The sequence below is a fragment of the Pseudomonas sp. R38(2017) genome (assembly GCF_002112395.1).
Lineage (GTDB): Bacteria > Pseudomonadota > Gammaproteobacteria > Pseudomonadales > Pseudomonadaceae > Aquipseudomonas.
The window spans coordinates 508,298-623,640 of record NZ_NEHN01000004.1; the positions used below are offsets into that span (position 1 = coordinate 508,298).

95 protein-coding genes and 1 tRNA gene (1 of these 96 cut by a window edge) are annotated in these 115,343 nt (G+C 60.8%); 43 read left to right on the plus strand and 53 right to left on the minus strand.

Translation table 11 applies throughout. From position 1 onward, the window contains the following. Positions 1-63: 63 nt before the first annotated feature. The 8 genes from CAF87_RS12305 to CAF87_RS12340 all read left to right on the plus strand — a co-directional run bounded on the left by CAF87_RS12305 (position 64) and on the right by CAF87_RS12340 (position 14,508). Positions 64-594 (plus strand): DUF5943 domain-containing protein, encoded by a 531-nt coding sequence (locus tag CAF87_RS12305; protein WP_003228980.1) that lies wholly within the window; start codon positions 64-66, stop codon positions 592-594. 15 nt (positions 595-609) lie between these two features. Then, entirely contained in the window at positions 610-2,670 is a 2,061-nt protein-coding gene (dgcA, locus tag CAF87_RS12310; protein WP_085688582.1) for a dimethylglycine demethylation protein DgcA, read from the plus strand. A gap of 155 nt (positions 2,671-2,825) precedes the next feature. Further along, positions 2,826-4,775, plus strand: coding sequence for a dimethylglycine demethylation protein DgcB (gene dgcB / locus CAF87_RS12315; RefSeq protein ID WP_085731641.1), 1,950 nt, complete (start codon positions 2,826-2,828; stop codon positions 4,773-4,775). After that, positions 4,775-5,995 carry an electron transfer flavoprotein subunit alpha/FixB family protein gene (locus CAF87_RS12320; protein WP_085731642.1) on the plus strand — a complete coding sequence of 407 codons (1,221 nt, stop codon included), beginning with the start codon at positions 4,775-4,777 and terminating at the stop codon, positions 5,993-5,995. Before dgcB ends, CAF87_RS12320 begins: the two co-directional genes overlap by 1 nt. Positions 5,996-6,004: 9 nt before the next feature. Then, positions 6,005-6,775, plus strand: coding sequence for an electron transfer flavoprotein subunit beta (locus CAF87_RS12325; protein WP_085731643.1), 771 nt, complete (start codon positions 6,005-6,007; stop codon positions 6,773-6,775). Positions 6,776-7,761: 986 nt separating this feature from the next. Beyond that, a complete protein-coding gene (locus tag CAF87_RS12330) occupies positions 7,762-11,214 on the plus strand; it encodes an alpha/beta fold hydrolase (protein ID WP_085731644.1) in 3,453 nt (1,150 codons plus the stop codon). Positions 11,215-11,369: 155 nt separating this feature from the next. After that, on the plus strand, positions 11,370-13,238 hold the full coding sequence (locus CAF87_RS12335) for a hypothetical protein (RefSeq protein WP_085731645.1): 1,869 nt from the start codon (positions 11,370-11,372) through the stop codon (positions 13,236-13,238). 25 nt (positions 13,239-13,263) lie between these two features. Beyond that, the gene (locus CAF87_RS12340) at positions 13,264-14,508 is read left to right on the plus strand and encodes a metallophosphoesterase (protein ID WP_085731646.1); all 1,245 of its coding nucleotides are present in this window, start codon (positions 13,264-13,266) and stop codon (positions 14,506-14,508) included. Positions 14,509-14,557: 49 nt separating this feature from the next. Here CAF87_RS12340 and gbcA read toward each other — a convergent pair whose 3' ends face one another. Next, complete coding sequence (gene gbcA, locus CAF87_RS12345) at positions 14,558-15,850, minus strand: glycine-betaine demethylase subunit GbcA (protein ID WP_085688567.1); 1,293 nt, start codon at positions 15,848-15,850, stop codon at positions 14,558-14,560. Positions 15,851-16,131: 281 nt separating this feature from the next. Between gbcA and gbcB the strand changes: the two genes are divergently transcribed. Continuing rightward, positions 16,132-17,232, plus strand: a complete 1,101-nt coding sequence (gbcB, locus tag CAF87_RS12355; RefSeq protein ID WP_085731647.1) for a glycine-betaine demethylase subunit GbcB — start codon at positions 16,132-16,134, stop codon at positions 17,230-17,232. Positions 17,233-17,289: 57 nt separating this feature from the next. Here the strand turns inward: gbcB and CAF87_RS12360 are convergent, their stop codons facing one another. The 5 genes from CAF87_RS12360 to CAF87_RS12380 all read right to left on the minus strand — a co-directional run bounded on the left by CAF87_RS12360 (position 17,290) and on the right by CAF87_RS12380 (position 22,073). Further along, positions 17,290-18,054 carry a hypothetical protein gene (locus tag CAF87_RS12360; protein WP_085731648.1) on the minus strand — a complete coding sequence of 255 codons (765 nt, stop codon included), beginning with the start codon at positions 18,052-18,054 and terminating at the stop codon, positions 17,290-17,292. Then, on the minus strand, positions 18,051-19,511 hold the full coding sequence (locus tag CAF87_RS12365) for a hypothetical protein (protein ID WP_085731649.1): 1,461 nt from the start codon (positions 19,509-19,511) through the stop codon (positions 18,051-18,053). Before CAF87_RS12365 ends, CAF87_RS12360 begins: the two co-directional genes overlap by 4 nt. After that, the gene (locus CAF87_RS12370) at positions 19,508-19,993 is read right to left on the minus strand and encodes an Hcp family type VI secretion system effector (protein ID WP_085731650.1); all 486 of its coding nucleotides are present in this window, start codon (positions 19,991-19,993) and stop codon (positions 19,508-19,510) included. The genes CAF87_RS12365 and CAF87_RS12370 overlap by 4 nt, the downstream gene beginning before the upstream one ends. A 90-nt stretch (positions 19,994-20,083) precedes the next feature. Continuing rightward, positions 20,084-20,908: an NAD(P)-dependent oxidoreductase gene (locus CAF87_RS12375; protein ID WP_085731651.1), complete on the minus strand. Its 825-nt coding sequence runs from the start codon at positions 20,906-20,908 to the stop codon at positions 20,084-20,086. 124 nt (positions 20,909-21,032) lie between these two features. Continuing rightward, complete coding sequence (locus tag CAF87_RS12380; protein WP_007959802.1) at positions 21,033-22,073, minus strand: low specificity L-threonine aldolase; 1,041 nt, start codon at positions 22,071-22,073, stop codon at positions 21,033-21,035. 128 nt (positions 22,074-22,201) lie between these two features. On the opposite strand from CAF87_RS12380, the gene CAF87_RS12385 reads away from it, so the two are divergent. The 8 genes from CAF87_RS12385 (at position 22,202) to fdhA (ending at position 31,847) form a co-directional block, all read left to right on the plus strand. Then, entirely contained in the window at positions 22,202-22,912 is a 711-nt protein-coding gene (locus CAF87_RS12385) for a TraX family protein (protein ID WP_085731652.1), read from the plus strand. A 159-nt stretch (positions 22,913-23,071) separates the two neighbouring features. Continuing rightward, entirely contained in the window at positions 23,072-24,325 is a 1,254-nt protein-coding gene (gene glyA, locus CAF87_RS12390; protein WP_085731653.1) for a serine hydroxymethyltransferase, read from the plus strand. A gap of 20 nt (positions 24,326-24,345) precedes the next feature. Then, positions 24,346-25,596, plus strand: coding sequence for a sarcosine oxidase subunit beta (locus CAF87_RS12395; protein ID WP_085688558.1), 1,251 nt, complete (start codon positions 24,346-24,348; stop codon positions 25,594-25,596). A gap of 14 nt (positions 25,597-25,610) precedes the next feature. After that, positions 25,611-25,940 (plus strand): sarcosine oxidase subunit delta, encoded by a 330-nt coding sequence (locus CAF87_RS12400; protein WP_085731654.1) that lies wholly within the window; start codon positions 25,611-25,613, stop codon positions 25,938-25,940. Then, positions 25,937-28,954, plus strand: a complete 3,018-nt coding sequence (locus tag CAF87_RS12405; RefSeq protein ID WP_085731655.1) for a sarcosine oxidase subunit alpha — start codon at positions 25,937-25,939, stop codon at positions 28,952-28,954. The genes CAF87_RS12400 and CAF87_RS12405 overlap by 4 nt, the downstream gene beginning before the upstream one ends. Before the next feature lie 55 nt (positions 28,955-29,009). Further along, a complete protein-coding gene (locus tag CAF87_RS12410; RefSeq protein ID WP_085731656.1) occupies positions 29,010-29,642 on the plus strand; it encodes a sarcosine oxidase subunit gamma in 633 nt (210 codons plus the stop codon). A 49-nt stretch (positions 29,643-29,691) separates the two neighbouring features. Beyond that, positions 29,692-30,549 carry a formyltetrahydrofolate deformylase gene (gene purU, locus CAF87_RS12415; protein ID WP_007959808.1) on the plus strand — a complete coding sequence of 286 codons (858 nt, stop codon included), beginning with the start codon at positions 29,692-29,694 and terminating at the stop codon, positions 30,547-30,549. 98 nt (positions 30,550-30,647) lie between these two features. Then, positions 30,648-31,847 carry a formaldehyde dehydrogenase, glutathione-independent gene (gene fdhA, locus CAF87_RS12420; protein WP_085688554.1) on the plus strand — a complete coding sequence of 400 codons (1,200 nt, stop codon included), beginning with the start codon at positions 30,648-30,650 and terminating at the stop codon, positions 31,845-31,847. A 63-nt stretch (positions 31,848-31,910) separates the two neighbouring features. Here the strand turns inward: fdhA and CAF87_RS12425 are convergent, their stop codons facing one another. From CAF87_RS12425 to CAF87_RS12435, 3 genes are all read right to left on the minus strand, one after another. Next, a complete protein-coding gene (locus CAF87_RS12425; RefSeq protein ID WP_085731657.1) occupies positions 31,911-32,306 on the minus strand; it encodes a hypothetical protein in 396 nt (131 codons plus the stop codon). 160 nt (positions 32,307-32,466) lie between these two features. Further along, positions 32,467-33,141, minus strand: coding sequence for an anti-sigma factor domain-containing protein (locus CAF87_RS12430; protein WP_085731658.1), 675 nt, complete (start codon positions 33,139-33,141; stop codon positions 32,467-32,469). Next, the gene (locus tag CAF87_RS12435) at positions 33,138-33,764 is read right to left on the minus strand and encodes an RNA polymerase sigma factor (protein WP_085731659.1); all 627 of its coding nucleotides are present in this window, start codon (positions 33,762-33,764) and stop codon (positions 33,138-33,140) included. Before CAF87_RS12435 ends, CAF87_RS12430 begins: the two co-directional genes overlap by 4 nt. A 149-nt stretch (positions 33,765-33,913) precedes the next feature. Here CAF87_RS12435 and CAF87_RS12440 point away from each other — a divergent pair, with 149 nt between their 5' ends. Continuing rightward, positions 33,914-34,465 (plus strand): DUF2780 domain-containing protein, encoded by a 552-nt coding sequence (locus tag CAF87_RS12440; protein WP_085731660.1) that lies wholly within the window; start codon positions 33,914-33,916, stop codon positions 34,463-34,465. 1 nt (position 34,466) lies between these two features. On the opposite strand, the gene CAF87_RS12445 is transcribed toward CAF87_RS12440, so the two are convergent. Continuing rightward, entirely contained in the window at positions 34,467-35,354 is an 888-nt protein-coding gene (locus CAF87_RS12445; protein WP_085731661.1) for an acyltransferase, read from the minus strand. Between the two features lie 173 nt (positions 35,355-35,527). Here CAF87_RS12445 and CAF87_RS12450 point away from each other — a divergent pair, with 173 nt between their 5' ends. The 4 genes from CAF87_RS12450 (at position 35,528) to creD (ending at position 39,651) form a co-directional block, all read left to right on the plus strand. After that, positions 35,528-36,034 carry an ATP-dependent zinc protease gene (locus tag CAF87_RS12450; protein WP_085709168.1) on the plus strand — a complete coding sequence of 169 codons (507 nt, stop codon included), beginning with the start codon at positions 35,528-35,530 and terminating at the stop codon, positions 36,032-36,034. A 68-nt stretch (positions 36,035-36,102) separates the two neighbouring features. Further along, the gene (gene creB / locus CAF87_RS12455) at positions 36,103-36,783 is read left to right on the plus strand and encodes a two-component system response regulator CreB (protein ID WP_085731662.1); all 681 of its coding nucleotides are present in this window, start codon (positions 36,103-36,105) and stop codon (positions 36,781-36,783) included. After that, positions 36,783-38,198, plus strand: coding sequence for a two-component system sensor histidine kinase CreC (gene creC / locus CAF87_RS12460; protein ID WP_085731663.1), 1,416 nt, complete (start codon positions 36,783-36,785; stop codon positions 38,196-38,198). Before creB ends, creC begins: the two co-directional genes overlap by 1 nt. An 82-nt stretch (positions 38,199-38,280) precedes the next feature. Beyond that, positions 38,281-39,651: a cell envelope integrity protein CreD gene (gene creD, locus CAF87_RS12465; RefSeq protein WP_085731664.1), complete on the plus strand. Its 1,371-nt coding sequence runs from the start codon at positions 38,281-38,283 to the stop codon at positions 39,649-39,651. An 87-nt stretch (positions 39,652-39,738) separates the two neighbouring features. Here the strand turns inward: creD and CAF87_RS12470 are convergent, their stop codons facing one another. From CAF87_RS12470 to CAF87_RS12505, 8 genes are all read right to left on the minus strand, one after another. Next, positions 39,739-40,368: a glutathione S-transferase gene (locus CAF87_RS12470; protein ID WP_085731665.1), complete on the minus strand. Its 630-nt coding sequence runs from the start codon at positions 40,366-40,368 to the stop codon at positions 39,739-39,741. 66 nt (positions 40,369-40,434) lie between these two features. Further along, on the minus strand, positions 40,435-40,614 hold the full coding sequence (locus CAF87_RS12475; protein ID WP_085709174.1) for a hypothetical protein: 180 nt from the start codon (positions 40,612-40,614) through the stop codon (positions 40,435-40,437). Continuing rightward, positions 40,611-41,741, minus strand: a complete 1,131-nt coding sequence (locus CAF87_RS12480; RefSeq protein WP_085731666.1) for a PepSY domain-containing protein — start codon at positions 41,739-41,741, stop codon at positions 40,611-40,613. The genes CAF87_RS12475 and CAF87_RS12480 overlap by 4 nt, the downstream gene beginning before the upstream one ends. A gap of 74 nt (positions 41,742-41,815) precedes the next feature. Then, positions 41,816-44,242 (minus strand): TonB-dependent siderophore receptor, encoded by a 2,427-nt coding sequence (locus CAF87_RS12485; RefSeq protein WP_085731667.1) that lies wholly within the window; start codon positions 44,240-44,242, stop codon positions 41,816-41,818. A 163-nt stretch (positions 44,243-44,405) separates the two neighbouring features. Next, the gene (locus CAF87_RS12490; RefSeq protein WP_085731668.1) at positions 44,406-45,377 is read right to left on the minus strand and encodes a FecR domain-containing protein; all 972 of its coding nucleotides are present in this window, start codon (positions 45,375-45,377) and stop codon (positions 44,406-44,408) included. Then, positions 45,374-45,892: an RNA polymerase sigma factor gene (locus CAF87_RS12495; RefSeq protein ID WP_085731669.1), complete on the minus strand. Its 519-nt coding sequence runs from the start codon at positions 45,890-45,892 to the stop codon at positions 45,374-45,376. Before CAF87_RS12495 ends, CAF87_RS12490 begins: the two co-directional genes overlap by 4 nt. Positions 45,893-46,003: 111 nt before the next feature. Then, complete coding sequence (locus CAF87_RS12500) at positions 46,004-46,711, minus strand: PolC-type DNA polymerase III (protein WP_085731670.1); 708 nt, start codon at positions 46,709-46,711, stop codon at positions 46,004-46,006. Beyond that, complete coding sequence (locus CAF87_RS12505) at positions 46,708-48,648, minus strand: putative nucleotidyltransferase substrate binding domain-containing protein (RefSeq protein WP_085731671.1); 1,941 nt, start codon at positions 48,646-48,648, stop codon at positions 46,708-46,710. Before CAF87_RS12505 ends, CAF87_RS12500 begins: the two co-directional genes overlap by 4 nt. 254 nt (positions 48,649-48,902) lie before the next feature. Between CAF87_RS12505 and CAF87_RS12510 the strand changes: the two genes are divergently transcribed. Next, the gene (locus CAF87_RS12510; protein ID WP_085731672.1) at positions 48,903-49,349 is read left to right on the plus strand and encodes a response regulator; all 447 of its coding nucleotides are present in this window, start codon (positions 48,903-48,905) and stop codon (positions 49,347-49,349) included. A gap of 71 nt (positions 49,350-49,420) precedes the next feature. Here CAF87_RS12510 and CAF87_RS12515 read toward each other — a convergent pair whose 3' ends face one another. Further along, complete coding sequence (locus tag CAF87_RS12515) at positions 49,421-51,598, minus strand: malate synthase G (RefSeq protein ID WP_085731673.1); 2,178 nt, start codon at positions 51,596-51,598, stop codon at positions 49,421-49,423. Positions 51,599-52,052: 454 nt separating this feature from the next. Between CAF87_RS12515 and CAF87_RS12520 the strand changes: the two genes are divergently transcribed. Then, the gene (locus tag CAF87_RS12520) at positions 52,053-52,571 is read left to right on the plus strand and encodes a glycine cleavage system protein R (RefSeq protein WP_085731674.1); all 519 of its coding nucleotides are present in this window, start codon (positions 52,053-52,055) and stop codon (positions 52,569-52,571) included. Between the two features lie 223 nt (positions 52,572-52,794). Here the strand turns inward: CAF87_RS12520 and rarD are convergent, their stop codons facing one another. From rarD to CAF87_RS12545, 5 genes are all read right to left on the minus strand, one after another. Continuing rightward, positions 52,795-53,682: an EamA family transporter RarD gene (gene rarD, locus CAF87_RS12525; protein ID WP_085731675.1), complete on the minus strand. Its 888-nt coding sequence runs from the start codon at positions 53,680-53,682 to the stop codon at positions 52,795-52,797. A 66-nt stretch (positions 53,683-53,748) separates the two neighbouring features. Next, entirely contained in the window at positions 53,749-54,723 is a 975-nt protein-coding gene (locus tag CAF87_RS12530; RefSeq protein WP_085731676.1) for a serine/threonine protein kinase, read from the minus strand. A 116-nt stretch (positions 54,724-54,839) separates the two neighbouring features. Beyond that, positions 54,840-56,741, minus strand: a complete 1,902-nt coding sequence (locus tag CAF87_RS12535) for a PhoX family phosphatase (protein WP_085731677.1) — start codon at positions 56,739-56,741, stop codon at positions 54,840-54,842. Positions 56,742-56,813: 72 nt separating this feature from the next. Continuing rightward, positions 56,814-57,578, minus strand: a complete 765-nt coding sequence (locus CAF87_RS12540) for a TOBE domain-containing protein (protein ID WP_085731678.1) — start codon at positions 57,576-57,578, stop codon at positions 56,814-56,816. Between the two features lie 58 nt (positions 57,579-57,636). Beyond that, positions 57,637-58,377: a ComF family protein gene (locus tag CAF87_RS12545; RefSeq protein WP_085731679.1), complete on the minus strand. Its 741-nt coding sequence runs from the start codon at positions 58,375-58,377 to the stop codon at positions 57,637-57,639. Positions 58,378-58,468: 91 nt separating this feature from the next. Between CAF87_RS12545 and bioB the strand changes: the two genes are divergently transcribed. The 11 genes from bioB to CAF87_RS12600 all read left to right on the plus strand — a co-directional run bounded on the left by bioB (position 58,469) and on the right by CAF87_RS12600 (position 73,184). Continuing rightward, positions 58,469-59,524 carry a biotin synthase BioB gene (gene bioB, locus CAF87_RS12550; RefSeq protein WP_085731680.1) on the plus strand — a complete coding sequence of 352 codons (1,056 nt, stop codon included), beginning with the start codon at positions 58,469-58,471 and terminating at the stop codon, positions 59,522-59,524. A 67-nt stretch (positions 59,525-59,591) separates the two neighbouring features. Further along, positions 59,592-60,770, plus strand: a complete 1,179-nt coding sequence (gene bioF / locus CAF87_RS12555) for an 8-amino-7-oxononanoate synthase (RefSeq protein WP_085731681.1) — start codon at positions 59,592-59,594, stop codon at positions 60,768-60,770. Beyond that, positions 60,763-61,494 carry an alpha/beta fold hydrolase gene (locus CAF87_RS12560; RefSeq protein ID WP_085731682.1) on the plus strand — a complete coding sequence of 244 codons (732 nt, stop codon included), beginning with the start codon at positions 60,763-60,765 and terminating at the stop codon, positions 61,492-61,494. The genes bioF and CAF87_RS12560 overlap by 8 nt, the downstream gene beginning before the upstream one ends. Next, positions 61,487-62,299 carry a malonyl-ACP O-methyltransferase BioC gene (bioC, locus tag CAF87_RS12565; protein ID WP_085731683.1) on the plus strand — a complete coding sequence of 271 codons (813 nt, stop codon included), beginning with the start codon at positions 61,487-61,489 and terminating at the stop codon, positions 62,297-62,299. The genes CAF87_RS12560 and bioC overlap by 8 nt, the downstream gene beginning before the upstream one ends. Beyond that, positions 62,296-62,976 (plus strand): dethiobiotin synthase, encoded by a 681-nt coding sequence (gene bioD, locus CAF87_RS12570; protein WP_085731684.1) that lies wholly within the window; start codon positions 62,296-62,298, stop codon positions 62,974-62,976. Before bioC ends, bioD begins: the two co-directional genes overlap by 4 nt. Before the next feature lie 106 nt (positions 62,977-63,082). Then, entirely contained in the window at positions 63,083-63,379 is a 297-nt protein-coding gene (locus CAF87_RS12575; protein ID WP_085731685.1) for a pyrroloquinoline quinone biosynthesis protein PqqE, read from the plus strand. Between the two features lie 275 nt (positions 63,380-63,654). Continuing rightward, positions 63,655-65,460 carry a phenylacyl-CoA dehydrogenase gene (locus CAF87_RS12580; RefSeq protein WP_085731686.1) on the plus strand — a complete coding sequence of 602 codons (1,806 nt, stop codon included), beginning with the start codon at positions 63,655-63,657 and terminating at the stop codon, positions 65,458-65,460. Between the two features lie 261 nt (positions 65,461-65,721). Beyond that, a complete protein-coding gene (locus CAF87_RS12585; RefSeq protein WP_085731687.1) occupies positions 65,722-67,836 on the plus strand; it encodes a cytochrome-c peroxidase in 2,115 nt (704 codons plus the stop codon). Between the two features lie 208 nt (positions 67,837-68,044). Further along, entirely contained in the window at positions 68,045-69,334 is a 1,290-nt protein-coding gene (locus CAF87_RS12590; protein WP_085731688.1) for a GGDEF domain-containing protein, read from the plus strand. A 90-nt stretch (positions 69,335-69,424) separates the two neighbouring features. Then, positions 69,425-71,221, plus strand: a complete 1,797-nt coding sequence (locus tag CAF87_RS12595; RefSeq protein WP_085731689.1) for an acyl-CoA dehydrogenase C-terminal domain-containing protein — start codon at positions 69,425-69,427, stop codon at positions 71,219-71,221. A gap of 184 nt (positions 71,222-71,405) precedes the next feature. Continuing rightward, positions 71,406-73,184 (plus strand): acyl-CoA dehydrogenase C-terminal domain-containing protein, encoded by a 1,779-nt coding sequence (locus CAF87_RS12600; protein ID WP_085731690.1) that lies wholly within the window; start codon positions 71,406-71,408, stop codon positions 73,182-73,184. Positions 73,185-73,411: 227 nt separating this feature from the next. On the opposite strand, the gene CAF87_RS12605 is transcribed toward CAF87_RS12600, so the two are convergent. Next, positions 73,412-74,341: a LysR family transcriptional regulator gene (locus CAF87_RS12605; RefSeq protein WP_085731691.1), complete on the minus strand. Its 930-nt coding sequence runs from the start codon at positions 74,339-74,341 to the stop codon at positions 73,412-73,414. A gap of 169 nt (positions 74,342-74,510) precedes the next feature. Between CAF87_RS12605 and CAF87_RS12610 the strand changes: the two genes are divergently transcribed. Both CAF87_RS12610 and CAF87_RS12615 read left to right on the plus strand, forming a co-directional pair. Continuing rightward, positions 74,511-75,794, plus strand: coding sequence for an aspartate aminotransferase family protein (locus CAF87_RS12610; protein ID WP_085731692.1), 1,284 nt, complete (start codon positions 74,511-74,513; stop codon positions 75,792-75,794). A 205-nt stretch (positions 75,795-75,999) separates the two neighbouring features. Then, positions 76,000-76,158, plus strand: coding sequence for a YqaE/Pmp3 family membrane protein (locus CAF87_RS12615; protein WP_065259115.1), 159 nt, complete (start codon positions 76,000-76,002; stop codon positions 76,156-76,158). Positions 76,159-76,161: 3 nt separating this feature from the next. Here CAF87_RS12615 and CAF87_RS12620 read toward each other — a convergent pair whose 3' ends face one another. From CAF87_RS12620 to rpsU, 15 genes are all read right to left on the minus strand, one after another. Continuing rightward, positions 76,162-77,970 (minus strand): S9 family peptidase, encoded by a 1,809-nt coding sequence (locus CAF87_RS12620; protein ID WP_085731693.1) that lies wholly within the window; start codon positions 77,968-77,970, stop codon positions 76,162-76,164. Further along, positions 77,936-79,108, minus strand: coding sequence for a pyrroloquinoline quinone biosynthesis protein PqqE (pqqE, locus tag CAF87_RS12625; protein WP_085731694.1), 1,173 nt, complete (start codon positions 79,106-79,108; stop codon positions 77,936-77,938). The genes CAF87_RS12620 and pqqE overlap by 35 nt, the downstream gene beginning before the upstream one ends. After that, the gene (pqqD, locus tag CAF87_RS12630; protein WP_007959876.1) at positions 79,080-79,355 is read right to left on the minus strand and encodes a pyrroloquinoline quinone biosynthesis peptide chaperone PqqD; all 276 of its coding nucleotides are present in this window, start codon (positions 79,353-79,355) and stop codon (positions 79,080-79,082) included. The genes pqqE and pqqD overlap by 29 nt, the downstream gene beginning before the upstream one ends. Continuing rightward, positions 79,352-80,104, minus strand: coding sequence for a pyrroloquinoline-quinone synthase PqqC (gene pqqC, locus CAF87_RS12635; RefSeq protein ID WP_085731695.1), 753 nt, complete (start codon positions 80,102-80,104; stop codon positions 79,352-79,354). Before pqqC ends, pqqD begins: the two co-directional genes overlap by 4 nt. A 21-nt stretch (positions 80,105-80,125) precedes the next feature. Continuing rightward, positions 80,126-81,037, minus strand: coding sequence for a pyrroloquinoline quinone biosynthesis protein PqqB (pqqB, locus tag CAF87_RS12640; protein ID WP_085731696.1), 912 nt, complete (start codon positions 81,035-81,037; stop codon positions 80,126-80,128). Between the two features lie 84 nt (positions 81,038-81,121). Next, entirely contained in the window at positions 81,122-81,196 is a 75-nt protein-coding gene (gene pqqA, locus CAF87_RS12645) for a pyrroloquinoline quinone precursor peptide PqqA (RefSeq protein ID WP_003444522.1), read from the minus strand. Positions 81,197-81,355: 159 nt separating this feature from the next. After that, positions 81,356-83,782 (minus strand): pyrroloquinoline quinone biosynthesis protein PqqF, encoded by a 2,427-nt coding sequence (gene pqqF, locus CAF87_RS12650; RefSeq protein WP_085731697.1) that lies wholly within the window; start codon positions 83,780-83,782, stop codon positions 81,356-81,358. A gap of 38 nt (positions 83,783-83,820) precedes the next feature. Next, positions 83,821-84,615, minus strand: coding sequence for a carbon-nitrogen hydrolase family protein (locus tag CAF87_RS12655; protein WP_085731698.1), 795 nt, complete (start codon positions 84,613-84,615; stop codon positions 83,821-83,823). A gap of 12 nt (positions 84,616-84,627) precedes the next feature. Beyond that, positions 84,628-86,310: an NAD(P)/FAD-dependent oxidoreductase gene (locus CAF87_RS12660; protein ID WP_085709206.1), complete on the minus strand. Its 1,683-nt coding sequence runs from the start codon at positions 86,308-86,310 to the stop codon at positions 84,628-84,630. Between the two features lie 146 nt (positions 86,311-86,456). Next, the gene (locus tag CAF87_RS12665) at positions 86,457-86,918 is read right to left on the minus strand and encodes an Lrp/AsnC family transcriptional regulator (RefSeq protein WP_007959884.1); all 462 of its coding nucleotides are present in this window, start codon (positions 86,916-86,918) and stop codon (positions 86,457-86,459) included. A gap of 57 nt (positions 86,919-86,975) precedes the next feature. Then, a tRNA-Ile gene (locus CAF87_RS12670) sits at positions 86,976-87,052 on the minus strand. Positions 87,053-87,067: 15 nt separating this feature from the next. After that, the gene (locus CAF87_RS12675) at positions 87,068-90,814 is read right to left on the minus strand and encodes a bifunctional diguanylate cyclase/phosphodiesterase (protein ID WP_085731699.1); all 3,747 of its coding nucleotides are present in this window, start codon (positions 90,812-90,814) and stop codon (positions 87,068-87,070) included. A gap of 126 nt (positions 90,815-90,940) precedes the next feature. Beyond that, positions 90,941-92,788, minus strand: coding sequence for an RNA polymerase sigma factor RpoD (rpoD, locus tag CAF87_RS12680; protein WP_085709208.1), 1,848 nt, complete (start codon positions 92,786-92,788; stop codon positions 90,941-90,943). Positions 92,789-92,855: 67 nt separating this feature from the next. Then, the gene (dnaG, locus tag CAF87_RS12685; protein WP_085731700.1) at positions 92,856-94,823 is read right to left on the minus strand and encodes a DNA primase; all 1,968 of its coding nucleotides are present in this window, start codon (positions 94,821-94,823) and stop codon (positions 92,856-92,858) included. Between the two features lie 479 nt (positions 94,824-95,302). Beyond that, positions 95,303-95,518: a 30S ribosomal protein S21 gene (gene rpsU / locus CAF87_RS12690; RefSeq protein ID WP_002551877.1), complete on the minus strand. Its 216-nt coding sequence runs from the start codon at positions 95,516-95,518 to the stop codon at positions 95,303-95,305. A 199-nt stretch (positions 95,519-95,717) separates the two neighbouring features. Between rpsU and tsaD the strand changes: the two genes are divergently transcribed. Continuing rightward, positions 95,718-96,743, plus strand: a complete 1,026-nt coding sequence (tsaD, locus tag CAF87_RS12695) for a tRNA (adenosine(37)-N6)-threonylcarbamoyltransferase complex transferase subunit TsaD (RefSeq protein WP_085731701.1) — start codon at positions 95,718-95,720, stop codon at positions 96,741-96,743. Between the two features lie 23 nt (positions 96,744-96,766). Here tsaD and plsY read toward each other — a convergent pair whose 3' ends face one another. After that, positions 96,767-97,336: a glycerol-3-phosphate 1-O-acyltransferase PlsY gene (gene plsY, locus CAF87_RS12700; RefSeq protein WP_085709211.1), complete on the minus strand. Its 570-nt coding sequence runs from the start codon at positions 97,334-97,336 to the stop codon at positions 96,767-96,769. A gap of 74 nt (positions 97,337-97,410) precedes the next feature. Here plsY and folB point away from each other — a divergent pair, with 74 nt between their 5' ends. Both folB and folK read left to right on the plus strand, forming a co-directional pair. Beyond that, on the plus strand, positions 97,411-97,767 hold the full coding sequence (gene folB, locus CAF87_RS12705; protein WP_085731702.1) for a dihydroneopterin aldolase: 357 nt from the start codon (positions 97,411-97,413) through the stop codon (positions 97,765-97,767). After that, a complete protein-coding gene (gene folK, locus CAF87_RS12710) occupies positions 97,758-98,279 on the plus strand; it encodes a 2-amino-4-hydroxy-6-hydroxymethyldihydropteridine diphosphokinase (protein ID WP_085709213.1) in 522 nt (173 codons plus the stop codon). The genes folB and folK overlap by 10 nt, the downstream gene beginning before the upstream one ends. 41 nt (positions 98,280-98,320) lie before the next feature. On the opposite strand, the gene CAF87_RS12715 is transcribed toward folK, so the two are convergent. The 11 genes from CAF87_RS12715 to CAF87_RS12765 all read right to left on the minus strand — a co-directional run bounded on the left by CAF87_RS12715 (position 98,321) and on the right by CAF87_RS12765 (position 112,506). After that, positions 98,321-99,550, minus strand: coding sequence for a multifunctional CCA addition/repair protein (locus tag CAF87_RS12715; RefSeq protein ID WP_085731703.1), 1,230 nt, complete (start codon positions 99,548-99,550; stop codon positions 98,321-98,323). A 63-nt stretch (positions 99,551-99,613) separates the two neighbouring features. Next, positions 99,614-101,176, minus strand: coding sequence for a SpoVR family protein (locus tag CAF87_RS12720; protein ID WP_085731704.1), 1,563 nt, complete (start codon positions 101,174-101,176; stop codon positions 99,614-99,616). After that, the gene (locus CAF87_RS12725) at positions 101,173-102,444 is read right to left on the minus strand and encodes a YeaH/YhbH family protein (protein WP_085709216.1); all 1,272 of its coding nucleotides are present in this window, start codon (positions 102,442-102,444) and stop codon (positions 101,173-101,175) included. The genes CAF87_RS12720 and CAF87_RS12725 overlap by 4 nt, the downstream gene beginning before the upstream one ends. 205 nt (positions 102,445-102,649) lie before the next feature. Beyond that, positions 102,650-104,572: a PrkA family serine protein kinase gene (locus tag CAF87_RS12730; protein ID WP_064599839.1), complete on the minus strand. Its 1,923-nt coding sequence runs from the start codon at positions 104,570-104,572 to the stop codon at positions 102,650-102,652. Between the two features lie 297 nt (positions 104,573-104,869). Then, complete coding sequence (gene glpE, locus CAF87_RS12735; protein ID WP_007959911.1) at positions 104,870-105,199, minus strand: thiosulfate sulfurtransferase GlpE; 330 nt, start codon at positions 105,197-105,199, stop codon at positions 104,870-104,872. A gap of 33 nt (positions 105,200-105,232) precedes the next feature. Next, positions 105,233-106,114: a symmetrical bis(5'-nucleosyl)-tetraphosphatase gene (locus CAF87_RS12740; RefSeq protein WP_085731705.1), complete on the minus strand. Its 882-nt coding sequence runs from the start codon at positions 106,112-106,114 to the stop codon at positions 105,233-105,235. Further along, positions 106,114-106,494 carry a Co2+/Mg2+ efflux protein ApaG gene (gene apaG / locus CAF87_RS12745; protein WP_085731706.1) on the minus strand — a complete coding sequence of 127 codons (381 nt, stop codon included), beginning with the start codon at positions 106,492-106,494 and terminating at the stop codon, positions 106,114-106,116. The genes CAF87_RS12740 and apaG overlap by 1 nt, the downstream gene beginning before the upstream one ends. A gap of 112 nt (positions 106,495-106,606) precedes the next feature. After that, positions 106,607-107,425 (minus strand): 16S rRNA (adenine(1518)-N(6)/adenine(1519)-N(6))-dimethyltransferase RsmA, encoded by an 819-nt coding sequence (gene rsmA, locus CAF87_RS12750; RefSeq protein WP_085731707.1) that lies wholly within the window; start codon positions 107,423-107,425, stop codon positions 106,607-106,609. Then, positions 107,422-108,411 (minus strand): 4-hydroxythreonine-4-phosphate dehydrogenase PdxA, encoded by a 990-nt coding sequence (pdxA, locus tag CAF87_RS12755; RefSeq protein WP_085731708.1) that lies wholly within the window; start codon positions 108,409-108,411, stop codon positions 107,422-107,424. Before pdxA ends, rsmA begins: the two co-directional genes overlap by 4 nt. Beyond that, positions 108,408-109,724, minus strand: coding sequence for a peptidylprolyl isomerase SurA (gene surA / locus CAF87_RS12760; RefSeq protein ID WP_139831717.1), 1,317 nt, complete (start codon positions 109,722-109,724; stop codon positions 108,408-108,410). Before surA ends, pdxA begins: the two co-directional genes overlap by 4 nt. Next, complete coding sequence (locus CAF87_RS12765; RefSeq protein ID WP_085731709.1) at positions 109,705-112,506, minus strand: LPS-assembly protein LptD; 2,802 nt, start codon at positions 112,504-112,506, stop codon at positions 109,705-109,707. Before CAF87_RS12765 ends, surA begins: the two co-directional genes overlap by 20 nt. 130 nt (positions 112,507-112,636) lie before the next feature. Here CAF87_RS12765 and CAF87_RS12770 point away from each other — a divergent pair, with 130 nt between their 5' ends. The 3 genes from CAF87_RS12770 to CAF87_RS12780 are packed head-to-tail and all read left to right on the plus strand — an operon-like array spanning position 112,637 to position 115,093. Then, positions 112,637-113,656, plus strand: coding sequence for an aminoglycoside phosphotransferase family protein (locus tag CAF87_RS12770; protein ID WP_085731710.1), 1,020 nt, complete (start codon positions 112,637-112,639; stop codon positions 113,654-113,656). Beyond that, complete coding sequence (murU, locus tag CAF87_RS12775; RefSeq protein WP_085731711.1) at positions 113,653-114,324, plus strand: N-acetylmuramate alpha-1-phosphate uridylyltransferase MurU; 672 nt, start codon at positions 113,653-113,655, stop codon at positions 114,322-114,324. The genes CAF87_RS12770 and murU overlap by 4 nt, the downstream gene beginning before the upstream one ends. Before the next feature lies 1 nt (position 114,325). Next, positions 114,326-115,093, plus strand: a complete 768-nt coding sequence (locus tag CAF87_RS12780; protein WP_085731712.1) for a TerB family tellurite resistance protein — start codon at positions 114,326-114,328, stop codon at positions 115,091-115,093. 48 nt (positions 115,094-115,141) lie between these two features. Here CAF87_RS12780 and CAF87_RS12785 read toward each other — a convergent pair whose 3' ends face one another. Next, positions 115,142-115,343, minus strand: partial view of an alpha/beta hydrolase family protein gene (locus tag CAF87_RS12785; protein ID WP_085731713.1) — the end only. The gene runs 788 nt beyond the window's last position; 202 of the gene's 990 nt are visible here — the last part of the coding sequence; the start codon falls outside the window, past its right edge — the gene reads right to left on this strand; its stop codon occupies positions 115,142-115,144.

Here is a 115,343-nt window from a genome sequence, read left to right on the forward strand (position 1 = left end):
AATACTTTCCCCCGGCCGTCCGCGCCGGGGGCAACACCAAAATTTTTCTGGAGTTAAGTTTCCATGGCCAAGATCGCCCCGCAATTGCCTATTGAAGTCGACAGCGAGACCGGTGTCTGGACCTCCGACGCCCTGCCGATGCTGTACGTGCCACGGCATTTCTTCGTCAACAACCACATGGGCATCGAGGAAGTGCTGGGCGCCGAGGCCTATGCCGAAATCCTCTACAAGGCCGGCTACAAATCCGCCTGGCACTGGTGTGAAAAAGAGGCCGAGTGCCACGGTCTGGAAGGCGTCGCGGTGTTCGAGCACTACATGAAGCGCCTGTCGCAGCGCGGCTGGGGCCTGTTCAAGATCCAGGACATCGACCTCGACAAAGGCACCGCCAGCGTCAAGCTCGAACACTCGGCGTTCGTCTACGTCTACGGCAAGGTCGGACGCAAGGTCGACTACATGTTCACCGGCTGGTTCGCCGGGGCGATGGATCAGATCCTCGCCGCTCGCGGCAGCAAGATCCGCACCGTGGCCGAGCAGGTCTACGGTGGCTCCGAAGAAGGCCACGACGACGGCCTGTTCACCGTCAAGCCGTTGTAAGTCGAGGAACCCGCCATGGCTTTCGAAGCAATGTTCCAGCCGATCCAGATCGGCAAACTGACCATCCGCAACCGCGTGCTCAGCACCGCGCACGCCGAGGTCTACGCGACCGACGGCGGCATGACCACCGAACGGTACGTCAAGTATTACGAAGAGAAAGCCAAGGGCGGCATCGGCCTGGCGATCTGTGGCGGTTCGTCCGTGGTGGCGATCGACAGCCCGCAGCAATGGTGGAGCTCGGTGAACCTGTCCACCGACCGGATCATCCCGCACTTCCAGAATCTCGCCGACGCCATGCACAAGCATGGCGCCAAGATCATGATCCAGATTACCCACATGGGCCGTCGCTCCCGTTGGGACGGTTTCCACTGGCCGACCCTGATGTCGCCGTCGGGCATCCGTGAACCGGTGCACCGCGCCACCTGCAAGACCATCGAGCCGGAAGAAATCTGGCGGGTGATCGGCAACTACGCGCAAGCGGCACGCCGCGCCAAGGCCGGTGGTCTGGACGGCGTCGAACTGTCGGCCGTGCACCAGCACATGATCGACCAGTTCTGGAGCCCGCGGGTCAACAAGCGTACCGACGAATGGGGCGGCACCTTTGAAGGCCGGATGAAGTTCGGCCTGGAAGTGTTGAAAGCCGTGCGCGCCGAAGTCGGTGACGACTTCTGCGTCGGCATGCGTATCTGCGGCGACGAGTTCCACCCCGACGGTCTGTCCCACGAAGACATGAAGCAGATCGCCAAGTATTACGATGACACCGGCATGCTCGATTTCATCGGCGTCGTCGGCTCGGGTTGCGACACCCACAACACCCTGGCCAACGTGATTCCGAACATGAGTTATCCACCGGAGCCATTCCTGCACCTGGCGGCCGGAATCAAGGAAGTGGTCAAGGTTCCGGTGCTGCACGCGCAGAACATCAAGGACCCGAACCAGGCCACGCGGATTCTGGAGGGTGGTTACGTCGACATGGTCGGCATGACCCGCGCCCACATCGCCGATCCGCACCTGATCGCGAAGATCAAGATGGGCCAGGTCGACCAGATCAAACAGTGCGTCGGCGCCAACTACTGCATCGACCGCCAGTACCAGGGTCTGGACGTGCTGTGCATCCAGAACGCCGCGACCTCCCGTGAATATATGGGTGTGCCGCACATCATCGAGAAATCCACCGGGCCGAAACGCAAGGTGGTGATCGTCGGTGCCGGCCCGGCGGGGATGGAAGCTGCCCGTGTGGCAGCCGAACGTGGCCATGACGTGACCCTGTTCGAGAAGAAAGAATTCATCGGCGGGCAGATCACCACGGCCTCGAAAGCGCCGCAGCGTGACCAGATCGCCGGGATCACCCGCTGGTTCCAGCTGGAGCTGGCGCGGCTGAAAGTCGACCTGCGTCTGGGTACTGCCGCAGATGCCGACACCATCATGGACCTGCGTCCGGACATCGTGGTGCTGGCCGTTGGCGGTCATCCGTACCTGGAGCAGAACGAGCACTGGGGTGCCGCCGAAGGGCTGGTGGTCAGCAGCTGGGACGTGCTCGACGGCAAGGTCGCGCCAGGCAAGAACGTGCTGGTCTACGACACCATTTGCGAGTTTACCGGGATGTCGGTGGCCGACTTCCTCGCCGACAAGGGCAGCCAGGTCGAGATCGTCACCGACGACATCAAGCCGGGCGTGGCCATCGGCGGTACATCGTTCCCGACCTACTACCGCAGCATGTACCCGAAAGAAGTGATCATGACCGGCGACATGATGCTGGAGAAGGTCTACCGCGAAGGCGACAAACTCGTCGCCGTGCTGGAGAACGAATACACCGGCGCCAAAGAGGAGCGGGTGGTGGATCAGGTGGTCGTCGAGAACGGCGTGCGTCCGGACGAAGAGATCTACTACGCGCTGAAGGACGGCTCGCGCAACAAGGGTCAGATCGATGTCGAGGCTCTGTTTGCGATCCAGCCGCAACCTTCGTTGAGCAGCAATGGCGACGGTTACCTGCTGTTCCGCATCGGTGACTGCGTGGCGCAGCGTAATACCCACGCTGCGATCTATGACGCCCTGCGGTTGTGCAAAGACTTCTAAAGATTTGCACATGACCCTGTGGGAGCGGGCTTGCCCGCGAATGCATTCTGTCAGTCACCGCTGCATCGACTGACCCGGCGCTTTCGCGAGCCAGCTCGCTCCCACAGGAACACGCTGAACGTGTTTCTCCAGGCTGTACTGGTGGGAGCTTCACCATGTTGAACACCCTTCTTCCAATCCTGTTGTTCGCAGCCCTGGCCCTCGCGGTGCTGGGGGCGTTGCGGCGGGTGGCCATGTGGCGTCGGGGCCGGGCCTCGAAGGTCGACCTGATCGGCGGCCTGTTCGCCATGCCCAAGCGTTACATGGTCGATCTGCACCACGTGGTGGCGCGGGACAAATACATCGCCAACACCCACGTCGCCACGGCGGGCGGGGCGGTGGCGTCGATCGTGCTGGCGATTCTGGTCCACGGTTTCGGCCTGCATAACCGCATTCTTGGCTACGCGTTGCTGCTGATGACGGCGGTGATGTTCGTCGGGGCGATCTTCGTTTATCGGCGTCGCCTCAACCCGCCGTCGCGGCTGTCGAAAGGCCCGTGGATGCGCTTGCCGAAAAGCCTGCTGGCGTTCTCGGCCTCGTTCTTCCTGGTGACCTTGCCGGTGGCCGGGATCCTGCCGGAGAACTTCGGTGGCTGGGTGCTCGCAACGATTCTCGGACTTGCTGTGTTGTGGGGTGTGTCGGAACTGTTCTTCGGCATGACCTGGGGCGGTCCGATGAAACACGCCTTCGCCGGTGCCTTGCACCTGGCCTGGCACCGCCGCGCCGAACGCTTCGGCGGCGGCCGTTCCACCGGTTTGAAGCCGCTGGACTTGAATGATCCGACCGCGCCGCTGGGTGTGGAAAAGCCCAAGGATTTCACCTGGAACCAGCTGCTCGGTTTCGACGCCTGCGTGCAGTGCGGCAAGTGCGAAGCGGCGTGCCCGGCGTTCGCCGCCGGCCAGCCGCTGAACCCGAAAAAACTGATTCAGGACATGGTCGTCGGTCTTGCCGGCGGCACCGATGCCCAGTTCGCCGGCAGTCCTTATCCGGGCAAACCGGTGGGCGAACACAGCGGTAATCCGCATCAACCGATCGTCAACGGTCTGGTGGATGCCGAAACCTTGTGGTCGTGCACCACCTGCCGCGCCTGCGTCGAGGAATGCCCGATGATGATCGAGCACGTCGATGCCATCGTCGACATGCGTCGTCACCTGACTCTGGAAAAAGGCGCGACCCCGAACAAGGGCGCCGAAGTCCTGGAAAACCTGATTGCTACCGACAACCCTGGCGGTTTTGACCCGGGCGGGAGGATGAACTGGGCGGCGGACCTGAACCTCAATCTGCTCAGCGAGAAGAAGTCCACCGACGTGCTGTTCTGGGTCGGCGACGGCGCCTTCGACATGCGCAATCAACGCACCTTGCGCGCCTTCGTCAAAGTGCTGAAAGCGGCCAAGGTCGACTTCGCGGTGCTCGGGCTGGAGGAACGTGATAGCGGCGACGTGGCCCGACGTCTTGGCGACGAAGCAACGTTCCAGTTGCTCGCCAAACGCAATATCCAGACTCTGGCCAAATACAGCTTCAACCGCATCGTCACCTGCGATCCACACAGCTTCCACGTGCTGAAAAACGAGTACGGCGCGTTCGACGGCAACTACCTCGTGCAGCACCACAGCACTTATCTGGCGGAAATCATCCAGGCCGGCGCGCTGAACCTCGGTCAGCACAAAGGCAACAGCGTGACCTATCACGATCCGTGCTACCTCGGTCGTTACAACGGCGAGTACGAGGCGCCGCGCGAAGTGCTGCGCGCCCTCGGCATCGAGGTGAAAGAGATGCAACGTTCCGGCTTCCGTTCGCGTTGCTGCGGCGGCGGTGGCGGGGCGCCGATCACCGACATTCCGGGCAAACAGCGGATCCCCGACATGCGCATGGAAGACATCCGCGAGACCGGCGCCGAACTGGTGGCCGTGGGTTGTCCACAGTGCACGGCGATGCTTGAAGGCGTGGTCGAACCGCGTCCGCTGATCAAGGACATCGCCGAACTGGTGGCCGATGCGCTGCTTGAAGACGCTGCGCCGAACAAGCCTGCCACCCCGGCCAAACGTGAACCTGCGGAGGCCCACTGATGAGCGACATTATCCGCCGTGACCCTCGCGCCGAATGGATCGCACGCAACCGACTGCACCCATTGCACGCGGCCATGCAACCGGCGCAACACAGTTGGATGGGGCCCAACGGGATCATCCGCAAGAACCTGCACGGCATCGGCTTTATCGGGCCGAACGGTATCAAGCGCATCGACCGCAGCGGTGCGCAACAGGGCGGCTCGGCCAAGCGCTCGGCCGCCGTTGAAGTGCAATTGCCGCTGCATCAGGTGCCGGCACCGGCGTTCTACATCAGCGTGGTGCCGGACATGGTCGGCGGCCGTTTGAGCAGCCACGACCGCGACCTGCTGGGCCTGGCTCATCAACTGGCCGGCAGCGACGGTGCGGTACTTGCCGTGGTATTCGGCGAGCACAAGGAAAACGCTTTCGCCACGGCCGGCGTTGACCGCTTGCTGGTGCTCGAAGGCGAAGAGTTCAACGGTTATGCACCGGAGCAACGCATCCAGGGCCTGCGGGCTGTGGATAACCAGTTCAACCCGCGTCACTGGCTGCTGCCGGACAGCCGCAGCGGTGGCGGCGAACTCGGTCGGCGCTTTGCCGCTGCACTGGGCGAGCGCCCGGCCACACGGGTGTGGCAGGTCAAGGGTCAGCAATGCATCGGTCGCGCCGGTGCCGGGTTGCAGGATCTTGCCCGTTCGGTCGCACGGCTGATTCTGGCGTCCGCCGAATGTGCCGAACCGGTCAGCGAAACCCGTCACGAAGCGTTGCCGGTGGAGTTATCCACACCCGTGGCGCGCAGCCTGTCGCGGATCGAGGATCTGGGTGCCGTAGCGGTGGACCCGGCGGCGATTCCGATGGCCGAAGCCGAGTTCATCTTCTCCGGTGGCAACGGGGTCAAGGACTGGGAGCTTTTCCACAAGACCGCCGCCGCTCTCGGCGCCACCGAAGGCGCCTCGCGGGTGGCCGTGGACGACGGCTTTATGACCCGCGACCGCCAGGTCGGTGCGTCCGGCACCTGGGTCACGGCGCGGGTTTACGTGGCCGTGGGAATTTCCGGGGCGATCCAGCACCTGCAGGGCATCGGTGCGTGCGACAAGGTGGTGGCGATCAACCTCGATCCGGGCTGCGACATGATCAAGCGTGCCGACCTGTCGGTGATCGGCGAAAGCGCGGAAATTCTTCAGGCCTTGATCGCGGCGGTAGAGGCCTACCGCAACGAAGCCAAGCGCGATGCGGCTTAAGGAACGGTTATGAGCACAAAGATCATCAGTCTGGTTTCAATCGGTGCCCATCCGACCTCGGGCCGGCCGCGTCGTGCCGAACAGGATGCACGGGCGGTGGAACTCGGCTTGCAACTGGCTGGGGATAACCTGCAAGTGCTGCATGCCGGGGACATTGCGGAACCTGCGTTGCGCGCCTATCTGGGCATGGGACTCGCGCAGATGCATGTGCTGGAACAACCGGCCGGTGCGGATGCTTTACCGGCATTGACCGACTATTTGCGTGATGCCGGCGCTCAGGTCGTATTGACCGGCAGCCAGGCAGAAACCGGTGAAGGTTCGGGGATGCTGCCGTTCCTGCTGGCCGAAGGGCTAGGCTGGCCGCTGGTGGTGGGGCTGGCGCAGGTCGAGTCGATCAGCGAAGGCTCGGCACTGGTGCTGCAAGCGTTGCCCCGTGGGCAGCGCCGCCGGCTGAAGGTGCGCCTGCCGTTTCTCGCGACTGTGGATAACGCGGCGCCCAAGCCACGGCAAAGTGCTTACGGCCCGGCGCGACGTGGCGTTCTTCAGGCAAAAGATGTGGAAGTGGTGGATGACGAATTGCTTGCAGTGGCGACCCTGCAACCGGCCAAGCCACGGCCGAAGCGGTTGAAGGTGATCAAGGCCAAGAGCGGGGCTGACCGGATGAAGGCGGCTACGGCGAAGGCTAGTGGGGGTGGGGGGCAGGTGCTCAAGGGCGTCACCGCGCAGGCTGGTGCTGAAGCCATTCTCAAGCTGCTGATCGAAGAAGGTGTTGTCCGCTGAAAACCTTTACTGACCCTCTCCCTTCGGGAGAGGGCGGTTTACCCACAATCCCTGTTGGCGGATCTGTGGATAACGTGTTCGCCCCTCTCTGAACCCCTCGCCAATCAAGCCATACAGCCATCAGATCAAAAAACAACCAGCCTAACTTGCGGTTTTTACGAGCTTTTTCCCCAGGATAGTTCCCTGACTTGCCCCCAATCTCTGTTGGCGCTTCTGTGGATAAGATGTTCGCTATCCGCCAAGAGCCATATAAACCGTGGCTTACAACGATCTGATCAAAAATCGATCAATTCAGCCGTTTAACCCCACCAACCCGACGCAAACTCGGATTTATCAACGCCTCCAGAGCTTTTCCACAGCATCCGCCAAGTTACCCCCGAACTCTGTTGGCGCTTCTGTGGATAAGGTGTTTGCCATCCTCTGTAGGCCATGTATTCCGTGGTCTTCATGGTGTTGATCAAAAAACAGACAATCATCGCCGGAATCCGTGCTTCTGGATAAGTCACGGTTTTTCTTCACATAACCGTCGATATTTTTCCCGGTCATCCACAGTTGTCCCCATTTGCTGTGGGTGGCTATGTGGATAACTTGTTCGCCAAACCCTGCGAGTCCCGCCGGCTATAGTCCAAACGGTGATTGATCAGATTTCATACAGTTCTAAGAGCCTGCCTTGACTTCAATCCGGCCGCTGTCTTCACTCCAATGGCACAAGGACCGCCGTCACTTATCCACATCTGGTTCAGGGAGAACGCGTGATGGATACCCAGCCGCATCGCTTACTCCTCAATCCCCGCTTGCTGTCAGCCCCGAAGCCGCGCACGCGCACCTTGCGCCGTGCCGCCAATCAGCATGCCCGTCTATAGCGCCTGAATCCTGCCACTTCGTTGTATTGCCGCCGGGCCTGCCCCCGGAGGCCAGGTGCCCGTTCGCCCATCGATTGCAGGCAACCGCAGAGTTGCCCCACTGCCTGAGAGAGGAATCACCTCATGACACGGATCGCAACGCCCATCAGCGATATCAAGGAACACTACGACGTGATTGTCATCGGCTCCGGGTACGGCGGCGGCATTGCCGCGTCGCGCCTGTCCCGGGCCGGGAAACGGGTGTGCCTGCTGGAGCGGGGCCGGGAAATCCAGCCCGGCGAATACCCCAACACCATGATCGCCGCGACCGAAGAGCTGCAGGTGCACGACCCGGACGGCCACATCGGCTCGCGCACCGGGCTGTTCGATCTGCACGTCAACGCGCAGCAGAACGTGGTGGTCGGTTGTGGCCTCGGTGGCACGTCGTTGATCAATGCCAACGTCTCGCTGGAGCCGACAGCCGATGTGTTCAAGGATCCACGCTGGCCGTTGGCGGTGCGCGAGGACCAGGATGGCTTGCTCAAGGCCGGTTACGAAAAAGCCCGGGAGATGCTCAAACCCAACCCTTATCCGAACAGCGCACCGAACCTGCCCAAGCTCGATGCCAACAAAAAGTCCGCGGACTTCCTCAAGCAAGGCGCGAACTTTTACAAGCCGCCGATCAACGTAACCTTCGACAAGTTGCCGAACAACCTCAACCATGTCGGCGTTGAGCAACTGCCGTGCAACCACTGCGGCGACTGCGTTTCAGGCTGTAACAACAAGGCCAAGAACACCACGCTGATGAACTATTTGCCGGACGCCACCAATCACGGCGCGGAGATTTTCTGCCAGGCCCAGGTTCGGTATCTGGAGCGTGATGGCAGCGGCTGGATCGTGCACTTCCAGTACCTCGACAGTGGACGCGAGAAATTCGACGCGCCGACCCTGTTCGTGAAGGCCGACATCGTCGTGGTCTCCGCCGGCACCCTCGGTTCCACCGAAATCCTCCTGCGTTCCCGGGACAAGGGCCTGGCGATGTCCGGCCAGCTCGGCGAGAACATGAGCGGCAACGGCGACATCCTCGGCTTCGGCCACAACTGCGAACAGACCATCAACGGCATCGGCTTCGGCACGCACTCGGCCAAGGAGATGAAACCGGTCGGCCCGTGCATCACGTCGATCATCGATATGCGCAACGAGGGTGATCGCAGCAGTCGCATGGTCATCGAGGAGGGCTCGATTCCCGGCGCCCTCGGGCGACCGATGGTGCCGGCGATGGCCGGGTTCGCCGAGATGATCGGGGTGCCCACCGACGACAGCTTCAGCGGTAAGGTGAAGTACAAGGAACGCGAAGCCGAAAGCTTCCTGCGCGGCCCGTACTACGGCGCGCTGCACAACATGCAGACCTACCTGATCATGAGCCACGACAGCGGCCAGGGCCGCATGGTCCTCGACAACAAGGATCAATTGCGCATCGACTGGCCGGGTGTTGGCGAGCAGGAAAACTTCAAGATCGGCAATGAACGGCTGTACCAGAGCACCAAGGCACTGGGCGGGATCTGGGTCGAGAATCCGATCTGGACCAAGTTGCTCAAGCACAGCATCGTCTCGGTGCATCCACTGGGCGGTTGCGTGATGGGTGAAGACGCCGCGCAGGGTGTGGTCAACCACAAGGGCCAGGTGTTCAGCGGCGCCAGTGGCAGCGATGTCTACGCCAACCTTTACGTGACCGACGGTGCGGTAATTCCGACGTCACTGGCGGTCAACCCGCTGCTGACCATCTGCGCCGTCAGCGAGCGCAACATGTGCCTGCTAGCCGCCGACCGGGGCTGGAAGATCGATTACACACTGCCTTCGGCGCCGCGCAAACAACCGGTGCCACCGACCCTCGGCGTGCAGTTCACCGAGACCATGAAAGGCTACTTCTCCCGGGCCTTTACCGCTGCGCAGAGTACGGATCTGAAGGTTTACGAAGCGGCGGCCAAACGCGGCGAGGCGGACAATTCGCCGATCGACTTCACCCTGACCATCACCGCCAACGACCTCAACCGGATGATCAAGGAACCGGAACACGCCGCGACCATCGTCGGCACGGTGATCGCCCCGGCGCTGTCGCCGCAGCCGCTGACCGCCAGCAACGGCGTGTTCAACCTGTTCGAGCAATTCGAGCAGCAAGTCGACACACGCCACATGAAATACGACATGAAACTGACCGCCGAGGACGGCAACGACTATTTCTTCAGTGCCTTCAAAACCGTGCCGGAAGACAACGGTGTACTGAATATCTGGCACGACACCAGCACTCTTTACGTGACGCTGTATCGCGGGCCGGACAAGTCCGGCGAGGTGATCGGATCAGGCGTGATGCACATCAAACCGACCGATTTCGCCAAACAGATGACCACCATGAAAGTCCTCAATGCGCGCAACGAGCGCGAGCGCATCGAAGGGCTGGCGCGGTTTGGCAAGTTCTTCGCCGGGATTCTCTGGGAGAGTTACGGCGGGGTGTTTGCCGGGGACAAGTACTTCAATCCCGACGCACCGCCACGCTTGAAACGGCCGCTGGATGCGCCGACGCCGGATGTGCATTTCTTCCCCACCGAAGATGGCGTTCAGTTGCGCCTGACCCGTTATCAGGCCGGTAGCAAAGGCCCGGTGATGCTGGTGCATGGTCTGGGCGTGGGCTCGAACATCTTTTCCACCGATACGATCCAGACCAACCTGCTCGAGTTTCTGTGCAAGCATGACTACGACGTGTGGCTGCTGGATTTCCGGGTGAGCATCCTGCTGCCGGCGAGCAAGAAGGAATGGAACGGCGACCAGATCGCCCAGTACGACTTCAAGGCCGCCATCGCGCAGATCCAACAGCAGACCGGCGCGAAGGACGTGCAGTGCGTGGTGCATTGCTACGGTGCAACCACGTTCTTCATGTCGTTGCTCGCCGGTTTGCAGGGCGTGCGTTCGGTGGTCTGCTCGCAGATCGCCGCCGACACGGTGGTCGCGACGGCGACGGGGCTGAAGGCCGGTCTGCACTTGCCGGGGATGCTCGACGCCATCGGTATCAAATCCATGACCGCCTACGCCGACAGCAAGGAGAACTGGTTCAACCGGCTGTACGACAAGGCTCTAAATGGCTACGCGCGGATCGAAGCCCAGGGTTATTGCACCAACCCGGTGTGCCACCGCATCACCTTCATGTACGCCTCGCTGTACCGTCACGACACCCTCAACGAGACGCTGCACGACAACCTGCACGAGCTGTTCGGCGAGTCGAACATCGAGACCTTCGAACACCTGGCGCTGATCGTGCGCAAAGGGCATCTGGTGGACTTCAAGGGCAACGATGTGTACATGCCGCACTTCGACCGATTGACCATGCCGATCTGCTTCATCAGCGGTGCGGAGAACCAGTGCTACCTGCCGGAAAGCACGCTCAAGACCTACCAGCGGGTTTGCGAGAAACATGGGCCGGAGCGCTATAGCCGGCATGTGGTGCCGGGTTACGGTCACATCGACTGCATGTTCGGCAAGAACGCGGTGGTCGATGTGTATCCGATCATCCTTGAACACCTGGAGAAGACGGCCCGCGGTTGACCTGCAACCGGGTCGACTGCAATCGCTGGCAAGCCAGCTCCCACATTGGAATGCGATGCGTATTTGTGGGAGCTGCGGTGCGAGGACCCGACTTGCAAGCGATGGCGGTGTATCAGGCGCTAAATCTCTCCGGTCTGTACAAGGAAATGGATGACATGGACAGCTACATCCGCTGGTTTCAACGCTTCATCTGGCTCGGTATAGCGATGAACATGGTGTTCGCGATCCCGGCGCTGTTTGCGCCGGGGTTGCTGACATCGGTGGTCGGCCTGCCGCCGCAACTCTCCGACCCGTGGCTGGAAAACGCCGGGATGCTGCTGGTGGGTATCAGCGTGTTCTACATGCCCTCGGGCTTCAACGCGCCGCGCTACGTGGTGCATTCCTGGCTGTGCGTGCTGACGCGGCTGATCGCCGTGGCGTTCTGGATCTACCTGATCGACACCAGCAGCCAGGGCTCGGTATTCGTGCCGATGCTGATGGGCGACCTGAGCTTTTTCCTGATCCTCGGCATCCTGCTGTACCTCGGCACCACCCCTGAAAACCGACCACTGGCCCTGCTGTGTGACGGCTGGCGCGAATGGCGGTCGGCGTGGGCGCGGCATTGGCAGAGTCACGCGTTCAAGGTTGGCACGCTGGTGGTGGTCGCGCTGCTGGCGTTCATCGGTTACCAGACCTGGTATCAGATGCTGCGCGTGGTTCCGGAGCAGGAATACGCCTCCGACGAAGATCACTACAAATACGCCGCGATTGGCCTGGGCATCGAAGCGCGGATCCCGTATTACCTGTTCTCGGTGCTGCCGCAGATGTGCCCGGAAAAGATGCCGAAACCCGGCGGCTGGGAAGTCTTCGGTTTCCTGTTCGAGAACGGCAAGGACCTGCCGATCGGCATGGCCAAGCGGCAGATCGGCTACCCGACCGTCGAGCCGAATTGCGCGCTGTGCCACACCGGCTCCTATCGGGCGAATGCCAGCGACGTTGCGGTCAATGTGCCGAGTGCGCCGGCCAATACCCTGCAACTGCAAGCCTTCCAGTGGTTCGCCTACGATTGCGCCAGCGACCCGAAATTCACTACCGACGCGGTGATGGCGGCGATCAACAGCAAGTTCCAGCTCGGCTTTTTCGAGCGGATCTACAACCGTTACCTGATCATCCCGATGGCCAAGACCGCACTGCTCAAGCAGAAACAGGCCTACGCCTGGCAGAAGCTGCGTCCGCCACAGGGACCGGGGCGTACCGACACCTTCAACCCGACGAAAATGGTGGTATTCGGCTTCCCGGATGACTCGACCATTGGCACCGTCGACCTGCCGCAAGTGTGGAACCAGAAACCCCGGGAATCGATGTACCTGCACTGGGACGGCAATAACAACAAGATCCACGAGCGCAACTACGCCGCCGCGATGGCCGTGGGGGCGACGCCGGAGTCGGTGCTGCCGCCGAGTTTCAATCGCGTGACCAATTGGCTGCTCGGACACAAGGCACCCGCGTGGCCGTGGGCGCTGGATCAGGCCAAAGTCGCTCAGGGCAAACCGATCTGGGAAACCAATTGCGCCGGTTGCCACGACTTCGGTCGCGTCGACACCGGGCAGGTCACCACCAATATCGACCAGCTCGGCACCGATCCGCATCGGCTCGACTCGTTCACTGTCGGACTGGTGGCGGCGTTTCACACCTTCAAGAAACCGCCGTTCGATTTCGGTGCCTACCGCAAGACCCAGAGCTACAGCAACACGCCCACCGACGGTATCTGGCTACGCGCGCCTTATCTGCACAACGGCTCGGTACCGACCTTGTGGGATTTGCTGCAACCGCCGGAAAAACGTCCGCAGGTGTTCATCACCGGCTCCGATGTGTACGACCCGGTCAACGTCGGTTTCGTGACCAGCGGCGCGCAAGCGAAAGCCTCGGCGGACTTCAAATACGACACGCGCCTGGAGGGCAATCACAACACCGGTCACCTGTATGGCACGACACTGTCGGACGACGACAAACGTGCACTGATCGAATTCATGAAAACCCTGTGAACCCCTACGGATAGAGGATTACGCCATGTCAGCGGTCGGTCATCTGAAGCATGAATACGACAAGGTCAAAGTACGCTTGCACGGTTTGCTCACGCGCATCGAAATGGCCTGGATGAAGCTCATCAGTGAACTGGAGCCCGAGGAGTTCCAGGCCATCATCAAGCTGCTCCAGCGCGGTCACGATCAGGCGCAGTACGTGCTCAAGCACGGAGAGTTGCCGGATGACGAGCCGGCCGTGCCGTGGGAGTTGTCCCACGGCTTGTCGATCCTGCGCATCGGTAACGCGACGCCGTTGCCGCAATCGCCCGATCAACTGCAAACCAAAGTACTCAAGGACGGCACACTGTTCGGCTGCCGCAAGTGGGAACTGCTGGATCTGCTGTGGAGCGAGGCGCTGCTCAAGTGGATCGAAAACCTGCGCCATCACGCGACCTTCGGCACCGATCCGGCGCTGGTGACAATGGAGCGCGAAGTGACGTTGGCGATTGCCGGCGACTGGGGCACCGGGCCGTTCAACAGCCACGCGCCGGCGGTGTCGGTGGCCAACCAGATGCAACTGGCCAATGCCGATTTCACCATTCACCTGGGGGACGTTTATTACGCCGGTACCCATTCCCAGGAAGACACCGATATGGCCGGTTGGCCGATGGGCAGCCACGGCTCGTTCACCCTCAATTCCAACCACGAGATGTACAGCGGCGCCCACGGTTATTTCAAAGAACTGGCCGCGCGTTTTCCGGGGCAGCAGGGCACCAGCTACTTTGCCCTGATCAATGACGACTGGCTGATTGTCGGGCTGGACACGGCCTATGCTTCGGACGTGATGAACCTGTACATGGACGGCACGCTGAACGAACCGCAAATCGCCTGGATGAAGGGCTTACCCAAACGCAAGAAACTGATGGTGCTCAGCCACCATCAGGGCTTCGATATCACCGGACACAACAAGACCGCGCTGTATCAACCCGTATGCGATGCACTGGGGCGCGAGCCGGATTACTGGTATTGGGGGCATCTGCACAACGGCATCGTCTATGCGCCACAGGGTGGATTGCATGCGCGCTGTGCCGGGCACGGAGCGATTCCCTACGGCACCACCAGCGAACTGAACGGGCATTCACGGATATTGTTTTCCGAGACGCAGGATGCGAAGGATCCGGACTATCCGCTGCGGGTGTTGAACGGCTACGCGAAGATCAGGTTGGTGGGGGAAGATATTTTCGAAGAGTTTATCGGGGAGGATGGGTCTGTGAGGTGGAAATCGAAGTGATCCGTTTGATCGTTCCCGCGCAGGACGCGGGAACGATCAATGACGCGAATCAGCCCTGAACCGGAACACCCTTGAGGTAAGGCGCAGGCTCGGCACCGAGGTTGCTCAGCATGCGCTCGCTGTACCAGTCGACGAAATTGACCACGCCGAACTCATAAGTCTTGGAATACGGCCCCGGCTGGTACGCGGTGGAGTTGATCCCACGCTGGTTTTCTTCGGCCAGGCGGCGGTCCTGATCGTTGGTCGCGTCCCACACTTTGCGCATGCGCTCGACGTCGTAATCCACGCCTTCCACGGCATCCTTGTGCACCAGCCACTTGGTGGTGACCATGGTTTCCTGGGCGCTGATCGGCCACACGGTGAACACGATGATGTGGTCGCCCATGCAGTGGTTCCACGAGTGCGGCAGGTGCAGGATGCGCATCGAGCCCAGGTCCGGGTTCTTGATCCGGCCCATCAGTTTGGCGCAGCCCTGTTTGCCGTCCATGGTCATCGACACGGTGCCTTTGAGGAGCGGCATGCGCACGATACGGTTACGCAGGCCGAAACTGGCGTGGGCATAAGGGATCTTTTCGGCTTCCCACGCGGCAGCAGACGCGGCGACGTGGTCCTTGAACGCCTGGTCGGCACGCGGGTCGGTGACGTCGTCCCACTCCAGCAGGGTTTTCAGCAATTCCGGGTGCGAACCGTTGCAGTGGTAGCACTCGCGGTTGTTTTCCAGCACCAGTTTCCAGTTGGCCTTTTCCATCAAGGTGGTTTGCACCGCCACCTTGGTGTTTTCCATGTCATACGGTTCCATGTAGTGGTTCAGGGTCGACAGGAAGTCATCAATGGCCGGCGGATTCTCGGCCAGGCTGATGAAGATGTAGCCGCCGGCGGTCTTCACGTTCACCGGTTTGAGGCCGTACTGGTTCATGTCGAAGTCGGCGCCCATCTCGGTACCGGCGAACAGCAGTCGACCGTCCAGCTCATACGTCCACTGGTGGTAGTGGCAGACCAGCTTGGCGACCTTGCCCTTGTCGCTGGTGCACAGGCGCGAGCCACGGTGGCGGCAGACGTTGTGGAATGCGTGTACCACGCCTTCGGCGCCGCGGATCACGATGATCGGGTTCTTGCCGATCTGCAGCGTCAGGTAGTTGCCCTTGGCCGGGATCTCGCAGGTCATGCCGGCGATCAACCACTCTTTCTGGAAGATCTCCTGCATGTCGATATCGAACAGGCGCTCGTCGCTGTAGAACGGTTGCGGCAGCGAGAAGGTGCGCTCGCGTTCCTGCAGCATTTGTGCGGTGGCCTTGCGTGCGGGTTCCAGCGGGTCGCCCAGGCTGATTTTTGCGGTGTCCATCGATGAATTCCTCAAGGCCATCTGCGTGGCCGCGAAAGTGGCTGATCAGGGTTGCAGCGCAAGGTGTAAAGAAACCGTTTGTGTTGAGGGCGAGTGTGGGGCCGGCGCTGCCCGGAACCTTATCCATGGGCGACATGGTGCAATCTGTTCCCGACGCGCAACCCCCGGTGGTTGGGGGCTGGTCGCGATAAGTATGTGAATGTCGCGGATAGGTAAACGGGCCGTTCGCGCTATACGCAGAATCGCCACATGAAGGCCGACAGTCGGCCGTGGAGAACAGCATGTCGAACAGCTTCCTGAATCCGGTCACCACCCAGACCTGGGCCAATGGCCGACACATCGTCCGTTGCGTCAAAGTCATCCAGGAAACCTGGGATGTGCGCACCTTCTGCTTCATGGCCGACCAGCCGATCCTGTTCTTCTTCAAGCCCGGGCAGTTCGTGACCCTGGAGCTGGAAATCGAAGGCCAGCCGATCATGCGTTCGTACACCATCTCCAGCTCGCCGTCGGTGCCGTACAGCTTTTCGGTGACCATCAAGCGCGTGCCGGGGGGCAAGGTGTCCAACTGGCTGCATGACACCCTGCATGAAGGTCAGGAGCTGGCGGTGCACGGCCCGGTCGGGCTGTTCAACGCCATCGACTTCCCGAGCCCGAAAGTGCTGTACCTCAGCGGCGGTGTCGGCATCACCCCGGTGATGTCCATGGCGCGCTGGTTCTACGACACCAACGGCAACGTCGACATGACGTTCATCCACAGCGCCCGCTCACCGAAGGACATCATTTACCACCGCGAGCTGGAACACATGGCGTCGCGGATCGACAACTTCAGTCTGCACCTGATCTGCGAGAAGCATGGGCTGGGCGAGCCGTGGGCCGGCTATCGTGGCTACCTCAACCACAAGATGCTGGAACTGATGGTGCCGGACTTCCTCGAGCGCGAAGTCTTCTGCTGCGGCCCGACGCCTTACATGACGGCGGTCAAGCGCCTGCTGGAAAACGCCGGCTACGACATGAAGCGCTACCACGAGGAATCCTTCGGCGCCACACCGCCGGAAGCTCGCGCCGATGCAGTGGAACAGGCCGAACAGGCCGCCGAAGCACCGGAAATCCCGGCGGCGGATCTGCACCTGGTGGAATTCACCTCTTCGGACAAGAGCATCCGCGTGGCTCCGGGCGAGACCGTGCATGCGGCGGCGGCCAAGGTCGGCCTGATGATCCCGAAAGCCTGCGGCATGGGGATCTGCGGGACGTGCAAGGTGCTCAAACTCGGCGGCGAGGTGGAGATGGATCACAACGGCGGGATTACCGAGGACGACGAGGCAGAGGGGTACATTCTTTCTTGCTGCAGCGTGCCGAAGGGGGATGTTCGGATCGAGTTTTAAGTAGGTTTGCATCTAGGGCGATCTCCTCATTGAGGAAATCGCCTGGAAAATGCGATTTCAAATCAGTCCAGACATGGCGAGCAAGCCAAAGCCCGCGAACGTAAAGCCAAATATTTGCTGGTATTTATTCAGTTTAAGCAAGTCGCGTTTGAGTTTCGGTGGGAAATTCTTAACGTCTCTTGCGCTTACTTTGCCTTGGGAAATATACCGTGAAGGGTTTTTGAGGATGCCAAAAATCTCTCCCAACATATAAATTCGCCCCCCCAAGCCCGCTTGCCATAGCATGAACAGAGACGAGGTGATCGAGCTTCGTTTAAGGCTGGTAAGGATTACTTCCAGTCTTCTTTTGGCGACATAAAGCAAAATTCCATTTACTAATAACAGACCTGTGAGACTAACCATTGCCATAATCACTATTGGGTTTATTGCGATGTCTTGCATATCTTCTATATATGCGACTAACCCTAGGCACATCATGATTGCGAAAAAAATAAAAACGAGTCTGTATAAGGTGATTAATTTTTTTCTAAGTTTTTGTGGGAAGTTTTCAAAGTCTTTCGCGCAAAGCTTTCCGGTATGAATATAAATCGCAGGGCTTCTCATGATGGCGAACACTTCTCCCATCATGTAAATTCTGCCCCAAGGTCCTCCGTGCCAAAGCATTGTTATTTTGCTCGAAATTGAACTGTTTGTTAGGTGGCTTAATATGGTTTCGGTTTTTGTTTTGGCGACATACAACATCACGCCTATCAGCGTAAATATACCGATGAAATCTACAATGCCGATCAACAACAATATTTTCTCTGTAATGCAAAGAATCATTTAGCAGCCTCGTATACTTTCTCCGCGACCTGCTCGCCGCCTTTTTCGCCCAAAGTCCCGCCGGCGTAATTTCCGACTCCTGCCAATAGAGCAGCACAAAGGGCAGTACCGAGCCCGCCAGTCGGGAGACCAACTCCTACACAGATCGTTGAGGCCGTTAAGCTCACGAGCGCGCCGGCTACTATTCCTCCACCCACTCCACCCAAAAAGCTTCCGGTCTCCGTGAACTTCACCTTTTCACACGCTTCGATGCTGCCATTTGCGCAAACATCCTGGACCCTCACTGCCGATGCGCTACCTCCCACAGCGGTGCCAATCCAACCTCCATATTTGACATATCGCGATGCCTTGGTGACGGCTTGAATATGAGTGGCATATCCCGGGTTCTGGCCGATACCGCCAGCCTTTTTCCATCGATGCACTAGGTGCGGATGATCAATGCCGAGGGCTGCTTTGAGGTTCGGGTGATCAGGCAGGCCAATGGTTATTTTGGTGAAGTTGGTGAGTCGGTTATCCAGCTTGTTAAGCAGCTGTGTACGTTGTTTTTTAAACGCTTTTGAGTTCAGGCTGCCATTCGCGCCGAGGGTTTTGGTATGCAAGTTTTCGATTTCTTGAAGCGCGTTTTTTATTCCATCCAGATAATTGGCCGCCATGGCCGTGGTGACGCCTATCACTTTCGATTCAACTGAAAGTGCACTCTGAATAACGCCGTGGTGTTGCGCCATGAAATCAGCTTCTTCCATCGTCAACGGCGCCAGCGCCATGCTGACGATGTGTGCCGTTTCCATTAGCAATGATTCTTCATAGGTGCATTGCTGATTGTCCGGGTCGCTCAGGACAATCAGCGTTCCGGCTTTTACTATGGCTTCCATCGGATTGAGGCTTTTGAATTTGGCGATGACGCTCGGGTTGGGCGACGGAAACAGTTGCACCTGCAGTTTCTCGGCGGGCAGGCTTTTGGGCACGATATAGAACCCTGGCTCCTCCGGTGTCGGCAACTCCTGGGGCCTGCGCTCGCTGGGAAAAAGCTGCAGGTCTGGGAGCGGGCGCGCAGACGGGACAGGAGCGACGTTCGAGCGCGAGACTTTCAAGTCTTGCAGATGAACGGCTCGCAGCAGTCGTTCCGGATCAGGATTCGCTGCGGGCTGCGTGAGCATCGACTGCGGTCGGGCTCTGGCCGTGCGAGTGATTGTTCGCTGCCTGTTTTGCAGCAAAAGCCGGGACTGGTTCAGGAGGTTTCGTTGTTCCTGTGCAAGTGCGTACAGGCCTTGCTTCGGGGGTAAACGTCCGGCGGCAACATCTTCGACGATGTGCCTGACGAAGTAAGCTACCCCATGATTGAACTGCACGCGCGCCATCCCGTAAGCCAGATGGCGAGCGCCAGTGGTCAGTGCCTGTGCCAGCAGTTTATTGGCAGAACTCTGCACATCGCAGAGATCATGTCGCGGAGAACTCAATCCTCTTCGCCCCACGAGGCATACCCGGTGGTGCCGGCGATGTGATGGACCCAACGGATTTCTCGATAACGAAGGGCCAGTTGCTCTTGAGGTTCGGCGTCGTTTTGCAGGATCGCGTGTGGCAAATCAAGGGAGAGATCAACCAGAACGGCACCATCGATGGAGACGGAATAGAACTTCTCTTGCTGACCTTGAGGCGACGTTCGGTAGAGGCTGATCCTACAGCTGACTTCTTCTCGGTTTGCAAGCGCCTGCGCCAGCAGCGGAGAGGACTTGTCGAGCCTTTTGGTAATGATGACCGGGGCATGTGTGGGGTGGTTGATGTTGCCGGCATTGGCCATGTTGTGGCTGTAGGACAGCACCATGATTTCATTGGTGTGCGCCGTCTGAAAGGTATTGCCGACAGACTCGGCTGTTGAACATCCTGCTGATATCAGTCCCTGGGTTTTACCCTTGATGGTCATGTAGCCGGGGTTCGCCATAGTCTGCAGTCCTTGAAATGGGAGTCGGCAGTCTATGGCGAGGTTTGTTTGTTTTATGTAGGGTTTGGCGTAGTCCGATTCTGAAATTACTCAGTCAATAAACAGATCGGGCATTAGTTTTTCGTGGCTGTCCGGCTCATATCGATAGTGATCGAAATCGCTTACGCCGTTCTCCCGCAAGATCTCCTCATCAATCAACAGACGCCCGGTAATCCGCCGTCCGCTGCTACTCAGAATCACATGCGCCGCATCCGCCATGATCGCCGGCTTACGCGCATGCTTGAACGACTCCCGATTGCCCAACTGAAACTCGATCGCCGCCGTGGCGATCATGGTCTGCGGCCACAGCGAATTGACGCTGATCCCGTAGTTGGCGAATTCCTCGCTCATGCCCACCGTCAGCATGCTCATGCCGTACTTGGTTACGGTGTAGGGGCTGTATTGCGCGAACCATTTGCTGGCCATGTTCAGCGGCGGTGACAAGTTGAGAATGTGCCCAGAGGATTTTTTCAGGTAGGGCAGGGCCGCCTGGCTACACAGCAAAACCGCGCGGGTGTTGATCTGGTGCATCAGATCGAAACGCTTGAGTTCGATGTGTTGCACACCGGTCAGTTTGATCGCCCCGGCGTTGTTCACCAGTGCATCGATTCCGCCGAAATGTTCGTTGGCCTGGGCCAGCGCCTGACGCACCGCGTCTTCATCACGCACATCCAGTTGCAACGCCAAAGCCTTGCCGCCGGCCGCTTCGACTTCAGCGGCGACGCTGTGGATGGTGCCGGGCAACTTGGCGTGCGGTTCGGCGCTCTTGGCCGCGATCACGATATTGGCCCCGTCCTGTGCAGCCCGCAGCGCAATCTCGCGCCCGATGCCACGGCTGGCGCCAGTGATGAACAAGGTTTTGCCTTTTAGCGACATGCGCAAGCTCCTGCTTATTGTTATGTGAGCGATGGCTCGACAGACAATGTAGACGATGGAGCTGAAACGGGAGGGAGAGGTGAGCGGTGGCGGGGGAGCAGGCTCCCGCGCCACGGGAAGGGGATCAGGCCGACATGACTTCGCGAATGTCGCGGGCCAGTTCACGCACGCGTTCTTCTTCGGTGTCCCACGAGCACATGAAGCGGGCGCCACCCTTGCCGATGAAAGTGTAGAAGCGCCAGCCGCGAGCGGTCAGGGCGGCGATGGCCGGTTCCGAGAGTTGCAGGAATACGCCGTTGGCCTGGACCGGGAACATCAGTTCCACGCCCGGGATGTCGCTGACCAGTTCTGCCAAAAGTTGCGCGCAGTGGTTGGCGTGGCGGGCGTACTTGAGCCAGGCGTCGTTTTCCAGGATGCCGACCCACGGGGCCGACAGGAAACGCATCTTCGAGGCCAATTGCCCGGCCTGTTTGCAGCGGTAGTCGAAGTCTTCGGCCAGTTTGTGGTTGAAGAACAGGATCGCTTCACCCACCGCCATGCCGTTTTTCGTGCCGCCGAAGCACAGCACGTCGACGCCGGCCTTCCAGGTCAGGTCTGCCGGCGAGCAGCCGAGGAACGCGCAGGCGTTGGAGAACCGCGCGCCGTCCATGTGCAGGTTCAGGCCCAGTTCCTTGCAGGTGTCGCTGATGGCGCGGACTTCTTCCGGGGTGTAGACGCTGCCGACTTCGGTGGCCTGGGTCAGGGTTACGACCCGTGGTTTCGGGTAGTGGATATCCTGGCGCTTGAGGGCGACTTCGCGGATCGAGGCCGGGGTGATCTTGCCGTTTTCAGTGCCGGCGATCAGCAGTTTCGAACCGTTGGAGAAGAACTCCGGGGCGCCGCATTCGTCGGTTTCGACGTGGGCGGTTTCCGAGCAGATGACGCTGTGGTAACTCTGGCACAGCGACGACAGCGCGAGGGAGTTGGCGGCGGTGCCGTTGAAGGCGAAGAACACTTCGCAGTCGGTCTCGAACAGCTTGCGGAAATAATCGGAGGCGCGTGCTGTCCACTCATCGTCGCCATAGGCGCGCTGGTGGCCGTGGTTGGCCTGTTCCATGGCAGCCCAGGCTTCAGGGCAGATACCGGAATAGTTGTCGCTGGCGAATTGTTGGCTCTTGTCGGTCATGGCCGGCTTCCGTGATCGAGGCGCTTGTGGCGCTTCGTGGGGTCAATGATGGTGCGCACTGTACCGAAGATCATCCGGGGAGCACACGGGATGTCGCTGTCAAAACTTTACAAGGATGCAAGCCGATTATGCACCTGAGCCGGCGCGACGGCGCACTCGATCTGCTCAAGTGGCTGGCGCTGCTGGGCATGCTGCTCGATCACCTGCGATATGTCGGGATCAGCGCCGATTGGCTGTATGTGCCGGGGCGGCTGGCGTTCCCGTGGTTCTGTCTGGCGATGGCGGCGAACCTGGCGCGGGACGGCGCGCGCAAGACCGAATGGCGCTATCTGGGCTGGTTGCTGCTGTTCAGTCTGTTCAGCGAGATTCCCTACCGTTTGTACATCCCGGATCCTGACACCTTGAACGTGATGCCCACGCTGGCGCTGGGTTTGTTGGTGGCGCGGGGCTGGCAGGATCGAACAGCGATTTCGCGACTGCTGGGCATAGGTGCCTTGCTGGTGGCCGCGTTGTTCCCGGAGCGACTGATGTTCGGTCTGTTCGGCGTCCTGCTGCCGCTGGCGATGTTGCTGGTGTTTCGCAAACCCTGGTATTTCAGCCTGCTGCCGGGGCTGGTGTGTCTGGCGGCGAATCAGTGGCAGGTGCTCTTCGAATCCGCGCAGTTCGGCAACCGTGTGGCGCTCCTCGGCATTGCGACCTGCCTGATCGCGCCGCTGGCCGGAATGTTCCTGTTGCGACATGCCACTTTCCTCCGCGCGCCACCCCTGCGGCGCTGGGCGTATGCGCTCTATCCCGCGCATTTCCTCGTTCTTCTGGGGTTGCGCCAGCTGCTTGTTTGAGTCCATCGCTGTCGGCATGTCGTAAACGCACCTTTGCGTGGCGTCCGTAGGCATTTGACCTCCCTGCGCCGGCCATACCATCGGCATCAAAGGGCACTGCCAACATAGCCAGTGCCTTACCGAGACGAATGGCGCACAGATGCCGCTGGGAGAGACGCGATGTTCAGCAAGCAAGACCGGATCCAGGGTTACGACGATGCACTGCTGGCGGCGATGAATGCCGAGGAGCAACGTCAGGAAGATCACATCGAGCTGATCGCGTCGGAGAACTACACCAGCAAACGCGTCATGGAAGCGCAAGGCAGCGGCTTGACCAACAAGTACGCCGAAGGCTATCCGGGCAAGCGCTACTACGGTGGCTGCGAGCACGTCGACAAGGTCGAAGCGCTGGCCATCGAACGCGCCAAGCAACTGTTCGGCGCCGATTACGCCAACGTCCAGCCGCACTCCGGTTCCTCGGCCAACAGCGCTGTCTATCTGGCGCTGATCCAGGCCGGCGACACCATTCTGGGCATGAGCCTGGCACATGGCGGTCACCTGACCCACGGCGCCAAGGTCTCGTCCTCGGGCAAGCTGTACAACGCCGTGCAGTACGGCATCGACACCAAGACCGGCCTGATCGATTACGACGAAGTCGAGCGTCTGGCCGTAGAGCACAAACCGAAAATGATCGTCGCCGGTTTCTCGGCCTACTCGAAAACCCTCGATTTCCCACGCTTCCGTCAGATCGCCGACAAGGTCGGTGCGCTGCTGTTCGTCGACATGGCCCACGTCGCCGGTCTGGTGGCTGCCGGTCTGTACCCGAACCCGTTGCCGTACGCCGATGTGGTCACCACCACGACTCACAAGACCCTGCGCGGTCCGCGTGGCGGCCTGATCCTGGCCAAGGCCAACGAAGAGATCGAGAAGAAGCTCAACGCGGCGGTATTCCCCGGCGCCCAGGGCGGCCCGCTGATGCACGTCATCGCCGGTAAAGCCGTGTGCTTCAAGGAAGCGCTGGAGCCTGGCTTCAAGGCCTATCAGCAACAAGTGATCGACAACGCTCAGGCGATGGCGAGCGTATTTATCAAACGTGGCTACGATGTAGTGTCCGGCGGCACCGACAACCACCTGTTCCTGGTCAGCCTGATCCGTCAGGGCCTCACCGGTAAAGACGCCGACGCCGCCCTCGGTCGCGCGCACATCACCGTCAACAAGAACGCCGTACCGAACGACCCGCAGTCGCCGTTCGTCACCTCCGGCCTGCGCATCGGCACCCCGGCGGTGACGACTCGTGGCTTCAAGGTGACCCAGTGCGTGACGCTGGCCGGCTGGATCTGCGACATCCTCGACAACCTCGGCGATGCCGATGTCGAGGCCAACGTCGCCCAGCAGGTTGCGGCCCTGTGCGCAGACTTCCCGGTTTATCGCTGAGCGTTCTGGAGTAAATGACTATGCAACGCTATTCGGGCTTCGGCCTCTTCAAGCACTCCCTCAGCCACCACGAAAACTGGCAGCGCATGTGGCGCACGCCGACCCCGAAAAAGGTCTACGACGTGGTCATCGTCGGCGGCGGCGGGCACGGTCTGGCGACTGCCTACTACCTGGCCAAGGAACACGGCATCACCAACGTGGCCGTGGTCGAAAAGGGCTGGCTGGGCGGTGGTAACACCGCGCGCAACACCACCATCGTTCGCTCCAACTACCTGTGGGACGAGTCGGCGCACCTTTACGAACACGCGATGAAACTGTGGGAAGGCCTGTCTCAGGACCTGAACTACAACGTGATGTTCTCCCAACGCGGCGTCTACAACCTGTGCCACACCCTGCAGGACATTCGTGATTCCGAGCGTCGGGTCAGCGCCAACCGCCTCAACGGCGTCGACGGCGAACTGCTCAACGCCAAGCAAGTCGCTGACGAAATCCCGTACCTCGACTGCTCGAAAAACACCCGCTATCCGGTGATGGGTGCAACCGTCCAGCGTCGCGGCGGCGTGGCCCGTCACGATGCCGTGGCGTGGGGCTTTGCCCGTGCCGCCGACGCCCTCGGTGTGGACTTGATCCAGCAGACCGAAGTGATCGGTTTCCGCAAGGAAAACGGCGTGTGCATCGGCGTAGAAACCAACAAGGGCTTCATCGGCGCCAAGCGCGTCGGGGTGGTCACCGCCGGTAACTCCGGGCACATGGCCAAACTCGCCGGTTTCCGTCTGCCGATCGAATCCCACCCGCTGCAAGCACTGGTGTCCGAGCCGATCAAGCCGATCATCGACAGCGTGATCATGTCCAACGCCGTGCACGGTTACATCAGCCAGTCCGACAAGGGCGACCTGGTGATCGGCGCCGGTATCGACGGCTACAACGGCTACGGTCAGCGCGGTTCGTACCCGGTGATCGAGCACACCATCCAGGCCATCGTCGAGATGTTCCCGGTGCTGTCGCGGGTGCGCATGAACCGTCAGTGGGGCGGCATCGTCGACACCACGCCGGACGCCTGCCCGATCATTTCGAAAACCCCGGTGCCGAACATGTTCTTCAACTGCGGTTGGGGCACCGGTGGCTTCAAGGCCACACCTGGCTCGGGCAACGTGTTTGCCGCGAGTCTGGCCAAGGGTGAAATGCACCCGCTGGCCGCACCTTTCTCCATCGACCGTTTCCACAGCGGTGCGTTGATCGACGAACACGGCGCTGCGGCTGTCGCCCACTAACAGGAGAAATTCCCATGTTGCATATCTTCTGTCCTCACTGCGGCGAACTGCGCTCCGAAGAGGAATTCCATGCATCCGGCCAGGCGCACATTCCGCGTCCGCTGGATCCGAACAGCTGCACCGACGAGGAGTGGGGCGACTACATGTTCTTCCGCGACAACCCTCGCGGTCTGCACCACGAGTTGTGGGATCACGTCGCCGGTTGCCGCCAGTACTTCAACGTCACCCGCGACACCGTGACCTACGAGATTCTCGAAACCTACAAGATCGGCACCAAGCCGCAATTCACCGACAAGGCTGACACTGCGAAAACAGCCGCGACGGCGCTGGGAGAGAAGGTATGAGCCAGACCAATCGCCTGTCCAACGGTGGACGGATCGACCGCAACAAAGTGCTGAGCTTCACCTTCAACGGCCAGACTTACAAAGGTTTCGAAGGCGACTCGCTGGCCGCAGCCCTGCTGGCCAACGGCGTCGACATCATTGGCCGCAGCTTCAAGTATTCGCGTCCACGCGGCATCTTCGCCGCCGGTGCCGAAGAGCCGAACGCAGTGCTGCAGATCGGTGCGACCGAAGCCACCCAGATTCCGAACGTGCGTGCCACGCAACAGGCGTTGTACCAGGGCCTGGTCGCCACCAGCACCAACGGCTGGCCGAGCGTCAACAACGACATGATGGGGATTCTCGGGAAGGTCGGCGGCAAGCTGATGCCGCCGGGTTTCTACTACAAAACCTTCATGTATCCGCAATCGTTCTGGATGACTTACGAGAAGTACATTCGCAAGGCAGCAGGTTTAGGTCGTTCGCCGACCGAGGTCGATCCGGACACGTACGACTACATGAACCAGCACTGCGACGTGCTGATCGTCGGCGCCGGCCCGGCCGGTCTGGCGGCTGCGCTGGCGGCTGCGCGCAGCGGTGCGCGGGTGATCATCGCCGATGAACAGGAAGAGTTCGGCGGCAGCCTGCTCGACTCCCGCGAAAGCCTCGACGGCAAGCCTGCGATGGAGTGGGTGGCCAGTGTCATCGCTGAATTGAAGAACACCCCGGACGTGCTGCTGTTGCCGCGCGCCACGGTCAACGGTTACCACGACCACAACTTCCTGACCATTCACGAACGCCTCACCGATCACCTCGGTGACCGTGCTCCGATCGGCCAGGTGCGTCAGCGCATTCACCGCGTCCGCGCCAAGCGTGTGGTGCTGGCGACCGGCGCTCACGAGCGTCCGCTGGTCTACGGCAACAACGACGTGCCGGGCAACATGCTCGCCGGCGCAGTGTCGACCTACGTGCGCCGTTACGGCGTGGCGCCGGGCAAGAAGCTGGTGCTGACCACCAACAACGATCACGCCTATCGCGTGGCGCTGGACTGGCTCGACGCCAGCCTGCAAGTGGTCGCCATCGCCGATGCCCGCAGCAATCCGCGCGGTGCACTGGTGGAGGAAGCGCGCGCCAAAGGCATTCGCATCCTCACCGGCAGCGCGGTGATCGAGGCCCGTGGCAGCAAGCGCGTTACCGCTGCCCGCGTGGCGGCGATCGATGTCAAAGGCCACAAGGTCACCAGCCCGGGCGAATGGCTCGACTGCGACCTGATCGCCAGCTCCGGCGGATACAGCCCGGTGGTTCACTTGGCGTCGCACCTCGGTGGCAAGCCGATCTGGCGCGAAGACATCCTCGGTTTCGTACCGGGCGAAGCACCGCAGAAACGCGTGTGCGTCGGTGGCATCAACGGCGTCTACGGTCTCGGCGATTCCCTGGCCGACGGTTTTGAAGGCGGCGTGCGCGCTGCGTCCGAAGCCGGTTTCCAGACCGTCGAAGGTGTATTGCCGAAAGCCCTGAGCCGTCACGAAGAACCGACGCTGGCGCTGTTCCAGGTGCCGCATGAGAAAGGTACTTCCCGGGCGCCGAAGCAATTCGTCGACCTGCAGAACGACGTGACCGCCGCCGCCATCGAACTGGCGACCCGCGAAGGTTTCGAATCGGTCGAGCACGTCAAACGCTACACCGCGCTGGGCTTCGGCACCGATCAGGGCAAGCTCGGCAACGTCAACGGCCTGGCGATTGCGGCCCGTTCGCTGAACGTGACCATCCCGCAGATGGGCACCACGATGTTCCGTCCGAACTACACGCCGGTGACATTCGGCGCGGTGGCCGGCCGTCACTGCGGGCACATCTTCGAACCGGTGCGTTACACCGCGCTGCATCAATGGCACCTGAAAAACGGCGCCGAGTTCGAAGACGTCGGTCAGTGGAAACGTCCGTGGTACTTCCCGAAGAACGGTGAAGACATGCATGCCGCGGTCAAACGCGAATGCAAGGCTGTGCGCGACAGCGTTGGCCTGCTTGACGCTTCGACCCTGGGCAAGATCGACATCCAGGGCCCGGATGCCCGCGAGTTCCTCAACCGCGTGTACACCAACGCCTGGACCAAGCTCGACGTGGGCAAGGCCCGTTACGGCCTGATGTGCAAGGAAGACGGCATGGTCTTCGACGACGGTGTGACGGCGTGTCTGGCCGACAACCATTTCGTCATGACCACCACCACCGGCGGCGCGGCTCGTGTCCTGCAGTGGCTGGAGCTGTACCACCAGACCGAATGGCCGGACCTGAAGGTGTATTTCACCTCCGTCACCGACCACTGGGCGACCATGACCTTGTCCGGCCCGAACAGCCGCAAGCTGCTCAGCGCCGTGACCGACATCGATCTGGCCAACGAAGCGTTCCCGTTCATGACCTGGAAAGAAGGTCTGGTCGGCGGTGTGCCGGCGCGGGTATTCCGCATCTCGTTCACCGGTGAGCTGTCGTACGAAGTCAACGTCCAGGCCGATTACGCAATGGGTGTGCTGGAAAAAATCGTCGAGGCGGGCAAGCAGTACAACCTGACCCCGTATGGCACCGAGACCATGCACGTGCTGCGGGCCGAGAAGGGCTTCATCATCGTCGGCCAGGACACCGACGGCTCGATGACCCCGGACGACCTGAACATGGGTTGGTGCGTCGGTCGCACCAAGCCGTTCTCGTGGATCGGCCAGCGCGGCATGAACCGTGAAGACTGCGTGCGTGACCAGCGTAAACAGCTGGTCGGCCTGAAGCCGATCGATCCGAACGTATGGCTGCCGGAAGGTGCACAGCTGGTGTTCAACACCAAGCAGTCGATCCCGATGACCATGGTCGGCCACGTGACCTCCAGCTACGCGCACAACTCCCTCGGCTATTCGTTTGCCATGGGCGTGGTGAAGGGCGGTCTGAAGCGCATGGGCGAGCGGGTGTTCGCACCGCTGGCGGACGGCAGCGTGATCGAGGCGGAAATCGTTTCTTCGGTGTTCTTCGATCCGAAAGGCGATCGCCAGAACATCTAATTGATCGCTCCCGCGCCTGGCGCGGGAGCGGCACAGAATTCAGGAAGGGTGCTTTATGACCGCAGCCAACGTTTACCAACAACGCCCGACCACCGGGGCCAAGGCCGAGTCGTCGCTGCATCACGCCGACCTCGCCAGCCTGGTCGGCAAGGGCCGCAAAAGCGCCGGCGTGACCGTGCGCGAGAAGAAACTTCTCGGCCATCTGACCATCCGTGGCGACGGCCACGATGCCGCGTTCGCTGCCGGCGTGCACAAGGCCCTGGGCATCGAGTTGCCGGGCGCCCTGAGCGTGATCGTCAAAGGCGAAACCAGCCTGCAATGGATGGGCCCGGACGAGTGGCTGCTGATCGTGCCGAGCGGTGAAGAGTTCGCCGCGGAGCAGAAACTGCGCGAAGCGCTGGGCGATCTGCACATCGCAATCGTCAACGTCAGCGGCGGCCAGCAGCTGCTTGAGCTGAGTGGCCCGAACGTGCGTCAGGTGCTGATGAAATCCACCAGCTACGACGTGCACCCGAACAACTTCCCGGTCGGCAAGGCTGTGGGCACGGTGTTCGCCAAGTCGCAGCTGATGATCCGCCACACCGCTGAAGACACCTGGGAACTGCTGATTCGTCGCAGCTTCTCGGATTACTGGTGGTTGTGGTTGCAGGATGCGTCCGCCGAATACGGCCTTAGCGTTCAGGCGTAATGATCGTTCCCACGCTGTGCGTGGGAACGAGTAGAGGAGAAGAGCAACAATGAGCCGCGCCCCGGATACATGGATTCTGACCGCCGACTGCCCCAGCGTTCTCGGCACCGTGGACGCGGTGACGCGTTTTCTGTTCGAGCAGGGCTGCTACGTCACCGAGCACCACTCGTTCGATGACCGGCTCTCGGGCCGGTTCTTCATTCGCGTGGAATTCCGTCAGCCCGATGGTTTCGACGAGCAATCCTTTCGCGCCGGCCTCGCCGAACGCGGTCAGGCGTTCGGCATGATCTTCGAGCTGACCGCGCCGAACTACCGGCCAAAAGTGGTGATCATGGTTTCCAAGGCCGATCACTGCCTCAACGACTTGCTCTACCGCCAGCGCATCGGCCAGTTGTCCATGGACGTGGCGGCGGTGGTCTCCAACCACCCGGACCTCAAGCCGCTGGCCGACTGGCACCAGATTCCCTACTACCATTTCCCCCTCGACCCCAACGACAAACCGGCCCAGGAGCGGCAGGTGTGGCAGGTGATCGAGGAGGCCGGCGCTGAACTGGTGATTCTCGCCCGCTACATGCAGGTGCTGTCACCGGAGCTGTGCCGCAAGCTCGATGGCAAGGCGATCAACATTCACCACTCGCTGCTGCCGGGCTTCAAGGGCGCCAAGCCGTATCACCAGGCCTACAACAAGGGCGTGAAACTGGTGGGCGCGACCGCGCACTACATCAACAACGACCTCGACGAGGGGCCGATCATCGCCCAGGGCGTCGAGGCGGTGGATCACAGTCATTATCCGGAAGACCTGATTGCCAAGGGGCGCGACATCGAAGGCCTGACCCTGGCCCGGGCCGTTGGATATCACATTGAGCGGCGGGTGTTCCTGAACGCCAATCGCACCGTCGTTCTTTAAGTCATAACAACGCAAAACCAACAAGCAATAACCCGAGCACTTAACGCGCTGCCTGCCTGGGCGGCGCGGTTCCATAAAAACAACAGCGAGGTGAAAGCATGTCTGGCAATCGTGGTGTGGTGTATCTCGGCGCTGGCAAGGTCGAAGTACAGAAAATCGACTATCCGAAAATGCAGGATCCGCGCGGCAGGAAGATCGAGCACGGTGTCATCCTGCGTGTGGTTTCAACCAACATTTGCGGCTCCGACCAGCACATGGTGCGCGGCCGTACCACGGCTCAGGTCGGTCTGGTGCTGGGGCACGAGATCACCGGTGAAGTGATCGAGAAGGGCAGCGACGTCGAAAACCTGAAAATCGGCGACCTGGTGTCCGTTCCGTTCAACGTGGCTTGCGGGCGCTGCCGTTCCTGCAAGGAGCAACACACCGGCGTCTGCCTGACCGTCAACCCGGCTCGCGCCGGCGGTGCCTACGGTTACGTCGACATGGGCGACTGGACCGGTGGCCAGGCCGAATACGTGCTGGTGCCGTACGCCGACTTCAACCTGCTGAAGCTGCCGGACCGCGACAAGGCCATGGAGAAAATCCGTGACCTGACCTGCCTCTCCGACATCCTGCCGACCGGTTACCACGGTGCCGTCACCGCTGGCGTTGGCCCGGGCAGCACCGTTTACATCGCGGGCGCCGGTCCGGTCGGTCTGGCGGCGGCTGCTTCGGCCCGCTTGCTGGGCGCTGCAGTCGTGATCGTCGGTGACGTCAACACCATCCGCCTGGCCCACGCCAAGGCTCAGGGTTTTGAAATCGTCGACCTGTCGAAAGACACTCCGCTGCACGAACAGATCGCCGCGCTGCTGGGCGAACCTGAAGTGGATTGCGCGGTGGACTGCGTTGGCTTCGAAGCTCGCGGCCATGGTCACGACGGCGTCAAATCCGAAGCCCCGGCCACGGTGCTCAACTCGCTGATGGGCGTGGTGCGTGTCGCCGGCAAGATCGGTATCCCGGGCCTGTACGTGACCGAAGATCCGGGCGCTGTCGATGCCGCCGCGAAAATGGGCAGCCTGAGCATCCGCTTCGGCCTAGGCTGGGCGAAATCCCACAGCTTCCACACCGGCCAGACTCCGGTGATGAAGTACAACCGCCAGCTGATGCAGGCGATCATGTGGGACCGCATCAACATCGCCGAAGTGGTGGGCGTGCAGGTCATCAGCCTCGACCAGGCGCCGGAAGGTTACGGCGAGTTTGATGCGGGTGTGCCGAAGAAGTTTGTGATTGATCCGCACAAGTTGTTTAGTGCGGCGTAAGTTCCGCTCCATGAAGAAGGGCAACCATCGGGTTGCCCTTCTTCTTTTCATGCAACGTTGTTATCAGTGCTTGAATGCGCACTTGTGAACATCACCGTCCTTGGTCGCGCAGTCATCACCCTGCCAGTTGCCACCGTCTGTTTGAGTCGGTTTTCCGGTTCTCCAAACGGTCGTTGCTGCGATATCAACCGGTGTTTTTCCGTCTTCGTATTGGCAGACCACTCTAGCGCTGTTTCCGTCTTTTTCTTTGAGGCGTGCAGCGGTGAATTTCAGGCTTTTGACATCCGTTTCACTTGCGTTGCTTGGGTCAACCTCGACTGCTTCCGGGCCATTCGGGCCGGCTACCTCGTATCCACTGGCCACTTTATTGAACGACGAGGCGAGTGGGCAGGTGTCAGCGTAGGCGGTGCCGGCGAAGGCCAAGGTGGTAAGTACAGCGACGGTCAATTGTTTGAGCATGGTGCGCACTCCATTACTGGGTTTGAGTGCCTATGCTCGAAGATTGGCTAACTTATTCCTACTGTCAGATTTGACAGGTATTTAGTTGAGTTTGGAATTAATTCAAAGTCTTTTAGAAATATATGGCCTATGTATGCACTCACCGTGTACCTGACAAGAATCACAGCGCCGCCAACGCCCCTTGATAAAGCACCGGTCCCGTCGGCTGCCCGGTCGGCGATCCACCCTTCGGCTCAAGACTGACCGCCAGCGCAATCGGCTTGCCGATCAGCGCCTTTTGCGCGTCGCTCAATTCAACCTTGCCTTTGCCACCCGCCGGGATTACGCCCAGCGAGATCGGCTTGCCATCGGCCGGAATTGCCCACAGTTCCAGGCTGCGCTGAGGATCGACGGCCGCCAATGTCAATGGCTCGACTTGCAGGTAATCGTCGTGGGCCTCGACCTTCAGCGCCGGTTGCGCATCAGCGCTCAGCAGGGTCGCGCGGTAGCGGGCGTCGTCGTGGGTGTACAGCGAGCCGAGAAACACCAGCACCACGATGGAGGCCAGTGCCGCCGTCACCCGCAGCCAGTTCCAGAACGGACGTTTCTCCGGCACATGCAGTTCTTGCGGTTCGATCCGCGTGGTAACGCCATGCCACACGCGCTCCGGCACCGGAACCTCCGGCAGTGTTTCGGTGAGGCTGGCGAGGCTTTCCTGCCAGTGCGCCAGTTCGGTCCGCAGGGCGGCGTCTTCCAGCAGCAATTGCTCGAAACGCCGACGGGCCGGCGCAGCCATCAAGCCGATAGCGTAATCGGCGGCGAGGGCGCGGCGCAGGGCAGGGGTTTGATAGTTCATGATTCAAGGCACCGGCGCAGGCGTTCCATGCCACGGCGAATCCATGACTTGACCGAACCCAGCGGCGCCGCTAGATGCTCGGCCAGTTCCGAGCAGGACAAACCCTGAAAATACGCCACGGTAATCGACTGGCGCTGCATGCCTTCAAGGGTGTCCAGGCAGCGGTTCAGGGCTGTGGCTTCGCGGGCGCTGTTCAACTGGTCGTGGGCGGAGGGGCTTTCGTCCGTCAGAGCGTCCTGTTCAAAATCGGTCAGAGGCCGGTCGCGGTGCCTGCGCAACTGGTCGATGGCCTGATGGCGGGTGATGTTGATCATCCAGGTCATCGGTGCCGACAGATGCGATTCGTAGCGTGAGGCGTTGTTCCAGATCCGCACGAAGCTTTCCTGCAACACTTCCTCGGCCAGATCCGGGCGTCCCATGAAGCGCAGGGCCACGCCGTGCAGGCGCGGGCCCACGCAGCGGTACAGCGTTTCGAAGGCGCGGCGGTCGCCCAGTGAACACTGGGCCAGCAATTGCCGGAGCTGATCGGTGTCGGCGAGGGTGATGGCAAGTCTCCAGACAGGACGGGTGCTGGTTTCGGGTAGTTCACAGGCTAGTTCAGCGACAGCGCTCGTGCCATTCATGGTTCGATTTCCGGGGTTTCACATTTCCTATACGCGAGCCGGCTCAAGATGGATGCACTACGCTCGGAACATGCCGGCGGAAACTCGGTCAAACCGGCAGTTTTACTCTTCGTCGACGAAGGGTTTTCACGCCACAAGAGGATGTCTGAATGAAGATTTCACGCGGTTTTGCCCTGGCATCGCTCCTGACCCTGGCGGCCGGACCGGTGTTTGCCGGTTTCAGCCTGAACGACGTTGCCGGTGCGGTATCGGGCATGCAGGGCGGTGACAAGGCAGCGGCAGCGGCACCGACCTCGGAAACCGCCGGTCTGTTGAGTGCGCTGAGCGCGTTGAACGTTACGCCGCAGCAAGCGGTAGGCGGCACCAGTGCCATGCTGGGCCTGGCGAAGAACAAGCTCAGCAACACGGACTATTCGCAGTTGGCCAAGGACGTGCCGGGGATCGACAAACTCTCCGGTGGCGGCGGCAATCTGGCGGCGCTGAGCGGTCTGCTCGGCTCCTCGGGCAAGTCCGCCGGGCTGGAAAATGCCTTGGGTAACGTCAAGGACACCAATGACCTGAACAACGCCTTCGGTGCGTTGGGCATGGACAGCGGCATGGTCGGCCAGTTTGCCCCGATCCTGCTGCAATACCTCGGTCAGCAGGGTGTTGGCGGCTCGTTGCTGCAGAGCCTGGGCAGTATCTGGGGCACCGGCAGCTGATTCAGCGGCGCTCGCCGCGCAGTTCGGCGATGCGCTGGTCTTTCTCGGTCCAGAGCTGGTTGACCCAGTTCTGGATCTTCTCGCGAAACACCGGATCGTTTTCGTAGTCGCCCTGCCACAGCGCCGGGTCGAGTTCACGGGTGCGGATATCGATGATCACGCGCGGCACGTTGCCGCTGATCAGGTCCCAGAACCCCGGAATCTTCGATTGTGGATAAACCACGGTCACATCGAGAATCGCGTCCAGCTGTTCACCCATCGCCGCCAGTACAAATGCCACGCCACCGGCCTTGGGCTTGAGCAGATGACTGAACGGTGACTGCTGCTGAGTGCTTTTGGCCGAGGTATAGCGAGTGCCTTCCAGATAGTTGACCACTGTCACCGGCTGACGCTTGAACAGCTCGCACGCCGCTTTGGTGATTTCCAGGTCCTTGCCGGCTAGTTCCGGGTGCTTCGCCAGGAACGCCTTGGTGTAGCGCTTCATGAACGGGTAATCCAGCGCCCACCAGGCCAGACCCAGGAACGGCACCCAGATCAGTTCCTTCTTGAGGAAGAACTTGAAGAACGGCGTGCGCCGGTTGAGGGTCTGGATCAGCGCGGGGATGTCTACCCAGGACTGATGGTTGCTGATGACCAGATAGGACGTGTCGCCTCGCAGATCGTCGCCGCCACGGATGTCCCACTGGGTGGGGATGCACAGACGGAAGATCAGTTTGTCGATTTCCGCCCAAGTCTCGGCGATCCACATCACCGCCCACGAGGCGTAATCGCGAAAGCGCCCCGGCAGGATCAGCTTGAGCAGGGCGAACACCATCAGCGGGCCAAAGAGCACGAGGGTGTTGGACAACAGCAGCAGGGTGACGAGACAGCCGGTGAGCAGGCGGCGCATAAGCAACTCTTGAAAGCGGATGGGCGCGCCATGATAAGTGGCTTCGGGCGACAGGCCAAATCATGGGTTACGAATGTTTCACCTTTGGCGGGTTAGCCTTGCGGGAACGATCAAGCGAACAGCGGTCTAAAATCTCGCGTCAGACGCCCCCATTTTCCAAGGAAGCCCATTACGTGAAATCCCTCCTTGCATTGCTTTCCCTCGTTGCCCTGCCGGTGCTGGCCGCCGAGCCGACCCTGTACGGGCGCTACGAATACATCGCGCTGCCGGAAATCGGCGGGCAAGTGCTCAAGGCGAAAATGGACACCGGCGCGCTGACCGCCTCGCTGTCGGCCAAGGACATCGAGACCTTCACCCGCGACGGTGAAGACTGGGTTCGCTTCCGCCTCGCCACCAAGGACGCCAGCAACAAGGTGTTCGAACACAAGATCGCGCGGATCAGCAAGATCAAGAGCCGCTCCGACGAGGACGACGAGGATCGCGACACCACGGAAGTCGCCAAGCGTCCGGTGGTCGATCTGGAGCTGTGCCTGGGCAACGTCAAGCGTACCGTCGAGGTCAACCTGACCGACCGCAGCCACTTCAACTACCCGTTGCTGATCGGTGCCAAGGCCTTGCGTGAGTTCGGTGCAGCGGTAAACCCGGCGCGGCGTTTCACCGCCGACAAGCCGGACTGCTAAGTGGTCTCATTGACGTAACGTCAGGCTTGGGGCACCGTTCGCGCACTTAATCCACAGGCTCGGACGCCATGCCTCATATCCTGATTGTCGATGACGAAGCGGCGATTGCCGACACGCTGATTTTTGCCTTGCAGGGCGAGGGCTTCACCACGACCTGGCTGAGCCTCGGCGCGCAAGCGCTGGAGCATCAGCGCAAGACACCGGCCGACCTGATCATCCTCGACATCGGCCTGCCGGACATCAGCGGCTTCGAAACCTGCAAGCAACTGCGCCGGTTCAGCGAAGTGCCGGTGCTGTTCCTCAGTGCCCGGGATGCCGAGATCGACCGGGTGGTGGGCCTGGAAATCGGTGCCGACGACTACGTGGTCAAACCGTTCAGCCCTCGGGAAGTGGCGGCGCGGGTACGGGCGATTCTCAAGCGCATGGCGCCGCGCCCGCCGGCCGAAGCCTGGTCGGGGGTGTTTCGCATCGACCCCGAACGCGTGCAGATCAGCTATCGCGGCCAGGCGTTGAGCCTGACCCGTCATGAATTCCGTTTGTTGCAATGCCTGCTCGAACAGCCCGAGCGGGTGTTCAGCCGCGAGCAACTGCTCGATGCACTGGGCGTGGCGGCGGATGCCGGTTACGAGCGCAGCATCGACAGCCACATCAAAAGTGTGCGCGCCAAATTGCGACTGGTGCGCGCCGAGGCTGAGCCGATCCAGACCCATCGCGGCCTCGGCTACAGCTACAGTCCGGGGCACAGCTGATGTCACTGGGGCTGCGGATTTTCCTGGTGTACGTGCTGTTTATCGGCCTGACCGGATACTTCGTGCTCAACACCGTGATGGAAGAAATCCGCCCCGGTGTGCGTCAGTCCACCGAGGAAACCCTGGTTGATACCGCCAACCTGATGGCGGAAATCCTGCGGGACGATTTCAAGGCCGGCACCCTCAACCAGAATCGCTGGCCCGAATTGCTCCACGCCTATGGCGAACGCCAGCCGAAGGCGACGATCTGGGGCCTGGCAAAAAACCAGGTCAACCACCGCATCTACGTCACCGACGCCAAGGGCATCGTGGTGCTGGACTCCAGCGGTCTGGCCGTCGGTCAGGACTACTCGCGCTGGAACGATGTCTACCTGACCTTGCGCGGTGAATACGGCGCACGCTCCAGCCGCAGTGACCCTAATGATCCAAACTCTTCGGTGATGCACGTCGGCGCACCGATCCGCGACAACGGCGCGATCATCGGCGTGGTTACCGTGGCCAAGCCCAACAGTTCACTGCAACCTTATGTTGATCGCACCGAACGCCGTTTGCTCGGCTACGGCGCCGGGTTGATCGGCCTCGGCCTGCTGCTGGGCGCCGTGCTGTCGTGGTGGCTGAGCCGCGCGCTGCACCGCTTGACCGTCTACGCCCAGGCCGTGAGCGAGGGCCGTCGGGTGGCGGTGCCGCACTATCGCGGGGGCGAGCTGGAGCAGTTGGCGACCGCCGTTGAACAGATGCGCACCCAGCTCGAAGGCAAGGCCTACGTCGAACGCTATGTGCACACCCTGACCCATGAATTGAAGAGCCCGCTGGCGGCGATTCGCGGTGCCGCCGAGTTGTTGCAGGGCGAGATGCCGACGGATCAGCGCCTGCGTTTCGTCGGCAATATCGACAGTGAAAGCGCCCGCATGCAGCAGTTGATCGAACGCCTGCTGAACCTTGCCCAGGTCGAACAGCGGCAGGGCCTTGAGGAGCGCGTCGCCGTGCCGTTGGCGGCGCTGGTGAATGAGTTGCTACAGGCACAATTGGCGCGTATCGAAGGCCGGCAACTGCGGATCGAGCAAACCATCGCGCCGGATCTGGCGTTGATCGGCGAGCCGTTTCTGTTGCGACAGGCGCTGGCCAATCTGCTGGAAAACGCGCTGGATTTCACGCCGCAAAACGGTTCGCTACGCTTCAGTGCCGAGCGGATTGGCGAGCAGGTCGTGCTTCGACTGTTCAACGAAACCACGCCGATTCCCGACTATGCCTTACCCCGCTTGAGCGAGCGTTTCTACTCTCTGCCACGTCCCGACAGCGGGCGTAAGAGCACCGGTCTCGGGCTCAACTTCGTCGAAGAGGTGGTCAAGTTGCACGGTGGTTCACTGCGCATCGGCAATGTCGAAGGCGGGGTGGAAGTCGTCCTGCAGTTGTAATCTCCACACAAACTCCACATTCCTCCCACAAAACTCCCACATCCTCTTCGCAGACTCTGCACATCGAAACAGGGAGAGTCCCATGAACAAAAGTCTGACAATAAAACTCGGGGCCATTGCCCTGCTGATCCTGGTGTTGCTGGTGCCGCTGTTGATGATCGACGGCATCATCGATGATCGCCAGCAACTGCGTGACGGTGTGCTGGAAGACATTGCCAGAAGCTCAAGCTACAGCCAGCAACTCAGCGGGCCGGTGATGGTTGTGCCGTATCGCAAAGTGGTGCGCACCTGGAAGACCAAAGAGAAGAGCGACGAGCGATACCAGGAAATCGGCGAAGAACGTGGGCGCCTGTATTTCCTGCCGGAGCGTTTTGAACTGGACGGCCAGGTGCAGACCGAGCTGCGCGCCCGGGGCATATACGAGGCGCGGCTGTTCCATGCCGACAACCGCATCAGCGGGCATTTCTCGCTGCCGGCACAGTTGGGGATCAAGGAAGACTTCGTCGATTACACCTTCGATGCGCCATTCCTGGCGGTCGGTATCAGCGACATTCGCGGGATCGAAAATGCGCTGAAGCTGGAGCTGGGTGCGCAACGCCTGGACTTCGTGCCCGGCACTCAGGTCGGCTGGCTGGGCGAGGGTGTGCGAGTGACGCTACCGGCGCTGGACACCGGCAAGACCACGGAACTGGCCTTCGGCTTCGACTTGCGCCTGCAAGGCACCGGCTCGTTGCAGGTGCTGCCGGTGGGCAAGACCAGCCGCGTGAACCTCGCTGCCAACTGGCCGCACCCAAGCTTCATCGGCAACTTCCTGCCGGGCAAGCGTGAAGTCACCGATCAGGGTTTCACCGCCGATTGGCAGACCTCGTTTTTCTCCACCAACCTGCAAGAGGCCATGAACCGTTGCGTCTCGGGCAACGATTGCGAGGCATTCAACGGGCGCAGTTTCGGCGTGAGCTTCATCGATCCGGTGGATCAGTACCTGAAAAGTGACCGGGCGATCAAATATGCGTTGCTGTTCATTGTCCTGACGTTCGCTGGTTTCTTCCTGTTCGAAGTGCTGAAAAGCCTGGCGGTGCACCCGATGCAGTATGCGTTGGTGGGCGTGGCGCTGGCGTTCTTTTATCTGTTGCTGCTGTCGTTGTCCGAGCACATCGGTTTTGCCCTGGCGTATCTGTTGTCGGCCAGCGGTTGTGTGCTGTTGATCGGGTTCTACGTCTGCCACGTGCTGCGCAGCGTGCGGCACGGCTTGAGTTTTTCGGCGGGGTTGGCGGCGTTGTACGGCTTGCTCTATGGCCTGCTGAGTGCCGAGGATTACGCGTTGCTGATGGGCTCGCTGCTGCTGTTCGGTCTGCTCGGTGTGTTCATGGTGCTGACCCGCAATCTGGACTGGTACGGGATCGGGCAGAAACCGGCCAAACCGCTGGAGTTCGATATCGGAGCGGTGCAATGAGCCGGTTCGTGGGATTGCGTGAGGAGCAGCGGGAGGCCGAGGTGTTGATGACGCTGATCTTTGCGTCGTTGCCTCCCGCTCGGTGCGTCAAACCTTCGGCATCGTCGCAATCATCGACGGACGCTGACTCACTTCAAAGTACCAGTTGGCCAGTTGCGGGTTGGCTTCACGCCAGCCCAGATCCGGGAAACGCAGATCCAGATAACCCAGTGCACAGGCCACGCTGATCGAAGCGACGTCGAAATGGCAAGTCAGCTCGGCAATGGCCTCGCGCTCCAGCAGTGCCAGGGTCCGGTGGATCTTGTCGCGCTGGGCCTCGAGCCACTCATCCCAGTGCTTCTCCGGGGCACGCAGCACTTGCTCGTAACGCACCATCACCGAGGCGTCCATGATCCCGTCGGCCATCGAGGCCAGGGTCAGGCGCCGCCAGCGGGCCGAACCGTCGCGGGGGATCAACGGGTTGCCGACGTGCTGGTGGTCGAGGTAATCGAGGATCACCCGGCTGTCATGGATGACGTTGCCGTCGGCCAGGCGCAGGGCCGGGATCTTGCCCAGCGGGTTGTCTTCGTTCAGCGCGGCATTGGGATTGACCGGTGTCAGGACGCAGTCCTGCAGGGCGACGCGATCCTGCTGGCCGGTCTCGTGCAGTAGCACCATGACTTTGCGCACGAACGGGGACAGGGTGTTGTGGAACAGGGTCATGCTGGGAGCGGACATCGGCAGGGTCTCGGACAAGGGCAATGAACGGGCAGCATAGCGCGTTGCCCGTCAGGCTCAAGCCAATCAGCGCCGTTGCAGCAGACCGCGTAAGGCGAGTGCGGCCGGCACACCCAGACCGATCCAGCTCAACCCGTCCCAGATCCCGTCGCCCAGCAGCGCGGCAAACAACCCCGCCGCACTGAGCAGCGCGATCACCAGCGGCGTACTGAAGACTTTCCAGAAATTCGACTGACGCGGTTTCATGCCGAAGCCTCCGCCGTTTCCAGCACCGGTTTTGCGGCCTTGCGCCGCACCACCCACAAATACACGCCGCTGCCGAGGACGATGATGGTCAGCCCATCGAGGGTGGCCCAGAGGATTTTCATCGGCATGCCGCCATAGTCGCCAAAGTGCAGCGGCTGCGACATGCCCATGGCGTCCATGTACCACGGCCGTTCTGCGACCGCCGTGACTTGCAGGGTGCTGGCGTCGATCAGCACTGGCGTCAGCAGGTGCGAAGTCAGGTGGGTGCCGCCCTTCATGAACACCGAGTAATGGTGCTCGCTGGAAAATCGCGTGCCTGGGAAGGCGATGAAGTCAGGTTTCATCCCCGGTGCGACTTCGCCGGCGATATCGAGCAGGCGGGTGGCCGGGGCGAGGTGAGTCAGCGGCGGTGCATCGCGGTAGGGCGCGATCATGGCGTTGAGCGAATCGTTGCGCCACGCCGCGATGATCAGATCGGCACAGGCGCTGATCACCCCGGTGACACCCACCACCAGCGCCCAGGTCAGGGTCACCACGCCGATCAGGTTGTGCAGGTCGAGCCAGCGCAGACGGGTGGATTTGTCCCGGCGCACGGTACCGAAGTCCAGACGCCGCATGAACGGCAGGTACAACACTGTTCCGGATATGATCGCCACCACAAACAGCACACCCATGAACGCCAGCAGCAACTTGCCCGGCAGACCGGCAAACATGTCGACGTGCAGACGCAGGATGAACAGCATCAGGCCGCCATTGGCCGACGGTGTTTCCAGGGCTTCGCCGGTGCGCGCGTCGAGCATGAAGGTGTGCGAGGAATTCGGCTCGGTGCCGGCGGTCTTTGCCATGATTGTCAGCACTGTGTTCGGCTCGTCGTCTTCGAAACCGAAGTACTGCACGAATTCACCGGGGCGATGGGCCTCGGCGGCTTGCACCAGTTGCGCCAGATTCAGGTGCGGCGTGTCGGCCGGCATCTCGCGCACCACCGGGGCGTCACCGAGCAAGTGCTCGATCTCGTGATGGAAAATCAGCGGCAGGCCGGTCAGGGCGAGCAGCAGCAAAAACACGGTGCAGATCAGGCTGGTCCAGGTGTGGACGAAGGACCAGCGACGAATTGTTTTACTTTTCATTTCATGACCTTCAAAAACACCAAAGCCGTCCACGAGGGACGGCCTGGTTGCAGGGCCTGTTTCAGCTCACGCGTTTACCACTTGTAGGTGGCACTGGCGACGACGCTGCGTTGGTCGCCGTAGTAGCAGTAGAAGCTGTCGCAGGTGGAAATGTAGTCCTTGTCGAACAGGTTGGTCGCGTTGAGTGCCAACGATGCGCCCTTCAAGCTGTTGTCCAGGCGACCGAGGTCGTAATGCACGCTGGCATCGAACACGGTGTAGGCGTCAGCCTTGCCCAGCCAGGTGTTGGCCTTGTCGCCGTAGGTGTTGCCGGTGTAGCGCACGCCGCCGCCGATACCGAAGCCGTCGAGCACGCCGCTGTGCCAGGTGTAATCGGTCCACAGCGAGGCTTGCTGGTTCGGCATCAGTTGCAGTCGGTTGCCCTTGTCGACGCCGTTCTGCACTTCGGACTTGGCCAGGGTGTAGGCCGCGATGACTTTCAGGTTGTCGGTGACATCGGAAGTGGCTTCGAGCTCCAGGCCTTTGACTTTCACTTCGCCGGTCTGGCTGGTGATCGATACGCCGTTGACGAAGGAGCTTACCGAGACGTTTTTCTGGGTCAGGTCATACACCGCGGCGGACAGCAGGGTCTTGCTGCCTGGCGGTTGGTACTTGATGCCCAGCTCCCACTGCTTGCCTTCGGTCGGCTTGAGCGATTCCGTGGAGGAGGCGTCGGCGCCACTGGTGGGCTGGAAGGATTCGGCATAGGAAATGTACGGCACGAAACCCGAGTCGAACACGTAGCTCAGTGCCGCGTTGCCGCTGAAGGCCTTGTCGCGGTCGGTGTTGGTCGCGTCGGCCTTGTTGATGAACCTGGTACCGGTGTGCACCCAGTCTTCACGACCACCGAGGGTCAGGCGCCATTGGTCGAGGGCCATCTGATCCTGCACGTACAGACCGGTCTGGTAGGTCTTCTGCTCGTAGTCGTAGAAGGCGGTGGAGCGCGCCGGACGCACGATCGGCTGACCGTAGATCGGGTTGAGCACATTGGTGGTCAGGCCGTCACCGAAGATCGAGGTGTAGTTGTTGTTGCTGCGCTGGTGATCCAGACCCAGTAGCAGGGTGTGGCGGATGTCGCCGGTAGCAAAGTCAGCCTGGAAGTTGTTGTCCACGGCGAACTGGCTGATGTCCTCATTGACACTGGTGCTGGTGCGGCCGACGTTGCCGGCGTTGTCCACTTGGGTGTACGGATACGAACCCGGGGTCAGGCTCTGGAACGACAGCTCCGACTTGGTGTAGCGCAGATTCTGCTTGAACTGCCACACATCGTTCAGCCGATGTTCGAAGGCATAACCGAGCGCGTAGTAGGTGCGGTCGTAATATTCCCAGTCCGGATCGCCGAGGTTCTTGTGATGGGAAACCTTGCCGAACGGCATGTCGATCTTGGTGCCCTGCACCGGCAGGAACTGGCTGGTGATGCCGGTATCGTCGCGGGTGAACTGGGTCAGCAGGGTGAATTTGGTGTCGTCGTCGATGTTCCAGGTCAGGCTCGGCGCGATGTTGTAGCGCTTGTTGTCGACGTGATCGACCTGCGTGCCACTGTCACGTACCACGCCGCTGAGGCCGTAGAGGAACTGTCCGGCGTCGTCGATCTTGCCGGTGCTGGCGAAGTTGATCTGCCGGTGGTTGTCGCTGCCGTATTGCAACTGGATTTCGCTGCTCTGCACATCGCTTGGGCGACGGCTGACCATGTCCAGCAGGCCGCCCGGCGGGGTCTGGCCGTAAACCGACGAGGCCGGGCCGCGCAGCAGGGCGAGGCGGTCGAGGTTCCAGGTTTCCTGTTTCGGGTTGGCGTACACGCCTTTTGGCAGCGGCAGGCCATCAAGGAATTGAGTCGGTTCGAAGCCACGCACGCGCAGCCAGTCGGCGCGGGTGTCGCTGCCATAGCTGCTGGCGGTGATGCCTGGCATGTAGCGCACGGCGTCATCGAGGCTGTGCACGCTGCGGTCGTCCATCTGCTGGCGGGTGGCGACGGAGATCGAACGGGGCGCTTCGACCAGCGCGGTGTCGGTCTTGGTGCCGGCGGCAGTGCGGGTGGCGGTGTAGCCTTCGACCGGGCCCCAGGCGCTTTCAGTGTTTTCCACACCGATTACCGAAGTCTCCGGCAGGGCCATCACCCCTTCCGGCACGGCGACCAGGGTGTACGTGCCGGTGCTGCTTTGTTCCAGTTGCAGGCCGGTGCCACGCAGGGCAGCGCTCAGTGCGCCCGCCGCGTCATATTGGCCGTTGACCGGAGCCGAGGTCTTGCCGGCTGCCAGCGAAGGATTCAGCGACAGCGTGAGCCCGCCCTGGCTGGCGATCTGGTTCAGGGTGGTGGACAGCGGCGCCGCCGGCAGGTTGTAGGCGCGAACGCTCGACGCCTGTTCAGCGGCGATCAGTTGGCTGCTGGCCAGCGGGGTGCAGAGGGCAATGGCAACCGCCAGCAAACTGGGGCGCAACAAGGTGTCTAGCGAACGGGACATACGGCGGCTCCTGAATGGAAATATTTCTCAATTGCTTGGGTGCCGGACGAGATTCGAAAAGTGATAGGGCTGGATGAAAATAATTTCGATTAACGAACGACATCGCTGCACAAGTCAGCAGAAAGTCCGTTTTCATGGGGGGGCGAGCAGGTAACGCGGTGTATCAGGGCTTCGGATCAGCCTTGGCCACGGTGACCCACCACGGCGTGTGCTGCTCGATCTGCACCGGCAGGGTCGGGAGCAGGGCGCTCAACGCCTTGTCGGTATCGTGCAGCGGGAAACTGCCGGTGATGCGCAGGTCGGCGACTTCCGGCGTAATGCCCAGATGGCCGCGACGATAGCGGCCGAGTTCGTGCACCAGGTCTTCCAGACGCGCGTTGTCCACCACCAGCATGCCGCGGGTCCAGGCATCGGCGCCGGGGTTGAGCGCGACGACCGCGTCCAACCCGTTGTCGCGGATCAGCACTTGCTGGCCTTCGCGCAGGATCTGTTCCTGCGGATCGGATTGCGGATGTGCCGCGACGGCCGACTGCAGCACGCTCAGGCGCGTGCCCTGTTCTTCGCGCTTGACGAGAAACCGAGTGCCCAGCGCACGCATTCGGCCTTCGCGGGTTTCGACGATGAACGGTCGTGCATCGCCGTGACCGGTTTCGATGAGGATTTCACCTTCCTGCAACACGATCAGCCGCTGCTCGTCATCGAACCGCACATCTACGGCGCTGTGAGTGTTGAGATTGATCACGGTGCCGTCCGCCAGCCGTACGGTGCGTTGTTCACCGGTAGCCGTGCGCTGGTCGGCGAGCCAGTAATCCAGCGGCAGATAGTGTTCTGCGGCAAACAGCGACAGGCCGACCACCGCGACAACACTGGCCAGACCGCTGCCGAGTTTGCGCACCCGGCGACGGATACCTTCGCGCGATTGCAGCAACGCGCTGCGGGCCGGGCCGCTGGCTACGCTGAAACGCTGGTCTAGCATGCCCAACTGGCGCCAGGCCCGGGCGTGTTCTTCGTTGGCAGCGTGCCATTTGGCGAACTCTTCGCGCTCCAGTGGCGTGCTGGAATCGAGGGTCAATTGCCAGGCGATTGCCGCGTCCAGCACGTGAGCCGGCACCGGTCTGGAACTGGCCGGATTCATGTCGGCTCACCGTACAGGGCGATGTAGCACTGGCGGATACCCTGGGCCAGATACTGACGTACGCGCGGCACCGACACGCCGAGTTTGTCGGCGATCTCGGCATGGGTCAGGCCGTCGAGACGGTTATAAAGGAAAGCGGCGCGAGCCTTGGTCGACAGTTGGCCGAGCAGGCGGTCGATGGCCTTGAGGTCTTCAAGGATCAGTTGCTGCTCTTCAACCGAAGGCTGCTCGCCTTCGGGGATCAGCATCAACTCAGCGAGATAAGCCTGTTCCAGTGCCGCGCGACGGAAGTAGTCGAACAGCAGGCCTTTGGCGATCGCCACCAGAAAGGCCCGGGGCTCGCGGGGTGTCAGCAGTTCCTCGCGACCGAGCAGGCGCACGAAGGTGTCCTGGCTCAGGTCTTCGGCGCGTTGCGGGCAGGCCACGTTGCGCCGCAGCCAGGCCAGCAGCCAGCCGCGATGGTCGCGGTACAACGCACCGACGAGCTCACTGTGAGGGCTTTGGGCTGACGACACGAAGGCACCGACTGGGAAATGTTAACCAACGAGAATTGTTCGCGATTGTGGCAGAGGTGGGAATGGTTAGCAATTGGCCACCGGTCGGGTTGTCGGGCGACAACCCGGGACTCAGAACGAATGCGTCTGCTGGCGGCGCTTCCACTGGCTCAGGCGTTGCTGCAAATTCAATGGACTGTGAATCTGCTGCTGCCGTGCCCGGCTGAACAGAATCAACGCCAGTTCCGCCGTGGCCAGTGCGTCGGCGCTGGCGTGGTGGCGCTCGAACACTTCGAGCTTGAACCAGTTTATCCACTCGTCCAGACCCGCTTCGCGAATATGCGCTTGCGGACAAACCAGCGGTGCAATATCGGCGACATCCAGAAACACTTGCTGCAACTTGTGCCCCAAATGTTCTTTCACCGCCCGGCCCAACATGTGCTGGTCGAACGGCGCATGAAACGCCAGCACCGGACTGTCGCCAATAAACTCCAGAAGCTCGAGCAGCGCCTCGGCCGGCTCGCTGCCGGCGGCAATCGCATTCGGCCCCAGTCCGTGGATCAGCACGCTGGGGCTGAGTTTGAGTTCGCGACACTGCAGGGTGCGTTCGAACTGCTGGCTGAAGTCGATGGCGCCGTCCTCGATCACCACCGCGCCAATCGACACCACCCGATCCTTGTTCAGGTTCAGCCCGGTGGTTTCCAGATCCAGTACCACCCAACGCTGTTCGCGCAGGCTGCATTCGCTCAGTTCGCCGATCGCTGGCAGTTTCATCAGGCGTTGTCGCAGATTTTCCGGTAGAACGGGGCTGGCCGGACGCAGCCACGAAAACAGGCTCATAGCTGATACCGCAAGGTCAGGCTGCTTTGCAGGCGCTGAGCCTGGCGCAGGGATTCGCGCAGGATGCGCCGGTCCAGATGATTGAGGCTGTCGGGATCGACCCGATTGGAGTACGGCAGGTTTTCCCGGGTCTGCAGTTGATGCTGCTGCATGCGCGTCTGCTGGATGAAGTGGTAAGCCTCTTCGTACGCGGCGCCATCCAGTCGATCGATGACTTCTTTCTCTACCAACTGGCGGAAGCGTTCGAGGGTGTTGTTGGCGTCGATACCGTTGGCCAGCGCCAGCAAACGTGCACCGTCGACAAACGGTGTCAGGCCCTGGATCTTCAGGTCCAGCGTGGCTTTCTCGCCGTTCTTTTTCGTCAGCACGAACTCACGGAAACGCCCCACCGGCGGGCGGTTGCGCAAGGCGTTCTCGGCCATCATCCGCTGGAACAGACGATTGTCGCCGACCTGATCGAGAATCCCTCGGCGCAGTTGCTCGCAACCCTGTTCATCGCCCCAGACCACCCGCAGGTCGAAATAGATGCTTGAGCCCAGCAGGTTCTCCGGCGTCGCCTCACGGATAAATGCGGCAAAGCGCCGGGCCCACTCGGCACGGGACAGGCACAGCTGCGGATTGCCGGCCATGACGTTGCCTTTGCACAGGGTGAAGCCGCACTGCGCCAGGCTGTTATTGATCTGTTGGGCGATGGGCAGCAACTTGCCGCGAATCTCTGCCGCATGGGCCGCATCCCGCGCGTCGAACAGAATGCCGTTATCCTGATCGGTGTGCAGGGTCTGCTCGCGCCGGCCTTCGCTGCCGAAGCACAGCCAACTGAACGGCACACCGGGGTCGCCTTTCTCGGCGAGGGTCAGCTCGATCACCCGGCACACGGTGTGATCGTTGAGCAGGGTGATGATGTGGGTGATTTGGGTTGAAGACGCGCCGTGGGCCAGCATGCGCTCCACCAATTGGCCGATCTCGCCGCGCAGGGTCACCAGTTGTTCAACCCGCTGGGCGCTGCGGATGGTTCGCGCCAGATGCACCAGATCGACCCGTTGCAGCGAAAACAGATCCCGTTCGGAAACCACGCCGCACAATCGCTGATCCTTGACCAGGCAGACGTGGGCGATGTGCCGCTCGGTCATGGCGATTGCTGCGTCGAAGGCGCTGTGATCCGGCGACAGATAGAACGGCGAGGGCGTCATGTGGCGTTCGATCGGTTCGCTGAAGTCACCAACTCCTTCCGCCACTACATGGCGCAGGTCACGCAGGGTGAAAATCCCCAGCGGCGCCTTGTGTTCATCCACCGCGACAATGCTGCCGACCTGTTGCTCGTGCATCAGCTTCACCGCTTCGCGCAACGGAGTGGTCGGGCTGCACGTCACCGGATGACGCATGGCCAATTCGCCTAGGCGGGTGTTCAGCGAATACTGGGTGCCGAGAGTCTCCACGGCTTTCTGCTGGACCTGCTGGTTGACTTGATCGAGCAGGCTGCTGACCCCGCGCAGGGCGAAATCGCGGAAGGTGTTGGAGAGGGCGAAAAGCTTGATGAACGCCAGTTTGTTCAGTTGCAGGCAGAAGGTGTCTTCGCCGGCCAGGTGTTCGGTGCGTGTCGCCCGTTCGCCGAGCAGCGCGGCGAGGGGGAAGCACTCGCCGGTGGTGATTTCAAAGGTGGTTTCGGTACCGCCCTTGGCCGTGTGCGGTCGCTCGCCGACCACCCGGCCCTGCTTGACGATGTAGAAGTGTTCGACCGGCCCGTCGGCGGGTTTGATGATGCTTTCGCCCTGACCGTAAAAGCGCAGTTGGCACTGCTCCACCAGATAGGCGAGGTGGGCGTGTTCCATCTGATTGAAAGGGGGGAAGCGCTGGAGGAATTGCAACGTGCCCTGAATGTTTTGCAACACCGCGGTTTTCCCTGCCTGGGTGAAGGCGTCCGCTTTACTCATAACCATTACCGCAGTCTTTTTCGAATTGTTGTTATTGGATCGTTGCAGCCATGGTCGACCCCGGCGCGCGGGGTGCCCATTGGACGTAAGTCTAGGTTTGGCATGCCGTTGGGTAGTTTTCGGATATGCCCTACACAAACAGTCGGAAATTCTCGGGTTCGCCCCTTGGAAAAAAATCCGACGAAGTGCACATTGAAGCTCTGTCCAGCGATGTCTGACCACTGTGCCAGGGGATCGATTTTGAAAACGTAGAGAACGCCATGTCCGACCACGATATTTTGAGCGACGCCGAGCGGGAAGCGCTCAGCGCCGTCATGCTGGAACCCGACCTGCCGCCGCAGCGGGTACTGATCGTTGATGACGACAAGGACGCCCGCGAGTTGCTGTCGGAGATCCTCGGGCTGGATGGCATTCGTTGCATGACGGCGGCCAGCGGCGAATCCGCGCTGAAGATGATCGAGGAAAAACCTTCCATCGGGCTGGTGATCACCGATCTGCGGATGGGCAATGTTGGTGGGCTGGACCTGATTCGTCATGTGCGCGAGTCGGTACGGGCGGCGATGCCGATCATCATTGTGTCGGGTGATGCGGACGTGAAGGATGCGATTGCGGCGATGCATTTGAGCGTGGTGGACTTTCTGCTCAAGCCGATTGATACCGCCAAATTGCTCGGTCTCGTCAGACATGAGCTGGGCATCGAACCTTAGCCAATCCGGCGCAAACAAAAAAAGCCCTGATCGAAAGATCAGGGCTTTTTCATGTCCGGCATCAGCGCAGGTTACAGGCCGTTGGCAGCCTTGAACTCGCGACGACGACGGTGCAGGACCGGCTCGGTGTAGCCGTTCGGCTGCTTGGTGCCTTCGATCACCAGTTCGACCGCCGCCTGGAAGGCGATGTTGCTGTCGAAGTTCGGGGCCAGTGGACGGTACAGCGGGTCGTTGGCGTTCTGACGGTCTACCACCGGCGCCATGCGCTTGAGGCTTTCCATCACTTGCGCTTCGGTCACGATGCCGTGGCGCAGCCAGTTGGCGATGTGCTGGCTGGAGATACGCAGCGTCGCGCGGTCTTCCATCAGGCCGACGTCGTTGATGTCCGGCACTTTCGAGCAACCCACGCCCTGGTCGATCCAGCGCACCACGTAACCGAGAATGCCCTGGGCGTTGTTGTCCAGTTCGTTCTTGATCTGCTCCGGCGTCCAGTTCGGGTTGACCGCCAGCGGAATGGTCAGGATGTCATCGACCGAAGCGCGGGCACGTTTGGCCAGCTCGGCCTGACGGGCGAACACGTCGACCTTGTGATAGTGCAGCGCGTGCAGCGCAGCGGCGGTCGGCGATGGAACCCAGGCAGTATTGGCACCAGCCATCGGGTGAGCGATTTTCTGTTCGAGCATCGCCGCCATCAGGTCGGGCATTGCCCACATGCCTTTACCGATTTGTGCACGACCTTGCAGGCCGGTGCTCAGACCGATATCGACGTTCCAGTTTTCGTAGGCGCCGATCCACTTTTCAGCTTTCATGTCAGCCTTGCGCACCATGGGGCCGGCTTCCATGGAGGTGTGGATTTCGTCGCCGGTACGGTCGAGGAAACCGGTGTTGATGAACACCACACGCTCGCTGGCGGCCTGGATGCAGGCCTTGAGGTTGACCGTGGTGCGGCGCTCCTCGTCCATGATCCCGACTTTCAGGGTGTTGCGCTTGAGGCCCAGCACGTCTTCGATGCGACCGAACAGTTCGTTGGTGAACGCCGCTTCTTCCGGGCCGTGCATCTTCGGTTTAACGATGTAGACCGAACCGGTGCGGGTGTTCTTGCGCGAGGTGTTGCCGCTCAGGTTGTGCATCGCCGCCAGGCACGTCACCAGACCGTCGAGGATGCCTTCCGGCACTTCGTTGCCGTGCTTGTCGAGGATCGCGTCGATGGTCATCAGGTGACCGACGTTACGTACGAACAACAGCGAGCGGCCGTGCAGGGTCAGTTCGCTGCCGTCGACCTTGGTATAGGTGCGGTCCGGGTTCATGGTGCGGGTGAACGTCTGGCCGCCCTTGGAAACGGATTCCGCGAGGTCGCCCTTCATCAGGCCCAGCCAGTTGCGGTAGATCACAACCTTGTCGTCGGCATCGACGGCAGCCACGGAGTCTTCGCAGTCCATGATGGTGGTCAGTGCCGCTTCCATCAGGATGTCTTTGACGCCGGCAGCATCGGTCTGGCCGACCGGGGTGCTGGCGTCGATCTGGATTTCGAAATGCAGACCGTTGTTCTTCAGCAGGATCGCGATCGGCGCATTGGCGTCGCCCTGAAAACCGATCAGTTGCGCATCATTGCGCAGGCCGCTGCTGCTGCCGCCCTTGAGGGTGACGACCAGTTTGCCATCAGCGATCTTGTAGCCGGTGGAATCGACGTGAGAGCCAGCCGCCAGTGGCGCTGCTTCGTCGAGGAACGCACGGGCGAAGGCGATGACTTTGTCGCCACGCACCTTGTTGTAGCCTTTGCCTTTTTCCGCGCCGCCGGCTTCGCTGATGGCGTCGGTGCCATACAGGGCGTCGTACAGCGAGCCCCAGCGGGCGTTCGAGGCGTTGAGGGCGAAGCGGGCGTTCATCACCGGAACCACGAGTTGCGGGCCGGCGGTACGGGCGATTTCGTCATCGACGTTTTGCGTCGTTGCCTGGAAATCAGCCGCTTCTGGCAGCAGATAACCGATCTCTTGCAGGAAGGATTTATAGGCCACGGCGTCGTGCGGCTGACCGGCACGGGTCTGGTGCCAGCCATCGATACGGGCCTGGAAGTCATCGCGTTTGGCGAGTAGGGCTTTGTTCTTCGGCGCCAGGTCGTGAATGACCTTGTCGGCACCTTCCCAGAATTTGTCGGCGGTGAGACCGGTACCGGGAATGGCTTCGTTGTTCACGAAGTCGAACAGGACTTTGGCGACCTGCAGGCCACCGACTTGAACGTGTTCAGTCATTGCTTGCCTCACTCTGCTCAGCTATTTCGCTTTTCAGCTCTTCAATTTAACAATGAAGCCTCTGGCCATTTAAACCACAAACCCCTCGACCAGTACATGCCATCGCTGGCGGCTGGGCTGGGACCAATCAACGGCTTGGGGGCCTTGCTGACAGGGCTTTCAGGGTTGCGAACGTGCCTTGGGCAGACATCGATCCAACGTTATGTAGTGCGCGCTGCGGCATACTACATGATGCATTGCGGTTGTGAAAATCAGACTAATTACGTCGTTCTGCGACCCCATGACGCATTGCGGTCACGGCGCGGAACGGGATGTTCTCAAAAAACCATTGGATTGTTCCAGCTAAATATAAAAAGTTGTACACGATTTGTGATCTCGAGCGTCTGAGGCGTCTGTCGAACGCTTGCCTATACTTGCTTTTCTATAACAAAAGTCATGACAAGAGGGCTGCGCCATGGATCACCTCGTACTCACCGTCTTCGCGCCGGACAAGCCGGGTCAGGTCGAGCGCATCGCCCAATGCATCGCCGAACACGGCGGCAACTGGCTGGAAAGCCGCATGTCGCGGATGGCCGGGCAGTTCGCCGGGATTTTGCGGGTCGGCGTGCCAGCAGAGGCTTACGACGAATTAGTCGATGCCTTACAAGCGCTGTCGACGCAGGGCATTCGTGTGCTGGTGGCCGAAAGCGGGATTGAACAGGCGTGCACCTGGAAACCGATTGCCATGGAACTGGTGGGGAATGATCGTCCGGGCATCGTGCGCGACATCACCCGGTTGCTGAGCGAGCAGGGCGTCAACCTCGAACGGCTGGTGACCGAAGTACGCCCGGCGCCGATGAGCAGCGAGCCGCTGTTCCACGCCGAGGCGATCCTGGCGGTGCCACTGACCCTGTCGCTTGATGTGCTGCAATCGCGCCTGGAAACCCTGGCCGATGACTTGATGGTGGAATTGGTGCTGCGCACCGATCTGTGAAGACGGATCGGGTTATCCAGTTTAAACGTGCACCTGCCTGTGGATAACCTGTAGAGAATGACCGCCAGGCCACACCTGCCGTGGCTTGGCGAAGATTGATCAAAAAACCGCCAGCATTCAGTGACTTGCGCACAAACGGCGGGGATCACGCTGTGGATAACCTTGGGAAGGAACGATACAGGCCACGAGAACCGTGGCCTGTGGAGGTTTGTGCGTTTTTTGATCAGCTGCGACGGCGCAGGGTTAGCCAGGCATCGACGCTGTACACCGCCAGACCGGCCCAGATAAACATGAAGGCGATCAGCGTGCTGGACGACAAATGCTCGCCGAACAGCAGCACGGCTTGCAGCAGCACCAGCGTTGGTGCCAGGTATTGCAGGAAGCCGAGTGTGGTGTAAGGCAAGTGTCGTGCAGCCGCGTTGAAGCACACCAACGGCACCAGCGTCACCGGACCGGCAGCCACCAGCCACCAGGCTTCGGAGGTGGTCCAGAACGCGGCCTGTGCACTGGTGGCGGTCGGATTGAACAGCAGCCACGCGAGGGCGATCGGCACCAGCATCCAGGTTTCCACCACCAGCCCCGGCAGTGCCTTGACCGGCGCCTGCTTGCGGATCAGCCCGTAGAAACCGAAGGTCAGTGCCAGCACCAGCGACACCCACGGCAGACTGCCCACCTGCCAGACCTGCTGCGCAACGCCGACCGCCGCCAGACCGACCGCCAGCCACTGCATGCGGCGCAGGCGTTCGCCGAGGATCAGCATGCCCAGCAGCACGTTCACCAGCGGGTTGATGTAGTAACCGAGGCTCGCTTCCAGCATCCGCCCGTTGTTCACCGACCAGACGTAGGTCAGCCAGTTGGCCGCGATTAAGGTACCGCTGAGTGCAAGAATCGCCAGGCGTTTCGGGTTGTCGCGCAACTCCTGCCACCAGCCTGGATGCTTCCAGACCATCAGCAACAGCGCGCCGAACAGCGCCGACCACAGCACCCGGTGGATGATGATTTCCACCGCCGGTACTTCGGCGATGGCTTTGAAGTAGAGCGGGAACAGTCCCCAGATGATGTAGGCACTCAGGCCCAGAATGTACCCGCGACGCGGGTTGGCGGCTTGCATGCAGAATCCTTGCTTAGGCAGCTAACAAAGCGGCGATTGTACGGGCAGTTGTATAGACGTGTCGTGTCAGAAAAGCTTCAACGGCTCTTCGTTCAGCGCTGCAAGCTGTTCACGCAACGCCAGCACCTGGTCCCCCCAATAACGTTCCGTGCCGAACCACGGAAAGCTGTGAGGGAACGCCGGATCGTCCCAGCGACGGGCCAGCCAGGCGCTGTAGTGCATCAGGCGCAGGGCGCGCAGCGGTTCGATCAGCGCCAGTTCGCGCGGGTCAAAATCGTGGAATTCGTTGTAGCCGTCCATCAATTCCGACAGCTGTCCGAGACAATCCTGACGGTCGCCGGCGAGCATCATCCAGATGTCCTGCACCGCCGGGCCCATGCGGCAGTCGTCGAGGTCGACGATGTGGAACATCTCGTCGCGGCACATCATGTTGCCGGGGTGGCAATCGCCATGCATGCGGATGTTCCGGTGCGGCGTGGCGGCGTAGGCGTCTTCCACACGCTTGAGCAGGTCGCGGGCGACGGACTCGTAGGCCGGCAACAGGCTTTTGGGAATGAAGTTGCCTTCCAGCAAAGTGTTCAGCGAGGCATGGCCGAAGTTCTGCACGGCCAACGCTTCGCGGTGCTCGAACGGTTTGGTTCCGCCGACTGCGTGCATGCGCCCGAGCAACTGGCCGAGGCGATACAGCTGATCGAGATTGCCCGGCTCCGGCGCTCGGCCGCCGCGACGGGGAAACAGGGTAAAACGAAAGCCGGCGTGTTCGTGCAGGGTTTTACCGTTGTGGACCAATGGCGCCACCACCGGGATTTCGACGTCGGCCAGTTCGAAGGTGAACTGGTGCTCTTCCAGAATCGCTTCGTTGGTCCAGCGCTGCGGGCGATAGAACTTGGCGATCAGCGGTTCGGAGTCTTCGATGCCGACCTGATAGACGCGGTTTTCGTAACTGTTGAGCGCCAGAATGCGCGCGTCGCTCAGGAAGCCGATGCTTTCGACGGCATCGAGCACGAGGTCTGGGGTGAGGGTTTCAAACGGGTGGGCCATGCTGACTCCTGCGCGCGGCAGGCTGCCGCGTCCGGCCCAGCATGGTAGCGCAGACGGGGTGTCTTGAGTGGGATCGTTCCCGTGCAGGGCACGGGAACGATCAGCGCGTCGCAGAATCAGGCGCCGACGATCCCGCCATCCTCACGGGTAATCGCCATCACCGAAGAGCGCGGCTTGCCGTTCGGCAAATGCTCGGGGAAGGTCGAACCGCCGTTTTCGCCCGGGTGCTGAATCCCGACGAACAGGGTTTTCTGATCCGGCGAGAAACTGATCCCGGTGACTTCACAACCGATCGGTCCGACCATGAACCGGCGAATCTCGCCCGTCTTGGGATCGGCGCAGAGCATCTGGTTGTTGCCCATTCCGGCAAAGTCCCCGGCGTTGCTGGAATCGCCGTCTGTGAGGATCCACAACCGTCCGGCCTTGTCGAAACCGAGGCCGTCCGGGCTGTTGAACATGTTCTGCGGGGTGATGTTCGACGAGCCGCCCTTTGGCGTTCCGGCGTGCACGCTCGGGTTGCCGGCTACCACGAATAGATCCCAGCCGAAGGTCTTCGAACCGTGATCGTCGCGATCAGTGCGCCAGCGCAGAATCTGCCCGTAGACGTTTTTCTCGCGCGGGTTCGGCCCACCCACCGGTTGCCCGTCTTCGCCGCGCTTGGCGTTGTTGGTCAGGGTGCAATAAACCTGGCCGTCTTTCGGGCTGACCACGATCCATTCCGGGCGGTCCATGCGCGTGGCGCCGACCACGCTGGCGGCGAGACGCGCGTGAATCAGCACTTCGGCCTGATCGGCAAAACCGCTGCTGGCGTCGATGCCGTTCTTGCCGTGGGTCAGCTCGATCCACTGGCCCTGGCCTTTCGGGTGGTCGGGGTTACCGTCGCCCGCGTCGAACTTCGCCACGTACAAGGTGCCGTGATCGAGGATGTCGCGGTTGGCTTTGGCGTTGCGGTGGTTGATGCGGTCGCGGCTGATGAATTTGTAGATGAACTCGCCGCGTTCGTCGTCGCCCATGTACACCACGGCGCGACCGTCGTCGGTCTCGGCCAGGGCGGCGTTTTCGTGTTTGAAGCGACCGAGGGCGGTGCGTTTGACCGGGGTCGATTGCGGGTCGAACGGGTCGATTTCCACCACCCAGCCGTGGCGGTTGATCTCGTTCGGGTTCTTCGCCATGTCGAAGCGTGGATCAAACGGATGCCAGTTGATCTCGCGGCTGGCGGCTGTCACGCCGTAGCGTTTCTGCGCCGGGTTGAATTGCTGCTGGGCGTTGCTGCTGCCGAAGCAGTCGGTGAAGTTTTCTTCGCAGGTCAGGTAAGTGCCCCACGGGGTCTTGCCGTTGGCGCAGTTCTGGAAGGTGCCGAGGACTTTCTTGCCGTGCTTGTCGGCGCTGGTTTTCATCAGCTCATGGCCGGCAGCCGGGCCACTGATACGCAGCGGCGAGTTGCCGTGGATGCGGCGGTTGTAACGCGAGCCCTGAACGAACTGCCACTGGCCGTTCTTGCGCGCCACTTCGATCACCGACACGCCTTCGCAGGCCAGGGCCTTGCGTACGTCTTCCGCCGATTGCGGCTGGCCGCCATGGGGGTAGAGGTAGCGGTAGTTGGTGTATTCGTTGTTGATCGCCATCAGGGCGCGATTCTTGTCGTCCGGGAAGGCGAACAGGCTCATGCCGTCGTTGTTGTCGCCGAACTGCACTTCCTGTGCAGCCGCGGTGCCGTTGCCGCTCGGGTCGAAGGCCGGGCCGTTCTTGTGCAGTGGCTGACCCCAGCTGATCAGTACCGATGACTTGTAGCCCTTGGGCAGGCTGATGACGTCGGTGGTGGCGGCCGGAATGCTGTCGAAGCCGAGCAGGCGGCTGTTACCGGCGCTGACACCGGTGGCCAGCGCGCTGCGGCTCAACAGGCTGCCGCCGAGGAACATCGCCGCGCCGCACAACGCGCCGGCACCGATGAAACCGCGACGGCTCAGGCCGACCATTTTTTCCAGGTCAGTGGATTGGTTTTCTTCTAATAGGCTCACATCAGGCTTCCTGCTTGGTTTTGGCAGCCACCTTAATGAGAGGCGATGACGCTTTTGTTGCAGGAGCCCGTGCTAAAGCGGCGTGCCGATCAGCACATTGGACGGCGAGAACTGCACCTGCACCGGTTGTTCGACGGTCAGTTTGTGGGTGCGCAGGTGCAGTGGCTCAGCCAGGGCGCAGAGTGTCTGGCCATTGGGCAGGGCGATGCGCACTTCGCTGGGGCCGTCCTCGGCGTCGAGAATTGCTTCGAGGGTGCCCTCGAGAAGATTGTGACCAGATGTTGCGGCCTGTCCGCTGGCCAACAATTCAAGCCAGCCAGCCTTGATCAATGCCACGACTTCGGTACCCGGTTGCAGCTCCAGATGCACGGTGCTGTCGTGGGTGATCTGCGCGTCGATGCACAGGCCTTCGGCCAGTTCGAGGCGGATCAGGTCATTGCGGCCCTGATGCTCGATGCTGACGACCTTGCCGTGCAATTGGTTACGCGCGCTGGTCCTGAGCATCAAACGGCCGAGCAGATCCAGATCGCTGGCGTCTTCGGCGGCTTCCAGCACCTGTGCCTGCAAGGCTTGCAGCTTCTGATAAAGACGCAGCACCCGTTCGCCTTCGCTGGACAGTTTCGCTCCACCGCCGCCCTTGCCGCCGACAGCCCGTTCGACCAAGGGTTTTTGCGCCAGATTGTTCAGCTCATCGATGGCATCCCACGCCGCCTTGTAACTCAGGCCCGCGCTTTTCGCGGCGCGGGTGATCGAGCCCTGTTCGGCGATGTGTTGCAGCAAGGCGATGCGCTGCGGACGGCGGACGATGTGCTGGGACAACAGGGAAGGCAAGGACATGTCGGGTGCTTTGTGCTGGGTTGATGGAGGAGGAAGTTGGCCGCTTGGCTCGTGTGAGTCAAGCCGCGTCGCCAGGTTTCGGTGTTCTGGCCAGGCAGTAGACGTCGACCCGTGCTGCGCCCGCGTCCATCAACAGTCGGGCCAGTGCCTGGGCGGTGGCGCCTGTGGTCAGCACGTCATCCACCAAGGCCAGATGCCGACCTTGTATGCGAGCGTCTGGCAAAAGATCGAAGGCATTACGCAAATTGCGTTTACGCGCCTTGGCGTCGAGTGCCTGCTGGGCGCTGGTGTCTTGAATACGGCGCAGGACGTTTTCCTCACAGGGCAGGTCCAGTTGCTTGCCGAGCCACCGCGCCAGCATTGCCGCCTGATTGAATCCACGTTGGCGCAGACGCTTGTTCGCCAATGGCACTGGTAACAAAGCGTCCGGGCGCAGCAGACCTTCGTCGAAGCGATGTTGCAGGTATTGCCCGAGAACATCGCCGAGCAGGCGGCCAATCGGCCATTTCGCGTTGTGCTTGAAGCGGGTGATCAGGCTGTCCACCGGAAAGCCATAGGACCAGGGCACCACCACGTGTTCGAAGGCGGGCGGATCCTTGAGACAGCCACCGCACGTCAGACCCGTAGCGGGCAGTGGTAAGGCACACGTTACGCATTGATCGCTCAACCAGGGCAGATCGGTTTCGCAAGCCACGCAGAGAGGTGTTTCGGTTTCCGTCGGCTCATCGCACAGCAAACAGTGTTGGTTGTTATTTAACCAGATGTAAACCGGTCTATCTTGATGTGGTTGACAGTGCATGTCTCTTCCTTAAATATGCCGAACATCCGTGTCGTGCCTGTGGGTATTCCGTTTCCCCAGGCGCAAGCCAAGCATAACCAAGGAATCGCCCATGAGCGCCAGCACCACTGCCACCCTGCGTCACGACTGGTCTTTAGCCGAAGTCAAAGCACTCTTCGTTCAGCCATTCAACGACTTGCTGTTCCAGGCGCAAACGGTGCACCGCGCGCATTTCGACGCCAACCGCGTCCAGGTTTCTACCCTGCTGTCGATCAAGACCGGCGCCTGCCCGGAAGATTGCAAATACTGTCCGCAGTCCGGTCACTACAACACCGGGCTGGAAAAAGAAAAACTGATGGAAGTGCAGAAAGTCCTCGAAGAGGCTGCCCGCGCCAAAGCCATCGGTTCGACCCGTTTCTGCATGGGCGCGGCGTGGAAGCATCCGTCGGCCAAGGACATGCCGTACGTGTTGAAGATGGTCGAAGGCGTGAAAGCCATGGGCCTGGAAACCTGCATGACCCTCGGTCGACTCGATCAAGATCAGACCGAAGCGCTGGCCAAGGCCGGACTCGACTACTACAACCACAACCTCGACACCTCGCCGGAGTTCTACGGCAGCATCATCACCACCCGCACCTACAGCGAGCGTCTGCAGACTCTGGCCTACGTGCGCGATGCCGGCATGAAAATCTGCTCCGGCGGCATCCTCGGCATGGGTGAGTCCCTCGATGACCGCGCGAACCTGTTGATCCAGCTGGCCAACCTGCCGGAGCATCCGGAATCGGTGCCGATCAACATGCTGGTGAAAGTGGCCGGTACACCGCTGGAAAACGCCGACGACGTCGATCCGTTCGACTTCATCCGCATGCTTGCCGTGGCACGCATCCTCATGCCGCAATCCCACGTGCGCCTGTCCGCCGGCCGCGAAGCGATGAACGAGCAGATGCAGGCCCTGGCGTTCTTCGCCGGCGCCAACTCGATTTTCTACGGCGACAAACTGTTGACCACCGCCAACCCGCAGGCCGATAAGGACATGCAACTGTTTGCACGTCTGGGCATTCAGCCGGAAGCCCGCGAAGAACATGCCGACGAAGTGCATCAGGCCGCCATCGAGCAGGCGCTGGTGGAGCAGAAGAGCAGCGAGCAGTTCTACAACGCGGCAGTCTGATCGTCCGTTCTTTCAGGCGCTGCCTCGGGCAGCGCCTGCTGATTCACTTGCTACCCGTGAGGCTTGCATGTCTTTCGATCTCGCCGCACGCCTTGCTGCCCGTCGTGCCGAAAATCTCTATCGCCAGCGACCGCTGCTTGAAAGCCCCCAGGGGCCGCAAGTGGTGGTCGACGGTCAGCCGTTGCTGGCGTTCTGCAACAACGATTACCTGGGCCTGGCCAATCACCCGCAAGTGATCGAAGCCTGGCGCGCCGGTGCTTCGAAGTGGGGCGTCGGCGGTGGAGCCTCGCATCTGGTGATCGGCCATAGTGGCCCGCATCACGCTTTGGAAGAAGCTCTCGCCGACCTCACCGGACGGCCGTGTGCGCTGTTGTTCACCACCGGCTACATGGCCAACCTCGGCGCGGTCACGGCGTTGGTCGGGCAGGGCGATACGGTGCTGGAAGACCGGCTCAATCATGCGTCGTTGCTGGACGCCGGATTGTTGTCCGGCGCGCGCTTCAATCGTTATCTGCACAACGACGCCGAAAGCCTCGCCAAACGTCTGGAGAAAGCCACCGGCAATACGCTGGTGGTCACCGACGGCGTGTTCAGCATGGACGGTGATCTCGCCGACCTGCCGGCGCTGGTCCGGGAAGCCAAGGCCAAAGGCGCTTGGTTGATGGTCGATGACGCCCACGGTTTCGGTCCTCTGGGCGCGAACGGTGGCGGGATCGTCGAGCATTTCGGTTTGAGCCAGGATGACGTGCCGGTGCTGGTCGGCACACTCGGCAAAGCGTTCGGCACGGCGGGCGCGTTTGTCGCCGGCAGTGAAGAGTTGATCGAAAGCCTGATCCAGTTTGCCCGCCCGTACATCTACACCACCAGCCAGCCGCCGGCGCTGGCCTGCGCAACATTGAAAAGCCTGGAGCTGCTGCGCAGCGAGCACTGGCGTCGCGAGCATTTGCGAACGCTGATCCGCCAGTTCCGCCACGGCGCCGAACAGATCGGTCTGGAGTTGATGGACAGCTTCACGCCGATCCAGCCGATCATGATTGGCGATGCCGGTCGCGCCGTGCGTTTGTCACAGATGCTGCGCGAGCGTGGGCTGATGGTCACCGCGATCCGTCCGCCGACCGTGCCTGCCGGCAGTGCGCGGCTGCGGGTCACCCTGACCGCCGCCCACAGCGAGGCGCAGGTGCAACTATTGTTAGAAGGACTGGCCGATTGCTTTGCCCAACTGAAGTCGGAGCCAAGCCATGCGTGATCGACTGATTCTGCTCCCCGGCTGGGGCCTCGGGGTTTCCCCGCTGGAGCCGTTGGCGGCAGCGCTGCGTGGGCTCGATGAACACCTGACGGTGGAAATCGAACCGCTGCCGGAGCTGGAATCCAGCGATCTTCAAGACTGGCTCGATGAACTCGACGAACGCATTCCTCAGGACGTCTGGCTGGGGGGCTGGTCGCTGGGCGGCACGCTGGCTTCTGAGCTGGCGGCGCGGCGTGGTGAACATTGCTGCGGCTTGCTGACATTGGCGAGCAATCCTTCTTTTGTGGCCCATGACCAGTGGCCGAGCGCGATGCCGGGGGAAACCTTCGATGCGTTTCTGGCCGGTTGCAGTGCTGATCCGCGCCAGACCCTCAAGCGTTTTTCGTTGCTGTGCGCTCAGGGTGCGCAAGACTCTCGCGGCTTGTCGCGACTGTTGCTGGGCGGTGCGCCGAACATTTCACCGATCGCCTTGATGGCGGGTCTGGAGTTGTTGGCGCAGATCGATACGCGCAATGCCTTGCAGGTGTTTCGAGGCCCGCAATTGCATTTGTTTGGCGGGCTGGACGGGCTGGTGCCGGCGGAAGCTGCGGGCGAGTTGTTCGCGTTGCTGGCGGATGTCGAGGTCGGGCTGATCGAGCAGGCCAGCCATGCGTTTCTTCTGGAAGATCCCCACGGTGTGGCGGGGGCGATCCAGGCGTTTTTAAGTGAGTGTGGTGATGACTGATTTGTCTCTTGCGGCGCTGCCCGGTGGCTTGCCTGACAAGCGCCAGGTCGCGGCTTCTTTTTCTCGCGCAGCGCCCAGCTACGACAGCGTCGCAGAGTTGCAGCGTGATGTCGGTACGCAGCTGTTGAATCGTTTGCCGGCGGATTTTCGGTCGGCACGCTGGCTGGATCTTGGCTGTGGCACCGGTTATTTCACCCGGGTGCTGGCCGAACGTTTTGCGGGAAACGAAGGGCTGGCGCTGGACATTGCCGAAGGCATGCTCAATCACGCCCGGCCGTTGGGCGGGGCCACGCACTTCATCGCCGGCGATGCTGAACGCTTGCCGTTGCAGGATTCGACCTGCGATCTGATCTTTTCCAGCCTCGCCGTGCAGTGGTGTGCGGACTTCGAATCGGTGCTCGCCGAAGCCTTCCGGGTGCTGAAACCGGGGGGGATTTTCGCGTTTGCTAGTCTTTGTGTAGGGACGCTGTACGAATTGCGCGACAGCTGGCGTCAGGTCGATGGCCTGGTGCACGTCAACCGCTTTCGCGAGTTCGCCCGGTACGAGCAATTGTGCGCGGCCAGTGGTCTGCGCACGGTCAGTCTGGAGAACCGGCCACATGTGCTGCATTACCCGGATGTGCGCAGCCTGACACACGAACTCAAGGCGCTGGGCGCGCATAACCTGAACCCCGGTCGACCGGGCGGATTGACCGGGCGGGCGCGGATTCTGGGGCTGGTCGAGGCTTACGAGCAGTTTCGTCAGCTGCAGGGCTTGCCGGCGACTTATCAGGTGGTCTACGCCGTGTTGGAGAAACCCTTATGAGCGCAGCCTATTTCATCACCGGAACCGACACTGACGTCGGCAAGACGACTGTCGCCGCTGGGTTGCTGCATGCCGCCAGATCCGCCGGGTTGAGTACGGCGGCGGGCAAGCCTGTGGCGTCCGGTTGCATCGTGACGCCCAGAGGTCTGCGCAATTCGGATGCGCTGGCGTTGCAGGCCGAGTGCTCTTTGCCGCTGACTTATCAACAGGTCAATCCGGTGGCGTTTGAGCCGGCGATCGCGCCGCATCTGGCGGCCCGTGAGGCTGGCGTGGCGCTGACTGTGCAGTCGCTACTGGCGCCGATGCGCGAAATTCTGGCGATGAACGCCGACTTCACACTGATTGAAGGCGCGGGCGGGTGGCGGGTGCCGTTGGCAGATCAGGACAATCTGTCGGACCTGGCGATTGCGTTGCAGTTGCCGGTGATTCTGGTGGTGGGCGTGCGTCTGGGTTGCATCAGCCATGCATTGCTGACGGCCGAGGCGATTGCCCGGGACGGGTTGCAACTGGCGGGATGGGTGGCGAACATCATCGATCCGAAGACCTCGCGACTGGAAGAAAACCTGGCGACGCTTGCCGAGCGCATTCCGGCGCCGTGCCTCGGGCGGGTGCCGAAACTCAAGGCGGTCAGCGCCGAGGCGGTCGCCGATCACTTGCAACTGGATCTGCTCGACTGATTTTGGCTATGACAAGGCACTGTGCCATTAGTGTTTTTGACGGGTGTTTTTCTGACGCCTCTGGTTCAATGGCACCCATTGATCCTTCCAAAGGATGAGAGCTCCCATGGAAATCTCCGGAAACACAGCTTTTTATGCAGGTCTGAGCAGCATTCAGACCGGGCAGAACCGCGTCGATCAGGCTGCCAGCCAGATCGCCAACAACACCATTGAGCGTTCGGTCACCAGCCAGTCCTCCGAAGCCCAGATCGATCGCCTGCGCGGCGTGGATCGCAGCCAGCAAATGGATCCGGGCAGCGCCATGGCCGAGATGGCCCAGGGCAAGTTTCAAGTGGAACTGGGCACGAAAGTCGCCAAGGCATCCGATGAAATGCTCGGTACGATCATCGATACGTTCGCCTGATTTTCTGATACCCGCTTTGCCAGACGCCGCGACTGTTCGCGGCGTTTTTCGTTGTAAGTCCTTCTCCCTCAACTAATCTTTTTTCATTGCACATGGCTCGTTCGGGCGCATGTCGCGTTGCTGTGTCCGGTGTTCGAAAAATGTGATGACGAATGGCAAAAGATCGACGCTTGACAAGATTTCGGCGTAAACGTATGTTTCAAACAACTGTTTGACCGTCACAACAAATCAATGCGGTCGTTCATTCCCGGTTACATCAGCAGAGGTTTATCGCTATGCCTGACTACAAGGCCCCCTTGCGTGATATTCGCTTCGTTCGTGACGAACTGCTCGGCTACGAAGCGCACTATCAGAGCCTTCCAGCGTGCGCAGAGGCAACGCCGGACATGGTTGACGCCATTCTCGAAGAGGGCGCCAAGTTTTGTGAGCAGGTGCTGGCACCGCTGAACCGCGTGGGTGACACCGAGGGCTGCACCTGGAGCGAGTCCGGGGTGAAAACCCCGACCGGTTTCAAAGAGGCCTACAAGCAATTCGTGGAAGGCGGCTGGCCAAGCCTGGCGCATGACGTCGAGCACGGCGGTCAGGGTCTGCCTGAGTCGTTGGGTCTGGCTGTCAGCGAAATGGTCGGCGAAGCGAACTGGTCGTGGGGCATGTACCCGGGCCTGTCGCACGGCGCGATGAACACCATCTCCGAGCACGGCACTCCAGAGCAGCAAGAAGCCTATCTGACCAAACTGGTCTCCGGCGAATGGACCGGCACCATGTGCCTGACCGAACCGCACTGCGGCACCGACCTGGGCATGCTGCGCACCAAGGCCGAACCTCAGGCCGACGGTTCCTACAAAGTCTCCGGTACCAAGATCTTCATCTCGGCCGGTGAACACGACATGGCCGACAACATCGTCCACATCGTGCTGGCCCGCCTGCCGGATGCACCGGCCGGTACCAAAGGCATTTCCCTGTTCATCGTTCCCAAGTTCCTGCCGAACGCCGACGGCACCGTCGGTGCACGCAACGCCGTGAACTGTGGTTCGATCGAACACAAGATGGGCATCCACGGCAACGCGACCTGCGTGATGAACTTCGACGGCGCGACCGGTTTCCTGATCGGCCCGGCGAACAAAGGCCTGAACTGCATGTTCACCTTCATGAACACCGCACGTCTGGGGACCGCGCTGCAAGGTCTGGCTCACGCCGAAATCGGCTTCCAGGGTGGCCTGAAGTACGCTCGCGATCGCCTGCAAATGCGTTCCCTGACTGGCCCGAAAGCGCCGGACAAAGCGGCTGACCCGATCATCGTTCACCCAGACGTACGTCGCATGCTGTTGACCATGAAGGCATTCGCCGAAGGCAACCGTGCGATGGTGTACTTCACCGCCAAACAGGTCGACATCGTCAAGTACGGCGTGGACGAAGAAGAGAAGAAGAAAGCCGACGCACTGCTGGCCTTCATGACTCCGATCGCCAAAGCGTTCATGACCGAAGTCGGTTTCGAATCCGCCAACCACGGCGTACAGATCTACGGCGGCCACGGCTTCATCGCCGAGTGGGGCATGGAGCAGAACGTTCGCGACAGCCGCATCTCGATGCTGTACGAAGGCACCACCGGCATCCAGGCACTCGACCTGCTGGGCCGTAAAGTGCTGATGACTCAGGGCGAGGCTTTGAAGGGCTTCACCAAGATCGTCCACAAGTTCTGTCAGAACAACGAAGGCAACGAAGCCGTCAAAGAATTCGTCGCACCGTTGGCTGCACTGAACAAAGAGTGGGGCGAGCTGACCATGAAGGTCGGTATGGCCGCCATGAAAGATCGCGAAGAAGTCGGCGCGGCCTCTGTGGACTACCTGATGTACTCCGGTTACGCCTGCCTGGCCTACTTCTGGGCTGACATGGCGCGTCTGGCTGCTGAAAAACTGGCTGCAGGCACCACCGACGAGGCGTTCTACACCGCCAAGCTGCAAACCGCGCGCTTCTACTTCCAGCGCATCCTGCCGCGTACCCGTACGCACGTAGCCACCATGTTGTCGGGCGCCAACAACCTGATGGACATGAAAGAAGAAGACTTCGCACTGGGCTACTAAGCCTTAACGCAGTCCTTCAAAAAACCGCTGCCCCTTCGGGGGCAGCGGTTTTTTTTGTACCCGGATTTCCCCAATCCCGGGGCTGATTCCCCAGCATTGATGAGGGCGCTGCTCAGCCGAACCCTTACGCTTATTGATTCAAAATGTTTCCAGAAGAATGGCCAATTAATTGCACTGCCCGAATTACCGGTGCTAACCAGAACTGCCTGCTCAAAGAAGCAAGACGCCCGGCACTTAACTACAACAGTCAGGGTGAAGCCTATGAAAATCAGTCGACTCGCTCGTTTGACCTTCTGGTTACCCGCCGCGCTGTCAGTCCACAGCGCATGGGCCGCCGACCCAGCCGTAGTCGATCCTCCCGTGCCGGAGGTGCCGTCGCTGCAGTCGTTGCGGGGGATGGTGCCTCCCGATCCGTCCGGGACCGAAGGCGGACGCAAGGTCGATCTGATGACCGACTACGTGCTCAACCGCTCTGCCGCCATCCTGTTGGGCAAGGCGTTGTTCTGGGACATGGAGATCGGCAGCGACGGCGCGACTGCATGCGCCTCCTGCCACTACCATGCCGGCGTCGATCACCGCATCACCAACCAGCTCAACCCCGGCCAGGCCAACACCAACGCCAACGTCGCGTCGATTTTCAACAAGCCGTTTGTGGCCTCCGACATTCCCGGTGACGTGGCGTCCTACGCGACATTGTCCGGCGGGAAGGGCGGTCCGAATTACACACTGAAGAAAACCGACTTCCCGACCCACGTGTTGAGCAATCCCCTGGAGCGCAACTCGCCCATCGTTTACTCGACAGACGACGTGGTCGGCTCGCAAGGCGTGTTTGACGCCAACTTCGTCAAGCCCAATCAGGCACGTTTTGACAAATGCACTCAGCAGCCGGATGGTATTTTCCAGGTCGGTGGCATCAACGTTCGCCGCAGCACCGGACGCAATGCGCCGTCGGTGATCAACGCCGCGTTCAACGTGCGCAACTTCTGGGACGGCCGGGCCAACAACGTGTTCAACGGCTTCTCGCCGTTCGGCAATCGCGATCCGGATGCCGGGATCTACGTGACCAGCGAACGCAGCACGGTTGCCACCAAAGTGAGGCTGGCGCTTAACGATGCGTCAGCCGCCTCGCAAGCCGTCGGCCCGCCCGGTAGCCCGGTGGAAATGTCCTGCGGCGGCCGTACCTTTGCCGACATCGGTCGCCGGATGCTCGACACGCTGATGCTCAAGCAGCAGCGGATTTCTTCCACCGATTCGGTTCTGGGCCCGGTGTCCGGCGCACGTCGCCCGACTTATCGCGAACTGATCAAGAATGCCTTCCAGCCCCGGCTGTGGAACGCCACGCAAAACGTTCTGGTGGGCGGTGCGCCGTACACCCAGATGGAGGCTAACTTCCCGCTGTTCTTCGGCCTGGCGATTCAGATGTACGAAGCCACGCTGATCTCCGATCAGGCGCCGATTGATGCTTACCTGCAGGGCGATCACACCGCGATGAACGCGCAACAGGTCGAAGGCATGAAGCTGTTTCTCGGCAAGGGCAAATGCGTCAATTGCCACGGCGGGCCGGAGCTGACCAACGCTGCCAGCCGCCTGCTGATGCATCCGCGTGAACGCATCGAACGGATGGTGATGGCCGATAACCTGACCACTCTGTACGACAACGGTTTCTACAACACCGGCGTGCGCCCGACCTCGGAAGATCTGGCCCTCGGCGGCGCTGATGCGTGGGGCAATCCTTGGTCGTTCACCCGACAGTACAATACCGTATTGCAGGGCGGAAAATCGGTCGATCCGCTGGACGTCGATGTCTGCACGTTCGAGGCGCCATTGAGCGCGGCCATTCCATGCGATGCCACGCTCAAACCGAATGTCGGTTTCCGCGATTCGGTCGACGGCGCGTTCAAGACGCCGACCCTGCGCAACATCGCCCTGACCGGGCCGTACTTCCATAACGGCAGCCGCTCGACGCTCAAACAGGTGATGGAGTTCTACAACCGTGGCGGGGACCGGCGCGGGGAAGACGCCAACAACACCAGCGGTTTCGAGCATCCGGCGGTGAACCAGCATAACACTTCCAACCTCGATCCGGACATGACGGCGCTGAACCTGACGCCCGATGAAATCGACGCGCTGGTGAAATTCATGGAAGTCGGCTTGACCGATCCGCGCGTGGCCTGGGAGCGAGCACCGTTCGATCATCCGTCGCTGGTGATCCCGCAGGGCCATATCGGCGATGAAAATGCCGTGACCCAGCGCCCGGCCAGTCCGAAAGTCACGACCCGCCAGGCGACGGACGCATCGCTCAATCTCAAGCCTTACGGCGCTGAAGGCCGGCCGGCGGCGGAGGGGCCGTTGCAGCCGTTCTACAACGATCTTTGAGGGGAAATGATCGTCATGGCCATCACGAATGATGGCCATGACGAAAGTTTCATGCTTGCCAAGGAAAAAACCTTGATTGAAGGCTCAGAAACCGAGGGATTCGGCCGTTAAAGAGACAGCCTGTGATCTGGATCACATTGTGTGTGCTTAACTGGCCACATTGCAGGCACAATGCCATCTCTTTGCCAAGACGGTCGGAGCTTTACCCTTGCCGCGTTCTTCCGCTGTACGTTTCAGTCATTTCATACCTTCACTGCTGTTGTTGCTTGCGGGGTTGGCGGCTGCGTACGTCAAAGACCTCAACGTGTTCTTCACCTCGCTGTTCAACGTGTTGCCAACCCTGGTGCTGTTGCTGGGCGGGTCGTATTGCGCGGTTTACCGACGCCAGCGCGAACTGTTTCTGATGGTCACGGTGTACATCGCCTACTTCCTGCTCGACACCCAGACCGACTATTACCGCGACAACGGCAAGGTTCGCGAAGACGCGGCCGTAGTGTTCCACCTGGTCTGTCTGCTGTTGCCCTTGTTGTTCGGACTGTTCGCCGCGTGGCAAGAGCGCACGCACCTGTTTCAGGACATGGTGGCGCGGTTTGCCGTGCTGCTGGCTTTTGGCAGCGTGGCGTTGGGACTTGAGCAAAGTTATCCCCAGGCCCTGCTGATGTGGCTTTCGGAGATCCGCTGGCCCGCCCTGCACGGCGCGTGGATGAGCCTGATCCAGATGTCCTATCCGGTGTTCCTCTCGGCGTTCCTGTTGCTGGCCTGGCAATACTGGCGCAACCCGCGCCCGCTGCATGCGGCGCAACTGGTGGGGTTGCTCGGGGTGTTCTGGATGTTGCCGAAAACCTTCATCCTGCCGTTCACCCTGAACATCATGTGCAGCCAGGTGATGTTGATGATTGCCGCGGCGGTGGCGCACGAGGCTTATCAAATGGCCTTCCGCGACGAGCTCACCGGCCTGCCCGGGCGCCGCGCACTCAACGAGCGCATGCAGCGCCTGGGGCGCAACTATGTGCTGGCGATGAGTGACGTCGATCACTTCAAGAAATTCAACGACACCCACGGCCACGACGTGGGTGACCAGGTCCTGCGACTGGTCGCCAGCAAACTGTCCAAAATCAGCGGTGGCGGTAGGGCGTATCGCTATGGTGGTGAGGAATTCGCCCTGGTGTTTGCGGGCAAGACTCTCGAAGAGTGCATGCCGCACCTTGAGGTCATCCGCGAGTCGATTGCGTCCTACAACATCCAGTTGCGTAATCAGGAAAGCCGCCCACAGGATGATCAACAGGGGCGTCAGCGACGAGGCGGCTCCGGTGCGTCCAGCGTATCGGTCACGGTCAGTATCGGTGTCGCGGAAAGGGTCGAGCAGCGCACCCCGGAAGACGTGCTCAAGTCCGCCGACCAGGCGCTCTACGCCGCCAAAGGCGCGGGGCGAAACTGTGTGATGGCGTTCGGTCAGAACCGCCGTGGCGCGGTGCGCATGGACAGCGCCGCAGGTTGAGTAATGACGGCGCATTCAGCGTCTGGACAGTGATTGTCGGGCAGGGTGGCCGGCAGTAGGTTGGAGAAATCTGCTGAAGGAGAAGCCACCATGCCCGAGTACAAAGCCCCCCTGCGTGACATGCGTTTTCTGATAGACCACGTTTTTGACTTCCACACTCAGTACGCGGCCCTCGGCGCCCACGACGCCAGCCCGGACATGGTCAACGCGATCCTCGACGAAGGCGCGAAGTTCTGTGAGAACGTTCTGGCACCGCTCAATCGCAGTGGTGACGAAGAGGGCTGCCATTTCGACAACGGCGTGGTGACAACGCCTACAGGCTTCAAGCAAGCTTTCGCACAATACGTGGAAGGTGGCTGGCACGGTCTGGCGGCAGATCCGGCTTATGGCGGCCAAGGCCTGCCGAGTTCACTGGGGCTGGTGATCAGCGAAATGGTTGCCTCCAGCAACACCTCCTGGGGCATGTACCCGGGCCTGACTCACGGCGCCATGTCGGCGATCCACGCCCACGGCACCGAAGAACAGAAAAACACCTATCTGCGCAAACTCACTGCCGGCCAGTGGACCGGCACCATGTGCCTGACCGAAGCCCATTGCGGCACCGATCTGGGCATCATCAAGACCCGCGCGGTGCCTCAGGCCGACGGCAGTTACGCAGTGACCGGCAGCAAGATTTTCATCTCGGCCGGCGAGCACGACATGAGCGGCAACATCATTCATCTGGTGTTGGCCAAATTGCCGGACGCACCGGCGGGCACCAAGGGGATTTCGCTGTTCATCGTGCCGAAATTCCTGCCGGACGCCGCCGGCGAGGCGGGTGAGCGCAACAGCGTTTCCTGCGGCTCAATCGAACACAAGATGGGCATCAAGGCCTCGGCCACCTGCGTGCTGAACTTCGATGCCGCCAAAGGCTTCCTGATCGGCGAGCCAAATAAAGGCCTTAACTGCATGTTCACCATGATGAACCACGCGCGGCTCGGAACCGGGATGCAGGGCTTGTGTCTGGGCGAGGCGAGTTTCCAGGGGGCGATCAAATACGCCAACGACCGCTTGCAGATGCGCGCTCTGACCGGCGCCAAAGCTCCGGACAAACCGGCCGACCCGATCATCGTCCACCCGGACGTGCGGCGCATGCTGCTGACGATGAAAGCTTTCAACGAAGGCAACCGCGCGCTGACGTATTTCACTGCGCAGATGCTCGATGTCGCGCATCTGAGCCCGGACGCCGAGGCGCGTCAGGAGGCGGAAGACCTGTTGGCGTTCCTGACCCCGATCTGCAAGGCGTTCATGACAGACACCGGTCTGGAGGTGACCAACCACGGCATGCAGGTGTTCGGCGGCCACGGATTTATCCGCGAGTGGGGCATGGAACAACTTGTTCGTGATTGCCGGATCGCGCCGATCTACGAAGGCACCAATGGCATTCAGGCGCTGGATCTGCTCGGGCGCAAAGTGCTGGGCAGTCAGGGCAAGTTGCTGCGCAACTTCACCAAAATCGTCCACAAATTCTGCGGCGCCAATGCCGGGCATGCGCAACTGGGCGGTTTTGTCGCTCAGCTCGATGCTCTCAATCAGCAGTGGGGCGAGTTGACCATGAAGGTCGGGATGGCCGCGATGAAAAATCCGGATGAAGTCGGCGCCGCGTCGGTGGATTACCTGATGTACAGCGGTTACATCGTTCTGGGCTACCTGTGGCTGCGCATGGCGCTGGTTGCCCAGGCGCAGCTGGAGTCGGGCGAGGGGGACGGCGACTTCTGCCAGGGGAAACTGGCGACGTGCGAGTTTTACTTCAAGCGTTTGCTGCCACGCACCGCGGCGCATCGTTCGGCCATCGAGGCGGGCAGCGATTGCCTGATGAAACTGCCGGCGCAGTTGTTCGCGCTGTAGCACGCCACTGATAGACAGAAGAGCCCGCTGATCGCGGGCTTCTTTTTGGGTACAAGCTGGTGACTAAAAATAACAAAACAGTCATGGCCTGACCCTATGTGTCGCAAAAGTTGTTGGGTTACACTCCGGTTCAACGAAATCACTCTTCCACGAATCACCTGTTTAGATCTTTGCGAGGTTTGCCATGGCTGACTACAAAGCGCCGCTGCGCGATATGCGCTTCGTCCTCAATGAAGTGTTCGAAGTCGCCAAACTCTGGGCCGAACTGCCGGCCCTGGCCGAGACTGTGGACGCGGAAACCGTTGAAGCCATTCTCGAAGAGGCCGGCAAGGTCACCAGCAAAAGCATCGCGCCTCTGAGTCGCGCGGCCGACGAAGAAGGCTGCCACTGGGCCGACGGTGCCGTCACCACGCCGGCCGGTTTCCCACAGGCCTATCAGACTTATGCCGAAGGCGGCTGGGTCGGTGTTGGTGGTGATCCGGCTTACGGCGGCATGGGCATGCCCAAAGCAGTCTCGGCTCAGGTTGAAGAGATGGTCAACTCCGCCAGTCTGGCTTTCGGTCTGTACCCGATGCTGACCGCCGGCGCCTGCCTGTCGATCAACGCCCACGCCAGCGAAGAACTGAAAGCCGCTTACCTGCCGAACATGTACGCCGGTGTCTGGGCCGGTTCCATGTGCCTGACCGAACCGCACGCCGGTACCGACCTGGGCATTATTCGCACCAAGGCCGAGCCTCAGGCCGACGGTTCCTACAAGGTCAGCGGCACCAAGATCTTCATCACCGGCGGTGAGCACGACCTGACCGAAAACATCATCCACCTGGTGCTGGCCAAACTGCCGGACGCACCGGCGGGGCCGAAGGGCATTTCGCTGTTCCTGGTGCCGAAGTTCATGGTCAATGCCGATGGCAGCCTGGGTGCGCGCAATCCGGCGAACTGCGGTTCGATCGAACACAAGATGGGCATCCAGGCTTCGGCCACCTGCGTGATGAATTTCGACGAAGCCGTGGGTTACCTGGTCGGCGAGCCGAACAAGGGCCTGGCCGCGATGTTCACCATGATGAACTACGAGCGTCTGGGCGTCGGTATTCAGGGCTTGGCCACCGGCGAGCGCTCGTACCAGAACGCCATCGAATACGCCCGCGACCGCCTGCAAAGCCGTTCGCCGACCGGTGCGCAGAACAAGGACAAGGTGGCCGACCCGATCATCGTCCACCCGGACGTGCGTCGTATGCTGCTGACCATGAAAGCCTCGAATGAAGGCGGCCGTGCGTTCTCCACTTACGTGGCGATGCAGCTCGACACTGCCAAGTTCAGCGAAGACGCTGCGACCCGCAAACGTGCGGAAGATCTGGTTGCCTTGCTGACGCCAGTGGCCAAAGCGTTCCTGACCGATCTGGGTCTGGAAACCACTGTGCACGGCCAGCAGATCTTCGGCGGCCACGGCTATATCCGCGAGTGGGGCCAGGAGCAACTGGTGCGTGACGTGCGCATCACCCAGATCTACGAAGGCACCAACGGCATCCAGGCGTTGGACCTGGTGGGTCGCAAGATCATCGGCAGCGGCGGCGCGTTCTACAAACTGTTCGCCGACGAGATCCGCCATTTCACTGCGACCGCCAGTGCCGATCTCGGCGAGTTCACCAAGCCGCTGAATGACGCCGTCGACACCCTCGACGAGCTGACCTCGTGGCTACTGGACCGAGCGAAATCCAATCCGAACGAAATCGGTGCGGCATCGGTCGAGTATCTGCAGGTGGTTGGCTACGTTTCCTACGCCTACATGTGGGCGCTGATGGCCAAGGCATCGCTGGGCAAAGAAGCGCAGGACGATTTCTACGCGAGCAAGCTCGGCACCGCGCGGTTCTACTTCGCCCGTCTGCTGCCGCGGATTCACTCGTTGAGCGCGTCGGTGAAAGCTGGCAGCGAGTCGCTGTTCCTGCTGGATGCTGCGCAGTTTTGATGATGTAACGTCATGTAAGCGATCTCTTACATGACGTGCTGCTGTTCTCCCATAGGCGCAGATTGGATCCAGAGCTAATCTACTTTCCATGGACGTCGCGCAGGAAGCGCAAAGCAACAACACGGACACGTAGGATTCTGCCAGGGTGGCGGAGTGAAATGGATGTCAGGGAAACAGTCTGCAAAGCCCCGCTTCGGCGGGGTTTTCTTATGCCCGAAGAAAAGTTTTCAGCTCAGCGTGTCCAGCGGCGGTGCACCTTTCAGCGGTTTGTCCTCACGTTGCATCACCTCCTCCAGCAACGTTCGCAGCAAGGCCAATGGCGCCTGCTGGCGCTGCACATCGCGACACACCAGTCCGACCTTCAACGGCACACGCGGCTCACTCAACGGTTTCCACAGCAGATCCTGATCGTCGTACTCCTTTTGCGAACGACCGGGCAGCACCGTCGCCAGACGCGTGTGCGGCAGACTGTCGAGAATCCCCACCATGTTGTTCAGTTCCGCCTGCACTTGCGGGCGTCGTCCGAGATTGGCCAATTGTGCCTGCCAGATCTGGCGGATTTGAAACTCTTCGCCCAATAGCAACATCGGTAATTCGGCCGCCTGACTCATCGAGACTTTCTTGAATTCGCGCAACGGATGATCCGCCGGGATGACCAGTGTCAGCTCGTCTTCGTACAGCATCACGCCGTGAAGCCCCGGCTGGCGTGGCGGCAGATAGCTGATGCCGATGTCCAGCGAACCATTGAGCAGGCGGCGTTCGATCTCCAGTCCCGTCAGTTCATAAATCTGCACCACCAGATGCGGCTGGGCCTTGCGCACCCGCTCGAGCATTTGCGGCACCAGGCTGGTGTGCACGGTTTGCAGCACACCGATCGCCAGCGTACGCAGCGCCTGGCCCTTGAAGTTGCCCAGCGCCTCGCGGGCGCGCTGCATGCCGTCGAGCAATGGCAGCGCGTGGTTGTACAGCGTATGGGCGGCGAGGGTCGGCAGCAGCCGTTTGCTGCTGCGCTCGAACAGGATGACGTCGAGGTTCTGTTCCAGATGGCGGATCTGCTGGGACAACGCGGGTTGAGAGATCGACAGGCGCTCGGCGGCACGTCCGACATGACCTTCTTCGTAGACCGCGACGAAATAGCGCAGTTGTTTGAAATCCATAAGTAACACTTATCGAAAATGCTGGGAAATCGAAATGGCTCGGCGCCTTGAAGAAGCCTAGTCTAACCGCATTCACAAGGCTTACAGGGCCGGAAAGCGCAATGACCAGCGTTTGCTTCGAAAGTGTTTACATAGGCAGTTCAAAAAACCTCAATCGAGGTTTTTTTCAATGAATCTGTTCAGCTTGCGGCGCCAGGCGCCCAGCCTCGATGACCTGGCTTTTGAAACCCATGAATCGGATGCCGCTGATGGCCTGAATGCCGAGCGCCTGATGCCCAGCGTCGAGCGCCCGCAGCAGGTTTTTGTTCGCGGCCAGGGCTCCTGGTTATGGGACAGCAATGACCGCGCCTACCTGGACTTTTCCCAGGCCGGCGGCGCCAACAGCCTGGGCCACAGCCCTTCGGCGCTGGTCAAAGCCATTGCAGGTCAGGCCCAGGCTCTGATCAACCCCGGATTCAATCTGCACAACCGCGGCATGCTCAGCCTCGCCGAGCGTTTGTGTGCCAGCACTTCCAGCGATCAGGCGTATCTGCTCAACAGTGGCAGCGAAGCCTGTGAAGCCGCGATCAAACTGGCGCGCAAATGGGGTCAATTGCATCGCGGCGGCGCCTCGCGAATCATTGTCGCCAGACAAGGCTGTCACGGACGTAGTCTGGCGACGATTTCGGCGTCGGACAGCTGCAACCTGCACAATCGCTTCGCGCCGCTGTTGCCGGGCTTCGATCTGGTGCCGTTCAATGATCTGCCGGCGCTGCATGCCGCAGTCGATGCGCAGACCGTGGCGATCATGCTCGAACCGATCCAGAGCGATGCCGGTGTGATTCCGGCCACCGAGCACTACCTCAAGGGTGTCGAACGCCTGTGCCGTGAACTGGGAATACTGCTGATCCTCGACGAAGTACAGACCGGCATCGGCCGCTGCGGCACCTTGCTCGCCGAACAATCCTACGGCGTGCGCGCCGATATCGTCGTACTCGGCAAGGGCCTTGGCGGTGGCGTACCGCTGGCAGCGCTGCTGGCGCGAGGCAAGGCGTGCTGTTTCGATTTTGGTGAATTGGGTGGTACACATCACGGCAATGCACTGATGACCGCCGCCGGTCTGGTGGTGCTCGACAGCGTGCAGGACCGCGCATTCCTCGAACAAATCCGGGACAACGGCCAGCACCTGCGCGAAGGACTCGCCCGTCTGGCCCATCGTTATGAACATGGCGAGTTGCGTGGGCAAGGGCTGTTCTGGGGATTGACCCTGTCGGAAGACTCCGCCGAAGCCGTGGTAAAAGCCGCGCTTCACGAAGGCTTACTGCTCAACGCCCCACAAGCCGACTGCCTGCGCTTCACCCCGGCGCTCAACGTCAGCAAGGCCAACATCGACGAAATGCTCCTGCGCCTGACCCGCGCCTTCTCCCGGGTACGCACCGCGCAACTGCAATGCCGCAAAGGGATTGCCGTCTGAGCTGAAGTTTCCCACCCGAATTCAAGAACCGTCTCGCGGTATAACGCACGCCCCACGCCTGATTCTTTTGGCGTGGGGCGTTTTTTTGTGGTCGGTAATGGCCATCAGATGGCGAGACCGCGGTTTGCACTGAACCCTGACAAACGGCAAAGGTCGATTAGCTTGTATGGCTCAGGTGAGCCAACCCCCAATCAGGAGCTGCCCCATGGACTTTATCCGCATCATCATCGCCATTATCTTGCCGCCGCTGGGTGTGTTTCTGCAGGTCGGGTTCGGCGGCGCGTTCTGGCTGAACATTCTGCTGACGTTGTGCGGTTATATCCCGGGGATCGTGCACGCGGTGTACATCATCGCCAAGCGCTGAGTTTCAGTCCGTCAGGCCCATCACTCGCCGATAGAAACGCCACTCCTGCTCCAGCGCATGGGCCTGATTGATGGCCCGGCGGAAGCCGTGGCGTTCGTCGACGTAGTAATGCGCTTCGACTTCAATGCCGTTGTGCTCCAGGGCCGTAACCATGTCGCGGGTCTGTTGCGGCACGACGACGGCGTCCAGTTCACCCTGGAAGAAAATCACCGGCACGCGAATGTTGCCGGCGTGCAGTAACGGCGTGCGGGCCGCGTAGCGTTCGGCGTCTTGCTCGGGATCGCCTATCAGCCAGTCCAGATAATCGCCTTCGAACTTGTGTGTTGCGCGGCCCAGAGCCACCGGATCGCTGACGCCATACAGGCTGGCGCCGGCGCGGAACACTTGATGGAATGCCAACGCGCACAGCGTCGTGTAACCACCGGCGCTGCCGCCACGGATGAATGCACGGTCGCCGTCGATCATGCCGCGATCATTCAGGTATGCGACGACCGCACAGGCATCCTCGACATCCACCGCACCCCAACTCAGATGCAGCGCCTGTCGATACTCCCGGCCATAGCCGCTGCTGCCTCGGTAATTGAGGTCCGCGACGGCGAAGCCGCGTTGCGTCCAGTACTGGATGCGTGGATCCAGCATCGGGTAGCAGGCCGACGTCGGGCCGCCGTGGATGAACACCACCAGAGGCGGTTTGGCATCGCCATTGGTGGCCGGGTAAAAGAAGCCGTGCGCCTCGCCCGAACCACTGGGATAACGCAGGGTTTGCGGGCGGCTGATGCGCTCGGCGGGCAGCGGTGCGACACCGCCGGCCAGGATGTTCACTTCGCGCGAATCGCGGTCAATGGCGATCACCGCTGAAGGGCTGATCGGTGAGGAGGCAATGCAGTAAATGAATTGATCATCGACAGCCAGATGACGGAAGCGGCTGTAGTCGCCGGTGAAGTCTTCACCGTTGAGTGCCAGACGCCCGAAACCGCCTTCGCTCCAACTCGCCATAAAGCTGTCGTCGGTGGGCAGCCAGGTGCAGCCGCCAAGTTGCCATGGGGCTGGCGCGTGATCGGCTTCGGCGCTGGCTAACGGCTGCAAGCCTTCTGCCGACTCGACCCACGGTTGCCAATAACCACCACGATCGGTCAGACAGCCCAGTCGGCCGTTGGCATCGAAACGCGGTTGCTGGATCGACTCTTCAAGTGCTTCACCGGCCACGCAACGCGGCGTGGAAAATTCGTTGTCCGAGCGTTCGGCGAGCATCAGTCGGGTGGAGGTCCACGGCTGATGCGGGCGGCTCCACTCGATCCATGCAAGGCGTTGGCCGTCCGGGCTGATAATGGGCGCCGCGTAAAAATCCGCACCTTCAACCAGCCTATGGCGGGCGCCATTCTCCAGATCGATGGCCACCAGCCGATGGCAATCACCGTTCTCTTCAACGGCCAGCACCTGCCCGTTGGCAAAGTGCAGATCGCCATATCGGCATTCCCCGGACGTCAATGCCACGGGTTCGCCGTCCAGCGTCTGTCGGTACAACTGCTGGTCCGCCTCGTTGACGAAAACCACTCCATCAGGCGTCAGACAAAACGCCCCACCGCCATATTCATACACCCGACTGCGCACGCTGAAACCCGCGGGTGTCAGACATTTCGCCACGCCATCTCGCCACTGCCAGATCCGGCAGGCGGCGTCTGTCGGGCGATATTCATTCCAGAACAACCCATGGGCGCCGAGCTGAAGCTCAGCGAAATCCACACCGGCTGCAACGGCGGCAGTGGCGCTGAAAGGCTCAGCCTTTGGCGATGAGGCGCGAGTTTCGTTCATTGCGAAAGGCCAGTTGTTCGATGGTCTGGGTGGCATGCTCGGCTTCTTCGCGAGCCTTGAGGATCACGCCGTGATGTTCGGACTTGCTGCACACAGGGTCGGCATTGCTGGCATCGCCGGTGAGCATGAACGCCTGGCAGCGGCAGCCGCCGAAGTCCTGTTCTTTCTCGTCGCAGGAGCGGCACGGCTCGGGCATCCAGTCATAGCCGCGAAAGCGGTTGAAGCCGAACGAGTCGTACCAGATGTGCTGCATGCTGTGGTCGCGCACATTGGGAAATTGTACCGGCAGCTGTCGGGCGCCATGACAGGGCAGGGCGGTGCCGTCCGGTGTGACCGTCAGAAACAGACTGCCCCAGCCGTTCATGCAGGCTTTCGGGCGCTCTTCGTAGTAGTCCGGGGTGACGAAAATCAGCTTGCACGGATGCCCTTCAGCTTCCAGCCTGGCACGGTATTCGTTGGTGATGCGTTCAGCGCGGACCAATTGTTCCTTGGTCGGCAACAGACCGACACGATTGAGCTGCGCCCAGCCGTAGAACTGGCAGGTGGCGAGCTCGACGAAGTCTGCTTCCAGCGCGATGCACAGCTCGATGATGCGGTCGATCTTGTCGATGTTGTGCCGATGGGTGACGAAGTTCAGCACCATCGGATAGCCGTGGGCTTTCACGGCGCGGGCCATTTCCAGTTTCTGCGCGAAGGCCTTTTTCGAGCCGGCGAGCAGGTTGTTCACTTGCTCGTCGCTGGCCTGGAAACTGATCTGGATGTGGTCGAGCCCGGCCTTCTTGAAGTCGCTGATCTTCTGCTCGGTCAGGCCGATGCCGGAGGTGATCAGGTTGGTGTAGAAACCCAACTGACGCGCTTCACGGATCAGCTCGGCGAGGTCCTGGCGCACCAGTGGTTCGCCCCCGGAAAAGCCAAGTTGCGCCGCGCCCATCTCCCGCGCTTCGCGAAACACCTTGATCCACTGCTCGGTGCTCAGCTCTTTACCCTGCTCGGCGAAATCCAGTGGATTGGAGCAATACGGGCATTGTAGCGGGCAACGGTAGGTCAACTCGGCGAGCAGCCACAGCGGCAGGCCGATTTCCGGTTTGGCCGGGACTTGCACCGATGACTCAGGCAAGTTCGATCCAGTGTTGCGCACGGGCAACCTCCATGAATTGCTCGATGTCGTCACCGAGCTCGGGTACGCCGGGGAACTGTCTGTCGAGTTCGGCGATGATCGCCGCGACATCCCGCTCCCCGTCGATCAGGCCGCCGATCAGCGCGGCACTTTCATTGAGCTTGATCATGCCTTCCGGATACAGCAGCACATGGCCTTTCTGAGCCGGTTCGTACTGGAAACGGTAGCCGGGACGCCAGGTCGGGGTCTTGCTGCGGTCGAAACTCATAAGGCGATTCCTTTATGCCAGACCCGTTGATCGGTGACGCTGTGATACGGCGGGCGGTTCAGTTCGTAGGCCATGCTCATGGCATCGAGCATGCTCCAAAGGATGTCCAGTTTGAACTGGAGAATTTCCAGCATGCGTTCCTGACCTTCGCGGGTCTTGTAGTGCTCCAGCGTGATCGCCAGACCATGCTCGACATCGCGCCGGGCCTGACCGAGGCGAGTGCGGAAGTACTCGTAACCGGCCGGGTCGATCCATGGGTAATGCTGCGGCCAACTGTCGAGACGCGACTGGTGGATCTGCGGCGCGAACAGCTCGGTCAGCGAGCTGCTGGCGGCTTCCTGCCAACTGGCGCGGCGGGCGAAGTTGACGTAGGCGTCGACGGCGAAACGCACGCCGGGCAGCACCAGTTTCTGGGAGCGCAATTGATCCGGATCGAGGCCGACGGCCTGGCCGAGACGCAACCAGGCTTCGATGCCGCCGTCTTCACCGGGGGCGCCGTCGTGGTCGAGCAGGCGCTGAATCCACTCGCGGCGGATTTCGCGATCCGGGCAGTTGGCGAGGATCGCTGCGTCTTTCAGGGGGATGTTCACCTGATAATAGAAGCGGTTGGCGACCCAGCCCTGAATCTGTTCGCGGGTGGCCCGGCCTTCATACATCGCCACGTGGTACGGGTGATGGATGTGGTAATAGGCGCCCTTGGCGCGCAAGGCCGCTTCGAATTCGGCGGGGGACAGCGGGGTGTCGGTCATTGCGGTTCTCCGGGCCATTCGTTACAGGACGAGGCTCATGCCGTCATACGCCACTTCAACATTGCGTCGCGTCAGTTCCGCGCGCTCCGGCGAGTCTTCGTCGAGAATCGGGTTGGTGTTGTTGATGTGGATAAGCACCTTGCGCTGCTCGGGAAGCTGCTCCAGCACTTCGAGCATGCCGCCGGGCCCGTTCTGGGCCAGGTGGCCCATTTCACGGCCGGTGCGGGTGCCAACGCCACGGCGCTGCATTTCATCGTCGTCCCACATTGTCCCGTCCACCAGCACGCAGTCGCTGCCGGCCATGATTTCCAGCAACGGCGCATCGACCTTGCCCAGGCCCGGCGCGTAGAACAATTTGCCGCCGGTGCCGAGGTCTTCGACGATCAGGCCGATGTTGTCGCCCGGATGCGGGTCGAAGCGGTGCGGCGAGTAGGGCGGCGCGGCGCTGCGCAACGGCAGCGGGGTGAAGCGCAGGTTCGGGCACGCGGCGACGGTGAAGCTCTGGTCGAGTTCGATGCGGTTCCAGTCCAGCCCGCCGTTCCAGTGCTTGAGCATGGTGAACAGCGGGAAACCGGTGCTCAGGTCCTCGTGGACCATGTCCGTGCACCAGACCTGATGCGGGCAGCCTTCGCGCAGGCTGAGCAGGCCGGTGGTGTGGTCGATCTGGCTGTCCATCAGGATGATCGCGCTGATGCCGGTGTCACGCAGGGCACGGCCCGGCTGCATCGGGGCGAAGCCCTGAAGCTGCGCGCGGATGTCCGGTGAGGCGTTGCACAGCACCCAGTTCACGCCGTCATCGGAAATCGCGATGGACGATTGGGTACGGGCCTGGGCATTCAGGCTGCCGTCGCGAAAACCGGCGCAATTGACGCAGTTGCAGTTCCACTGCGGAAAACCGCCACCGGCGGCCGAACCCAGAATCTGGACGAACATGAACGCTCCATCATTTCAACGCTGAAAATAAAACGCCCCGGCGAGCCGAGGCGTTGCACTGCAGTGTTCTGCTTGAGGCAGGACTCAGCGGCTGGCGAAGTACATGGTGACTTCGAAGCCGATGCGCAGGTCGGTGTAAGCAGGTTTGGTCCAAGCCATCGGGTGACTCCTTTTTCAGGTGGGTGAGATAGCGCTATCCATAGGTATAGTCCACGGCAGCGCAGGGATGTTCCAAATAGTTAGGTGGCTATGTTACTCAAAATTTCAGGGGGTTTGCCCGTGAATCTTTGAGAAAGCTCCTTGCAGCCCCGGTAATGATCATTTTGCCGCTTGCCATGGCGCGCCTGGCGCTGGGTCATTGGACAGGCCGTGCCAGCCGCCCTCGGCGCGGATCAGGCGTTGTGCAGCGGCCAGCAATGCTGGGCGATCCAGTTGAGCGATGGCGCTACGCAATTGCAGCAGATAATCCGACGAGTGGCCGGCGAGTCGGGCATGCCACAGGAGCTCGGCTGCATCTTTGCTGGACAGGGCACTGTCATCGAACTGATCGGCAAGCGTCTGGCGTTGCTGGGCGAGGCCGGCGTCGTCGAGTCGTTCGACAAGGGCTGGCAGTCCATGGAGAAACTGCTGAATGTGATCGAGCAATTGCGCGGCGGTGGCCGAGGGCGATTGCACACCGAACAGTAATCCGGTCTGGCCGTGTAGCTGACTCAGGCCGCTGAACACCGCATAGCCCAATTGCAGTTCGACTCTCAGGCGTTGGTAGAACGGTGACTGGCCCAGGTGAGCGAGCAGGCGCCACGCGGCTTCGTCGTCGATTTCACGGCTGGCGGTCGGGCAGAACAGCAGCAAGGCGTGTTCGCTGGACGCGTTGTCGATCTGACTCCACCGGTATCCGGTGTTGATTGCCGACGGTGCGGGAATTTGATTGTCCGGGATGCCGGGGATGCGACTCAGGGCCAGGCCTATTGCGGATTGGGTTTGTGGGTTGAGTCCCAACCCCAGGCCGTCCCAGCGCGAAGTTGTCCACAGGTGCGTGGCATCGTCGGAAGATTCTGTGGGCGCCAATAAATGTTCCGGGAGTGCCTTGAGCAATTGGCGAATCGGCATCAACGGCACGTCCGGCTCGCCGGGTGCGGAATCGTCGTCAACTTGTGTCAGATGTTTCAGCGCATGCTCAAGGACGCCGGGCAATATGTCCTGCAGACCGGTCACCTTCAGCAGCCACTGATTGCCCTTGGTGCTCAACGAAAGCTCGACCCCGGCCTGACGTGCTTCATCCGACACTTCCCGCAGACTGCATTGCAGTTTCGCTAGCAGCTCGGCCGTAGCCGCCGCTTCCATCTGCCAGCGCACATACACCGCACCTTCGTCACTGTTATCCGGCAGCGCCTGGCTGAATTGCATCGGTGAGCGTTCACGACGGCTACGCGAGCGATCTTGAGCGAATGTGCGCAAGCCTCGGTGTGCGCTGGTCTGACCGCGGATCAGGCCGGCGTTGGCCAGCGGTTCGGCCGTACGCAAGAACGGGTTGGCGGCGGGCAGATGCCAGTGGCCGCTGAAGTTATCCACAGTGCCGATTTTGCCGAGAATCGCCTTGAGCGCCGCAACGGCCGATTCGGACAAGCCGCTTTCGAGTTGTTCGCTGTCGAGTCGTGCCAGATTCAGTGCGCCGCTGACTTGCTGCTGGCGCTGATGCTGCGCCGCATATTCCTCTTGCAATGCCGACCAGTCCTGCTGTGCGACGAAGAAACTCATCCAATCCAGCCATTGCTCGCGAATGGCATTGAATGACCCGCTGGGTGCAGTGAACTGAAGATGCAGCAAGGCTTGCCCTGCGAACTGGTATTGCACGCAAGCTTGCAAGCTTTCAGCGAGACCCAGCAGCTGCAAATGGGCGAGCAGTCCGCCGGGTTTGGCGCTGTTCAACCAGTGACAAAGAAACGCCAGCGCTTCGGCCGACGACTCTGGCAGGTCTTCCAGCGCAAACAGCAGATTGCCGTACCGCTCGCCGACCTGTTGATAACTTGCCTGCGGGTTGTCCATCAAGCGAACAGGGGCTGCCTGCTCAGTTTTATCCCCAGGTGTCAGCGCAGTAGCAAACTGCTCGGCCAGCGTTCGCAGCTCTTCAATGTTCTGCGGTCCGACCAGGCTCAGTGTCATCTGTCCGGTTCGGTAAAACTGTTGATGGAAATCTTTCAGTGCCTGCTGAAAATCCGCTTGTTCTACCGGCAGGCTGTCGCGGTTCCCGGCATGAAAGCCGCGCAACGGATGTGCTGCTGACAACCCTTCGAAGAGCGCCTCTTTCTGCTGGGCCGCAGCATCCTTCGACCACGCGACAAACTCCGCCTGCAACACTTCCCGTTCCCGCAACTGATCGTCCGGATTCATACGCGGCCGGGCGAGCATGTCTGACAGACGCTCAAGCCCGCCGCTGAAGGACGCTGGCGGCAACTCAAAGAAGAAATCGGTGGTGCGCTCGCGGGTGCTGGCATTCACCTGACCGCCGTGACCTTGCACGTAGGCCATCAGGCCTTCGCTCGCAGGAAAACGCTCGGTGCCGAGAAACAGCAAATGCTCAAGGAAATGCGCCAGCCCCGGCCATGCCAACGGCGCGTCATGACTCCCGGCAGCCACTCGCAACGCAGCGGCGCTGCGCTTCAGGCCGGGCACGTGACGCAGGGTCACGCGCAAGCCGTTGGCCAGGGTTTCGGTGTGGGGGCGGGGTTGATTCGGCGCAGGCATGGGCACTTCCAGAACAGTGAAGTGCCAATGCTAGCGGATTAGCGCTTGTTGAGCGCGTCGTAAAGTTCGGGGCGGCGGTCGTTGAAGTAGCGGTTGGCGCTGCGGGAGTCGACCATCAACTGGCGATCCAGCTCACCGACGATCAGTGCTTCATCCAGCCCGGCCTGGGCGATGCGGCTGCCATCCGGCGCAGCAATACTGCTTTGCCCACAGTAATGGATATCGCCTTCGTGGCCGCAGTAGTTGGCGTAAGCCACGTAGCACTGGTTTTCGAAAGCACGGGAGCGCACCGAGACGTCGGCAATGAAATCGAAAGGAATCATGTTCGCTGTCGGCACCAGAATAAGCTCGGCACCTTCAAGGGCCAGGCGCCGGGCGTTTTCCGGGAACTCCAGGTCGTAGCAGATCAGGAAACCGAGCTTCCAGCCGTTGAGCTCGACGATGGGAAACTCGCCATCGCCGGGGCTGAACATCGAACGGTCGAGATCGCCGAACAGGTGCGTCTTGCGGTAATTGCACAGGCGCTCGCCGTTCGAATCGATCAACTGCACGGCGTTGTAGATCTGCCCTTCGGCGGTGCGCTCAGGGTAACCGTAGAGAATCGCCAGGCCGGCAGCCTTGGCGATTCGTCCTACGTGCTGCGCCCATTCACCGTTGTAGACCTCGGCCAATGTCGCGACCGCCTCCTTACCGATGTTGTAGCCGGTCAGAAACATCTCCGGCACCACCAACAAATCGGCACCTTTGGCCTCCATCGCCAGTTGATGCAGGCGCTGGAGGTTGGCAGCAGGTTCCAGTGGCAGCGGTGGACATTGGTAAAGGGCTACACGCATCAGGGATTCCTCTTACTCGGGCAGGGCGATCGGGCCGATGTCGTTGAACACATCACCAGGGCCGGGGTTCTCTTTATGTGTGGACCCGCCGAAGTGCTTCATGATTCCCCATACCGCGTTGAGCGAAGTCTGTACCGCGCCTTCAACCCACGCTGGCGTCCACGACACGTCGTCGCCGGCGATGAAAATCCCGCGCTGCTCCGGCGGCATGTCGTCCTGCATAAAGTGCGCGTACATGCGCTGGTTGTAGCGATAGTGGCCGGGCAGGGCGCCCTTGAACGCGCCGAGGAAGTGCGGGTCGGCTTCCCACGATACGGTGATCGGATCGCCGATGATCCGCGCGGCGATGTCGACTTTCGGGTAGATCTTCTTCAACGCATCCAGCGCCAGTTTCACGCGCTTTTCCACCGGATGCGGGAGCATTTTCAGCGCATCGCTCATCCACGAGTACGATAGGCAGATCACGCCCGGCTTGTCGTCGCCGTTGTCGAACAGGTAAGTACCACGGGTCAGACGATCGGTGAGGGTCATGCTCATCAGGTCGCGACCGGTTTCCGGGTCCTTGTCCTTCCAGAACGGGCGGTCGACCATTACGAAGGTCTTCGACGATTGCATGTAGCGCGTGCGGTCGAGGGCCATCCACATTTTTTGCGAGAACAGGGTTTCGTCGCATTCGATCTGGGTGGTCAGCAGCCAGCTCTGGCAAGTGGTCAGTACGGCGGCGTACTCGCGGGTGTCACCGTTGTTGTCGGTGACAGCAAAACGTCCGTCAGGCGCGTGGGCGATTTTCTTCACTCCGGAGCGCGGCGCGCCATGGTGCAACGACTTGAGGCTGGTGCCTTGCGGCCAGTGAACGCAGCGCTCCGGCGCATGACGCCAGATGCCTTGCGGCACTTGTTCGACGCCGCCGACCACCAGATGCTGGTGATCGTCGCAGTTGGTCATCACCACACGGAAGATTTCCAGCATCGAGTTGGGGAAGTCCGAGTCCCAGCCGCCGGTGCCGAAACCAACCTGGCCAAACACCTCACGGTGATGGAACGACAATTTGGCGAAGGCTTTCGAAGTGGCGACGAAATCGTAAAAGGTGCGGTCGTCCCACAGCGGCACCAGGGTGTTCCACAGCTCTTTGAGGCGTGGCACGTCGCGGTCGCGGATCGCTTGCTGGATATCGGCGAACTGCGAGCCGGCCTCCAGAGCATCGGCCCAAGCGTCAGCCACTTCCTGGAACAGTGCAGGAAGATCCTTCAGGCTTTGTGCGTAATGGGTTTTGCCTTCCAGGTCGATCACGGTGCTGCCGGAGGCCGGCGTCAGCGGGTTGGGGAAGGGCTTGGTTTCCAGGCCGAGTTTGTCGACGTAGTGATAGAACGCGGTGGAAGACACCGGGAAGCGCATGCCGCCGAGCTCGGCGACGATGCCGTCGGTGCCGTTGAAGGCCTGGGAACGCAAACGGCCGCCAAGCTTCGAGGCTTCGTACACCACCGGTTTCAGGCCGAGCTTCATCAGTTCGTAAGCGGCCACCAGGCCGGCGATGCCAGCACCGACGATTGCCACCTCTGCACCGTGGTTGTGCTCGGGAATGCTGCCCAGACCGGCGGGGTGTTCGATCCAGTCGTCGAAAGCGAACGGAAAGTCCGGGCCGAAAATGGTGATCGGTTTCTTACCGTCTGCAGGATGGCGATTGTTCTTGTTCATGGCTGACCTTGCTGGCGACCCGACGCAGGATGCGCGTCTGAGTATAGGAAAAGATGCCAGCCATTCTAGGGAGCGTAGAACACGTTAATAAGACGCAAAGTGTCGTCGTTTTGAGTGCTTGTGCTGCAATCTGACGAGATTGATGATCAGACTGGATGCCCGCGATCAATTTTGCTGCTGAGGATGATCGAGGTCGTGGTCTTCTCTACGCCGTCTACGCTGCCGATCTGATCCAGCAACTGATCCAGTTGTTCCGGCGAGTCGGTTCGCAGCCACGCCACATAATCAAATTCGCCACTCACTGCGCACAATTGCTGCACCTGGGCCATCGCGCTCAACCGGCGCAACACCTCTTTGCCAGAGCGCGGCTGTACCTTGATCCCGACGTACGCCTGCAAACCGCCATCCACGACGCGCTGACCTAGACGCACACCGTAGCCGGTGATGACTTTGGCCTTTTCCAAGCGCGCCAGTCGCGAAGTCACGGTGGTGCGGGCGATCCCCAGTTGCCTGGCCAGCATCGCCACGCTCTCGCGGGCATTGATTTGCAGGGCTGCGATTAGCTGGCGGTCGATTTCATCGAGCACGGGTGGGCGGATGTCGGGCAAGGGACTTCTCCACGCAGGTACGAAAAAGCCGCACATAAGCGCGGCTTTTTTCATGTTTGGTGGGCCCACACGGACTTGAACCGTGGACCAAAGGATTATGAGTCCTCTGCTCTAACCAACTGAGCTATAGGCCCTCAGTAGGCCGCGGATTATAGCGACGGTTTCTCGGGTGTGCTATCCGAAAAATCTGATACGGCTATGCGAAGAAACGTCGCGGCGAATTCCTCCGGCGGTAGTGGCAGGCTGACGATGTAGCCCTGGATCTGTTCACAGCCTTCGGCGGCGAGGAATCGTTGTTGGGCCTGGGTTTCCACGCCTTCGGCGATTACGGTGAATTGCATGCTGCGGCCCAGGGCGATGATGGCGCGCACGATCGCCGCGTCGTGCGGGTCGTCGGGCAGGCCGCGGACGAAAGACTGGTCGATCTTGAGGATGTCCAGCGGCAGGCGTTTGAGGTAGCTCAGCGAGGAGTAACCGGTGCCGAAGTCGTCGATGGCCAGTTGCACGCCGAGGTGTTTGAGTTGATGCAGCACCGCCAGCGCTTCTTCGGCCTGGCTCATGATGAAATTTTCGGTAATCTCCAGTTGCAGTAAATCCGGCCGGAGGCGGTTGTCCTTGAGCAGTTGTTCAATGCGGCCCAGCAGGTTTGGCTGGCGCAGTTGTGCGCCAGCGAGATTGACCGAAAGTGGACCCAGGGATTCGTAGATCTGGCTCCACTCGAACATCTGCCGGCAGGCGGTTTCCAGCACCCAGTCGCCGATTTGCAGGATCATGCCGTTCTCTTCCGCCAGAGGAATGAAATGCTCCGGAGGCACCTCGCCGAAGGTCGGGTGACGCCAGCGGATAAGGGCTTCGGCGCCGACCAGAGAGTGATCGTCGAGGCTGATTTTCGGCTGGTAGTAGAGGTACAACTCTTCGCGCTCGATGGCCCGGCGCAGTTCATGTTCCAACGCCACCCGCTCGCTGGCCTGGGCGGTGAGGTCGCGGGTGTAGCTTTCGACACGGTTGCGGCCCTTGGCCTTGGAGCGGTACATCGCCGCGTCGGCGTTCTTGATCAGGGTGGCAACGTCGCAGCCGTCACGGGGATAAAGACTGGTGCCGATGCTGGCACTGATGAAAAACTCGTGCTCACCCGCCTGGAAGGGGGCGCCGAAGCAATTCAGCAATTTGGTGGCAATGTTGTCGGCATCACCGGCCTGTTGCAGGCCGGGCAGCAGGATGATGAATTCGTCACCCCCCAGTCGTGCAACGGTGTCGATGTCGCGCAGTTGCTCTTTGAGGCGTACGGCAATGCCCTTGAGCAGCAGGTCGCCCACCGGGTGACCGAGGCTGTCGTTGATGTGCTTGAAACGGTCGAGATCGAGGAACAACACCGCACCCAGACCACCGTTTTCCTGCTGGCCGTTCAATGCCGTCAGCAGGCGGCTTTCAAACAGCGTGCGATTCGGCAGGCCGGTCAGCGGGTCATGGTGGGCCTGGTAGTCGAGCTTGGCCTGGGCGTGCTTGAGGCTCGAAATATCGGCAAACACGGCGACGAAGTGGGTGATGAACTTGTCCCGGTTGCGCACGGCGCTGATGGTCAGCCAGCTCGGGTACAACTCGCCATTCTTGCGTCGGTTGGAAATCTCGCCTTGCCAGTGGCCTTCGTCCGTCAGCTGATGCCACATTGCTGCATAGAACGCGCTGTCGTGCAGCCCGGATGCCAGCAGGCGCGGAGTATGGCCGAGCGCCTCGCTTTCGCTGTAACCGGTGATTTCGGTAAACGCACGGTTCACCGCACTGATGTGCTGCTGAGTGTCGGTGATCAATACACCTTCAGCGGTGCTCTCGAACACCGTTGCGGCCTGTTGCAGTTTTTCCTGCATCAGGTGGCGCTCGGTGATATCCCGGGCGATGGTCAGCATGCAGTCTTCGTCGCCGATCGGTAGCGGACGGCTGGATACCTCGCAGAGGCGGATCTGCCCGTCGCTGCGGCGGATGTGGCAGGTGAAATCGCGAACGAAACCGTCACGGTGCAGCAGATCGAGCATCTGTTTGCGTTCGTTGAGATTGACCCAGATCCCCAGATCCAGTGCCGACCGGTCCACCGACATGGCGCTGTTGAAACCGGTGATGCGGCTGAAGCCTTCGTTGACCTCCAGCAGCAGGCCATCGCTCTGGCGTGACAGCAGCAATCCGTCCGGCGAGGCGTGGAAGGCCTTGGCGAACTTCTCTTCGGAGGTTTGCAGTTGCTGTTGGGTTTCCTTGAGCTGGGTAATGTCGCGCACCACCACGACCAGTGCCGGTGTGGTGTCGAGTTCGAACGGCTCGGCGGAAATCAGCCCGGTGAACACCTGCCCGTTGCTGCGACGAAAGGGCATCTCCAAGTTGCGAATGCTGCCGGCCTGCAAGCGTTGCAGCAGGCCGGGGCCAACGCCGGGAATACCCCAGATATTGAGTTCGGTGGAGGTCTGGCCGATGACTTCTTCGGCCCTCAGCCCGATCTGCTCTTCAAAGGCCTCGTTGACCTCCAGCAGACAGCCGTCGGACAGCCGTGCAATCACCAGAATGTCCGGGCATTGCTGGAACACCGAGGCGAATTTCTGCTCCGACAGGCGCAGGGCCTCTTCGGTACGCTTGGTTTCGCTGATGTCGATCATCAGACCGCGCATCACTGGCTCGTGGCCGTGTTCGATCAGGCTGACGATGTCACGCACCCACAAGCAACGGCCGTCAGCGGTGATCACTCGATAGTCGAGGCTGTGATCCCGCCCGGCGAGGACTTCGTGATCGCAGAAGCTCTGCGCGCGGGTCAGGTCGGCGGGATGGATGATGTTGCGCCAGAAGCCCGGAATCAGCCAATGCGACAGGGGATAACCCAGCAGGTCTTCGGCGTGGGGTGACACGTAGCTGTAGGTGAAATCGCTGATCCGCGCTTCCCACGCAATGGCCGACAGGCTCTCCACCAGCCCGCGATAGTGGTATTCGCTGCTACGCAGTTCCTGTTCGAGGTCGATGCGCCGGGCGATTTCCGAACTCAAGCGACGGTTGATGCGGATCACGACTGCCAGGATGATCACCAGCAACAGCAGGCCTGGCAGGCCATAGACCAGTAGATCCGACCAGAATGTCCGATGATCGAGGACGTTGCCCACCCAGTGTTCCTGGATACTGTTGATCTGCTCCGGGGACATGTCGGCCAGGACTTTGTCCAGAATACCCACCAGCATTTTGCTTTCTCGGGGCACCCCCATAGCCAGTTGATAGCGATAAGGGGTTTCGCCACTGACATACAACCCGTCGAGCTTGAGCTGGCGCAGGCTCCAGACACTGGAGGCGAGATCGCCGACCACCGCGTCCACTTCGTCGGTGGCCAAGGCCTGCAGCGCCGAGCTGACATTGGGCATGGCGACGAGATTCAGATCGGGATGATGGGTACGCAGGAGCTCATGGGGGGCGTAGTTTTCGACGACGGCGATCTTCAGCCCATACAGATCCTCGATCTTGCGCGGTTGCGGGCCGCCGACGTGGGCGAGGATGACGATCGGAAAGTCCAGGTAAGGGCGGGTGAAGGCCAGATAATTCTGGCGCTCAGGGGTGGACATGATGCCCGGCAGCAGGTCGATCGTGCCGTTTTTGGCCTGTTCGAGCACGGCTGTCCAGCTCGAGGGTTCTATGGGGGTAAGTTTGATGGCCAGACGCTGGCGGATCACGTCGATATAGTCCGCCGCCAGGCCCTGATAGCGGTTCTGCTCATCGCGAAACTCGAATGGCGGCCACGACGCATCGACACCCAGGCGCAAGTCAGGGTGAGCCGCCAGCCAGCTACGTTCTTCGTCGGTCAGAGTCAGCGCGTCAGCCGTTGCGGTCCAGATCATCAGTGACAGCAAAAAAAGCACGGACGCCAGTCTGGGCATAACGGTCTCGTTATGGCTCGGGGGAATGTTTCGAGTGTAGACGGGCTGTGCGCGTGGGAAGGGCGGAGCGAGGTATTTAATCTGCCATATAAACAAAACCCCCGGCCTGGGCCGGGGGTTCTGGTGTCACTCGTCGAGGAAGGAGCGCAGATGCTCGCTTCGCGTCGGGTGGCGCAGCTTGCGCAGCGCCTTGGCTTCGATCTGACGGATCCGCTCGCGGGTCACGTCAAACTGTTTGCCGACTTCTTCGAGCGTGTGGTCGGTGTTCATGTCGATACCGAAACGCATGCGCAGTACCTTGGCTTCACGGGCAGTTAGGCCGGACAGTACTTCGCGAGTCGCTTCTTTCAGGCTCTCGACAGTGGCGACATCGATTGGCGACTGCATGGTCGAGTCTTCGATGAAGTCACCCAGATGAGAGTCTTCGTCATCACCGATCGGGGTCTCCATGGAGATTGGCTCTTTGGCGATCTTCAATACCTTGCGGATCTTGTCCTCAGGCATCTCCATGCGCTCACCCAGCTCTTCCGGGGTCGGTTCACGACCCATTTCCTGCAGCATCTGCCGGGAAATACGGTTGAGCTTGTTGATCGTCTCGATCATGTGCACCGGAATACGGATAGTGCGGGCCTGGTCGGCGATCGAGCGAGTGATCGCCTGACGGATCCACCAGGTGGCATAAGTCGAGAACTTGTAACCACGACGGTATTCGAACTTGTCCACCGCTTTCATCAGGCCGATGTTGCCTTCCTGGATCAGATCGAGGAATTGCAGGCCACGGTTGGTGTACTTCTTGGCGATGGAGATCACCAGACGCAGGTTCGCTTCAACCATCTCTTTCTTCGCGCGGCGGGCTTTCGCCTCACCGATCGACATGCGACGGTTGATGTCCTTGATCTCGGCGATGGTCAGACCGGTCTCGGTTTCCAGCGCGGTCAGCTTCTGCTGGCAGCGGATGATGTCCGGTTGCACACGGCCGATGGCTTCGGCGTACTTGCTCTTGCCTTTGGCCAGGGCGTCGGACCAGCTTTCGTCGACTTCGTTGCCCGGGAACTGGCGCAGGAAGTCGGCACGCGGCATACGTGCATCACGTACGCACAGCTGCATGATCGCGCGCTCTTGCTGACGCAGACGATCCAGGGCACTGCGAACACGCTCGACCAGGGCTTCGAATTGCTTCGGCACCAGTTTGATCGGCATGAACAGATCAGCCAGGGCCAGCAACTCGGCAACCGCTGCCTTGTTGTGACGACCGTGCTTTTTCAGTGCCTTGCGGGTGATTTCCATCTGGTCGGCCACGGCGCCGAAACGCTGGGCAGCAATGACCGGATCCGGACCGCTTTCGGCTTCTTCTTCGTCATCGGAAGCTTCGGCGTCATCGTCCTCGGAATCGTCGTCCGCTTTCGCGGCTTTCGCGTCGATTGGCGGTGGCACTTCGGCAGCCGGCGGCGTAATGCCGTCGTCCGGGTCGATGTAACCGCTCAGAACGTCGGACAGGCGACCACCTTCGGTGGTGACCCGAGTGTACTCGGAGAGAATATGGTCAACCGTGCCGGGGAAGTGCGCGATTGCGCTCATCACCTCACGGATGCCCTCTTCGATACGCTTGGCGATTTCGATTTCGCCTTCACGAGTCAGAAGCTCGACCGTACCCATTTCACGCATGTACATGCGCACTGGGTCAGTGGTGCGACCGATATCGGTCTCGACCGCTGCCAACGCGGCGGCTGCTTCTTCCGCAGCGGCCTCGTCGGTATCGGCGTCGGCCAACATAAGGGCGTCCGCATCCGGAGCACTCTCGTGTACGGGGATCCCCATGTCGTTAATCATGCGGATGATGTCTTCCACCTGCTCCGGATCTGAAATATCCTCGGGCAGGTGGTCGTTGACCTCGGCGTAAGTCAGATACTTCTGCTCACGACCCAGTTTGATCAACTCAATAATACGAGACTGCTGTTGCGCTTTTCCGGACATAACACCCTATCCACTGAAGGTCTTGGCGGGCAAAAAACAAGCCGAGGATTATACCTGAGCTATGACCTCACGCGCCAGTTGAGGTCGGGTTTGATGCAGGAACATCCCGTTTGAGCAATTCGAGCAGCAAAGATTTTTCTTCGGCGCTCAGATCGCTTTGACGTGATTTCCTGAGAAGTTGTTCCAGCTTTCGCTCGCGCTGGCGGGCTGACAAGCTAGTTATGGTGTCGAAAAACTGTTGTTCAAGGTTTTCTCCGTTGATCAACCACTCCTTTTCTGCCAGGCGGGTCAGCAATCGACCTTGTTCGGTGCCATGCCATCGCGAGATCAACTGAAAAGAGTTTAGCTGAGGATTCTTTTGCACGGCTTCCAGTGAGGCCACCAGCAGCTGAGTGTTGGTATTGTCTTCGTCCGCAAAATGGCTGGCCGTCTCGACCTTCAGCGCCAGTTGCGGGTGATGGATCACTGTTCGCAGGGCGGCCATGATCGGTGGCTCGACGGGGGCCGGCACTCTAGGGGCGCGCGGTTGATCGCGATCGCCGCCACGCTTGCCGTTCTTGTCCCAGGGCTTTTTGTCCCATTTCTTGCCGCCGGCACCGGGCTTCTTCGGCGTCCACTCCTGCTGCGGCACATATATGTCCTGTGCCTGTGGCTGATGGTAGTCGCTGAAGTCCGGCATCGCGTCGTAATCGATGCCGGGGTCGTAGGCGGGCGGCGCTTCCTGCGGTGCGCTCTGGGCCAGTTGGCTGACGGTCTCGCTGCTCAGGCCGGTGATTTCGGTCAGGCGTTGACGCATCAGGATTCGCAGGTTGGCCCCTGGCACTTTATCGATCAGCGGTGCCGCAAGCGTCGCCATGTGCGCCTTGCCTTCGAGTGAGCGAGGGTCGGCTTCTTCGGTCAGTTGCTGGAAGAAATAGTCTGCCAATGGCTGTGCGTGCTGATTGATTCGTGCACGGAAGGCGTCGGTGCCTTCGGCGCGGATCAAGGTGTCCGGATCTTCGCCTTCGGGCAGGAACAGGAAGCGTGCGCGGCGACCGTCCTGCAGGCTGCTCAGTGTCGCTTCCAGTGCTCGCCATGCGGCGTTGCGGCCGGCCTGGTCGCCGTCGAAGCAGAACAGCACGTTCGGCACGACGCGAAAAAGGCGCTTCAGATGCTCTTCGCTGGTGGCTGTGCCCAGGGTCGCGACGGCGTTTCGCAGGCCTTGCTGGGCCAGGGCGATCACGTCCATGTAGCCCTCGACGACGATGATTTCATCGAGGTTGCGGTTGTTCTTGCGGGCTTCATAGAGGCCGTAGAGTTCCTGGCCTTTATGGAATACCGGGGTTTCCGGTGAGTTCAGATATTTCGGCTTGTCGTCGCCGAGGACCCGACCGCCGAAGGCAATAATGCGCCCGCGAGTATCGCGGATCGGAAACATCACGCGATCGCGGAAGCGGTCATAGCGCTTGCCGGTTTCGGCGTTCTCGATCAGCAGGCCGGCGTCGATCATGGCTTTCTGTTGCAGGGTGTCGCTGCTCAGGTGCTTGAACAGATTGTCCCAGCCTGGCGGGGCGAAGCCGAGGCCGAAGTCCCGGGCAATTTCACCTGTCAGTCCGCGGCCCTTGAGGTAATCCACGGCAGCCTTGCGTGCCGGGTGGCTCTTGAGCGCCTGGCGGTAAAAGTCGGCAGCGGCAGTCAGCAGTGGATAAAGCGGCGAATCGGTCGGCTGTCGCGGTTTGTGCGAGCGGCCGCCTTCTTCGCGGGGTACTTCCATGCCGGCGGCTTTGGCCAGGTCCTCGACGGCCTGGGGGAAGTCCAGGTTGTCGTGGTCCATGAGAAAACCGAGCGCGTTACCGCCGGCGCCGCAACCGAAGCAGTAATAGAACTGCTTGTCGGGGCTCACGCTGAACGACGGGGTTTTCTCTTTATGGAACGGGCAGCAGGCGGTGTAGTTCTTGCCGGCCTTCTTCAGTTGCACGCGCGAGCTGACCACGTCGACGATGTCGGTGCGGTTCAGCAGGTCGTCAATGAAGCTCTGGGGAATCAGCCCGGCCATGGCGTTCTCGTCTGCGCTGTAATGGATCCGATGCGAAAGGCTGCCGGACGCGGGTCATTGAGTGATGCGCGCACGTGGGGCGGCTCGACCGGTGTCGTCTGCGTAATCGCTGTCGGGAAGTGTATCTGCCGAAAATCCACTGACGTTAGTACTCATCAGTCTTCGACTATTCGAAAATGTTGCGCTGAATCCGCTGACGGCCTGTAATCGGCCTCGGATAGCTCATGAAGCGGGCACGCAGCAGGTGCCTTGGGCTGATCGTCGTAAGAGGAATCAGTGGGTGTGCTCGTCAGTAGCCTTGAAAGGCTCGTCAGAAAAGACGTGCACCGCTGGCAAAAGAGCCAGGCCTGACGCGGTGAAGCGGGTTTGTCTCGGTCGCATCTGCGGCTTCGACGGTGAAGCATCAAGCGTTTTACGCAAATGCCATTAGCCCGGCTGAGGGCCGGGCTTGGCAGAAGCTTGCTACGATCGTCTGTGTATTAGTACAGACGAACGGCGCGGCGCTGTTCGCGCTGAACTTTCTTGGCGTGACGCTTAACAGCAGCAGCTGCCTTGCGCTTACGCTCAGAAGTTGGCTTCTCGTAAAATTCGCGGCTACGAACTTCAGCCAGTACACCGGCTTTTTCGCAGGAGCGCTTGAAACGACGCAGAGCTACGTCGAAGGGTTCGTTCTCTTTAACTTTGACGGCTGGCATCCAGAGCTACCTTCATTCATTACCGGGGTCAACATCCTCGCGGCAAAAGAGCACTTGAAGACGTCGGTTTTTAAGGGTTGCGGATGTTAACCCCTCATCGCTCGGAATGCAAAGCCTCTGATCGAAAACCGCTGGTCGGGGCATCACGCGGCGACTATTATGCGCGCCTTCGAATTCAGCCTAAACAAGGCGCAAACCCATGCTAGTACTGGGATTAGAAACTTCCTGCGACGAAACCGGCGTCGCTTTATACGACAGTGAACGCGGTCTGCTGGCCGACGCATTGTTCAGTCAGATCGACCTGCATCGCGTCTACGGCGGTGTGGTGCCGGAGCTGGCCTCGCGCGATCACGTCAAACGCATGCTGCCCTTGATCCGTCAGGTGTTGGCCGAGGCCGACTGCGTGCCGACCGAGATCGACGCCATCGCCTACACCGCGGGTCCTGGCCTGGTCGGTGCGTTGCTGGTGGGGGCTTCGTGCGCTCAGGCGCTGGCGTTTGCCTGGGGCATTCCGGCCCTCGGTGTGCACCACATGGAAGGCCACTTGCTGGCGCCGATGCTGGAGCCAAAGCCGCCGGAATTTCCGTTCGTCGCTTTGTTGGTCTCCGGTGGTCATACGCAGCTGGTTCAGGTCGATGGCATCGGCCAATACAGCCTGCTGGGCGAAACCCTCGATGACGCCGCAGGCGAAGCGTTCGACAAGACCGCGAAGATGATGGGCCTCAATTATCCGGGTGGGCCGGAAATCGCCAAATTGGCGGAGAAGGGTGTCGCAGGACGTTTCACCTTTCCGCGTCCGATGTGCGATCGCCCGGGCCTGGATTTCAGCTTCAGCGGCTTGAAGACCTTCGCCCTCAATACCTGGCAGCAGTGCGTCAGCGCCGGGGACGACAGCGAGCAAGCCCGTTGCGACATCGCGCTGGCGTTCCAACAGGCCGTGGTGGAGACTTTGACCATCAAGTGCAAGCGTGCGTTGAAGCAGGCCGGCATGAAGCGTCTGGTGATCGCCGGTGGCGTCAGCGCCAACAAGGCTTTGCGTGTATCGCTGGAGAAAATGCTCGGCGACATGAAGGGCGAGGTGTTCTATGCCCGTCCCGAGTTCTGCACCGACAACGGCGCAATGATTGCGTTTGCCGGTTGCCAGCGTCTGCAGGCCGGCCAGCAGGAAAGCCTGGCCATCAGTGTGCAGGCGCGCTGGCCGATGGAGCAGCTGTCGGCGCTGTGATGAGCGGCGCTCACGTGCGGTATTTAAAAATGCCGTTCGCGCCCGGCAAACAGGTCGCGTAGATTGCCCCGGTGGCGCCAGACGATCAGCAGCGTCAGCGTGCTCATCGGCAGCAACGCCTCCGGTTCCTGCCAGGCCAGTAATGGCAGGGTCAGGGGGGTGGCGATCAGCGCTGCCAGCGAGCTGGTGCGGGTCAGGTAGAACGTTAACAGCCAGGCGCACACGGCCAGTAGCGCGGCAGGCGGATACAGGCCCAGCAACATGCCGGCCGCCGTGGCAACGCCCTTGCCGCCGCGAAAACGGAAGTACAGCGGGAACAGGTGACCGATCACGGCGCAGACGCCGATCCAGGCCTGATCCTGTAGCGAGAGGCCCGCTGCCGAAGCGATCAGCACCGGCAGCAGGCCTTTGCACAGATCACCCAGCAGGGTCAGGATCGCGAGTTTGCGACCGGCCAGGCGCAGCATGTTGGTGGCACCGGCATTACCCGAGCCACTCATTCGCGGATCCGGATTTCCGGTCAGGCGGCTGAGCAAAATGGCGAAGGACAGCGAGCCGAGCAGGTAGGCGAGGATCGCCAGTAACCAAAACATGCTAACTATTCCGGGCGAGGACGCCCTGATTCTAACGGCGCATTGCGCCCTTGTCGTGCAGCGGAGAAAAGTGCTTGGACAGAGTGTTTATCGAGGGCCTGGAAGTCGACACCGTGATCGGTGCCTACGACTGGGAGCGCGGCATCCGACAGTGCCTGCGTCTTGATCTGAGCTTCGCCTGGGACAATCGCCCGGCTGCTACCGGTGACGACCTGACCCTGGCACTCGATTACGCCAGTGTTTCCACGCGGATCCAGGCCTTTGCCGAGCAGGCACAGTTCCAGTTGGTCGAGACCTTTGCCGAGCGTCTGGTCGAAGTGCTGATGGCCGAATTCAAGATCACCTGGGTGCGTCTGAAGCTGACCAAGCCTGGCGCAGTCCCGGCCGCCAAGGGTGGTGTCGGTGTGGAGATCGAGCGCGGATGTCGCTGACTCAGGTCTACCTCGGGCTCGGTAGCAATATCGAGCGCGAAACTCATTTGCGAGCCGGTCTGGATGCCCTGGCCGGTTTCTTGGTGGATATCCGCTGCTCGGCGGTGTTCGAAAGCCAGCCGGTAGGGATCAAGAGTGGCCCGTTCTTCAATTTCGTGGTGTCGGCCTACACCGATCTGCCGCTGATGGAGCTGGATCGACGGCTGAAATTCATCGAGGCGGATAACGGTCGTTATGCCCCGGATCGCAAGGGGCTGCCGCTGGATATCGACGTCTTGCTGTACGGCGAGCTGGCAGGCAATTTCGACGGGCTGATCCTGCCCCGGGCCGAGATTCTGAAAAATGCCTTTGTGCTGTGGCCACTTTCGCTGATTGCGCCGGATCGGGTGCACCCGGGTGTGGGAAAAAGCTTTGCCACGCTGTGGTCCGAGGCGCAGATCGATCAGGTGTTGGCACCAGTCGGATTTGAATGGCGCGGTATTCAGCTCACGCCTCCAGATCTGTTGAACTGACTGACGCCATCGCGACCGGTTCGCGATGGCGTCAGGTGTTCTCAGGACGACGCTGATTCCTTGTAAGCCTTCAACGCCTTGAGCCGTTCACGCTTGAGCGCTTCGCCCAGTTCCGGGCCCTTGAAACCTTTCTCCAGCAGCGGCTGTACCGCAACGCCCCGAGCAGCGCTGGCTGCACCGCGCAGGTAATCGGCCTGTGGATAACTGCGCTGCTCAAGTCCTTTGCGGCCTCGGGCATCCATCTCGCATGCGACGATAAATTCTTCGAAGCGCTGCGGTCGGCGATAAACATCAAAGCTCTGCAGCAATTCCAGCAAGGTCGAAGCCTTCAGTTCCAGGGCGCGATGGCCGTGGGTGTGATACTGGCCGACCAGCAGGGCCAGCTCCTGACAGTCCTTCGGTGCCTTGAAGCGTTCGTTGACCGCTTTGATCAGCTTCAGGCCCTTGTGCTCGTGGGCGATATGCCGCGGCCATTCCTCTTCCGGGGTCAGGCCCTTGCCGAGATCATGCAGCAGGCAGGCCCAGCGCACCGTCAATGGTTGCTGGTGCAGGGCGGCTTGCTCAAGCACGCTCAGTGTGTGAATGCCGCTGTCGATTTCCGGATGATGGACTTCCGGTTGCGGTACGCCGAAGAGGGCGTCGACCTCCGGCATCAGCACTTTCAGTGCGCCACAGTCACGCAGTACCTGAATGAACACCTGCGGCTGATTTTCCATCAGTGCGCGGGAAATCTCTTTCCAGCTGCGTTCAGCGGTCAGGGCCTCCAGTTCCCCGGATTCGCTGAGCTGGCGCATCAACTCAAGGGTCTCGGGGGCAACCTTGAAACCGAGTTCTGCGTAACGAGCCGCGAAGCGGGCAACACGCAAGACTCGCAGGGGATCTTCGGCGAACGCGGGGGAAACGTGACGCAGGATCCGGTCTTCGAGATCACGCTGGCCGTGATAGGGGTCGGTCAGGTTTTGCTGATCGTCCTCGGCCATCGCGTTGATCGTGAGGTCGCGACGGATCAGGTCTTCTTCAAGCGTGACCTCGGGGCTGGCGTGAAAGGTGAACCCGCCGTAACCCCGACCGCTCTTGCGTTCGGTGCGGGCGAGGGCGTACTCCTCGCCGCTTTTCGGGTGAAGAAACACAGGGAAATCCGCGCCTACCGGGCGAAACCCCTTGGCGAGCATTTCTTCTGCGGTGGCGCCGACCACGACCCAATCGATATCGGTGACCGGTTTGCCCAGCAGGCGATCACGTACCGCGCCGCCAACCTTGTAAATCTGCATAAAAAACCTCCGTTGGCCCGACAGGATAACCGTTGCGCCGGACTTTCGGAGGTCAGAACGGGATCAAAGATGAATGACGGCCAGATCGAGCCGACCGTAATCCCCCTCGCCGTGTTCGCTGCGGGGCGGTACGTGGTGGGTTTTCATGATCTGGTCGCCCTGAAGGGTTTCCAGATGAATGTCGAAACCCCATAACCGGTGCAGGTGCTTGAGTACCTCTTCGGTGGAGTCGCCCAACGGTTTGCGGTCGTGCTGTTGGTGACGCAGGGTCAGTGAGCGGTCGCCACGCCGGTCGATGCTGTAGATCTGCACGTTCGGTTCACGGTTGCCGAGGTTGTACTGCGCAGCCAGGGTCTCGCGGATGATCCGATAGCCGCCCTCGTCATGAATGGCAGGCACCAACAGATCGTCCTTCTGGTCGTCATCGAGGATGCTGAACAGTTTCAGGTCGCGGATCACCTTGGGTGACAGGTACTGCAGGATGAAACTCTCATCCTTGAAGCTGCTCATGGCGAACTTGATGGTCGACAGCCAGTCGGTGCCGGCAATTTCCGGGAACCAGCGACGGTCTTCTTCCGTTGGTTCTTCGCACATGCGCCGGATGTCGCGGTACATGGCAAAACCCAGTGCGTAAGGGTTGATGCCGTTGTAGTAGGGGCTGTCGAAACCTGGCTGGAACACCACGCTGGTATGAGACGTCAGGAACTCCATCATGAAACCGTCGGTGACCAGACCCTCGTCGTACAGGTCGTTCATCAACGTGTAGTGCCAGAAGGTTGCCCAGCCCTCGTTCATCACCTGGGTCTGGCGTTGTGGATAGAAATACTGGGCGATCTTGCGCACGATCCGCACGATTTCCCGCTGCCAGGGCTCCAGCAATGGCGCGTGTTTCTCGATGAAGTACAGGATGTTTTCCTGTGGCTCAGCCGGGAAGCGCGCGTTGTCCTTGTCGCTGTATTTGTCCGCGCCTTTGGGGATGGTTCGCCACAGGTCGTTGATCTGCTTCTGCAGATGCTCTTCGCGATCCTTCTGCCGGCGCCGTTCTTCCTCGGCGGAAATCGGGTACGGACGTTTGTAGCGGTCGACGCCGTAGTTCATCAAGGCATGGCAGGAGTCGAGCAGGTCCTCTACCGCGTCGATACCATGGCGCTCCTCGCATTGCATGATGTACTGCTTGGCGAACACCAGGTAGTCGATGATCGAGCTGGCATCGGTCCAGGTGCGGAACAGGTAGTTGCCCTTGAAGAAGCTGTTGTGGCCATAGCAGGCATGGGCCACCACCAGTGCCTGCATGCAGATGGTGTTCTCTTCCATCAGATACGCGATGCACGGGTCGGAGTTGATCACGATCTCGTAGGCCAGCCCCATCTGCCCGCGACTGTAGGATTTCTCGGTGCTGAGGAAGTGTTTGCCGTAGGACCAGTGGTGATAGCCCAGCGGCATGCCGACCGAGGCGTAGGCGTCCATCATCTGTTCGGCCGTGATCACTTCAATCTGGTTGGGATAAGTGTCCAGGGCGTACCGGGCCGCAATACGGGCAATTTCGCGGTCGTAGGTCTGGATCAGCTCGAATGTCCATTCGGAGCCGGTGGAAATGGGTTGGCGCTTCTGCTCTTTGGCGGTCATGTCACTAACCTGCGCTGGAAGAGTTCACGGAAGACCGGATAGATATCTCCGGCCGAGACCAGCTGCTGCTGGGCAAAAGTGTCGGAAAAGGCTTCGGCGATGCGTTCGTACTCGTACCACAGGGCCTGATGTTCGCGCGGGGTGATCTCAACGTAAGTGTAGTACTGCACGAACGGCATGATCTGGTTGATCAGGATGTCGCGGCAGATCGGCGAGTCATCGTTCCAGTTGTCCCCGTCGGAGGCCTGGGCGGCGTAGATGTTCCATTCGTTGCTCGGGTAGCGCTCGGCCATGATCTCCTGCATCAGTTTCAGGGCGCTGGAGACAATGGTGCCGCCGGTCTCGCGGGAATAGAAAAACTCTTCCTCGTCCACTTCCCGGGCGCTGGTGTGGTGACGGATGAACACGACGTCGATCTTGTCGTAGTTCCGCTTCAGGAACAGGTACAACAGGATGAAAAAGCGCTTGGCGATGTCCTTGGTCGCCTGGGTCATGGAGCCGGAAACGTCCATCAGGCAGAACATCACGGCTTTGGAGCTGGGGTTGGGTTGCTTGATCAGCAGGTTGTACTTGAGGTCGAATGTGTCGAGGAAGGGCACGCGATGAATGCGCGCGCTGAGCTTCTCGATTTCCGCTTCCAGGTTCTGAATATCGCCGAAATTATCCGGTTCTTCGCGTTTCAGGCGTGCCAGCTCTTCCTTGGCCTCGCGCAGCTTGGCGCGGCTGCTGCCGGACAGCGCGATCCGCCGGGCATGGGCCGAGCGCAGGGTGCGGATGATATTGATCCGGGACGGGTTGCCCTCGTTGCTGATCCCGGCGCGAACAGTCTTGAAGGTATCGGTACCGGTCAGGTTGCGTTTGACCAGATTGGGCAGTTCGAGGTCCTCGAACATGAATTCGAGGAATTCTTCCTGGGTGATCTGGAAGACGAATTCGTCCATGCCTTCGCCGGAATTACCGGCCTTGCCTGGACCGCGGCCTCCACCGCCTCCCGGTGGACGGGCGATGTGTTCGCCTGCGGTGAATTCCTTGTTGCCGGGGTGCACCACGGTCTGCTTGCCGCCGCGGCCGTGGTGAAGCACCGGTTCGTCGATGTCGCGACCGGGGATACTGATTTGCTCGCCGTGCTCCATGTCGGTGATGGAGCGCCGGCTGACCGCCTCTTCGACAGCCTTCTTGATGTGGTCACGGTAACGCCGCAGGAAGCGCTGACGGTTCACCGTGCTCTTGTTCTTGCCATTGAGACGTCGGTCGATCACATAGCTCATGACTGCTCCTTAGAAGCTGTCCTGCAAAGGGGCGAGCGGTCATACAGCGTTGAACCGAATGCCAAGGGACGCACACGCTCCCCCAAGCGCTTTGGGTGCTGCCTGAACCTCGCTACCGCCTTTCGAACACCTTCCAGAGGCCTGTGTAGCAGAAAATGTGCACACAAGCCTCGGGCTGACGACAACCGGTCTGACCGGCCGCGGTTTACTGTGATTTTCTGACCCGCAGATACCACTCGGAGAGCAGTCGTACCTGTTTGTCGGTGTAGCCGCGTTCGACCATTCGTGTAACGAAGTCGTTGTGTTTCTGCTGATCCTCTTTGCTGGCCTTGGCATTGAAGCTGATGACTGGCAGCAGATCCTCGGTGTTCGAGAACATTTTCTTCTCGATGACCACCCGCAGTTTTTCGTAGCTGAGCCAGGTCGGGTTCTTGCCGTTGTTGTTGGCCCGGGCGCGCAGTACGAAGTTGACGATTTCGTTGCGGAAATCCTTCGGATTGCTGATGCCGGCCGGTTTCTCGATTTTTTCCAGTTCCTCGTTGAGGGCGACGCGGTTGAGGATTTCGCCGGTTTCCGGATCGCGGTATTCCTGATCCTGAATCCAGAAGTCTGCATACAGCACATAGCGGTCGAAGATGTTCTGGCCGTACTCGCTGTAAGACTCGAGGTAGGCGGTCTGGATCTCCTTGCCGATGAATTCGATATAACGTGGCGCCAGGTATTCCTTCAGGTAGCGTAGATAGCGCTCGCGGGTTTCGGCCTGGAACTGTTCCTGTTCGATCTGCTGTTCCAGCACATAGAGCAGGTGCACCGGGTTGGCAGCGATTTCATGCGGATCGAAGTTGAAGACCTTCGACAGGATCTTGAACGCAAACCGGGTCGACAGACCGTTCATGCCCTCATCGACGCCCGCTGCATCGCGGTATTCCTGGATCGACTTGGCCTTCGGATCGGTGTCCTTGAGGTTTTCGCCGTCATACACGCGCATCTTGGAGTAGATATTGGAGTTTTCCGGCTCTTTCAGGCGCGACAGTACGGTGAACTGCGCCAGCATCTTCAGGGTATCCGGCGCGCAATGCGCCTTGGACAGGGAGCTGTTGAACAGCAGCTTGTCGTAGATCTTCACCTCGTCACTGACCCGCAGGCAGTAGGGCACCTTGACGATGTAGATCCGGTCGATGAAGGCTTCGTTGTTCTTGTTGTTGCGGAAGGTGTGCCACTCCGATTCGTTGGAGTGGGCCAGCAGGATCCCGGTGAACGGAATCGCGCCGAGGCCTTCGGTACTGTTGTAGTTGCCTTCCTGAGTGGCGGTCAGCAAAGGGTGCAGCACCTTGATCGGTGCCTTGAACATCTCGACGAACTCCATCAGGCCCTGGTTGGCCCGGCACAGCGCACCGGAATAGCTGTAGGCATCGGCGTCGTTCTGTGGGAATTCCTCCAGCTTGCGGATATCGACCTTGCCCACCAGCGCGGAGATGTCCTGGTTGTTCTCGTCCCCCGGTTCGGTCTTGGCCACGGCGATCTGATTGAGGATCGACGGGTACAGCTTGACCACGCGGAACTGGCTGATGTCGCCGCCGAATTCGGCCAGACGCTTGGTGGCCCATGGCGACATGATGGTGTTCAGGTAGCGGCGGGGAATTCCGAAGTCCTCTTCGAGGATCGCGCCATCTTCGGTGGCGTTGAACAGACCCAGAGGGGATTCGAATACCGGTGAGCCCTTGATGGCATAGAAGGGCACTTTTTCCATGAGCTGTTTCAGCTTCTCGGCCAGGGACGATTTACCGCCACCGACGGGACCGAGCAGGTAGAGGATCTGTTTCTTCTCCTCGAGGCCCTGAGCGGCATGGCGGAAATACGACACGATCTGGTCGATGCATTCTTCCATCCCGTGGAAGTCTTCAAAGGCCGGATAGCGGCGGATCACCTTGTTGGAAAAAATTCGCGACAGCCTCGAATTGGTCGAAGTGTCGAGCAGCTCCGGTTCGCCGATAGCCATCAACAGACGCTCGGCGGCGGAAACGTAGGCGCTGCGATCCTTTTTGCACAGTTCCAGGTATTCCTGCAGCGAGAATTCTTCCTGGCGTGTGGACTCGAAGCGTTGTTGGAAGTGGCTAAAGATACTCATGACGTCACCTCGCTCGATACGTGGAGCCGACGCCGGATCACTCAGTCGATGCTGGCAAGCAGCCGCGGTGGCAGCTGTTGTTTACCCCCCAGAACCCTTCCGCGATCGACAACCGCGAAAGTCACTCCCGATGACCCGTGCGCCGGTGTACCGGCTCTCCCCTGTTTTGGATGGCCTGGGCTTAAGGATAGTTGGGAATTCGGGAGGTAAAGGCGAGATACGTAATTAGTTGTGGCAGACCGTTCGTCTGCCACCGCGCGAGCCCACGGGAGCCGGGGCTTGCACGTTACAAAAAAATTATTCGGAGGTGCCTTGCGCGGTTTCCGAAGGAAAAGTCGTACGCCACAGCTCGAAGCCCCCGTCCATGCTGTAGACGTCGGAAAAGCCCTGGCTGACGAGATACGCCGCGGCACCCTGGCTCGAATTGCCGTGGTAGCAGACCACAACGGTCGGAGCGTCGAGGTCGGCGCCCTGGATGAAGGCGTGCAGGGAATGATTGTCCAGATGCTTCGAGCCGCTGATGTGCAGCGCCGCGAATGTGGCTGGGTCACGGACGTCGACGACCACGGCACCTTGCTCGCGCAGGGCCTGGGCCTGTTCCGGGGGGATTCGTTTGAATTCGCTCATGGCGGGTTCCTGTGGCTCGGCTGAAAACGCAGTCTAACGCGGGGCGCTGACTGGCGAGGATTCGGTGATCGGTGGTGCGACGGGAGGCAGGACGCCGCCGTGTTCGTCGCATTTGCACGACAGTCGTTCAAAGCTGTCGACGTTCATCAGGGTCAGGCTGCCACCCCACACGCATCCGGTGTCGAGGGCCGAAATGCCGGGCTCGTGGACATCGCCTTCAAGTGCCGCCCAGTGGCCGAAAATGATCCGTAGGCCGCGGGTCTTGCGTTCCTTGTGCTGGAACCACGGCTTGTAGCCCGGTGGTGCCGTGTTCAGACCTTCCTTGCTCTTGAGGTCGAGCTTGCCTTCGGCGGTGCAGAAGCGCATGCGCGTGAAGTAGTTGGTGATGACCCGAAGACGAGTCACGCCCGTCAAATCGCTATCCCATTTTGTCGGCTCATTGCCATACATGCCGTCAAGATAAGGCCGCAACAGGTTGTCGTCGCGCAGCGCTGCCTCGACTTCCGCTGCATATTTCAATGCCTTGCGCAGTGACCATTGCGGCGGAATACCAGCGTGGACCATGGCCACGTCGCGGTGCTCGTCGTAGTGCATCAGCTTCTGCTGGCGCAGCCATTCAAGCAGGTCGGCGGCATCCGGGGCCTCAAGGATCTCGCGCAGGGTGTCAGACTTTTTCAAGCGTTCGATGTTGTTTGCCGCTGCCAGCAAATGCAGATCGTGATTGCCCAATACACACACCAGCGAATCACGCATGCCGTACAGAAAGCGCAGGGTTTCCAGCGATTGCGGACCACGGTTGACCAGATCGCCCACCAGCCACAACCGATCCACGGCCGGATCGAACGCCACTTGCCTGAGCAGGCACTTGAGCGGTTCGAGGCAGCCCTGAAGGTCGCCGACGGCATACGTCGCCATCAGTGCAGGGCTCCGGGAACGGCGAGGCGGAAGGGTTTGATGATCGCATCGAAATGCTTGCCGTCACTGGCGACCATTTCATAGCTGCCCTGCATGGTGCCGACCTTGGTGGTCATGACCGTGCCGCTGCTGTAGGTGTGGCTTCGCCCCGCGTCGATCAAGGGCTGCTGGCCGACCACGCCGGCGCCGCGCACTTCTTCGACATGTCCGTCGCCATCAGTGATCACCCAATGCCGGGACATCAGTCGGGCCGGTTGCTCGCCATTGTTCTGCACAGTGATGGTGTAGGCGAAGGCGAAGCGGTCGTGCTCGGGTTGCGATTGGTCTGCCAGATAGTGAGTAACGACACTGACATCGACCTGATAACGAGGATCGGACATGCAAAAGGCCTTAAGAACTAAGCGGAACGCGGGGGGAGCCGATGAGTTGAGTCTAGGCAAGTATCGGGCAGGAGACCAGAGGGGCGTCCTGCCCGAACGCGATGATTGCCTGTCAGTCGGCCGCAGGTGTTTTCGCGGGCTGTTCGGCGAGCTTGTCGGCCAGACGCACGAATGCCGCCAGATCGAGTTGCTCGGGACGCAGACTGCCATCGACGCCGGCGGCTTCGATTTCAGCGTTGCTCAGCAATTGCTTTAGGGTGTTGCGCAGGGTCTTGCGGCGTTGGTTGAACGCTTCGCGTACCACGCGCTCCAGCAGGCGATGATCCTTGGCCGGGTGCGGCAGTACCGCGTGCGGCACAAGACGCACGATGGCCGAGTCGACTTTCGGCGGTGGATTGAAGGCACCCGGGCCGACGTTGAACAGATGTTCGACCCGGCAATGGTACTGAACCATGATCGACAGACGGCCCCAGTCACCGCCGCCCGGGCCGGCGGCCAGACGCTCCACGACTTCCTTCTGCAGCATGAAGTGCATGTCGCGAATGATGCCGGCGTTGTTCAGCAGGTGGAAAATCAGCGGCGTGGAGATGTTGTACGGCAGGTTGCCGACCACCCGCAGGCTGTTCGGCGCAGCATTCAGTGTGTTGAAGTCGAACTTCAGCGCATCGCCCTGATGCAGGTTGAAGTTGCTCTTGCCCGCGAACTGCTGGTTGAGGATCGGGATCAGGTCCTTGTCCAGTTCCACCACGTCCAGCTGTGCGCCGGAATTGAGGATGCCGGCGGTCAGTGCGCCCTGACCCGGGCCGATTTCCAGCATCCGGTCGTCAGGTTTGGCGCTGATGGAGCGCAGGATGCGGTCGATGACGCCGGCATCGTGCAGGAAGTTCTGGCCAAAGCGTTTGCGCGCCTTGTGTTGGTATTGCTCGGTCATAAACGGGTCTCGGCCATCTGGTAGGCTGTTTCCAGGGCGACCTGCAGGCTGCCGGTGTCGATCTTGCCGCTGCCGGCCAGATCCAGGGCGGTGCCATGGTCGACGGAGGTGCGGATGATCGGCAGGCCCAGGGTCACGTTGACCGCTGCGCCGAAGCCTTTGTACTTGAGCACGGGCAGGCCCTGGTCGTGGTACATCGCCAGCACCGCGTCGCAGTGCTCCAGATATTTTGGGGTAAACAGAGTGTCGGCAGGCAGCGGGCCACGAAGGTCCATGCCCTCGCCGCGCAGGCGCTCCAGGGTAGGTTCGATAATGTCGATTTCTTCATGGCCCAAGTGTCCGCCTTCGCCGGCGTGCGGGTTGAGCCCGCAAACCAGGATGCGTGGTTGGGCGATGCCGAATTTGTCTTGCAGGTCGGTGTGCAGAATCCGCGTGACCCGTTCCAGCCGATCCGGCGTGATCGCATCGGCGATGTCGCGCAGGGGCAGGTGAGTGGTGACCAGCGCCACGCGCAAACCGCGGGTAGCGAGCATCATCACCACTTGGGCGGTGTGGGTCAGGTCGGCGAGGAATTCGGTGTGGCCGGAAAAGGCGATGCCGGATTCGTTGATCACGCCCTTGTGCACCGGGGCGGTGATCATCCCGGCGAAGTCGTCGTTCAGGCAGCCATTGCCGGCGCGGGTCAGGGTTTCAAGGACGAAGGCAGCGTTGGCCTTGTCCAGCTGCCCGGCGACCACGGGGGCGCTGAGCGGGGTGTCCCAGACATAAAGGCTGTTGGCCGGCGCTGGAGCGTCCGGCCAGTGACCGGGCGAAACGGGCAGCAGACTAACGGCCAGCCCCAGCTGCGCGGCCCGCTCTTGGAGCAGGTCGCGGCTGGTGATGGCAATCAGGGGATGTGGCTGGGCTTGCGAGGCGAGCAGCAGGCACAGGTCGGGACCGATGCCGGCTGGTTCGCCGGGTGTCAGCGCGAAACGCTTGGGTTTCACTGCGCTGCCTGGTCTGCACCAGGGAGTTTGATCTCAACGTACGCTTCGTCGCGGATCTGACGCAGCCAGGTTTGCAGCTCTTCGTCGTATTTGCGGTTACGCAGTACGGTCATGGCTTGCTGCTCGCGGGCCTGTTCGGTGCTGTCGGTGGCGCGACGGCCAAGGACTTCCAGAACGTGCCAGCCGTACTGGGTCTGGAACGGCTTGGACAGCTGACCCTGTGGGGACTTGGCCATCACGGCGCGGAATTCCGGTACCAGTGCGTTCGGGTCGATCCAGTTCAGGTCGCCGCCGTTGAGGGCGGAACCCGGGTCTTCCGAATATTTCTTCGCCAGTTCGGCGAAATCTTCGCCAGCTTCGATGCGGTTATACAGCGACTGGGCAAGCTCTTTGGTCTTGGCTTCGTCGCGGACCGGACTTGGCTTGACCAGGATGTGGCGCACATGCACTTCGTCACGCATCTGGCTTTCGCCGCCGCGTTTTTCCAGCAGCTTCAGGATGATGAAACCACCTGGAGTGCGTGCCGGTTGAGTGATGTCGCCTGGCGACATGGCGCTCAGTTCACGATCGAACGGCGGTGGCAGTTGAGCAGCTTTACGCCAGCCCATGTCGCCGCCTTCCAGAGCGTTGTCGCTGCCGGATTTGGCAACGGCCAGTTGACCGAAGTCAGCGCCTTGCTTGAGTTGCTGGTAAACCTCCATCGCCTGGCGTGCGGCGCTCTGAATCGCTTCAGAGTTGGCGCTTTCCGGGGTCGGAATCAGGATGTTGGCCAGGTGCAGTTCTTCCGACAATTGCATCTTGCCCAGGTCGGAGGCGAGGAAGTTCTTCACTTCCTGCTCCGATACCTGAATGCGTTCTGCAACACGGCGCTGACGTACACGGCTGATGATCATTTCCTTGCGGATCTGCTCACGGGCGCCTTCGTAGCTCAGGCCGTCGCGGGCCAGGGCCGCGCGGAACTGGTCGACAGTCATATTGTTGCGCTGGGCAATGGTGCCGACAGCCTGGTTCAGTTCTTCATCGGTGATGCGGATGCCGGAGCGTTCGCCGATCTGCAGTTGCAGGTTTTCGACGATCAGGCGCTCAAGCACCTGTTGATCCAGCACGCCCGGAGGCGGCAAGCCACCACCACGTTTGGCGATGGTTTGCTGAACTTCGTGGACGCGCTGATCCAGCTGGCTCTGCATGACCACGTCGTTGTCGACGATGGCCACTACTTTGTCGATGGACTGTACTGCGGCGTTGGCCGCAGTACCCAGGAACAGCGCGCCCAGCATCAGCGGGCGCAGACAATCAGAAAGCTTGGTCTTCACGTTGACGATAACCTTGGATGCCTTTGTCGAGGAAGCTCTCAGTCTTGGCGCCGGTGAGGCCGCCGAGTCCCTTCAGAACAATTTGGAGGAAGACGCCGTGGTCGCCTTTTTCGTTTTGCGGAGCTTCCTGACTGAACTCGTCATAAGAAACCCAGTAACGGTTGATCAGGCGAAGTTTCCAGCAGCAGTTGTCGTATTCGAAACCACCGAAGGCTTCCAGAGTACGGTTGCGGTTGTAGTCATACTGCCAGCGGCTGATGGCGCTCCACTGCGGAACGATCGGCCAGATGACCGAGAAGTCATGCTGCTGGATCTTGTAGTAGTCCTTCACGTAGCCAGGCTGGCCTGGGGTGCCATAGTCACCACCGCCCACCGACCATTTGCCGGTGTTCTGGTCGTAGCGAACCTGGTCGTTGCGATAGCGATAACCGACGTTGACCACCTTGTTCGGGTTGTCTTCAGGCTGGTAGTGGAACATCGCGCTGCCGGAGCGTGGGCTGTGACTGTCCGGGTCCCAGTTGTAATCGGCAGTGGTACGCCAGTCGCGGTTCCAGCGGTATTCGTATTCCAGCGCATAGGGCGATACGTCGGACTGGGCGTCTTTGCGATCCTTGAACGCGATGCCCGGCAGTTGTACTTCACGATCCTTGAAGTAGTAAGCCTGACCGATGCTGATGCGTTGACGCTCGAAACCGTCGTCTTCGATCCAGCGGCTGGTCACACCCAGCGACAGCTTGTTCTCGTCGCCGACGCGGTCGGAGCCGGAGAAGCGGTTGTCGCGGAACAGCGAGGCGTAGTTGAAAGTGTATTCACTGGTATCGAATACCGGAATGTCCTCCTGGTCCACCTTCGGCACATAGAGGTAGAACAGGCGTGGTTCCAGGGTCTGGCGGTAGTTCTTGCCAAAGTAGGAAGTGTTGCGGTCGAAGTACAGGCCGCTGTCGACGCTGGCGATCGGTACGCCGCGACTCTGATTGCTGTCGAAGGTGCCGTTGAGCTTGTTCTGCTCGGCAGTCTGCGCGGCGATCTGCGATTTGCCGGTGCCGTCCAAGTCCAGCTGGTACTGGGTGTACTGGTACTTGAGCGATGGCTTGAGGAAACCATAAGTCCAGTTCATTGGCAGGCTGACGCCAGGCTTCAGGTTTAGACGGTCGCCGTTGGCACGGGCCAGGCCCTGAATGTTGTTGTCCAGGCGAGGTTCGGTAGTGATCCCGTCTTCCTGAACAAATGTGCCGCTTTTCAGATCACGATCAAACCGCACGATCTCGGTTTCGTAATCGAAGTTCAGACCTTCCGGGTGATACGGCAGCTGACCATTGAAGGTGATCTGCGGCAGACGGTCGTACGGCGTGATGTTCGAAACGGTCGCCAGTTGATAAGCCTGGGCGTTCAAGCGTGCCGTGTAGCTGTCGCCACGGTAGGTCACCGAACCCTGCTGGTTGACATAGTCGGCGCTCTTCACGCCGATCTGATCGGTAGTCAGATCCTGGAAGTAGTACGGATCGCTGATCTTGGTGTAGTCAACCTGGGTGAACACGCGGGAGTCGAGACCACCCTTGTGCTGCCAGTTGTACATGTAGCGATTTTTTTCGTAATCGCTCTGCTTGCTGCGATCGGTGTCTTCGTCGTTGAGGTACGCGGCGCCGAACTGACCTTCGCTGGACTTGGTCAGGTAGCGGAATTCGCCTTCCATCAACAGGCCGCGCTTGCTCATGTAGCGCGGATACAACGTGGCATCGTAGTTCGGTGCCAGGTTGAAGTAGTACGGGGTGACCAGCATGAAGCCGGTGTCGCTGCCGGTACCGATGGTCGGCGGCAGGAAACCCGACTGGCGACGATCGTCGATCGGGAAGTAGATGTACGGGGTGTACAGGATCGGAATGTCCTTGACCCGCAGTGTCACGTTGGTCGCGGTACCGAAGCCGGTGGCAGGGTTCAGGGTGATGTTGTTGCCCTTGAGCTGCCAGGCGTTGCTGTTCGGTTCGCACGTGGTGTACGTGCCGTCCTTCAAGCGGATGATCGCGTTTTCGGCGCGCTTGGCGTACAGCGCATTACCGCGGATGCGCGACTTGTGCATCACGTATTCGGCGTTGTCGACTTTCGCTTCACCGGTGTCGAGCTGCACATCAGCGTGGTCGCCGACGATCAGCGCGCCATTGTCGCGGATGCGCACGTCACCCTTGAGTTCGGCACGGCTCTCGGCCTGATAGAGGCTCGCTTCCTGGGACTCGACCTGCATGCTGCCCTGACGCAGAACCACGTCACCGGCCAGCGTGCCGACCTGATCTTCGGTGTTATAGCGCGAGGCTTTCGCGCCGATGAAGGTCGGGGCGTCACTTTTATTCGTCTTGTCATTCATGCCAGGACGAATTGGTTCGATATAGGAACCAGAACAGTAAGGACCTGTCTCGGCCAGTTGGGCGGCGGTGAGCTTCTCGCGCGGAACCCAGTCGAGGTGACTGTAGTCTTCGCTACGGGATTTCAGGCCGCGGCCCTTGGACTCGGTGACCAGCACGGGTTTGGGACCGGAGTCCGAAACGCTGCCGTTCTCGGCCGGGGCTTCGCCGGTGGCGCTGACAGCGCTGCCGTCATGCACCGGACGCGGAGGCAATGCCGCCGCCGGCGTCTTCGGCGAACAGGCCCAGCCGCCCGTAGCCGAGACCGCGCAGTCATACTGCTCGGCGGCGACAACGAATGAACTGGCCAGAGGTTGCATAGCCAGCAGACTGCCGGTTACCAACAACGGAAATTTTTTACGAAACGCGGGGGATTTCAATGCCATCTTATTAGTCCGGGCTTCCTGCGTGCCATCTGCCCGCGGTGTGGGCCGCACGCCTCTCGATGGTCTGAAAAAGATGCTGGATAATAAAGCATGACCCGCTTGACGGCTAGCGCCGTCGGAGACCCTTGCAATGCCTGACCAAGATGTACGCTTGCAACACCTGAAAGTTTGGCTCGATGAACAGTTGGCGACCCTTTTTGCCGAGCAGGGCTGGGGTGCCGTACCCCCGGCCACGTTGACTGCGGCCAGCAGCGACGCGAGTTTCCGCCGTTATTTCCGTTGGGAAGGTGCCGGTCGCAGTTTCGTCGTGATGGACGCGCCGCCCCCCCAGGAAAACTGCAAACCGTTCGTGGATATCGCCTTTTTGCTGGCGAAATCCGGTATCAACGTGCCGAAAATTTATGCAGAAGACCTCGAACGCGGATTTCTTTTGCTCAATGACTTGGGCAACAAGACCTATCTCGACGTGATCAATGGCGAAAATGCCGACGCATTGTTCAGCGATGCCTTGCAGGCGCTGTTGGCTTTTCAGCAGTTGCCGATGGTGGCACCGCTGCCGAGCTATGACGTCGCGCTGTTGCGTCGCGAACTGGAACTGTTCCCAGAGTGGTACGTGAAGCGCGAACTGGGCGTGGAGTTCGACGCCACGCAACAGCAGCAATGGCAGCAGGTCAGCGAGTTGCTGATCGACAGCGCGCTGGCCCAGCCAAAAGTGCTGGTGCACCGCGACTACATGCCGCGCAACCTGATGCTCAGCGAACCGAACCCCGGCGTGCTGGATTTCCAGGACGCGGTGTACGGGCCGGTGACTTACGACGTGACATGCCTGTTCAAGGACGCCTTCCTCAGTTGGCCTGAAGAGCGTGTGCGCGGCTGGCTGGAAAGCTACTGGCAGCAGGCGACAGCGTTAAATATCCCCGTGCAGCCGGACTTCGAAGACTTTCTGCGCGCCAGCGACCTGATGGGCGTGCAGCGTCACCTGAAAGTTATCGGTATCTTCGCCCGCATCTGCCACCGCGATGGCAAACCTCGCTACCTCGCCGATGTGCCGCGCTTCTTCTCTTATATAGAAGCGGTGATCGCGCGCCGTCCCGAGTTGTCACAGCTGCAAGCGCTGCTGGCCAGCCTGCGTGGTGGAGCGACTGCATGAAGGCAATGATTCTGGCGGCCGGCAAAGGCGAGCGCATGCGTCCGCTGACCCTGACCACCCCGAAACCTTTAGTGCGCGCTGGCGGCGTACCGTTGATCGAGTATCACCTGCGTGCCCTGGCTGCGGCGGGTTTCAGCGAAATCGTGATCAACCATGCCTGGCTCGGTCAGCAGATCGAAGATTACCTGGGCGACGGTTCGCAATTCGGCCTGAGCATCCGTTACTCGCCCGAAGGCGAGCCGCTTGAAACCGGTGGCGGTATCTTCCGCGCCTTGCCTTTGCTCGGCGACGAAGCGTTTCTGGTGGTCAACGGTGACATCTGGACCGATTACGACTTCAGCGTGCTGCACCAGCCGATCACCGGACTGGCGCATCTGGTGCTGGCTGATAACCCCGCCCATCACCCGACCGGCGACTTCAGCCTGATCGGTGATCAGGTACAGGACGGCCAACCGGACTCGCCGACCCTGACCTACAGCGGCATCGCCGTGCTGCATCCGCAACTGTTCGACGGCTGCACGGACGGCGCCTTCAAACTGGCACCGTTGCTGCGCAAAGCCATGGCGAACGGGCAGGTGAGCGGTGAGCGACTGAAAGGCCACTGGGTCGATGTCGGGACGCACGAGCGTCTGGCTGAAGCCGAAACCTTGATAGAAGCGAGTCGCTGATATGTTGTGGCCAGGGACTCTGATTGGAGCCGGAGCGGGTTTTGCTATCGCCAGCATTCCGGGGGCCATGCTTGGGGCTTTGTTGGGGCAGGCGCTGGATCGGCGTCTGCATTTGCAGAGCTGGGGGCATTTGCGGGAAAAACTCGGCGGCCAGCCGATGCTGCGCAACGACGAGTTGTTGTTCGTCTTGCTCGGGCGTCTGGCCAAGAGTGACGGACGGGTTACCGACGGCCATATCCAGCAGGCGCGTCAGGAGATGCGCGCGCTGGACATGAGTGAGTCGGCGCAGCGCCGGGCCATTGCCGCGTTCAATCGCGGCAAGTCCGGCGGGGATCGCCTGCGCGGTTATCTGCGGCGTCTCAGTGCTCAGCCCCATGCGGCCGAGGGCGTGTTGCGTGCCTGCTGGCGGATGGTCTGGGCGGATGGTCGGGCTGGCAGCAGCGAACGCGAATTGTTGGCGCAATGGGGCAAGTGGCTGGGCTGGACGACGCACCAGCTTCAGGCGCTGGCGGCGGATTACGAGCCGAACAAGCGCCCGATCGTCAGCGCCGCGGTGAGTTATCAGGATGCGATGCGCCTGCTCGGGGTGTCGGCAACCAGCGAACCGGCCCAGATCAAACGCGCTTATCGTCGCCTGCTCAGTCGCCATCATCCGGACAAGGTGGCCGGTAGTGGAGCGACGGCGGCCCAGGTGCTCGAAGCGACTGAAAAGACCCGCGAATTGCACAATGCCTACACATTGATTCGCGAGCGGCGGGATTTCCGCTAGACAAAAAAAGATCGCAGCCCAGGCTGCGATCTTTTTTTGTGTGGTCGCTCAGTCCGGGTTTTGCGGATTCAACCAGCCGCGCACCCGGCGGAACAATTGCTCCTGCTCGGCCTTGTTGTCGGGCAACGCCTTGAGCGCTACCTGGCTGAACGACGACGTCTTCAAGCGTTTGCTGGCCTGTAAACGCTCCAGTGCGGCGTTGCGATCCAGCGGCTTGTCCATGTAGAAGATATCGGCCGTCGGCAGCTTC

Bases quoted from the DNA above. Each gene is read 5' to 3' on its own strand.
- CAF87_RS12305 (WP_003228980.1), top strand. From the start codon at position 64: ATGGCCAAGATCGCCCCGCAATTGCCTATTGAAGTCGACAGCGAGACC.
- dgcA (WP_085688582.1), top strand. From the start codon at position 610: ATGGCTTTCGAAGCAATGTTCCAGCCGATCCAGATCGGCAAACTGACC.
- dgcB (WP_085731641.1), top strand. From the start codon at position 2,826: ATGTTGAACACCCTTCTTCCAATCCTGTTGTTCGCAGCCCTGGCCCTC.
- CAF87_RS12320 (WP_085731642.1), top strand. From the start codon at position 4,775: ATGAGCGACATTATCCGCCGTGACCCTCGCGCCGAATGGATCGCACGC.
- CAF87_RS12325 (WP_085731643.1), top strand. From the start codon at position 6,005: ATGAGCACAAAGATCATCAGTCTGGTTTCAATCGGTGCCCATCCGACC.
- CAF87_RS12330 (WP_085731644.1), top strand. From the start codon at position 7,762: ATGACACGGATCGCAACGCCCATCAGCGATATCAAGGAACACTACGAC.
- CAF87_RS12335 (WP_085731645.1), top strand. From the start codon at position 11,370: ATGGACAGCTACATCCGCTGGTTTCAACGCTTCATCTGGCTCGGTATA.
- CAF87_RS12340 (WP_085731646.1), top strand. From the start codon at position 13,264: ATGTCAGCGGTCGGTCATCTGAAGCATGAATACGACAAGGTCAAAGTA.
- gbcA (WP_085688567.1), bottom strand. From the start codon at position 15,850: ATGGACACCGCAAAAATCAGCCTGGGCGACCCGCTGGAACCCGCACGC.
- gbcB (WP_085731647.1), top strand. From the start codon at position 16,132: ATGTCGAACAGCTTCCTGAATCCGGTCACCACCCAGACCTGGGCCAAT.
- CAF87_RS12360 (WP_085731648.1), bottom strand. From the start codon at position 18,054: ATGATTCTTTGCATTACAGAGAAAATATTGTTGTTGATCGGCATTGTA.
- CAF87_RS12370 (WP_085731650.1), bottom strand. From the start codon at position 19,993: ATGGCGAACCCCGGCTACATGACCATCAAGGGTAAAACCCAGGGACTG.
- CAF87_RS12375 (WP_085731651.1), bottom strand. From the start codon at position 20,908: ATGTCGCTAAAAGGCAAAACCTTGTTCATCACTGGCGCCAGCCGTGGC.
- CAF87_RS12380 (WP_007959802.1), bottom strand. From the start codon at position 22,073: ATGACCGACAAGAGCCAACAATTCGCCAGCGACAACTATTCCGGTATC.
- CAF87_RS12385 (WP_085731652.1), top strand. From the start codon at position 22,202: ATGCACCTGAGCCGGCGCGACGGCGCACTCGATCTGCTCAAGTGGCTG.
- glyA (WP_085731653.1), top strand. From the start codon at position 23,072: ATGTTCAGCAAGCAAGACCGGATCCAGGGTTACGACGATGCACTGCTG.
- CAF87_RS12395 (WP_085688558.1), top strand. From the start codon at position 24,346: ATGCAACGCTATTCGGGCTTCGGCCTCTTCAAGCACTCCCTCAGCCAC.
- CAF87_RS12400 (WP_085731654.1), top strand. From the start codon at position 25,611: ATGTTGCATATCTTCTGTCCTCACTGCGGCGAACTGCGCTCCGAAGAG.
- CAF87_RS12405 (WP_085731655.1), top strand. From the start codon at position 25,937: ATGAGCCAGACCAATCGCCTGTCCAACGGTGGACGGATCGACCGCAAC.
- CAF87_RS12410 (WP_085731656.1), top strand. From the start codon at position 29,010: ATGACCGCAGCCAACGTTTACCAACAACGCCCGACCACCGGGGCCAAG.
- purU (WP_007959808.1), top strand. From the start codon at position 29,692: ATGAGCCGCGCCCCGGATACATGGATTCTGACCGCCGACTGCCCCAGC.
- fdhA (WP_085688554.1), top strand. From the start codon at position 30,648: ATGTCTGGCAATCGTGGTGTGGTGTATCTCGGCGCTGGCAAGGTCGAA.
- CAF87_RS12425 (WP_085731657.1), bottom strand. From the start codon at position 32,306: ATGCTCAAACAATTGACCGTCGCTGTACTTACCACCTTGGCCTTCGCC.
- CAF87_RS12430 (WP_085731658.1), bottom strand. From the start codon at position 33,141: ATGAACTATCAAACCCCTGCCCTGCGCCGCGCCCTCGCCGCCGATTAC.
- CAF87_RS12435 (WP_085731659.1), bottom strand. From the start codon at position 33,764: ATGAATGGCACGAGCGCTGTCGCTGAACTAGCCTGTGAACTACCCGAA.
- CAF87_RS12440 (WP_085731660.1), top strand. From the start codon at position 33,914: ATGAAGATTTCACGCGGTTTTGCCCTGGCATCGCTCCTGACCCTGGCG.
- CAF87_RS12445 (WP_085731661.1), bottom strand. From the start codon at position 35,354: ATGCGCCGCCTGCTCACCGGCTGTCTCGTCACCCTGCTGCTGTTGTCC.
- creB (WP_085731662.1), top strand. From the start codon at position 36,103: ATGCCTCATATCCTGATTGTCGATGACGAAGCGGCGATTGCCGACACG.
- creC (WP_085731663.1), top strand. From the start codon at position 36,783: ATGTCACTGGGGCTGCGGATTTTCCTGGTGTACGTGCTGTTTATCGGC.
- creD (WP_085731664.1), top strand. From the start codon at position 38,281: ATGAACAAAAGTCTGACAATAAAACTCGGGGCCATTGCCCTGCTGATC.
- CAF87_RS12470 (WP_085731665.1), bottom strand. From the start codon at position 40,368: ATGTCCGCTCCCAGCATGACCCTGTTCCACAACACCCTGTCCCCGTTC.
- CAF87_RS12475 (WP_085709174.1), bottom strand. From the start codon at position 40,614: ATGAAACCGCGTCAGTCGAATTTCTGGAAAGTCTTCAGTACGCCGCTG.
- CAF87_RS12480 (WP_085731666.1), bottom strand. From the start codon at position 41,741: ATGAAAAGTAAAACAATTCGTCGCTGGTCCTTCGTCCACACCTGGACC.
- CAF87_RS12485 (WP_085731667.1), bottom strand. From the start codon at position 44,242: ATGTCCCGTTCGCTAGACACCTTGTTGCGCCCCAGTTTGCTGGCGGTT.
- CAF87_RS12490 (WP_085731668.1), bottom strand. From the start codon at position 45,377: ATGAATCCGGCCAGTTCCAGACCGGTGCCGGCTCACGTGCTGGACGCG.
- CAF87_RS12500 (WP_085731670.1), bottom strand. From the start codon at position 46,711: ATGAGCCTGTTTTCGTGGCTGCGTCCGGCCAGCCCCGTTCTACCGGAA.
- CAF87_RS12505 (WP_085731671.1), bottom strand. From the start codon at position 48,648: ATGGTTATGAGTAAAGCGGACGCCTTCACCCAGGCAGGGAAAACCGCG.
- CAF87_RS12510 (WP_085731672.1), top strand. From the start codon at position 48,903: ATGTCCGACCACGATATTTTGAGCGACGCCGAGCGGGAAGCGCTCAGC.
- CAF87_RS12515 (WP_085731673.1), bottom strand. From the start codon at position 51,598: ATGACTGAACACGTTCAAGTCGGTGGCCTGCAGGTCGCCAAAGTCCTG.
- CAF87_RS12520 (WP_085731674.1), top strand. From the start codon at position 52,053: ATGGATCACCTCGTACTCACCGTCTTCGCGCCGGACAAGCCGGGTCAG.
- rarD (WP_085731675.1), bottom strand. From the start codon at position 53,682: ATGCAAGCCGCCAACCCGCGTCGCGGGTACATTCTGGGCCTGAGTGCC.
- CAF87_RS12530 (WP_085731676.1), bottom strand. From the start codon at position 54,723: ATGGCCCACCCGTTTGAAACCCTCACCCCAGACCTCGTGCTCGATGCC.
- CAF87_RS12540 (WP_085731678.1), bottom strand. From the start codon at position 57,578: ATGTCCTTGCCTTCCCTGTTGTCCCAGCACATCGTCCGCCGTCCGCAG.
- CAF87_RS12545 (WP_085731679.1), bottom strand. From the start codon at position 58,377: ATGCACTGTCAACCACATCAAGATAGACCGGTTTACATCTGGTTAAAT.
- bioB (WP_085731680.1), top strand. From the start codon at position 58,469: ATGAGCGCCAGCACCACTGCCACCCTGCGTCACGACTGGTCTTTAGCC.
- bioF (WP_085731681.1), top strand. From the start codon at position 59,592: ATGTCTTTCGATCTCGCCGCACGCCTTGCTGCCCGTCGTGCCGAAAAT.
- CAF87_RS12560 (WP_085731682.1), top strand. From the start codon at position 60,763: ATGCGTGATCGACTGATTCTGCTCCCCGGCTGGGGCCTCGGGGTTTCC.
- bioC (WP_085731683.1), top strand. From the start codon at position 61,487: ATGACTGATTTGTCTCTTGCGGCGCTGCCCGGTGGCTTGCCTGACAAG.
- bioD (WP_085731684.1), top strand. From the start codon at position 62,296: ATGAGCGCAGCCTATTTCATCACCGGAACCGACACTGACGTCGGCAAG.
- CAF87_RS12575 (WP_085731685.1), top strand. From the start codon at position 63,083: ATGGAAATCTCCGGAAACACAGCTTTTTATGCAGGTCTGAGCAGCATT.
- CAF87_RS12580 (WP_085731686.1), top strand. From the start codon at position 63,655: ATGCCTGACTACAAGGCCCCCTTGCGTGATATTCGCTTCGTTCGTGAC.
- CAF87_RS12585 (WP_085731687.1), top strand. From the start codon at position 65,722: ATGAAAATCAGTCGACTCGCTCGTTTGACCTTCTGGTTACCCGCCGCG.
- CAF87_RS12595 (WP_085731689.1), top strand. From the start codon at position 69,425: ATGCCCGAGTACAAAGCCCCCCTGCGTGACATGCGTTTTCTGATAGAC.
- CAF87_RS12600 (WP_085731690.1), top strand. From the start codon at position 71,406: ATGGCTGACTACAAAGCGCCGCTGCGCGATATGCGCTTCGTCCTCAAT.
- CAF87_RS12605 (WP_085731691.1), bottom strand. From the start codon at position 74,341: ATGGATTTCAAACAACTGCGCTATTTCGTCGCGGTCTACGAAGAAGGT.
- CAF87_RS12610 (WP_085731692.1), top strand. From the start codon at position 74,511: ATGAATCTGTTCAGCTTGCGGCGCCAGGCGCCCAGCCTCGATGACCTG.
- CAF87_RS12615 (WP_065259115.1), top strand. From the start codon at position 76,000: ATGGACTTTATCCGCATCATCATCGCCATTATCTTGCCGCCGCTGGGT.
- CAF87_RS12620 (WP_085731693.1), bottom strand. From the start codon at position 77,970: ATGAACGAAACTCGCGCCTCATCGCCAAAGGCTGAGCCTTTCAGCGCC.
- pqqD (WP_007959876.1), bottom strand. From the start codon at position 79,355: ATGAGTTTCGACCGCAGCAAGACCCCGACCTGGCGTCCCGGCTACCGT.
- pqqC (WP_085731695.1), bottom strand. From the start codon at position 80,104: ATGACCGACACCCCGCTGTCCCCCGCCGAATTCGAAGCGGCCTTGCGC.
- pqqB (WP_085731696.1), bottom strand. From the start codon at position 81,037: ATGTTCGTCCAGATTCTGGGTTCGGCCGCCGGTGGCGGTTTTCCGCAG.
- pqqF (WP_085731697.1), bottom strand. From the start codon at position 83,782: ATGCCTGCGCCGAATCAACCCCGCCCCCACACCGAAACCCTGGCCAAC.
- CAF87_RS12655 (WP_085731698.1), bottom strand. From the start codon at position 84,615: ATGCGTGTAGCCCTTTACCAATGTCCACCGCTGCCACTGGAACCTGCT.
- CAF87_RS12660 (WP_085709206.1), bottom strand. From the start codon at position 86,310: ATGAACAAGAACAATCGCCATCCTGCAGACGGTAAGAAACCGATCACC.
- CAF87_RS12675 (WP_085731699.1), bottom strand. From the start codon at position 90,814: ATGCCCAGACTGGCGTCCGTGCTTTTTTTGCTGTCACTGATGATCTGG.
- rpoD (WP_085709208.1), bottom strand. From the start codon at position 92,788: ATGTCCGGAAAAGCGCAACAGCAGTCTCGTATTATTGAGTTGATCAAA.
- dnaG (WP_085731700.1), bottom strand. From the start codon at position 94,823: ATGGCCGGGCTGATTCCCCAGAGCTTCATTGACGACCTGCTGAACCGC.
- rpsU (WP_002551877.1), bottom strand. From the start codon at position 95,518: ATGCCAGCCGTCAAAGTTAAAGAGAACGAACCCTTCGACGTAGCTCTG.
- tsaD (WP_085731701.1), top strand. From the start codon at position 95,718: ATGCTAGTACTGGGATTAGAAACTTCCTGCGACGAAACCGGCGTCGCT.
- plsY (WP_085709211.1), bottom strand. From the start codon at position 97,336: ATGTTTTGGTTACTGGCGATCCTCGCCTACCTGCTCGGCTCGCTGTCC.
- folK (WP_085709213.1), top strand. From the start codon at position 97,758: ATGTCGCTGACTCAGGTCTACCTCGGGCTCGGTAGCAATATCGAGCGC.
- CAF87_RS12715 (WP_085731703.1), bottom strand. From the start codon at position 99,550: ATGCAGATTTACAAGGTTGGCGGCGCGGTACGTGATCGCCTGCTGGGC.
- CAF87_RS12720 (WP_085731704.1), bottom strand. From the start codon at position 101,176: ATGACCGCCAAAGAGCAGAAGCGCCAACCCATTTCCACCGGCTCCGAA.
- CAF87_RS12725 (WP_085709216.1), bottom strand. From the start codon at position 102,444: ATGAGCTATGTGATCGACCGACGTCTCAATGGCAAGAACAAGAGCACG.
- CAF87_RS12730 (WP_064599839.1), bottom strand. From the start codon at position 104,572: ATGAGTATCTTTAGCCACTTCCAACAACGCTTCGAGTCCACACGCCAG.
- glpE (WP_007959911.1), bottom strand. From the start codon at position 105,199: ATGAGCGAATTCAAACGAATCCCCCCGGAACAGGCCCAGGCCCTGCGC.
- CAF87_RS12740 (WP_085731705.1), bottom strand. From the start codon at position 106,114: ATGGCGACGTATGCCGTCGGCGACCTTCAGGGCTGCCTCGAACCGCTC.
- apaG (WP_085731706.1), bottom strand. From the start codon at position 106,494: ATGTCCGATCCTCGTTATCAGGTCGATGTCAGTGTCGTTACTCACTAT.
- rsmA (WP_085731707.1), bottom strand. From the start codon at position 107,425: ATGACCGAGCAATACCAACACAAGGCGCGCAAACGCTTTGGCCAGAAC.
- CAF87_RS12765 (WP_085731709.1), bottom strand. From the start codon at position 112,506: ATGGCATTGAAATCCCCCGCGTTTCGTAAAAAATTTCCGTTGTTGGTA.
- CAF87_RS12770 (WP_085731710.1), top strand. From the start codon at position 112,637: ATGCCTGACCAAGATGTACGCTTGCAACACCTGAAAGTTTGGCTCGAT.
- murU (WP_085731711.1), top strand. From the start codon at position 113,653: ATGAAGGCAATGATTCTGGCGGCCGGCAAAGGCGAGCGCATGCGTCCG.
- CAF87_RS12780 (WP_085731712.1), top strand. From the start codon at position 114,326: ATGTTGTGGCCAGGGACTCTGATTGGAGCCGGAGCGGGTTTTGCTATC.